The organism is Mobiluncus mulieris ATCC 35243 (assembly GCF_000160615.1).
In the GTDB taxonomy this organism is placed as follows: domain Bacteria; phylum Actinomycetota; class Actinomycetes; order Actinomycetales; family Actinomycetaceae; genus Mobiluncus; species Mobiluncus mulieris.
On sequence record NZ_GG668518.1, the window covers coordinates 57672 to 140540 of the forward strand.

73 protein-coding genes, 4 tRNA genes and 1 pseudogene (1 of these 78 cut by a window edge) are annotated in these 82869 nt (G+C 56.9%); 54 read left to right on the forward strand and 24 right to left on the reverse strand.

Going from position 1 to position 82869, the window contains the following annotated elements; all coding sequences use genetic code 11:
* The 11 genes in view from HMPREF0577_RS00205 to nuoN are tightly spaced (at most 56 nt apart) and all read left to right on the forward strand, a layout consistent with a single transcriptional unit that may run on beyond the window.
* Positions 1-465: the end of an NADH-quinone oxidoreductase subunit D gene (locus HMPREF0577_RS00205; protein ID WP_004011605.1), read on the forward strand. 900 nt of this gene lie to the left of the window's left edge; only the last 465 of its 1365 coding nucleotides appear in the window; the start codon falls outside the window, past its left edge; its stop codon occupies positions 463-465.
* Positions 462-1166, forward strand: a complete 705-nt coding sequence (gene nuoE / locus HMPREF0577_RS00210; RefSeq protein WP_004011606.1) for an NADH-quinone oxidoreductase subunit NuoE — start codon at positions 462-464, stop codon at positions 1164-1166. The genes HMPREF0577_RS00205 and nuoE overlap by 4 nt, the downstream gene beginning before the upstream one ends.
* The gene (gene nuoF / locus HMPREF0577_RS00215) at positions 1163-2608 is read left to right on the forward strand and encodes an NADH-quinone oxidoreductase subunit NuoF (RefSeq protein ID WP_004011607.1); all 1446 of its coding nucleotides are present in this window, start codon (positions 1163-1165) and stop codon (positions 2606-2608) included. Before nuoE ends, nuoF begins: the two co-directional genes overlap by 4 nt.
* Positions 2609-5212, forward strand: coding sequence for an NADH-quinone oxidoreductase subunit G (locus tag HMPREF0577_RS00220; RefSeq protein ID WP_004011608.1), 2604 nt, complete (start codon positions 2609-2611; stop codon positions 5210-5212).
* A gap of 3 nt (positions 5213-5215) precedes the next feature.
* On the forward strand, positions 5216-6529 hold the full coding sequence (nuoH, locus tag HMPREF0577_RS00225) for an NADH-quinone oxidoreductase subunit NuoH (RefSeq protein ID WP_004011609.1): 1314 nt from the start codon (positions 5216-5218) through the stop codon (positions 6527-6529).
* Between the two features lie 56 nt (positions 6530-6585).
* Positions 6586-7401 carry an NADH-quinone oxidoreductase subunit NuoI gene (nuoI, locus tag HMPREF0577_RS00230; RefSeq protein WP_370444839.1) on the forward strand — a complete coding sequence of 272 codons (816 nt, stop codon included), beginning with the start codon at positions 6586-6588 and terminating at the stop codon, positions 7399-7401.
* Positions 7398-8459, forward strand: coding sequence for an NADH-quinone oxidoreductase subunit J family protein (locus tag HMPREF0577_RS00235; RefSeq protein ID WP_004011611.1), 1062 nt, complete (start codon positions 7398-7400; stop codon positions 8457-8459). Before nuoI ends, HMPREF0577_RS00235 begins: the two co-directional genes overlap by 4 nt.
* The gene (gene nuoK, locus HMPREF0577_RS00240) at positions 8456-8755 is read left to right on the forward strand and encodes an NADH-quinone oxidoreductase subunit NuoK (RefSeq protein WP_004011612.1); all 300 of its coding nucleotides are present in this window, start codon (positions 8456-8458) and stop codon (positions 8753-8755) included. Before HMPREF0577_RS00235 ends, nuoK begins: the two co-directional genes overlap by 4 nt.
* Positions 8756-8764: 9 nt before the next feature.
* Positions 8765-10897 carry an NADH-quinone oxidoreductase subunit L gene (gene nuoL, locus HMPREF0577_RS00245; protein ID WP_004011613.1) on the forward strand — a complete coding sequence of 711 codons (2133 nt, stop codon included), beginning with the start codon at positions 8765-8767 and terminating at the stop codon, positions 10895-10897.
* Positions 10898-10912: 15 nt separating this feature from the next.
* Positions 10913-12547, forward strand: a complete 1635-nt coding sequence (locus HMPREF0577_RS00250; protein ID WP_004011614.1) for a complex I subunit 4 family protein — start codon at positions 10913-10915, stop codon at positions 12545-12547.
* Complete coding sequence (nuoN, locus tag HMPREF0577_RS00255) at positions 12547-14109, forward strand: NADH-quinone oxidoreductase subunit NuoN (RefSeq protein WP_004011615.1); 1563 nt, start codon at positions 12547-12549, stop codon at positions 14107-14109. The genes HMPREF0577_RS00250 and nuoN overlap by 1 nt, the downstream gene beginning before the upstream one ends.
* A 684-nt stretch (positions 14110-14793) precedes the next feature.
* On the opposite strand, the gene HMPREF0577_RS11715 is transcribed toward nuoN, so the two are convergent.
* The 3 genes from HMPREF0577_RS11715 to HMPREF0577_RS00265 form a co-directional block, all read right to left on the reverse strand.
* Complete coding sequence (locus HMPREF0577_RS11715) at positions 14794-15090, reverse strand: hypothetical protein (protein WP_248613615.1); 297 nt, start codon at positions 15088-15090, stop codon at positions 14794-14796.
* 83 nt (positions 15091-15173) lie between these two features.
* Complete coding sequence (locus HMPREF0577_RS11615) at positions 15174-15497, reverse strand: hypothetical protein (RefSeq protein WP_146742416.1); 324 nt, start codon at positions 15495-15497, stop codon at positions 15174-15176.
* Positions 15498-15578: 81 nt separating this feature from the next.
* Positions 15579-16598, reverse strand: coding sequence for a polyprenyl synthetase family protein (locus tag HMPREF0577_RS00265; protein WP_004011617.1), 1020 nt, complete (start codon positions 16596-16598; stop codon positions 15579-15581).
* A 452-nt stretch (positions 16599-17050) separates the two neighbouring features.
* Here HMPREF0577_RS00265 and HMPREF0577_RS00270 point away from each other — a divergent pair, with 452 nt between their 5' ends.
* The gene (locus HMPREF0577_RS00270) at positions 17051-17332 is read left to right on the forward strand and encodes a type II toxin-antitoxin system RelB/DinJ family antitoxin (RefSeq protein ID WP_231282828.1); all 282 of its coding nucleotides are present in this window, start codon (positions 17051-17053) and stop codon (positions 17330-17332) included.
* Positions 17319-17603 carry a type II toxin-antitoxin system RelE/ParE family toxin gene (locus tag HMPREF0577_RS00275; protein WP_004011620.1) on the forward strand — a complete coding sequence of 95 codons (285 nt, stop codon included), beginning with the start codon at positions 17319-17321 and terminating at the stop codon, positions 17601-17603. Before HMPREF0577_RS00270 ends, HMPREF0577_RS00275 begins: the two co-directional genes overlap by 14 nt.
* Positions 17604-17826: 223 nt before the next feature.
* Here the strand turns inward: HMPREF0577_RS00275 and HMPREF0577_RS00280 are convergent, their stop codons facing one another.
* From HMPREF0577_RS00280 to HMPREF0577_RS10600, 6 genes and pseudogenes are all read right to left on the reverse strand, one after another.
* Positions 17827-18111: a Txe/YoeB family addiction module toxin gene (locus tag HMPREF0577_RS00280; RefSeq protein WP_341463095.1), complete on the reverse strand. Its 285-nt coding sequence runs from the start codon at positions 18109-18111 to the stop codon at positions 17827-17829.
* Entirely contained in the window at positions 18083-18391 is a 309-nt protein-coding gene (locus tag HMPREF0577_RS00285; protein ID WP_004011623.1) for a type II toxin-antitoxin system RelB/DinJ family antitoxin, read from the reverse strand. Before HMPREF0577_RS00285 ends, HMPREF0577_RS00280 begins: the two co-directional genes overlap by 29 nt.
* Before the next feature lie 172 nt (positions 18392-18563).
* Positions 18564-18905 (reverse strand): type II toxin-antitoxin system RelE family toxin, encoded by a 342-nt coding sequence (locus tag HMPREF0577_RS00290; RefSeq protein WP_004011624.1) that lies wholly within the window; start codon positions 18903-18905, stop codon positions 18564-18566.
* A complete protein-coding gene (locus HMPREF0577_RS00295; protein ID WP_004011625.1) occupies positions 18902-19234 on the reverse strand; it encodes a type II toxin-antitoxin system Phd/YefM family antitoxin in 333 nt (110 codons plus the stop codon). The genes HMPREF0577_RS00290 and HMPREF0577_RS00295 overlap by 4 nt, the downstream gene beginning before the upstream one ends.
* Positions 19235-19485: 251 nt before the next feature.
* A complete protein-coding gene (locus HMPREF0577_RS00300) occupies positions 19486-19704 on the reverse strand; it encodes a hypothetical protein (protein ID WP_004015262.1) in 219 nt (72 codons plus the stop codon).
* 13 nt (positions 19705-19717) lie between these two features.
* Positions 19718-19904 (reverse strand): annotated as a pseudogene (locus HMPREF0577_RS10600) (type IIL restriction-modification enzyme MmeI); the annotation flags it as partial.
* 285 nt (positions 19905-20189) lie between these two features.
* Here HMPREF0577_RS10600 and HMPREF0577_RS00305 point away from each other — a divergent pair.
* The 6 genes from HMPREF0577_RS00305 to HMPREF0577_RS00330 all read left to right on the forward strand — a co-directional run bounded on the left by HMPREF0577_RS00305 (position 20190) and on the right by HMPREF0577_RS00330 (position 27756).
* Complete coding sequence (locus HMPREF0577_RS00305; protein ID WP_004011630.1) at positions 20190-20495, forward strand: hypothetical protein; 306 nt, start codon at positions 20190-20192, stop codon at positions 20493-20495.
* A gap of 33 nt (positions 20496-20528) precedes the next feature.
* Complete coding sequence (gene lepB, locus HMPREF0577_RS00310) at positions 20529-21428, forward strand: signal peptidase I (RefSeq protein WP_004011631.1); 900 nt, start codon at positions 20529-20531, stop codon at positions 21426-21428.
* 238 nt (positions 21429-21666) lie between these two features.
* A complete protein-coding gene (gene htpX / locus HMPREF0577_RS00315; protein ID WP_004011632.1) occupies positions 21667-22518 on the forward strand; it encodes a zinc metalloprotease HtpX in 852 nt (283 codons plus the stop codon).
* Between the two features lie 591 nt (positions 22519-23109).
* The gene (locus HMPREF0577_RS00320; protein WP_004011633.1) at positions 23110-24150 is read left to right on the forward strand and encodes an adenosine deaminase; all 1041 of its coding nucleotides are present in this window, start codon (positions 23110-23112) and stop codon (positions 24148-24150) included.
* 140 nt (positions 24151-24290) lie between these two features.
* Positions 24291-26618: a hypothetical protein gene (locus HMPREF0577_RS00325; protein ID WP_004018161.1), complete on the forward strand. Its 2328-nt coding sequence runs from the start codon at positions 24291-24293 to the stop codon at positions 26616-26618.
* Between the two features lie 16 nt (positions 26619-26634).
* Complete coding sequence (locus HMPREF0577_RS00330; RefSeq protein WP_004011635.1) at positions 26635-27756, forward strand: UDP-N-acetylmuramate dehydrogenase; 1122 nt, start codon at positions 26635-26637, stop codon at positions 27754-27756.
* A gap of 204 nt (positions 27757-27960) precedes the next feature.
* On the opposite strand, the gene HMPREF0577_RS00335 is transcribed toward HMPREF0577_RS00330, so the two are convergent.
* Positions 27961-28045 (reverse strand) — tRNA-Tyr (locus HMPREF0577_RS00335).
* Between the two features lie 361 nt (positions 28046-28406).
* On the opposite strand from HMPREF0577_RS00335, the gene HMPREF0577_RS00340 reads away from it, so the two are divergent.
* From HMPREF0577_RS00340 to rplA, 4 genes are all read left to right on the forward strand, one after another.
* Positions 28407-30053, forward strand: coding sequence for an MFS transporter (locus HMPREF0577_RS00340; protein ID WP_248613619.1), 1647 nt, complete (start codon positions 28407-28409; stop codon positions 30051-30053).
* A 114-nt stretch (positions 30054-30167) separates the two neighbouring features.
* The gene (locus HMPREF0577_RS00345; protein WP_004011637.1) at positions 30168-31640 is read left to right on the forward strand and encodes an MFS transporter; all 1473 of its coding nucleotides are present in this window, start codon (positions 30168-30170) and stop codon (positions 31638-31640) included.
* A gap of 321 nt (positions 31641-31961) precedes the next feature.
* The gene (gene rplK / locus HMPREF0577_RS00350; protein WP_004011639.1) at positions 31962-32390 is read left to right on the forward strand and encodes a 50S ribosomal protein L11; all 429 of its coding nucleotides are present in this window, start codon (positions 31962-31964) and stop codon (positions 32388-32390) included.
* 17 nt (positions 32391-32407) lie between these two features.
* Complete coding sequence (gene rplA, locus HMPREF0577_RS00355; protein ID WP_004011640.1) at positions 32408-33103, forward strand: 50S ribosomal protein L1; 696 nt, start codon at positions 32408-32410, stop codon at positions 33101-33103.
* A 222-nt stretch (positions 33104-33325) separates the two neighbouring features.
* Here the strand turns inward: rplA and HMPREF0577_RS00360 are convergent, their stop codons facing one another.
* Together HMPREF0577_RS00360 and HMPREF0577_RS00365 are read right to left on the reverse strand one after the other, a co-directional pair.
* Positions 33326-34015, reverse strand: coding sequence for a response regulator transcription factor (locus tag HMPREF0577_RS00360; RefSeq protein WP_004011641.1), 690 nt, complete (start codon positions 34013-34015; stop codon positions 33326-33328).
* Positions 34005-34820 carry a sensor histidine kinase gene (locus HMPREF0577_RS00365; RefSeq protein WP_004011642.1) on the reverse strand — a complete coding sequence of 272 codons (816 nt, stop codon included), beginning with the start codon at positions 34818-34820 and terminating at the stop codon, positions 34005-34007. The genes HMPREF0577_RS00360 and HMPREF0577_RS00365 overlap by 11 nt, the downstream gene beginning before the upstream one ends.
* 589 nt (positions 34821-35409) lie before the next feature.
* On the opposite strand from HMPREF0577_RS00365, the gene HMPREF0577_RS00370 reads away from it, so the two are divergent.
* The 7 genes from HMPREF0577_RS00370 (at position 35410) to HMPREF0577_RS00395 (ending at position 43665) form a co-directional block, all read left to right on the forward strand.
* Positions 35410-36792: a hypothetical protein gene (locus HMPREF0577_RS00370; protein ID WP_004011644.1), complete on the forward strand. Its 1383-nt coding sequence runs from the start codon at positions 35410-35412 to the stop codon at positions 36790-36792.
* Positions 36793-36910: 118 nt separating this feature from the next.
* Entirely contained in the window at positions 36911-38791 is a 1881-nt protein-coding gene (locus HMPREF0577_RS00375; protein ID WP_231282826.1) for an ABC transporter permease, read from the forward strand.
* Positions 38791-40431: an ABC transporter ATP-binding protein gene (locus HMPREF0577_RS00380; protein WP_004011646.1), complete on the forward strand. Its 1641-nt coding sequence runs from the start codon at positions 38791-38793 to the stop codon at positions 40429-40431. The genes HMPREF0577_RS00375 and HMPREF0577_RS00380 overlap by 1 nt, the downstream gene beginning before the upstream one ends.
* Before the next feature lie 255 nt (positions 40432-40686).
* The gene (locus HMPREF0577_RS11950) at positions 40687-40815 is read left to right on the forward strand and encodes a hypothetical protein (protein WP_004015246.1); all 129 of its coding nucleotides are present in this window, start codon (positions 40687-40689) and stop codon (positions 40813-40815) included.
* Positions 40802-41329 carry a 50S ribosomal protein L10 gene (rplJ, locus tag HMPREF0577_RS00385; protein ID WP_004015245.1) on the forward strand — a complete coding sequence of 176 codons (528 nt, stop codon included), beginning with the start codon at positions 40802-40804 and terminating at the stop codon, positions 41327-41329. The genes HMPREF0577_RS11950 and rplJ overlap by 14 nt, the downstream gene beginning before the upstream one ends.
* 93 nt (positions 41330-41422) lie before the next feature.
* On the forward strand, positions 41423-41812 hold the full coding sequence (rplL, locus tag HMPREF0577_RS00390; protein ID WP_004011648.1) for a 50S ribosomal protein L7/L12: 390 nt from the start codon (positions 41423-41425) through the stop codon (positions 41810-41812).
* Positions 41813-42027: 215 nt separating this feature from the next.
* Positions 42028-43665, forward strand: a complete 1638-nt coding sequence (locus HMPREF0577_RS00395; RefSeq protein ID WP_004011649.1) for a methyl-accepting chemotaxis protein — start codon at positions 42028-42030, stop codon at positions 43663-43665.
* A 68-nt stretch (positions 43666-43733) separates the two neighbouring features.
* Here HMPREF0577_RS00395 and brnQ read toward each other — a convergent pair whose 3' ends face one another.
* Positions 43734-45191 carry a branched-chain amino acid transport system II carrier protein gene (brnQ, locus tag HMPREF0577_RS00400; protein WP_004011650.1) on the reverse strand — a complete coding sequence of 486 codons (1458 nt, stop codon included), beginning with the start codon at positions 45189-45191 and terminating at the stop codon, positions 43734-43736.
* Between the two features lie 1659 nt (positions 45192-46850).
* Here brnQ and HMPREF0577_RS00405 point away from each other — a divergent pair.
* Complete coding sequence (locus HMPREF0577_RS00405) at positions 46851-47780, forward strand: hypothetical protein (protein WP_004011652.1); 930 nt, start codon at positions 46851-46853, stop codon at positions 47778-47780.
* A 600-nt stretch (positions 47781-48380) separates the two neighbouring features.
* On the opposite strand, the gene HMPREF0577_RS00410 is transcribed toward HMPREF0577_RS00405, so the two are convergent.
* The 3 genes from HMPREF0577_RS00410 to HMPREF0577_RS00420 form a co-directional block, all read right to left on the reverse strand.
* Positions 48381-49757, reverse strand: a complete 1377-nt coding sequence (locus HMPREF0577_RS00410; protein ID WP_004011653.1) for a site-specific DNA-methyltransferase — start codon at positions 49755-49757, stop codon at positions 48381-48383.
* A 242-nt stretch (positions 49758-49999) separates the two neighbouring features.
* Positions 50000-51322, reverse strand: coding sequence for a sensor histidine kinase (locus HMPREF0577_RS00415; RefSeq protein WP_004011654.1), 1323 nt, complete (start codon positions 51320-51322; stop codon positions 50000-50002).
* A gap of 99 nt (positions 51323-51421) precedes the next feature.
* Positions 51422-52099, reverse strand: coding sequence for a response regulator transcription factor (locus HMPREF0577_RS00420; protein WP_004015234.1), 678 nt, complete (start codon positions 52097-52099; stop codon positions 51422-51424).
* Between the two features lie 324 nt (positions 52100-52423).
* On the opposite strand from HMPREF0577_RS00420, the gene HMPREF0577_RS00425 reads away from it, so the two are divergent.
* The 4 genes from HMPREF0577_RS00425 to HMPREF0577_RS00440 all read left to right on the forward strand — a co-directional run bounded on the left by HMPREF0577_RS00425 (position 52424) and on the right by HMPREF0577_RS00440 (position 55309).
* On the forward strand, positions 52424-53218 hold the full coding sequence (locus tag HMPREF0577_RS00425) for a Maf family protein (protein WP_004011656.1): 795 nt from the start codon (positions 52424-52426) through the stop codon (positions 53216-53218).
* 178 nt (positions 53219-53396) lie between these two features.
* On the forward strand, positions 53397-53774 hold the full coding sequence (locus HMPREF0577_RS00430; RefSeq protein WP_004011657.1) for a GntR family transcriptional regulator: 378 nt from the start codon (positions 53397-53399) through the stop codon (positions 53772-53774).
* Positions 53758-54477 carry an ABC transporter ATP-binding protein gene (locus HMPREF0577_RS00435; protein WP_004011658.1) on the forward strand — a complete coding sequence of 240 codons (720 nt, stop codon included), beginning with the start codon at positions 53758-53760 and terminating at the stop codon, positions 54475-54477. Before HMPREF0577_RS00430 ends, HMPREF0577_RS00435 begins: the two co-directional genes overlap by 17 nt.
* A complete protein-coding gene (locus HMPREF0577_RS00440) occupies positions 54467-55309 on the forward strand; it encodes a hypothetical protein (RefSeq protein WP_004011659.1) in 843 nt (280 codons plus the stop codon). Before HMPREF0577_RS00435 ends, HMPREF0577_RS00440 begins: the two co-directional genes overlap by 11 nt.
* A gap of 187 nt (positions 55310-55496) precedes the next feature.
* On the opposite strand, the gene HMPREF0577_RS00445 is transcribed toward HMPREF0577_RS00440, so the two are convergent.
* Positions 55497-56654: a 5-(carboxyamino)imidazole ribonucleotide synthase gene (locus HMPREF0577_RS00445; RefSeq protein WP_004011660.1), complete on the reverse strand. Its 1158-nt coding sequence runs from the start codon at positions 56652-56654 to the stop codon at positions 55497-55499.
* A gap of 111 nt (positions 56655-56765) precedes the next feature.
* Complete coding sequence (gene purE, locus HMPREF0577_RS00450) at positions 56766-57296, reverse strand: 5-(carboxyamino)imidazole ribonucleotide mutase (RefSeq protein WP_004011661.1); 531 nt, start codon at positions 57294-57296, stop codon at positions 56766-56768.
* A gap of 309 nt (positions 57297-57605) precedes the next feature.
* Here purE and HMPREF0577_RS00455 point away from each other — a divergent pair, with 309 nt between their 5' ends.
* On the forward strand, positions 57606-58280 hold the full coding sequence (locus HMPREF0577_RS00455; protein ID WP_004011663.1) for an L-threonylcarbamoyladenylate synthase: 675 nt from the start codon (positions 57606-57608) through the stop codon (positions 58278-58280).
* A gap of 54 nt (positions 58281-58334) precedes the next feature.
* Here the strand turns inward: HMPREF0577_RS00455 and HMPREF0577_RS00460 are convergent, their stop codons facing one another.
* Entirely contained in the window at positions 58335-59972 is a 1638-nt protein-coding gene (locus tag HMPREF0577_RS00460) for a methyl-accepting chemotaxis protein (protein ID WP_004011664.1), read from the reverse strand.
* Between the two features lie 346 nt (positions 59973-60318).
* Here HMPREF0577_RS00460 and HMPREF0577_RS00465 point away from each other — a divergent pair, with 346 nt between their 5' ends.
* Positions 60319-61566 carry an MraY family glycosyltransferase gene (locus HMPREF0577_RS00465; RefSeq protein ID WP_004011666.1) on the forward strand — a complete coding sequence of 416 codons (1248 nt, stop codon included), beginning with the start codon at positions 60319-60321 and terminating at the stop codon, positions 61564-61566.
* On the opposite strand, the gene HMPREF0577_RS00470 is transcribed toward HMPREF0577_RS00465, so the two are convergent.
* From HMPREF0577_RS00470 to HMPREF0577_RS00480, 3 genes are all read right to left on the reverse strand, one after another.
* Positions 61563-63059, reverse strand: a complete 1497-nt coding sequence (locus tag HMPREF0577_RS00470) for an SLC13 family permease (RefSeq protein WP_004011667.1) — start codon at positions 63057-63059, stop codon at positions 61563-61565. The two genes, HMPREF0577_RS00465 and HMPREF0577_RS00470, sit on opposite strands and share 4 nt — an antisense overlap.
* Positions 63060-63147: 88 nt before the next feature.
* Positions 63148-63636, reverse strand: coding sequence for a response regulator (locus tag HMPREF0577_RS00475; RefSeq protein WP_004011668.1), 489 nt, complete (start codon positions 63634-63636; stop codon positions 63148-63150).
* A gap of 86 nt (positions 63637-63722) precedes the next feature.
* Positions 63723-65363, reverse strand: coding sequence for a sensor histidine kinase (locus tag HMPREF0577_RS00480; protein WP_004011669.1), 1641 nt, complete (start codon positions 65361-65363; stop codon positions 63723-63725).
* Positions 65364-65394: 31 nt separating this feature from the next.
* Here HMPREF0577_RS00480 and HMPREF0577_RS00485 point away from each other — a divergent pair, with 31 nt between their 5' ends.
* The 14 genes from HMPREF0577_RS00485 to HMPREF0577_RS00550 all read left to right on the forward strand — a co-directional run bounded on the left by HMPREF0577_RS00485 (position 65395) and on the right by HMPREF0577_RS00550 (position 80552).
* The gene (locus HMPREF0577_RS00485) at positions 65395-65847 is read left to right on the forward strand and encodes a hypothetical protein (protein WP_244854260.1); all 453 of its coding nucleotides are present in this window, start codon (positions 65395-65397) and stop codon (positions 65845-65847) included.
* Positions 65848-65947: 100 nt separating this feature from the next.
* Positions 65948-66778, forward strand: a complete 831-nt coding sequence (atpB, locus tag HMPREF0577_RS00490; protein ID WP_004011671.1) for a F0F1 ATP synthase subunit A — start codon at positions 65948-65950, stop codon at positions 66776-66778.
* Positions 66779-66838: 60 nt separating this feature from the next.
* Positions 66839-67054, forward strand: a complete 216-nt coding sequence (gene atpE / locus HMPREF0577_RS00495) for an ATP synthase F0 subunit C (protein ID WP_004011672.1) — start codon at positions 66839-66841, stop codon at positions 67052-67054.
* 22 nt (positions 67055-67076) lie between these two features.
* Positions 67077-67631, forward strand: a complete 555-nt coding sequence (locus tag HMPREF0577_RS00500) for a F0F1 ATP synthase subunit B (RefSeq protein WP_004011673.1) — start codon at positions 67077-67079, stop codon at positions 67629-67631.
* 27 nt (positions 67632-67658) lie between these two features.
* The gene (atpH, locus tag HMPREF0577_RS00505; protein ID WP_081443306.1) at positions 67659-68480 is read left to right on the forward strand and encodes an ATP synthase F1 subunit delta; all 822 of its coding nucleotides are present in this window, start codon (positions 67659-67661) and stop codon (positions 68478-68480) included.
* A 55-nt stretch (positions 68481-68535) separates the two neighbouring features.
* A complete protein-coding gene (atpA, locus tag HMPREF0577_RS00510; RefSeq protein ID WP_004015214.1) occupies positions 68536-70167 on the forward strand; it encodes a F0F1 ATP synthase subunit alpha in 1632 nt (543 codons plus the stop codon).
* A 25-nt stretch (positions 70168-70192) separates the two neighbouring features.
* Positions 70193-71125: a F0F1 ATP synthase subunit gamma gene (locus HMPREF0577_RS00515; RefSeq protein ID WP_004011676.1), complete on the forward strand. Its 933-nt coding sequence runs from the start codon at positions 70193-70195 to the stop codon at positions 71123-71125.
* Between the two features lie 36 nt (positions 71126-71161).
* Positions 71162-72598: a F0F1 ATP synthase subunit beta gene (atpD, locus tag HMPREF0577_RS00520; RefSeq protein ID WP_004011677.1), complete on the forward strand. Its 1437-nt coding sequence runs from the start codon at positions 71162-71164 to the stop codon at positions 72596-72598.
* Positions 72598-72915: a F0F1 ATP synthase subunit epsilon gene (locus HMPREF0577_RS00525; RefSeq protein ID WP_004011678.1), complete on the forward strand. Its 318-nt coding sequence runs from the start codon at positions 72598-72600 to the stop codon at positions 72913-72915. The genes atpD and HMPREF0577_RS00525 overlap by 1 nt, the downstream gene beginning before the upstream one ends.
* An 8-nt stretch (positions 72916-72923) precedes the next feature.
* The gene (locus HMPREF0577_RS00530) at positions 72924-73370 is read left to right on the forward strand and encodes a DUF2550 domain-containing protein (RefSeq protein WP_004011679.1); all 447 of its coding nucleotides are present in this window, start codon (positions 72924-72926) and stop codon (positions 73368-73370) included.
* Positions 73371-73541: 171 nt separating this feature from the next.
* On the forward strand, positions 73542-74342 hold the full coding sequence (nucS, locus tag HMPREF0577_RS00535; protein ID WP_004011680.1) for an endonuclease NucS: 801 nt from the start codon (positions 73542-73544) through the stop codon (positions 74340-74342).
* A gap of 284 nt (positions 74343-74626) precedes the next feature.
* Positions 74627-75418, forward strand: coding sequence for a CAMP factor family pore-forming toxin (locus tag HMPREF0577_RS00540; RefSeq protein ID WP_004011681.1), 792 nt, complete (start codon positions 74627-74629; stop codon positions 75416-75418).
* A gap of 201 nt (positions 75419-75619) precedes the next feature.
* On the forward strand, positions 75620-80416 hold the full coding sequence (locus tag HMPREF0577_RS00545) for a 2-oxoacid:acceptor oxidoreductase family protein (protein ID WP_004011682.1): 4797 nt from the start codon (positions 75620-75622) through the stop codon (positions 80414-80416).
* Between the two features lie 55 nt (positions 80417-80471).
* Positions 80472-80552: transfer RNA gene (locus HMPREF0577_RS00550), tRNA-Leu, on the forward strand.
* 353 nt (positions 80553-80905) lie between these two features.
* Here the strand turns inward: HMPREF0577_RS00550 and HMPREF0577_RS00555 are convergent.
* Complete coding sequence (locus HMPREF0577_RS00555) at positions 80906-81490, reverse strand: hypothetical protein (RefSeq protein ID WP_004011683.1); 585 nt, start codon at positions 81488-81490, stop codon at positions 80906-80908.
* 48 nt (positions 81491-81538) lie between these two features.
* On the reverse strand, positions 81539-82144 hold the full coding sequence (locus HMPREF0577_RS00560; protein WP_004011684.1) for a vitamin K epoxide reductase family protein: 606 nt from the start codon (positions 82142-82144) through the stop codon (positions 81539-81541).
* A 98-nt stretch (positions 82145-82242) separates the two neighbouring features.
* Here HMPREF0577_RS00560 and HMPREF0577_RS00565 point away from each other — a divergent pair.
* The 3 genes from HMPREF0577_RS00565 to rpmG all read left to right on the forward strand — a co-directional run bounded on the left by HMPREF0577_RS00565 (position 82243) and on the right by rpmG (position 82643).
* A tRNA-Thr gene (locus HMPREF0577_RS00565) sits at positions 82243-82315 on the forward strand.
* Between the two features lie 38 nt (positions 82316-82353).
* A tRNA-Met gene (locus HMPREF0577_RS00570) sits at positions 82354-82427 on the forward strand.
* Positions 82428-82472: 45 nt separating this feature from the next.
* Entirely contained in the window at positions 82473-82643 is a 171-nt protein-coding gene (rpmG, locus tag HMPREF0577_RS00575) for a 50S ribosomal protein L33 (RefSeq protein ID WP_004011685.1), read from the forward strand.
* The last annotated feature ends 226 nt before the right edge of the window (positions 82644-82869 follow it).

The following is an 82869-nucleotide window of genomic DNA, read 5'->3' on the forward strand; positions in this document are numbered from 1 at the left end:
CGCACCGAGGTGCGTTTCGAAGAAATGTTCCAATCCCTGCGTATCGTCTACCAGGCGCTTGACCGCCTAGAGGCCAGCGTCGGCCAGCCCGTGATGGTCGCCGACAAGAAACTGGCTATCCCGGGCGGCCTGACCTTAGGACCGGACGGGCAAGGGCAAAACCCCGCGCATGTGGCGCAAATCCTGGGTTCCTCGATGGAAGAACTGATTCACCACTTTAAACTGGTCACCGAGGGTTATCGCATCCCGCCCGGCCAGGTATTCCAAAAAGTGGAACACGCCAAGGGGATTTTCGGGGTACACCTGGTGACAGACGGCGGTACACACCCCTATCGGGCACATTTCCGCGAACCGTCCTATTCCAACTTACAGTCCGCCTCCATGATGTGTGAAGGCGGCCTGATTGCCGACCTCGTGGTGAGTATCGGTTCGCTCGACCCCGTGTTTGGAGGTGTGGATCGATGAAACCTTACGCCAAGGATGTCCGCGAGCGCCTCGTGAAAGAAGCGCAAGAAATCATCAATCGCTACCCGGAGGGACACGCGCGTTCCGCGCTGCTGCCCATGCTGCACCTGGTGCAATCCGAGGACGGCTATGTGTCCCCCAATGGCATCGAACTGTGCGCCGAGCTGCTGGGACTAAACCCCGCCGAGGTTTCCGCCGTGGCGACTTTCTATACCCAGTACAAACGCCGTCCCAATGGGGAGTACACCGTGGGGGTGTGCGTGAACTCGCTGTGCGCCGTGATGGGCGGCGACGAGATTTGGGACACCGTGTGTGAGCACCTGGGAGTAGGACATGAAGAAACCACCGCCGACGGCAAGATTACGCTAGAAGCTCTGGAGTGTAACGCCGCTTGCGACTATGCCCCGGTCATCATGGTGAACTGGGAATTTTTCGACAACCAAACCCCGGAGTCGGCCGTGAAACTGGTGGACGATTTGCGGGCCGGCAACCCGGTGGGCACCACTCGTGGACCGAAGCAAATCCCGACTTTCCGGGAAAATGAACATCTCCTAGCTGGTTTCGAGGACGGGCACGTTGACGAGGGGGCTTCCGCCGGGGATGCCACTTTGTTAGGCAAGCGTGTGGCAGAGTCACATGGCTGGGGGATACCCGCCGACCCGGGCTGGTCGACCCCCGAAAAGGAAGGGGAAACGCAATGAGTGAACTGAACTTGACTGATTTCCCCGCCGGTGAAGTCCCCTTGACCCCGATTCTGTCCGATATGTGGGGGGTGGAACGTTCCTGGACATTGGATGCCTACCGGGCACGCGGGGGATACCAAGGCCTGGAAAAGGCCAACTCGATGGAACCTGCGGACGTGTTGAATGCTGTAAAGAACTCGGGTCTGCGCGGGCGCGGTGGTGCCGGATTCCCCACCGGGCTCAAGTGGTCGTTCCTGCCACCCGACGATGGTGGCCCGCGCTACCTGGTGGTGAATGCCGATGAATCCGAACCCGGCACCTGCAAGGATATCCCGCACTTGATGGCCAACCCGCATGTTTTGCTCGAAGGCATGGCGATTTGTTCCCGCGCGATACGCTGTGAGCACGCCTTCATCTACCTGCGCGGCGAAGTCGCCCAGGTATACCGCCGCCTGTTAGCGGCCATCCGGGAGGCCACCGCAGCCGGGGTTTTGGGCGGGTTGAAAATAACCGCTCATGCCGGGGCTGGGGCTTATATCTGTGGCGAGGAAACCGCGCTGTTGGATTCCCTAGAGGGACGCCGCGGACACCCGCGCCTAAAACCCCCGTTCCCCGCCGCCCAAGGCCTGTTCGCCCGCCCGACCGTAATCAACAATGTCGAGACGATTTCCCAGGTCGCGGGGATTTTCAAGTATTCGGATAACTGGTATACCTCGATGGGTACCGAAAAATCCAAAGGACACGGGATTTTCTCGATCTCGGGTCATGTCAAGCATCCCGGCCAGTTCGAGGCGCCCTTCGGGATTACCATGCGCCAACTGTTGGGGTATTGCGGGGGAATCCGCGCCGGTCACGAGTTGAAATTCTGGGCGGTAGGCGGTTCTTCCGCGCCGATTTTCACCCCGGCCGAACTTGATGTGCCCCTGACCTACGAGGAAGTCGTAACCGCCGGATCTATGCTGGCCACTCGTGCCATCCAGGTCTTTGACGAAACCACCTCGGTGGTGCGCGTCATCACCCGCTGGGTGGATTTCTATCAGCATGAGTCGTGCGGGAAATGCACCCCGTGCCGCGAAGGCACCTATTGGATGAAACAGATAATGCACCGCCTGGAAGCCGGTCAAGGCCAAGAGGGCGACATCGAAAAGCTGCTTTCAATCACTTCGGAGATAGGCGGGCGCTGCTTCTGCGCCTTGGGGGATGCGGCCGTAACCCCGGTCAAATCGGGAATCGCCCACTTCCGCGAGGAATTTGAACAGGGCTATCACACGCCCGCCTGGGAACTGTTCCCCTATCGACGCTCTGCGATATTCGCCCGTAAAGAGGCTCAACCCCTCGCCAGTCCGGGGGCAGCAGCCGATGAAATGGCACCTCATGAAGCCGATGCCCAACCCGGCGCATCCACCCCAGCCGCAGCGCAAACCAACCCCGCTACCAGCGAAAAGGCCGGTGAACAGTAAATGGAGGACGTACAGATGGTCAACATCAAAGTTGACGGGCAGCCCCTGGAAGTACCCAAAGGGACGCTCGCGATACGCGCCTGTGAACAGGCCGGGGTGTATGTACCGCGATTTTGCGACCACCCACTGTTGAAACCGGTGGCAGCCTGTCGCGCCTGCCTGGTGGAAATCGCCGCGCCGAACCGCCAGGGCGTGGTGGCGAAAATGCCGAAACCCCAGCCGGCCTGCTCTACCACCGTCACCGACCAGATGGAGATTTACACCCAGCTCTCTAGCGAAGTCGCCGCTAAAGCCCAAAACGGGATTCTGGAATTTATTTTGATTAACCACCCGCTGGACTGCCCGGTGTGCGACAAGGCGGGCGAGTGCCCCCTGCAAAACCAGGCCTTCCTGGAAGGCAACCCAAGTTCGCGCTTCACCGACGCGAAACGGGTACAGCCCAAGCCAGTGCGGCTGACCTCCGAGATTCTGTTGGATCGGGAACGCTGTGTGCTGTGTCAACGCTGTGTACGTTTCGGCAAGGAAATCGCCGGGGATGCCTTCCTTGACCTGCAGGGGCGCGGTGGCGGATCCTCGCCGCGCGACCACCACGATTTCATGGGGGAAAACATCGGATCTTTCGACACCCAGGTGTTGGGTTTCTTCGACCCGGATTCCAACCCCGACGGTCATACCCTGACCCCCTCCCAGATAACCGGGCCGGGCGGGCAACCCGGCTGCTTGGGTGGGCTGCATCCCGGGCACGTCCCGGTAGCGGAACAAGACATGTCCGGGCGGCGCTTCGCCTCGTATTTCTCGGGTAATGTCACCCAAATCTGCCCGGTGGGAGCCCTGACCAACACCAGTTATCGCTTCCGGGCGCGCCCCCACGACTTGATTTCCACCCCCAGCATCACCGACCAAGACGCCTCGGGTGCCGAGATTCGCGTCGATGCGCGCCGGGGCGTAGTGTTGCGCCGCCTAGCCGGGGAAAACCCCCAGGTCAACGAGGAATGGATTTCCGACAAGGATCGCTACGCCTTCCCGTGGCAAACCCTCAGGGATCGCCTGACCCGCCCGATGATTCGCAACGAGGCCGGGGAACTGGTGGAAACCGACTGGGGCACTGCGCTGCGTACGGCGGCAAACTATATCAAAGAATCCGCTAAGGACTCCGAAGTCGGCTTCTTCCCGGGCGGACACCTGACCTTGGAAGATTACTATGCGTGGGGCAAATTCGCCCGCGTGGTGACGGGTTCGAATATCCTCGATGCGCGGGTGCGGGATTTCCGCATGGATGAAGTGAACTTCATCAAAACCCGGGTGGCGGGGCGACCCATGGAAGTGACTTACGCCGATATTGACCGAGCTTCCACCGTGTTCCTGATTGACTTCGAACCGGAAGACGAATGCGCCACGCTGTTCTTGCGGCTGCGTAAAGCCACCCAACACGGCACGAAAGTCACAACTTTGGCACCGTACTTGAGCCAGGGGGCGCGTAAACTCCAGGCAACCTTACTGGCAAACCGACCCGGACAGCAGCCCCAGATTCTCAAGGACATTGCCGCCGGTCAAGGCGATTCTGTCCCCCTCAAAGCGGCCTTGAGCCAGCCGGATGCCTTGATTCTGATTGGCGAACGTGCCGGTCTGGTGGAAGGCGAACTAGAGGCCGCCGCCGCCCTGATTGATGCGACCGGCGCGAAATGGGCGTGGATACCCCGGCGCGTCGGGGAACGCGCCGCGATAGAAGCCGGCTGTTTCCCCGGGCTTTTGCCGCGCGGTCGCCTGGTCACCGACCCGGAAGCCCGCGCGGATATGGATGCCGCTTGGGACGTGAAACACCCGTTGACCGAGGAATTGCCGCTGTGCATCCGCTGCATGGTCATCCCCGAGGCCTGGGAAATGTTCTTGCCAGGTTCCACCCTGGTGATGGGGGGCGTGGACTTGCGCGATATGGAAGATTTCGCGGGTATCCACAAGGCTTTGGCCGGGGTGAAACACGTAATCCAGTTGGAAGTGCGCAAGTCTGAGATTACGAGCTATGCCGACGTGGTGTTGCCGGTGGCGCCGCCCCACGAAAAGGCCGGAACGTTTATCAACTGGGAGGGTCGCCTGCGACCCTTCGGCCAGGCTCTGGCCACGCGCGCTTTACCGGACTGGAAGGTAATGAATCTGTTGGGTAAGGCGGCCGGGGTCGACTTGGGTTTGGATTCACTAGAGGCCATTCTTCGCGAGTACGAAAGTTTGGGCACCTGGGACGGGCAAAGACTCTCGGCTCCATACCGCCAAGACCCGCCCATCTGCGAGCCACAGGCCGGTCAAGCCCTGGTGGCGACATGGAAGCCCCTGCTGGATGCGGGACGTTGCCTGGACGGGGAACCCGATTTAGCCGGCTCCGCCAAGGTTCCGGTGGCGCGGCTGAGCGCCGAGACCGCCGCCGAAAACCAGATTGGCACCCAGGTGCGTCTCACCGGTCCGGCCGGCAGTATCACCCTGCCGGTGGTAATCGAGGACATGCCGTCGCGGGTGGTGTGGCTGCCGGAATGCTCGCCCGGATCCCAGATTCATGAAACGCTGGGGGTAGCCTATGGGCACCTAGTCAACTTGCAGGCAGCGGAGGTGTAGGAAATGGAAATGCTGATAAACCCGGCCGTGAACACCACCGATTTCAGCCATGAAACCTGGTGGATTTCGGTGATTAAAGCGGTGGCTATCCTGTTAATCCTGATTCTGGGGGTGTTACTGCAACTGTGGGTAGAACGCCGCGGCCTGGGACGGATTCAAACCCGCCCCGGTCCCAATGTGCGCGGTCCTTTCGGTTTGCTCCAGGCCATCGCGGATGCCGGCAAAATGGTGTTCAAAGAAAGCTTCTGGCCGCGTGGCGCGGATTTATTCATCTATATCCTGGCGCCGCTGCTGGTGGCTTTCACGGCCTTCGCGATTTTCTCTATTATTCCGCTCGGACCAAATGTCCAGATTGGGCCGATTTCCACGCCGCTGCAAATGTTTGATTCGCCGGTGGCGACCCTGATAGTGCTCGCGATTTCCTCGGTGGGGGTTTACGGAATCGTACTGGGCGGCTGGTCGTCGAATTCGCCGTATCCGCTGCTTGGTTCAGTGCGTTCCACCGCTCAGGTGATTTCCTACGAACTGGCGATGGGCACTGCGATGGTCAGCGTGTTTATCATGGCTGGTTCCATGTCGACTTCGAAAATCGTGGAAGCACAACAAGACCCGACTTGGCTGTTGGGTCTGTTGCCGGCCTTTATCATCTATGTCATCGCATCTTTCGGCGAGGTCAACCGCCTGCCTTTTGACCTCACGGAATGTGAAGGCGAACTGGTGGCCGGGCACCAAACCGAGTATTCCGGCATGAACTTCGCGTGGTTCTATCTGGCGGAATACATCAACATCATGAATGTTTCGGCGATGAGCGTCACCATGTTCCTAGGTGGGTGGAAAGCCCCGTGGGCGTGGGACTTTATGAATCCGGTAACGGGTTCGCCGTGGTGGGGGCCGTTGTGGTTCGGCGTGAAAGTTTGGGGCATGTTCTGGTTCTTTGTATGGGTTCGCGGCACCCTGGTGCGGTTCCGTTACGACCAGTTCATGAACCTGGGCTGGAAAGTCCTGATTCCGGTGGGCTTCGTGTGGATGATGGCTGTGGCTTGGATAAAGGCTTTGCCGGTGTTCTTTAACTTCAACTCGCAACAGGTGATGCTGGCCGTCGCGGTGGTTTGCGGGGTGCTGTTGGTGGTGGTGTTGGTGATCCCGGCGCGCCGGTCCGTTCCGATTCATGAGGCGCCATTCGATGCTTTCGCCGATGGTTATCCAGTGCCGCCCCTCCCGGGACAGGTTCTGGAGCCATCCCCACGAGCGGGCAGAATTAAGATGGCACCTCATGAACCCGCCACTGCGATAGAGGAAGGAGGGGCGCAACAATGAGCGAAAACCAGCCCCAGCCGGTGAATCCGGCCACCGCGAACGCAACGCAACCGCCCGTGTCGCCTTTGCCCCCCGCAACCCCTGCGTCGGAACCCGCGAAAACCGATGCGGATCCGAAACTGTGGGAGCCCACCAAAAAAGGCTTTATCGGGGAACAACTGAAGGCCGTGGCCGGATTTGGCGTGACCTTCCGTAACTTCTTCCGCCCCTATGTCACGGAACAGTGGCCCTTTGAAAAGGTGCCCACCCAGCCGCGCTACCACGGTCGCCACCAGTTGAATCGCTATCCTGATGGGCTCGAGAAATGCATCGGCTGTGAACTGTGCGCCTGGGCGTGCCCGGCCGACGCGATTTACGTCGAGGCCGCGTCGAACACCCCCGAAGCCCAGCATTCCCCGGGGGAGCGCTACGGGCGGGTGTACCAAATCAACTATCTGCGCTGTATTTTCTGCGGGATGTGCACCGAGGCGTGCCCTACCCGAGCTTTGACTATGTCCAATGACTACGAGATTTGGGACGACAACCGCGAGGATTTGATTTACGAGAAAGACGAGCTGTTGGTGCCGGTGGCGGATGGAATGCTGGCCGCGCCCCACCCTATGGTAGAGGGCACCACCGACGTGGACTACTATCGGGGGGTGGTGACCGGGCCCACCGCCGCGCAGGTCGAGTGGGTGCGGGGCAAACGCCCCGATGATTCGAGTGTGGCGACCGCCGTGACGGTGCCGGCGCCAGAGGTTTCGGGCGTTGCGGGGGCTGCGGGTCACGAGGTGCCATCCGGGATGGCGCTCGGGGTTCCCAGTGGCGAGTCCCCCGCAGTTTCGGGAACTCCGGCGCGCCCGGCCGAGACCACACAGGAGGTGCAAGCGTGAATACCCTCAATGCTTTAGTACCGGCGGTTTTACCGCTGGCGAAAATCCCCCTGGGACAGGCGATATTCCTGGCGGTGGCCTCGGGGGCGGCGCTGGTTTGTGGCCTGTCCGTGGCGTTTTCCCGCCGGGCGGTACATGCGGCCGTCTACATGCTGGGCATGATGATTTCCCTGGCGGGGATTTACTTTTCGCTGGGAGCCGAGTTCCTGGGTGCCGTCCAGATTGTGGTGTACACCGGGGCGATTATGATGATGATTCTGTTTGTCATCATGCTGGTCGGGGTGCAATCTATAGATGCCCCGCGTGAATCCGAGCGGGTCACGGTGGTGGCGGCTGTCCTGATGGCTGTGGCGCTGGCCATCCTGGCGATAGTGGCCGCGAGCCACACCACGATGAACGCGTTGATTAAGGCTCCGGATAATCCGGCGGATAACCCGGTGCAAATCGCCGGCGCGATAATCAACCAGTACTATTTCCCGATGGAGATGGTGGCATGCCTGTTGATTATCGCGGCGGTCGGGGCGATGACCTTGACGCATTCCGATGCGTTGTTGCCCCGTTTGACCCAGCGTTTCGTGGTGGAACAGCGCATGAAAGCCTATCGTGACAAGGGTACTTTGGTTGGCCAGCAGGTTCCCCCCGGGGTGTATGCGCAAACCAACGCCCTGGATGTGCCGGCTATCAACGGCGAAACCCAACGCCCCGAGGAAAGTTCGGTGCCGCGCGTCATACGGGTGCGCGGGGAAGCCCGCACTTTGGGCGAAGCCTCGCCCTGGGCAGCGCGGGCTTTGGCGACCGAGGCCAGCGGCGGGGTCGGGCTGCACGGGGTGAAAGCCACTCACGCGGTTGCCCGATCTCAGGCTTGGGGGATGCCCGGAGAGGATGCCCCGGAAATCGGCCAGCCCCTCATGAATCCGGAACTGGCGGCGGGACAAACCGAGGCGAACCCCGAACTTGGCAGCGGCGCGAACAGCCCCAACGGTGTTGACGGTGCGAACGGCGCGGCGGGAGACCCGGTCAAGAAACCTGGCGACACCAAGAAAGGAGCCCAATCATGACCCTGATGTTCCTGGTTTACGTGGCGCTGGGCTTATTCGCGATTGGCGCGCTGACGGTGTTGCTGCATCGCAGCGCCGTGATTGCCCTGATGGGGGTAGAGATTATGTTGAATTCCTGCAACCTGGCCTTGGTGGTTTTGAGCCAGATTAACCACAATCTTGACGGTCAGGTCATGGCGTTTTTCGTGATGGTCGTGGCGGCGGCGGAAGTCGTGGTCGGCCTGGCCTTGATAGTGTCCCTGTTCCGCTCGCGGCGGACCACTTCGGTGGATGATTTCAAGCTTCTGAACGGATAGGGGGAAAGAATGAACACATTAGCACATATTTTTGGTGCGATGGCGGTGTTGGATTTGCCCGTCAGGGCGGTCGCCGGGGCTTTTTCCGGTGCATCGGTCGGTTCGCTCGCCGGGGCGCCGGTTCATGAGGTGCCGGCCGCGCTGCCGACTTTATCCACAGTGGCGGCTCAACTGCAATACGGAGCCGCGACCGGGATAACGAATTACGCCGGACTGATGATAGCGATTCCGCTGGTCAGCGCCCTGTTCCTGCTGGTGGCCGGGCGACGCGTGGACGCGTGGGGTCACTGGCTGTCGGTGCTGGCTTCCTGGGTGGCCTTTGGGATTGGCGGGGGCGTGCTCGTGGAAATGCTGGGGCGTGCCCCCGAGGCGCGGGCGCAAGCTGTGACCCTGTGGCAGTGGCTGCCCGGCACGGAACTGCAGGTCAATTTCGGGTTGCTGCTTGATCCCTTGTCGATTTCTTTCGTGATGCTGGTGACTTTCGTGGGTTCGCTGATTCACGTGTATTCCGTGGGCTACATGGAGCATGACCCGGATCGGCGCCGCTTTTTTGCCTATCTGAACCTGTTTGTGGCGGCGATGTTGACCCTGGTTTTAGGCAATTCTTATCTGGTGCTGTTCATGGGTTGGGAAGGCGTGGGGCTCGCGTCGTATTTGCTGATTGGCTTTTGGAACCAGGTGCACAACAATGCCTTGGCCGCCAAGAAAGCCTTTGTGATGAACCGGGTGGGTGACCTGGGACTCTTGATAGCGATGATGGCGATGTTTGCGCGTTTCGGCGCGGTGGATTTCGCCACCGTGCTGGGGGAACCCGCCGGAAACAGTGGTGGTATTCCCTGGGCAACGTTCATTGGCATGTTCTTGTTGCTGGCGGCCTGTGGTAAATCCGCCCAGTTCCCCTTGCAGGCCTGGCTGGGAGACGCGATGGCTGGTCCGACCCCGGTTTCCGCGCTGATTCACGCGGCTACGATGGTTACCGCCGGGGTGTACCTGATGGTGCGATCCGGCGCGATTTATGTGCAAACCCCGGTGGCCGCGCTGGCGGTGGCGATTATCGGGGCGATTACCCTGGTGTTCGGTGCCGTGGTGGGTTGCGCCAAGGACGACATGAAAAAGGTGCTCGCGGCTTCTACCATGAGCCAGATTGGCTACATGATGCTGGGCGCGGGCTTAGGCCCGGTGGGGTGGGCTTTCGCCATCTTCCACCTGGTGATGCACGGGTTCTTCAAGGCACAGTTGTTCTTGGCGGCCGGTTGTGTGATGCACGCCATGAGTGACCAGGTCAACATGCGCCGTTTCGGGGGCTTACGCCGGGTCATGAAAATCACCTGGTTCGCCTTCCTGGTGGGCTGGTTGGCCATCTTGGGGATTCCGCCGTTTTCCGGGTTCTTCTCGAAGGATAAAATCATCGAGGCGGCTTTCTTGCCAAATCCGCATTACGGTGAATGGTATCCCTGGGTCTTTGGCTTGACCGCGCTGGTTGGCGCGGGTATCACCGCGTTCTATATGTCGCGGCTGTTCTTCTTGATTTTCCACGGCTCCCCGCGTTGGACTACCGAGCTAGAGGGTGCCCCGGTGCATCCGCACGAGGCTAACGCCTGGATGACGGTGCCGCTGCTGGTTTTGTCGGTGTTTTCGATTGCCGCTGGTGGGGTACTGTCGGTGGGGAACGTTTTCGTGCAGTGGCTCGATCCGGTGCTTTCGGTAAGTGCGGCTTCATTAGGTGCCAGTGGGGAACACGCCGCCCACCCCGAACCCGTCTTGCCAGAAATGGTACTGTTGGTTCTCACTTTGACGGTCGTAGTTATTGGCGCGCTGCTGGCCTATGTCCTGTTCTTGCGCCGCGAAGTTAGTCGGGCTATCCCTGCGGCTGGCGCGATTGTCAGTGCCGCGCGAAATGACCTGTATCAAGACGTGGTCAACGAAAAAGTCGTGATTGTTCCGGTGATGACCTTGGCGCGCGGCGTGGAAGTTACCGATAGCCGGGTGGTGGATGGTCTGGTAGAGGCCACCGGTTGGCTGACCCAGTGGCTGGGGCGTATCGGCTCGGCGGTTCATACCGGTGCCCCGCGTCGCTATGCTGCCTGGACTCTGGCGGGAACCGTGGCAGCGCTGTGCTTGGTGTTGGTGACCAGGCTGTGAGGAAGAGGTAACACAATGAACATGGTTTTTTCCCAAACAACTCTGCCCACCGCCAGTTCGATTCCCTGGCTGACACTCCTGGTTGCCTGGCCGCTGGTCTTTGCCCTGGTGCTGTGGTTGGTCAAGCCGCTGCGTCCCCTGGGACGCGAGATAGCGCTGGCGGTATCCCTGGTGGAACTGGCTGGGGTGCTGGTAGCGGCCGCCACCAGTTATAACCCGGCGGCGGCTCCCGCCTTCCAGCTGGGCGAATCCTATCCCTGGATTCCGGCCATCGGCCTGTCCTGGGCGCTGGGAGTAAACGGCTTGGGACTGGTGATGATTATCCTCGCCACCGCGCTGACCCCCCTGGTGATACTCTCGTCTTGGCGTGAAGACCAGGATGCCGACGCGCGCGCCGGATACGCGGGACTGATACTCGGCCTCGAGGCCTGCATGGTGCTGATTTTCACCGCGCGGGATTTACTGCTGTTCTATCTAACTTTCGAAGCCATGCTGGTTCCGCTGTACTTCCTGGTGGGGCGCTTTGGCCACGGCGAGGCGGCGCGTCGCCGCCACGCCGCCATCAAGTTTGTGCTCTATTCCCTGGCTGGCGGGCTGGTGATGCTCTTCGGGGTGATTGCGGTCTATGTTGGCGCCGCGCCCGTAACGAAGTCCCCGGCCGGGCTGTTCCACATGGATAACCTCACTGCCTTGGATTTAGGATCCAACCCGCTGGCCTACTTCACCATGTGGACGTTTTTGCTGGCTTTCGCGATTAAAGCCCCGATGGTGCCGGTGCACACCTGGTTGCCCACCACCGCCGCGGTGGCGCGAGGTGGCACCTCGGTGCTGCTGGTCGGGGTGTTGGACAAGGTCGGCACTTGGGGCATGATTATGTTCTGTTGGCAGCTTTTCCCCGCTGCTTCGGCTGCGGTGGCGCCGTTGGTGATAGTGCTGGCGGTGATTTCAATCCTCTGGGGGGCATTAGCCGCCATCGCCTCAAAGGATTTAATGCGCTTGGTGTCCTTTACCTCCATTTCACACTTCGGCTTCATGGTGATGGCCTTGTATATCGGCTCCCAGACGGCTATAGAAGGCGCGATGCTCTACATGGTGGCACACGGGGTGTCCATCGCCGGGATGTTCCTGCTGTCTGGCTGGCTCACCGAACGCGGTGGGACGCAAGAAATTGCGGCCTATTCCGGGTTCCAGCGTGTCACCCCGACCCTGGCCGGTTTGTTCCTGACCTCCGGGCTCGCGGCTATCGGATTGCCCGGTCTGTCTGGATTCCTGCCGGAATACCTGATTTTGGTGGGCACTTTCAAGGTTTCCCTCGCCGCCGCACTGTTTGCGGTACTCGGGGTAGTATTGGCCGCCGTGTACCTGCTGTTGCCTTATCAAAATCTGTTCACTGGCCCGACAGATGCCCGGGTGCGCACTGCCCCGGATTTGGGGTCGCGAGAAAAACTCATCATGGTGCCAGTAATACTCGCTATGTTGGGACTCGGGTTCCTGCCCGGTCCCACCCTCGACTTGATGAAACCCGATGCGGCCGAAATGTATGCGGTACAAAGCCCGCATCTGGGGTCTATGGGCACCAGACAAATGGCACCTCATGAAAAGGATGCCGCAAACCCAACCGAAAACCACGCTGAAGGGAGCACTAAGTAATGCTAAACGCGATACTTCCCGTGATAGCCGCCACGCCCGTCGTGGAGTGGGACGGCTTGGCTCCGATTATTGTGGTGATGGGCGCGGCAGTGCTGGCTACCCTGGTCGAGGCCTTGCCCAGCGCGGCCGTGCGCAGCGTTGTCAACGGCGTGATTATGCTGCTGTCGCTGGTGGCGGCCTTGGCATTGGTAGGCTGGCGGTTGACCGCCGTGTCGGGCGGCGCGCGTCGGGCTTTGGCGGTCGGTGTCTTGATAGAAGACCGTCTTAGCCTGGGTTTTCAAGCGGTGCTGCTGGTCATCTCGATTCTGGCCGCCTTGGTAGTGCTGGGACGCGCCGAACCAGTTGACGGGTCATTCGCCCCCCAAGCCGCTGATATTCCCGGTTCCCCCCAAGAAAACTATGCCATGAAGACCCGGTATCAGCGCACTGAAATGTATGCGCTACTGCTGTTTTCCACCGGCGGAATGATGGCGTTCATCGCGGCCGGGAACCTGTTGATGCTCTTTGTAGCCCTAGAGATTATGAGCCTGCCACTGTATGTCCTGGGGGCGATGGGACGCCGGCGCCGGCTTTTGTCCCAGGAGGCCGGGTTTAAGTACTTCTTGCTGGGTGCCTACGCTTCCGCGTTCTTCCTGATGGGTATCGCCCTGATTTATGGGTTCACTGGAACCTTGAATCTGGCGCAGATAACCCAGTTGGCAGCTGTCGCCCCTGGCCTGGACTGGATGCTGCTGGTGGGCGTGGCAATGCTGCTGGTCGGCCTGTTCTTTAAGGTGTCGGCGGTGCCTTTCCACGCCTGGGCTCCTGACGTATATCAGGGGGCGCCCGCCCCGATATCCGGTTTCATGGCCTCCGGGGTGAAAGTCGCGGCATTTGCGGTACTGGTGCGTTTGTCCATGATGGTGACTGGTCTTTTGTCTTGGGATTTGTCGATTTTCCTATGGGCAGTGATTATTGCCACGGTGCTGGTGGGCACCTTCCTGGGGGTGGTACAGACCGACATCAAGCGGATGCTGGCGTATTCCTCGGTGGCGCATGTCGGTTTCATCCTGGTTGCCCTGGTGGGGTCGGCACCCGCCACGTCTGTGGCCGTGCTGTTCTATGTCCTAGCCTACGGGGTGGCCACTATCGGGGCATTCGCCCTGATTTCGGTGGTGCGCGAGGAATCGGCCGATGCCACGGTTTTGGGCGAGGCCACTCAGTTGTCCGCCTGGGACGGCCTGGGGCGGCGGCATCCCGTGTTGGGTGCGGCCATGGCCGTGTTCCTGATGTCCTTCGCGGGGATACCATTTACCGGTGGGTTCATCGGGAAATTCCTGGTGTTCCGCGAGGGCTTGCAGCTCGGAGCCGGGGAGCTGGTGTTGCTGGGACTGCTGGCTTCGGTAGCCACCGCGTTCTTCTATTTCCGGGTCATCATGCGGATGTTCATGGTAGAGCCCGGCGCGGAAACCGCCTCCGTCGGTTCCGGCGACCTATTGACCAAGGCTGTCGTGGTGCTTTGCGCCGTGGGGACCGTGGCGCTCGGCATCTTCGTCCAGCCCGTCCTCGCCCTCCTCGCGTAGCTATGGCGGCTCGCCGCTCGACGGTTCGCATGTGCTGTGTCCGCTTGACGGTTCGCATGCGCGCGCACGCGGGACGGAGAGGGGGTGTTTTAGTGCTTCGGCGGCGACGGCAAATCGTTGCCGCCGCTTAATCGCCTTCGCCAGTTACTGCGCCGATATGCGGCTGACACCGCGCGGCGCAGCCCCTCAAGTTTTTGCTGGCGCAAAAACTTTCACCCCCCAGTCCCGCGTTTGCGTCGCACATTGCTGCACCGTTGCTGCACCGTCTTCGCTAACTCGTGTGGTGCTCTCGCTGCGCCGCCGATTTCCCGCAGCTCACCTTTTGTCGTGCGGCCTTTGCGAATGGGAATTACGGCTGGAGAGACGCGGTGATTGGTTGAGCTATCCGTACCCGTTTATGTAAAACCGTTTAGGGTTATATACGGTATCGAGACCGCGCGTAAGGTTTTTTCGTTCAGGAGTGCTTTAGCCAGGTCGTTACTTTCTGTTCCTACGATAGTTCCGGCTGCGTCTGGGTGTGCGGAGACGAACCAGGAGTGATCTTCGGCCCACAGGTAACTACGTTCCGTAAGGACACGCCGCCATCTTTCTTCTGTGGCTCCGAAGCTGCCTTCAGCTAAACTAGTAGCGAAAAGCACGTAATTCAGTTCACCAAACATCCAGGTGCCCTCGGGTTCATAGAAATTATTTTTTGCCCCCCCAGGCTGTGTGGATAAAGCCGGCGTACATGGCTAAACAGCAGGGTGTTTCTGCGGCGAGGTGATTTAGAAAAGTCCTATCCAATGTTTTCGCTTGTTGCGGTGAAATGAGGTATTCGGTCGATGTCGATGTGGAGCCTTGTACGGGGAATTCTCTATTGAAGTCTATAGTGTTTTCTCCGTGCGGAATAATAATTGTGTATTTTGAATAGATTGGCGGCGTTGATTGTGAATTCATCCAGCTCGCAAACCACTCAGCCTCTTCTTGCGAAATTTTGCGCATAGACTCACCCTACCATTAACCTGAGTATCATTTTAGATTTCCTTCATGGCTGTTTGCTGTAAAAGTTTCTATCAAGCCCTACACTACAGGTTATCAACTGCCTTTCCAACCGGTATACATTTCCCGCTATCGTTCTTCTTAAATTTCCTAAATTTGCTTCTGTATCTAAATGAATCATAGGGTCTCGCATAGGGGGCGGGATACCAGATTTCGACGTCTGCAACTGCATAATATGTTTCTATATTCCATGTGCATGCCAAATCGCCATAACCTTTAACCCTTTTATATCCCTCCCTCGTGGATGTTTTCCCAACTCGCCCACTTGTAGTGTGCATACTGGAGCTTACTTTTATTTTGACGCTATCATCAAGCGTGCCTACGCAATTCACAACGGTATGAGCATTCACTGTCGTCCCTTCCGTAGTTGACGCGGGATGCGGATGGTCATAGTCTCCAGTACACTCCGCAGCCGAGCGGCAAGCGGAAAGCTAGTGGAGGCGGTTGATTTGTTGGCGGGAAAACTCGGTGAGCGCGGTTTTAACCGCGCCCTCGGGCAGCACCGCCAGGTGCCCAAGCGCCCGCTCCACCCAGGTCTCGGCTAGCGCGGCAGTCTCCCGGGTCACCCGATGCTCCGCGAGCCGGTCGACGACTTCGGACAGAGCCGCATCGGCGGATAGCGCCTCATGATCCCCAATCATTTTCATGAGGTGCCTGTCGGCATCCGAAGCGCCCCCCGCCGCCACGGACTTTTCCAACAGTAATACCGGCAAGGTCTTGGTACCATCGCGCAAATCCGCACCGGGCGTTTTCCCGGAAACGGCGGCGGTGGAACGCAAATCCAGCACGTCATCGGCGATTTGAAACGCGACCCCGAGGTCTTCGCCAAAGGCGGTGACGGCCGTACAGATTTCGGGCGAGCACCCGGATAAAGCCGCGCCGTAGAGCGCCGCCGTGCCGATAAGGGATCCGGTTTTCTCGCGCAATACGTGCAGATAAAAATCAATCGGGTCGTCGGTCGCGCCCGGCCCCAAAATGTCGTGCATCTGACCCAGGCACAGCCGCTGGAAGGTCCGCGCATGGTACTTCATCAACTCGCGGCCGAAATCGGAGACAATCAGCGAAGCGCGGGCGAAAATCAAATCCCCGGCCATCACCGCCAAGGTGTTGTTCCACTTCACATGCGCGGCGGTGACCCCCCGGCGTACGGTGGCATCGTCCATCAAATCATCGTGATAGAGCGAAGCCAAATGCGTCAGCTCAACTGCCACCCCAGCTGCAATCAAATCCTCGCTAATGGGCGCGTCGCCCCCGGCGTTGCCCAGCTGGGAAATCAGCAACACCAGTAGCGGTCGCATCCGTTTCCCGCCGGCGGCGCGCAGGTGGGACACAATCTCGGTGGTGTTTTCGGCGGCAGTGCGGGTTTCCTCGACCAGGCGCGCCTCTACCCGCGAGAGCGCCTCGGTCAATTTTTCTTCCAGGGCATCAACAGCCCCTGCGGTTTCACTCACGTTTCCAAGGCTATGCCATTGACACGCCTATTCTCAAATGTTTGGGCGAGTGTCACCCTCCGTTCGCTGCTTTGTGGCAAAAACTGGTGAGAATTTTGTGATTTCGGGCGATTTTTTACCTCAAATTCAATAGTTTCACTCAATTCTGCCAGGTGAATACCCGATTTTGAACCTGGCTAGAGTCTAGTGAATCCGTGCGGTTGCCTGATAGTGACATTGGGGTGGCGGGTGCGTTCCTCGAGGTAAAACTCTTTACCTGCGGCTCTGGCGGCTTGCTTGAGTTTCTTGAACACCGCTCCCCGCTTCGCGAAAATAGCCTATCACGATAGGCAGTTCTTGCCTAGTAAACCCGGACTCGAGGTGGAAGTGCGACAGCAGCCTGGATTTCCGGCTGGCACCTCATGAAACTGTGAGCAACGCGCACCGAAAAGCGCTAGAATATATACAACGTATTGACAACTGCGCGAGGAGGATTTGCGATGGTTACCGTGTCGTTTAGGACTGACGACCAGACGAAAACCCGGGCTGCGAAGCTGTTTCAAGACTTGGGTCTGGACATGAGCAGTGCGATTAACCTGTTTTTGCGCCAGTCAATAGCCAGCAACGGCATCCCCTTCACTCCACACCGAGGCAGCGCCACTAACGCGTTGGCAAGAACAGAAGCCGAAACCCGCACCGGCGCTTACTTCGATAGCGTGGCCGACCTCATGGCGGATCTCAATGCAGCTGACTAGGGTCTTTCGCACCAACCAGTTCAAACGCGACGCTAAAGCACTTTTCAAGAAACACTACGATGCCTCGAAATTAGCCCAGGCTATCGAGGCTCTCTTAGAACAAAACCGCACCGAGCTGCGCACCCGCTACCGTGACCACGCCTTGAAAGGAAACTGGCAAGGCTACCGCGAAATACATGTTGAAGCGGACTGGCTGGTGATTTATCGTATCGAGCGCGATGAGCTGCTGCTGGTTTTGTCCAGAACCGGCTCTTATGATGATTTATTCTAGGCGTTGACTAGCTGGGAGAAACGCTGGTTAGAGATTCCCATCAATTTAGCGGCATCACGTTGGGTGATTCCAGCCTGCACTAGGACGCGAGCCGTTTGGCGGGATTTCTCTTTCAGCTATTGACAACTGCGCGAGAAGGATTCGCAATGGTTACTGTGTCGTTTAGGACTGATGATTCACACGATACTACAGTCCGGAACTCGGCTTGTAGTCCATGTGATGCTCAACTGTTCTCGTAATGGCCGCCGCACTCGATTATTTCCAGGATGCCATCTTTAATGCGGAAAACGATGCGGTTCTTCTTGTCGATTCTTACGCTCCAGTAACCTTGCAGATTACCTTTGAGAGACTCTGGACTGCCGGTGCAGTTGTAGCCATTTCTGTCTATATCCGTCAAAAGTCGGTTTATTCTCCTGAGGGTCTTCCTATCCTGGTTTTGCCAGGATAGATACTCTTGCCAAGCCATATCATGCCAAGCTTTAATCACCGTGAACCTCAATGAGTTCATGAGTGCGCATATGCAACCCTGCTTCCATGTCGGCGGCACGCCTCTCTAGCTCAGCGATATGTGCCGGGTCATAAAACGAGTCTCGCGGCGCGGAGAATTCAAAGGGGATACGCTGTTCATCACCGATATAGCGCAAAAAGCCAGTAATCGCAGAGGACATGGGCAGCCCCATAGCCTTGCACGCCACCTCGGCACGCTTCTTCACCTCCCGAGGCACCCGCACCACAACCTGATCCTTCACTGGCGCTTTCACAGCAACATCAGCACTAGCCATCTCCATCAGCCTTTCTCCCTATCCCAAACATATCTCTAGTATAGCAGTGATACATCAACCAGCTCAGCCTTCCCGGATTCAAGGTGGGTGTGCGACCATAGCCAGATATACCGCTAAAAGTCGGGTTCATGAGGTGCCATCCGGGAGGAAGAGGTGAGTAAAGATAATGTCATTGTCGTCAAAATGGGAAATCCTCATTTTCTATTCGTCTGGCTGCCTCACGGTAAACCTTAAAATCGTCACGAATCCCAATCACCACAATGAACATTTCTTGTTCTTCTCGTCTGCACAGATAGACGATTCTTATCCCGGAACTCTTTAATTTGATTTTCAACAATCCCGTCAAATTTTGCCCGGCACTGTGCCCCAGGGGCTTTCCGTATCCACCTTCGGAAACCGGCAACGGGTTTACGCTGGCCTTACTCAGCGCCTTCAAAACCAATGCCCGTTGACTGTTATCCAGGTTGTCAAGGTCTTGTTTCGCTTTGTGGAGGTACCGAACCTGCCAAGACTGAATCATTCAAACTCCACGTCGCCAAGTTTTTCCAGCTCAGCTGCGGTGATGCCATACTCTGCCATCACTTCTTCTTGGGTAAAAGTATCATCCTCAGCAAAGTTTGCCAGGCGACGCAAAGCTAACTGTTCTAAGCGGAGATCCTCCAGCTGCTCGACCAAGTCTACATACGTTTGCGGCGACATAACAACGGCTTCGGCGACGTTGTTCTTTAGCACGACTTTCACGCCGTCTCGACGCGCCGCCTCAAAAATCTTGCCCGCCTGTCCCTTGTTAAACAGACTAATCGGCACCGTGTCTCGTATTGCGCTTAACGCCGCAGTTTTCGTCGCCATGCTAAAGCCCTCCTCGCCAAAAACAAACCAGATATCTATAAATATATCGTTTTTTATGTCCTTTTATGCTCATGATTAAGTCTGTAGTACCACCCGGCGGTACGGGCTCGGATTCAAGGTGGAAGTGCGACCGCAGCCAAATATGCCGGTAAAAGTCGGGTTCATGAGGTGCCATCCGGGATTTCCTGCGCAATGCGGTTAACGACTCCCCACCTGGGGCACGGCTGGCGGGATGAAACTGTATTTAACTATCAATCTCTGTTGCAGGCGGCCACGAGTTGCCCCGCACGCTGGTAGGAAATACCCATAACTTGCCCAATATCACGCAAGGTGAAACCATCGTCTTTCATTTCCTTGGCTACCAACCGGGAACTTGATGCCGCAGAAGCCACCAGCTTTTCAGCCTCGGCACATTCCAACGCCCACCACCTACCGGCACGCTGCGCCGTAACTGTAAAGGTTTTCATCATCGCCACCATCCTTATCACGAACCCACACGTCAATAAACCCACCGCCAGGCAAATGATGCTCAAACAACTGATTCCGTCTGTTTGTATCCCAAAACGTGTTCCAACAAATCCAGCCAAAACTTCTGGGCTTCGCCCTTCTCATAGCCGTGTCCCGCCCAGCGTGCCGTAAAAGCGCGAGCAGCATTCCTCTCAATCGTCACCGTTCACCCTGCCTTTCTGGGAAACTGCCCTGTCCCAAAATGCTCAACGCCTCCAGTATCCCACACCCCTCTAGGCAAAAATTGGTGTAACTCGACCTGCGAGAAATCCCCGGCAAAACGCCGCAAACCCCGAATGGCCCCTCATGAACCCGAATAATGTTCACCGGCGGAATCCTAATATTGCCAACCACGCGGTCGAATTCATCTTATGAAGCCAAAGAACCGATAGGCTCTGGCGAAAAAACTTTGAAATCCCCTCGCGGGACTGGAAACAACAGAGAAAGGATGGCTGTGAACCAGCTGGTGAATGCCGGTATTACGGGTAATACCGGTCTTGAATCGCGCTTGCAGATTGCCGATGTCCCGGCCGGCGTGGTGTGCGAAGGGGGCGTCTGTCGCCTGCCCGCCGCGACCCCGAAACCGCTAGTAGATGAACTGATTATCGGCGGCAAGCCCCAATCAGTAACCACTAAAGTTGCGGAGCTGAACACTACCAGTGTTATCAGCGGGGAAAACACCAGCCAAACCATCGCCTTCCTGACTGCCGCTGTCCAGGAGGCCGCGCGCAACCGCGTGGATATCACCATCTAGCATCCGGCTCGACTACGGCCTAGCTGCGGCGCAGTGGTGGGTAATACCGATAGAATCGAAGACGTGAGTGAAACCACCGAAATGCCGAACCAGGGGGCGAACCAAGCTGCCCACAGCCGCCGTGTCGCCCGCCGCGCCCGCCGGGTTGCTAAGAGGGAAGAAAAAAAGAAACACCGCAAACAAAGTCCTTGGTGGAAAGACATTCTGGTTGGGGTTGTCGCTACGCTGTTGATTACCACTGGTATCAAGGCATTTATGTTTCAACAGTTCAAGATTCCTTCGGAATCCATGGAAAATACGCTGCTGCGCGGGGATCAAATCGTTGTCTCTGAGATGAAAAACTTCCAGCCGGTGCGACGTGGCGACATTGTGGTGTTCGAGGATCGCTATAACTGGCTGCCCCCGGAATACAAGAGTGATAATCCCACGGGTTTCGACGCGACCGCCCTGGGGCAAGCCGTTGACAAGGGGCTGCGTTTACTCCGGATTCGTCCCGAATATCCCGGGGGATATTTGGTGAAACGGGTTATCGGTGTGGGCGGGGACTCGGTGAAGTGTTGTGATGCCAAGAATCGGATATTGCTTAATGGCAAGCCTTTGGACGAGCCGTATCTTAAAGATGGGCTCAAATCCATGCCGTTTCCTTTTGACGTGGTGGTGCCGAAAGGCAAGTACTGGGTGATGGGGGACAACCGGGATAATTCCGGGGATTCTCGGTATCATCAGGATGACGAAAACGGTGGTTTTGTCAACGAGCAACAGCTTGTGGGTCGTGCTTTGTTCCGGTATTTTCCGATTACGCGCTGGAAGAATTTCGAAAATCCCGGTTTGGACAAGTTGCCGCCGGGGAAGAATAAGCCGCGTCCGTCGCGTCCGGCGCGTCCGTCGCGTTTGGCGGGTACGGTGGATTCGCCGGGGGCGCCGGGTTCATGAGGTGCCATTTGGGGTACGACGTAGGTCTCTAATCTGGGCTGCTTAAAGACGGCGGACACATAAGCGTTTTGCTAAAATATTAGGCTAAGTAAACCCCCAGGTCACAGGCTCGGACAGCTACGAGTCGTCAAGTAATCTTGACGCTATGTGTCCATGGGGGTTTATCGAGACTCGCAAATCATCCCCCGGGACGATTCTTTCCTGGGCACTTTTTGCGCCGCGCTGTTAGCATAAAGACGTGACCAAACATTACAACGGGTTGAAAACTGCGGCGCTGATTGGCGTGCTGTGGATGGTGTTACTAGCGGTGGGGGCTTTGATTGCCCGCGGTACTGGCAGTGCCGTGTGGATTTTGGTTTTCGCGGCGATAGCGCTGGTTCAAACCGCTGTGGGGTATTGGAATTCGGACAAGATTGCTTTGCGTGCCATGTCGGCGCGCCCGTTGTCCCCGGCCGAAGCCCCCGAACTGTACCAAATAGTACAAAATCTCGCTACCCAGGCCGGGCAGCCCATGCCGGAACTCTACATTGCCCCCACCAAAACTCCCAATGCTTTCGCGACGGGACGTGACCCCGAACATGCGGCGGTGTGTGTAACCGAGGGGATTATGGATTTGTTGGAACTGCGCGAATTGCGAGCGGTTCTTGGCCACGAACTGTCCCATGTTTATAACCGCGATATTCTGACTTCCTCGGTGGCGGCGGGAATTGCCGGGGTGATTACTTCGATTGCCCAGTTTGCCCTGTTTTTCGGGGGCGGTCGCGACCGGGAAGGCAATGGTGGGATGGGGATTCTGTTGGCTTTAGTGGCTCCTTTCGCGGCATCCTTGATTCAGCTTTCGATTTCGCGAACCCGCGAGTTCGATGCGGACGAGGACGGCGCCCGCCTGGCGAACGACCCGTTGGCTTTGGCTTCGGCTCTAAAGAAACTGGAAACCGGGATTGCCAGCACCCCTTTGCCTTCCACTCCACAGCGCGAGACGGTTTCCTCGATGATGATTGCGAACCCCTTCAACGTCAAAAACCTGTTCTCGACCCATCCTCCGATGGACGAGCGCATCCGTCGCCTCGAAAAAATGGCCGGGTACTAATCCGGCGGCTTCATGAGGTGCCATCCGAAATTTACGCCCAAATCTCCCTTCCCGGCCTTCCCTTAGCTTTGCGGCCAGCCGTCCTGTCGCGCTTCGCTCCCATCCCTTCTTTTCTAGATATTCCGCGCTACGACTTGCGGGGAGTACGCTAGCGAGACGGCGGGGGAAGTTTCCCCCCGACTTTTGCTATAAATTATAGCAAAAGTCTCCCCCCTCAGTCTCGCTGCGCGCACTCCCAACGCTTCGTCGTTACGCGCGGGGTGAAGGCACGGAAGAAATACGTAGCTGAGGAAAAGCGAAGGCGCGCGGGGAAGGCGGACGGTGAAGAGCCTATGGGTGCTCGTAGTTTTTCTTGGCAACTTGTTGCCTAGAAAAACAGAGTGGGGCCCCATTAGCTCGAACCGCCGCCGAACCGTGCACCGAGCGAAAAAGCACTCGCGAGTCGCCGAGCGTCCGGGGAAGCGTCGCGAAGAGAAGTGAGCGTTGCCGGGGTAGGGGGAAAGAAAACTGCAAGGAAATCTGGGCGTAGAAGGGAAAGGGAGCATGGGAAGCGAGCGGTGAGTGGGGGAATTTACCGGGTAAGCTGGAGGGATGGAAGCGAAGCGAGACCTGCGGCGACTGCCCAAAGCGCACCTTCACCTGCATTTTACCGGCGCGATGCGCCCCGAAACCTTGCGGGAGCTAGCCGAAACCCAGGGGACACGGCTGCCGAAGTTTATGGGTTCGGGCGACCCTCTTAGGGTTCCGGCCGATGAACGCGGCTGGTTCCGTTTCCAACGATCCTATGATTTGGCCCGGCACCTCGTGAATTCGGAAACTATTATGCGCCGCATTATCCGCGAGGCGGCCGAAGACGACGCGGCGGAAGGGTCACGGCACCTGGAAATCCAGGTTGACCCCACGTCCTATGCCCCGCATGTGGGCGGGTTGACCCCGGCGTTGGAAATAATCCTGGACGAAGCCAAAGCTACCACCGCCGCGACCGGGGTGGAAGTCGGGGTGATTGTGGCGGCTTCGCGGATGCGAAACCCGCTGGATGCGCGGATTCTGGCGCGTCTGGCGGTGCGTTACGCGGGGGATCAGCCGGGTCAGGTAGTTGGTTTTGGGTTGTCTAACGATGAACGCGCCGGGAACACGGCTCAGTTCGAACCGGCCTTCCAAATTGCCCGGCGTGCAGGTTTGGCTCTGGTGCCGCACGGCGGGGAACTATTGGGACCAGATCATATCCGGGAAGTGGTGCAGTATTTGCATCCTAGTCGGATTGGACACGGGGTGCGGGTGGCCGAAGACCCGGCACTCCTAGAATCCATTGTCAACCAGGGGATTGCCTTGGAAGTCTGCCCGGCTTCGAATGTGTCCCTGGGGGTGTATGATACTTTGAAAGATGTGCCGCTGGCGAAACTCATCCAAGCCGGGGCTACTATTGCGCTGGGAGCGGACGACCCGCTGCTGTTCCTCTCGCGGCTGCTAGACCAATACGCCACTGCTCGTGACCAGCACCAACTAGCCGATGCGCAGCTGGCTGCGCTGGCGAAGGCTTCGGTAAAAGCCTCGCTAGCCAGTGACTCCACTAAGAAACGACTGGAAGCCGAAATTGATGACTGGTTAAAATGTCCGCCCGGCACCAATTAGGCGATAAAATCAGTTAAGCGGCACGGAATACGCCGGGATTGCCGGATGGCGACTCATGAAGCCGAAACCGCCAACTCGATGACCTGCCCGGATGGGCACCTCCTCACAGCCGAGCCGCGTATTTAAACAAGGAGCGAACAGTGTTTTCAGAGTGGTTGAGTGCCCCATCCAATGTGGTGTCGTGGCTGATTCAACTGTTTGTGACTTGGGGGCCGATTCCGTTTATCCTGGTGATTTTCGTGATTGTTGTGGTGGCGCGTCCGCATGTGCCGCGTGCCATGCCGATACACCACCGGCGAGCCATCACCCAGCAACAGTGGGTATTTCACATCGCGCTGGCGTTTGCCCTGATTTCACTGATGCTGGCACCCGCCGTGTTGGCCTGGCTGAATACCGTGGGGCTGATTTCGGATGTCGCCGCCAACGCCATGTCGACCATGGTGGTGATGGTGGTGGGGATTTCGTATCTGTTGCCGCACCTGTTTTCGGTACACATATGGTTTCCGCGTCCCACCCACTGGTTCCCCCGCCGTTCGTGGATTGTCTCACCGCGGATTCGGTTGCGGGTGTGGGTCGTGGTGATGATGATTTGGGTTTGCACCGAGTTCGCGCTAGTAGTGGGGGGATTGTTTTTCAAACCGGCCACGTCTTCGGTCAGTGCCAGCGAAATTGTGAAAACGGTGTTTTACTACACGGTGGAAGGCTTTTTTTTCCTGGGGATGTCGATTTATATCCAGACTAAAATCTCTAGGCGACCCCCGGTTCCGGGGGTGCCGCTGGCGATTGACATGCAGCTGCGTCGAGTCGACTTGGGGCATGTGCAACAGATTTCCACTGTATTCCTGGGGGCGGGGGTATCGCGCTGCCTACAGTTTTTGGCACAGTTGCAGTACGAAAGCGCACCTTTTGTCTTGGCGGCGCTGTCTTTCGTGTTGAGCTGGGCGGTGTCGCTGGTGACTTTGGTGTTGGCTTTGATTCCGACGTGGGTATTGGTTGGGAAACGCAATCCTTCGCAACGCTTGATGAAGAATATCGAGACGCGGGTGCTGGATGTAAAACGCGAACCGGATTTGTTTAGTCTCAAGAACTTCCAGGATTTGTTGGGGATGGATGACGACGAGATTATCGCGGGTTCCACGCCGCGACCCACCAAGAATTTTTTGGCCGCGATTTTCTCTCAGACCCCGCCGCGCGAGGAGCTGACCGCCCCGGGGACGGGATCCTCGCCGGATGAAGTCTTGGCGGCGTACATGTATATGGCACGAATTGCGGATCGTGCCGGGATGTCCCTGTCGGTTGAAGAAGTCGAGGGCTTGCGTGAAATCCGCGAGGCTATTCGAGACCTGGCCGAGCGTCGCGCCCGCTTGAATGAAGGCGTGGCCTCGAATTTAGCTCGGGTTGAAACCCAGCACGAGGCCGGGTCTTCCAACTGGTGGGGGCGTTTTGGCTTGGGGCGAGGCGGCGAGGAAAACGAGCCGGACGAAGCTGAGGGAGCCGAAGCGGAAGTTGACGAGAATCTGCGTAACTTGTTGGGGCAAACCGAGGCGACTTCGGTAGTGGGGCTTGACCAGCAAACCATCGCGGCCTGGGAGGAATACGACGAAAAGAAGGAACAGATAGAGCTTCAGGAAAAACAAATGTCCGAGATGGCCGCGATGCAGCAAAGCGCCATGGAAGCCTATGGGTATTACGGTTACCCCGGTTATCCCGATGAATACGGAGGCTACGGATACGAAACCTATAACTGTTATGACCCCTATGGCTATGCCGATTTGGGTTACGGCGACATGGGCGACGGCTATGGTAACCCGGGTTATGGGGGTGCTTACGGCGACCCCGCCTACGGCGATTCGATGTATGTCGATCCCGCTTACGGATACGGTGCCTACGGTTCAATGGGGTACGGGGAGGCGGGGTATCCCAATTCCTACGATTCTTATGGCGGGGAATACGGATATGACCCGCAATACTACATGTATGGGGGTTATGGTTACCCGGGTTACGGGATGTCTTCGGGGGAATACGCTGACTACGGTGCGGGCGCTGGTTCGCCCGGGTCGGGTGGTTTCGACGGACCGGCGGGTTATATCGAGGCTGCTTCTCGCCCCGCGCAGCTTCCGGGTGGTTCCGACTTCATGAGGGGTCAGCCCGAAACCCCGCCACCAGGTGATACCCCGGGTCAGCCGGGATTCGAGGGTGGCGACCCGTATAGTTTCGAGGGTGGCTCTGGATACAGTTCTGGGGGATACGGGTCGTACCCGGATTATGCTGCCCCGCGCTCGGGCTATTCCCCGGGATATCCCGGGGATAGCCCGGGTGGTGGTTCCCCCGAATCGGGATATTCTGGTGATTTTTCACGGCCCGAGTCGGGTGGTTTTAGCCAATATCCCGGGCAGGCCCCTCATGAACCCGGCTTCCCCAACCCAAACGCTCCTTCCGGTTCCCGAAACCCCGGCTGGAAGGGCTGACAGAAACGAGAGAAATATGGCTCAGATTGTTCCGCCACCCGATTTTGCGAAACTATGCACGCTGCGGCTCGGCGGGTCGATGAAACGGTTTTACAAGACCACGGATTGCGGTGATTTGACCACGGCTGTAGCGGCGGCTGACCGGTCGCATGTCGAGTTGCTGATGCTGGGCGGGGGGTCGAATTTGGTGCCGCCAGACGCAATGTTCGAGGGCTTGGTGGTGCAAGATGCCCGCACGAACGTGTCGGTGGTCAATGACCCGATGGACTGGCCCTCCGATATGGATTTACCCAAAGACTTCCCTAACCCCGCCGGTTTCCCGCCCGACACGGTTTTGCTGCGAGCCGATGCGGGGGTTATTTGGGATCGACTGGTGGAATACACGGTGGCGCAAGGGCTTAGCGGTATCGAGATGCTTTCGGGGATTCCTGGGACGGTCGGGGCGGCTCCCGTGCAAAACATCGGAGCCTATGGCGGAGAGGTCGCTAGTGCCCTGCTGGGTGTGGTAGCGTGGGATCGGCAGTTGAATCGGGTTTGCTATCTGTCGCGCGCGACGCTGGGGTTGGGGTATCGGGATTCCATTTTGAAGCGTTCGCGGGCTTCGTGGGGGGCGACTGGGCGTTGGGTTGTGTTGGAAGTCGACTTGATATTGCGCCGCTCTGATTTGTCAGTGCCGGTGGCTTACGGGCAGTTGGCGGGGCATTTGGGGGTGGAAACCGGGGCGCGGGTGCCCTTGAGCCAGCTGCGGGCAGCGGTTTTGGATTTGCGTCGGTCTAAGGGGATGATTTTGGATCCGGCGGATCATGACACCTGGTCGGTGGGGTCGTTTTTTGTGAATCCGGTGGTGGCGTTAGCCGCGCCGGTGTTGGCGCGGCTAACGCCAGAGGCGCCGCGTTGGCCGGTGGCCAACGCGGGCGCGGTGAAGCTTTCGGCGGCTTGGCTAATTGGTAATTCTGGGATAGAGAAAGGCTTTGCGTTGCCGGGTTCGCGGGCGGCGGTTTCCAGTAAACACGTGCTGGCCTTGACGAATCTGGGCGGCGCGACCGCCGCCCAGATTCGCGAACTTGGGGATTATGTAATCGCCCAGGTCAACGAGCATTTTGGACTGACCTTGGTTCCCGAACCGGTAATGCTTTAGCGCGGAATTAGTTATGGACACATAAGGGTTTTGCTAGGATAATAGGTTGGGTAAAACCACAGGTCAGGGGCTTGCCTTGTTCTCAAGCGTTCTCAATAAGGGGCTTAAAAGACGAAAACTGTTTCTCTTATGTCCCACGTATGTCCTGACGGTGTGTCCAGGTTTATTAGAACGCAAGTTTTGGCTTCATTGCAACGTTTTGAGTGGTGGCGGGTGAGGGATTCGAACCCCCGAAGCATTGCGCAGCTGATTTACAGTCAGTCCCCTTTGGCCACTCGGGAAACCCGCCGGGTTCAATCCGGCTCGGTTAGCGAGCCTTCTCGAACTGGCGTTCTTGAAACTCTTCAAGAACGCCACATAAGACTACCAAATCTATCCGGCAAATCGCAAAATTTGGGACAGCTGGCGATTATAGGTGGGTCTTTCCCCTCTAAGGAGGGTTCCTAATGGCGGGAAAACTGGCTTGCATTACTCGTCTGAGGCAAGGCACCCCCCATTTTTCACGGTTAGGGATGGGAACCCCGCCGGGGATTTGGGCTGGCGCCTCATGCGGCGGAACCCGGAACCCCGCGTCCGCCGGAGCCCCGCCGGCAACCCGGATGCGGAAAAAACGCCTCGTCCCCTACAATATGAAATGGAAGAGGCGATACATGACCAAAGATACACAGACCCCACAACCCGACGAAAACCCTGGTGACCCCCGGTTTGTAACCGTGCCGGGCAGCCAGAAAAAATACCGCACTTCCTTGATTCTGGCCGTGATTTTGGTCGCGTTATTCCTCACGCTACTCCAGGTTTCCTCTGTGAATGTGGCGCTAGGGATGCTGCCGGAATCGATTGATGCCACCCCGCAGCAAGTCCAATGGGTGATTTCGGGATACATGCTGGCAATCGGGCTGTCTATGGTGCCGATGGGGCGGATTGGCGACCTTTACGGGCGATCCTTGGTGTTCACGATTGGCACTTTTTTGTTTGCGGTGACTTCTTTCATGTGCGGGTTGGCTCAAGATGGGTCGATGCTGGATTGGATGCGGGTCGCCCAAGGCTTGGCGGCCGGGATCTTTAGCCCGCAAACCGCCGGAATCATCCAGCAGTACTTTGACGGGCAAGCCCGCGCCCGAGCATATGCCTTGATGGGATTGGTACTGTCGGCTTCGGTGGCGACGGGGCCGTCCCTGGCGGGATTACTGGCGGGAACCTTCGGACCCGAGATGGGCTGGCGGCTGACCTTCGCGCTAAACCTGCCATTGGGTTGGATTTGCGTCGCTTTGGCGCTGCTGTGGTTGCCGTTTAAACGCGAACGGATTTTTGCGCGCCGCGCCCGTCGGGAAGCCCTGGAACGTGACATTGCGGCGGCCGCGAAAGTGGGGCACAAGCCCCCCAAACGTCAAAAAGTCGACCTGGATCCGGTAGGGATGACCCTGCTGGGGGCGGCGGTGTTGGGGACAATGCTGCCGTTTGTGACCACTGGCACACCGTGGCGATATTTGTTCCTGCCAGCCGCGCTGGCGGTGCTGGTTGGCTGGGTTTTTTGGGAAAAACGATACAAAGCGCGGGGACGCTACCCGATGGTGGATTTGAACCTGTTTCGCATCCAGACTTTCAGTTTCGGCACCGCGATTGGTTCGATTCAATTCCTGGGGCTGACCTCGGTGTTTTCGGTGACCGCGATTTACCTCCAGGTGGGTTTCGGGACTTCCGCGCTGGTGGCGGGGATGATGGGGCTGCCCGGCGCGATTATCTCCGGTTTCACCTCGATTGTGGTGGCGCGATACACGATTGAGCACGGTCGGGCGATTCAGGCCTGGTCGCTGGCGATTATGGTTACCGGCGTGTTGATAACCGGGGCGATGGGGTGGTTGTATGCGCACGGCTATCCGGTGTGGTTCATCGCGATTGGCATGGCGGTGTTGGGCATTGGCCAAGGCGCGATGGGGTCTTCGAACCAGACCCAGTCCATGTTGGAAGTGCCGGCCTCACACGGGGGGATTGCCGGGGGGATTCAGCAAACCGCCCAGCGGATTCTTACCGCCGTAGGCTCGGCGATTTTGACCGGGGTGTTCTTTGGGATGACCACGGGGGTAAAGCCAGTTACGGATTCGGGGGCGGTGACGATTGCGGCGGAGCTGGCCGCTGGGACGATTAAACCGGCGGTGGCTGCGGATTGGGCGCTGGCCTATCTGGTGGTTTTCGTTGCCGGGGCTGGTTTCGCGGCGATTTCACTGGTTTTGGCGATTGTGTTTTGGGCGATTGACCCCAAGCGCCGTAAAACCGATCGTCCCGGCGGGGCACAGTAAGTTTTCCCCGACCGGCCTTGCCCGCTTTTGACAGGCCTCGGCAGTTCTTGACATTATTGGCAATTCTTGAAAATTCTTGATGATTCTCGACAAGTAAAGTGATTCGGTGAGTTTATGAAAAATTCCCTGGCCTATGAAATCTGGCATGACCAAAGGAAAATGTTGCCACCCTTGGCGGTTGGTGGAGCGATGGGTGGTTTCTATGCGACCGCCGCCGGGTCGCTGATTGCCACTTTGTCTCGGGACTTGGAGGTCGGCGTGGCGCAACTGGCGCCCTTGGGTTCGGCTTTCGGGGTGGCGATGGTGGTGGCGGGCCTGGTGTCCTCGTGGGGTTTGCGTTTCGGGCCAGTGTGGTTTTTGCGTCTTACGCCGCTGTTGGTGGTGCTGGGAACGGTTTTGGTGGCGTGGAGTCCGAATGTGGCGGCTGCTTTGGCTGGGGTAATTTTGGCGGCTTTGGGTGGCACGATGCTGTCGGCGGCCGCAGCGGGGACTTTTATTGGTGCCGAGGGGGGCAAGAATCTGGCTTTGACGGTGGGGGTTGCCTCTTTGGTTTCTATCACTACTACGGTGTTGTTTGCGCTGGTGGAGCGGCTGTTTCCGGGTCAGGGGCGTTTGACGGTTTGGTTTGTGATGTTGGTGGTGGCTCCGACGTTGGTGATGGCGTGGCGGCTTCCGGCGGTGCCGTTTGCGGTGTTCATGAGGGGTCATTTGGATTCCCCGGCGTTGGTCGAGAAAACCGTACCGGCCTTGGATTCGGGGAGAGCGTCGGCTTCGATGGCACCTCATGAATCCGTCGCGAAATCCGCAGCGGTACCCAGTCAAACTGAGCAACCCGGTCAACCCGGTCAACCCGGTCAAACTGAGCAACCCGGCCGGTTCGGCCAGACAGGTCAACCCGGTCAACCCGGTCAAACTGAGCAACCCAATCAACCCGGTCAACCCGGTCAACTCGGTCAAACTGAGCAACCCGGCCGGTTCGGCCAGACAGGTCAACCCGGTCAACCCGGTCAAACTGAGCAACCCGGTCAACCCGGCCGGTTCGGCCAGCCCACTCGGCGTGGCCATTCGATGCTGTTTTATTGCCAGATTCTGCGTCTGATTCTGCAAAGCGGGGTGGAGTTCGCGGTCTATGCCTGGGCGGTGACACGTTTTACGCAACTGGATGTGTCACTGGCGGCGGCCTCGGGTTTGGCTACCAGTTTTGCAGTGGGAATGGCGCTGGGTCGTCTAGGCGGAGCCGGTTTCACGCACCGGTGGATGGCCTGGTACGTCTTTTTGGGTCTTGGAGCGGGGGGAACCGCGTTGGCGGCCTACGTTCCAGTCGTGTGGATAGCGGTGCTGGGTTTCTTTATTTCCGGGGTGGGAGCCAGTTGTCTGTATCCGATTAGCGCCTCGGAATTTAGTGGAATGCCGGGGATTCGATCCCATCGAGCCGCAGCGATTATCGAGGTGCTTTCCGGTTTCGGTGCCTTGGGAACCCCGGTAGTGTTGGGAGTTTTGCTGGGGCTGATAGGGCTGCAGGCAGGGTTCGCGGTGCTGCTGGGGTTTTACGCGGTTTTGGCGGTGTTGCCCCGTCCGCGTCCGTAGCTATGGGTTCATAAGCCAGGGAATAAGACATCGCGCATCGTAAACCCGCAGGTCAGGATTGGGTTTGGATTTTCGCCCGCGGCGAAAATCCGCGTTATGTGTCCGTGATGCTTAGCGGGAATCCCGGATGGCACCTCATGAACCCGCAAAATTACCCCCACCGCAAGGAAAGCGCTAGAATGAAACCTTGTGCGCACTCGCGGCGCACTACCCCAGGGGAGCGAACCCCAGCGAGGAAACAAACCCGCTGGTGGGGCGCGTGTCACGGGGAACTCCGACGGGAAAACCCGCCGGTCACTGACCATTGTAAAGGACCCAAAAATGGCACCTAAGAAAAAAGTTATTGGCTTGATTAAACTGCAAATTCAAGCCGGTTCCGCCAACCCGGCTCCGCCGATTGGCCCCGCGCTGTCCCAACACGGCGTGAACATTATGGAATTCTGCAAGGCATACAACGCCCAGACGGAATCCATGCGTGGCTCGATTGTGCCGGTGGAAATCACCGTCTACGAAGACCACTCCTTCGATTTTGTGCTGAAAACCTCTCCGGCCTCTGAGATGATTCGCAAGGCTGCTGGTATCCAGAAGGGCTCCGGCACCCCCAACACCGTCAAGGTAGCGAACCTGACTTGGGATCAGGTCGCCAAGATTGCCGAAGAAAAGATGAAAGACCTTAACGCGAACGACATCGAGGCCGCGAAGAAAATTATCGCGGGTACAGCTCGTTCTATGGGTGTGACGGTCGGTTAAGAGGGGAAGGAATCAGAATGAAACACGCGAAGAAATACGTTGAAGCTGCGAAGAAGATTCTTCCTGATACTCTCTACCCGGTTGATGATGCGTTCAAACTGGTCAGGGAGACTTCGGTCACCAAGTTTGATGCGACTGTCGAAGTCGCGATGCGCCTGAATGTTGATCCGCGCAAGGCCGACCAGCTGGTTCGCGGCACGGTGAATCTGCCGCACGGCACCGGGAAAACCATGCGTGTCCTGGTGTTTGCAGTGGGTGAAAAGGCCGCTGATGCCCAGGCCGCCGGTGCCGACGAAGTCGGTGGCGACGAGCTGATTGAAAAGGTCTCGAAGGGCTACACCGACTTTGATGTGGCCGTGGCCACCCCCGATTTGATGGGCAAAGTCGGTCGCTTGGGCAAGGTGCTCGGCCCGCGTGGCTTGATGCCGAACCCCAAGACCGGCACGGTGACCATGGATGTGGCCAAGGCCGTCAAAGACATTAAAGGCGGCCGTATCGAGTTCCGCGTCGACAAACACGCCAACCTGCAGTTCGTGGTGGGCAAGGTGTCCTTCGATGCCGAGAAACTCGCGGAAAACTATCGCGCAGTATTCGAGGAAGTCATGCGTTTGCGTCCCTCCACTGTGAAAGGCCGTTACATCACCAAGGCTACGGTTTCTACCACCATGGGTCCTTCGGTTCCTCTGGCTTTGGCCGAAAAGAAAGAAGCTTAGGGACATCCTAGGATAAAGGCCTAATGTTTTGTGGCTCGGGGAACCGAGCCACAAAACATTTTTATGACAGAGTCCTGGTTAGTTTTGCTGGTTGGTTTTGCTGGTTGTAACCGGGGCGATTTCGGTCTTGTCCGCGCATAATACGAAGCTGTGACCTAAATCACACCACTTACGGCGGGAATCCCGGCTAGCGCCTCATGAATTCGCTAGCGCCTCATGAATTCAGAGTTTTTGCATGGAGTACCCCAAACCGCGCACATTGACAATCAAATCCGGGGGAGTAATCCCCGCCAGATTTTTGCGCAGCCGGTAAACCGTGGACTTAATCATGTCGCGCCCCCCGGCGATTTCCTGGGTTTGCCACACCTCGTTTAGCAGGTCAGAGATGGATACCACATTGCCAATCCGCGAGGCCAGCGCCACCAGGAACCTAAATTCGATATCGGTTAAATCCAGGCGTTCGCTATCCCAAACGGCGCTGCCAGACTGCAAATCGAGCGACAGTGGCCCGTTGGTTACTAAGCCTGCGTTGGGGGTTGCCCCGGTGCCGTGCTTTACGGCCAGTTCCGCTCGTAGCGCCAGTTCACGAGGGGAAAATGGTTTTACGATATAGTCATCGGCTCCGGCCTCGAGCCCGGCGATACGCTCGGATTCCTCTCCCAGTGCCGAAACCAAAATAATCGGGATAGAAAAAGCCGCCCGGATGCGCCGGGTCAAGTCCACCCCCGACATGTCTGGCAGCATTACATCAAGCACCGCCAGGTCAAAGTGTTTCTTGCGCAACATCGCCCAGGCCTCGCGTCCCGTACTGGCAGTTTCCCAACTGAATCCGCGGGTTTCCAGCGAAAAAGTAATCACCGAGGCGATATGCGGGTCATCGTCGAGTACCAGGGCTTTCCAATCAGAGCTCATCGTCCGTTTCCTCTTTCACTTCTAGAGCCGGCAGAATCACCCGCATTCGGGTGCCACGTTCGGCTATCGAATCCACCTGGATACGCCCCTGATGCAGGTTGATAATCTTCTTGGTAATCATCATGCCCAGGCCGGTTCCCGGCTGGCCGCTGCTGCCACGTACATAGGGCTGAAAAATCCGGATACGCTCCACCTCGGTCATGCCCGCACCGTTATCGGTAATATCTATGACGCAGCCTTCTTTGCCGTGATAGGGGTTCACCTCGATGCTGGCATCGTCTCCGGCGTGGCTAATGGCGTTGTTAATCAAGTTGGTCAAAGCCTGGCGAATCAGGCGTTTATCCGCTTGTACCCAGATAGAGCGCACACGCCGGGTCACCTTTATGCGGGCTTTCTTCACAGAGAGCAAATCCCCGGTAATCTGGCGAATCAGGCTGACAATGTCGAAGGTTTGCAGTTTTAGTTCAAAAAGTTCCGCGTCGATACGCGCGGCAGTCAAAAAGTCCTCGGCCATGTCTTGCAATAGGTGGGCATTGGTTTCAATGCGGGAAACCATCTCCTGTTGTCGTTCGCTTAGTTCGCCAAAAGTCTTGTCTTGCAACAGTTCTGAGTTTCCAATCAGGACGGTCAGGGGGGAGCGGATTTCGTGAGCCAAAATGGAAGGATTGCGTTTGTACTGTTCATGAGTTTGCCGCAGCCATTCGAGCTCAATTTGTCCTTTGTGATTTTCTCGACGCAAAAACAGCACGTATCCGAGCGCAACCAGCGTAGTGACAAAAAAACATCCGGCGATAATCCAAGGCATCAAATTTTCCCTCCAATCCGCTGCTTTTCGGTGTTTGTTACTTTCTATGATAATCGCCAGGAAATACTGGGAAAAATAACTTTCGCTAGTTTGCGCGGTTATCCCCTCGTGATTTCGGTAACAGGACTGTCACCATCTGCCACTCACAGACCCTGGCTTTACGGCCGGTATTTGCCCATAATGGAATAAGGCGACTCGACGAGAGAGGCGCCGCCCAACGAAGGGCAGCGAAAAAGGAGCGAATTATGCTTTTTGTGAGACCAAGTGGCCGTGCTGTGACTACAAAGGCAGTCGGGTACTGCGGGTTTGGTCTTCTGTCATGACGGCATTAATACCAGGCATGGCGCATTAGAGAATAAATCTTGGCCTTCAGGTGAGAACTATACCTCACCTGAAGGTCGTCCAAAGGCTTGAACGTCCGTAATCGGCCGCAGGAAATCTATGTAGGAAGGAGTCAAAGCAGCAGTGGGTTATGTAAACGAAACAGACTTGGCTGCTGCACCACGAACAGAATTTTTAGCTAGGCCGTCAGCTGCCGGTAGCGGTGACTGACTAATCAAAAACGAATCCAATTTCAAAGGAGAAACTCATGTATTTGAAACGAATTGCGGCGGTTGTGGCCAGTGCAGCGTTGGCGTTGACTTTGACCGGGTGTGGGGGCAGCGGAGCGCCCGCAGCAAAGGGCGGTGACGCCACTGGGAATAAAGGCGGCGAACAATCTGCCGTCGATAAGGTGATTACCGAAGCGCAGGGAATGACTCTCGAAGAACTGGCTAAGAAGGCCATCGAGGAATCCAAGGGGAAGATGTTCTACGGTCTGGGCAATTCCAGCCGTGGTAAGACAGCCTTCCCGCTGTTCGTGGAATACCTCAAGTCGATTGATTCCAGCTATGATGTCAAGTTCGAGTGGCAACAGCCCAAGAACAACAAGATTTTCGAACAGCTCCAGGCTGACTCCCTGAAATCCACAGGTACTTTCGCCATGACCTTGATTCAGGACGGCAACCAGATTCAGTCCAAGATGGCCGATACTGGCATTTTAAAGACTTTTGTTCCTAAAGAATGGGCGGAGGCCAACGACACCACCCCGGAGAAGTACAAAGGATTCCTGCCGTTGCAGACCTTGAACAAGGTGTTCATGTACAACTCTACCGGCTCCAAGACATTCAAGAACGTGTGGGATTTCGTGAAGAAAGACGCCCACCCCTTGTACATGGATGTCGATTCGGAGCTGGTGGGCAAGAACTTCCTCTACATGTTGACCAAGGATGAAAACGCCAAGATTTTAAAGGACGCCTTTGACAAATTGGATTCTGCGTCTAAGTCAGAGTTCGAACCGGTAATCAAATCCCTAGAGGGCGACGCGAAGGAACTGGGCTTGGGTAAGAACGGCGCCTATGCGCTGGCTTGGATTAAGCTTTGGATTGGTGGTTACAACGAACAGACCGATGACGGCCCAATTTGTAACACCTTGGTTAGCGCTTCGGCTACGGATAAATCCGGTCTGCTGGTGTACTCGAAGTTGCGTTCTGTCGAGGAATCCCCCGAGGTTTCTAAGAATAATATCAAGGTAGCTGCTTATCAGGATGGGTTTGAAGGCTTTGGCGGTTTTGGCTACCAGCACTACCTGTTCTTGACGAACAACTCTCCGTTGCCGTGGACGGCGGCCGCATTCATTGCATATATGACCACCACGGCTGATGGTTTCAGCGCTTGGGGCAAAGACATCGGTGGTTACTCGATGAACCCGAAGGTGGCAGCGGATACCGAAGCCAAATTCAAACACTCTAAGGGTGGCTATGACGAGGCTGGGAACAATGTCTACGATGCGCTAAATGATCGTGGCTACGACTGGTGGGTAAAGCAAGGCAAGCTGGTTGTCGAAGACCCGGCCTACTGTTCGTCAGTTTCTTTCACAGTGGGTTCTTGGATTGACTTGCTGGATAAAGCTAAGTCCGCAGAGCAGAAATAAATAGAGGTAAGTCTTGTGGGGGTGGCACTGTGACTCCGGTGTCGCCCCCACGAAACCCGAAAGCTCCTATTCACCAGGTGCTATCAGCGTTGATATCGCCGTGAACAAAGAAGACATTATGCGAGATACACTATCGAAAACTTCCAGCCCGGTTTCGCCTCCGGATACCTCTTGGACAGCGCGCTCTCAGGTGAATAAGAGAGCGGTGCGGCTGAATAAAATCAAGACTTATTTTTCAAAACCACAAAATGTGATTCTGCTGCTGTTCGGCGTGGTTTTGACCATATCTACGTTTATGCCGGTCGTATCCATCGTGCAAGACACGATTACGATTCACCCTGGTACCATTGATGCTCACTTGACAGGGCGAACCGAAGGTTACACCGTAGTTAACTATATTGACCTGTTTACTTCGCCTTTAGCGCGAGCCAATCTGTGGGTGCCGCTGTTCAACACCCTGCTCCTGGCAGTATTCACCTGTATAATTTCTATTGTCTACGGTGGGTTCTTCGCGTTCTTGGTTACGCGCACGAACCTGCGGTTTAAGCGCTACTTGAGTTCTATTTTCATTTTCCCCTACATCATGCCGCAGTGGACCTTGTCGGTGGTGTGGCGCAACGTGTTCTATTCCAACAAGGTTACCGGCACGTCTAACGGTTTGCTGGCTTCCCTGTTCGGGATTCACGCCCCCCAGTGGTGGTGCCAGGGCTTGGTGCCCAGTTCGATTGTGCTGGGCTTGCACTATGCGCCTTTCGCCTACATTCTGATTGGTGGGATTTTCAAGAATATGGATTCCAACTTGGAAGAGGCCGCCACGATTTTGGATACGCCCCGGTGGAAGACCATGTCGCGCATCACTTTGCCGATGATCAAACCGGCTATTCTCTCGACGATTCTGCTGGTTTTTGGCTCGGCTATGGGCTCCTATCCGGTGCCGCACTACTTGAACTTGACCACGCTGGCGACGAAGTATATTTCACTGAACTCCAAGTACACGGGTCAGGCCTCTATCTTGGCGATTGTGATGATGCTGTTCGGGGTGGCGATTCTGCTCGTGAACAACCATGCGATGAAGAGCCGCAAGAACTACACCACGGTAACCGGCAAATCCGGGCAACTTTCCAAGGCTAGCCTGGGCAAGATTGGATCTTGGTTGATTGGAGTTGTCCTGCTGGTGGTTACCTTCTTCACCTCGATTTTCCCGATTCTCTCTTTCGCTTTAGAAACCCTGCTGCCCAACCCGGGCGACTATTCGTTCCTTTACACCATGAATCCCGCGCATTTGACGACCAAGTGGTGGCTGACTAATGAAAACATCACCGAAAACGGGATGTATGGCCAACACGGTATCTTGTACAATGACACGATTTGGTCGGCGTTCTGGGGAACCTTACTGGTAGCGCTGTCCTGTATGTTGATTGCCGGCACTATCGGTACGCTGGTGGGTTACGCGGTTTCTAAGAATCGCAAGAGCCGCTGGGCGAACTACGTCAATGGCGTGGCATTCTTGCCTTACCTGATGCCTTCTATCGCGGTGGGGGCGGCTTTGTTCGTGTTGTTCTCTACCGAGCGCCTGAACCTGTTCAACACCTACTGGTTGTTGATTATCGCGGGTGTTATCAAGTACATTCCGTTCGCGTCGCGGGCTTCGCTGAACTCGATGCTGCAGTTGAGTAACGAAATCGAAGAAGCCGCGATTATCCAGAACATTGCGTGGCACAAACGGATGTTCAAGATTATTGTCCCCATCCAGAAGTCCTCGATTATCAGCGGTTATATGTTGCCATTCATGACTTGTTTGCGTGAGTTGCCCTTGTTCTTGCTGCTATGTACCCAAGGTTTCATCTTGGCAACCACCCTGGATTATTTCGACGAGATGGGCTTGTACGCGTTCTCTAGCGCTATCAACCTAATCTTGATTGTTACCATCCTGTTCTTTAATACTCTGGTGAACAAGCTCACCGGGGTCAGTCTCGACAACGGCATTGGAGGAAAATAATGCCTGAAATTACGCTTACAGACATCACAAAACGGTGGGGAACCTTTTTTGCGGTCGACCACCTGAACCTAAAGATTGAAGACAATGCCTTCATCACGCTGCTCGGCCCTTCCGGCTGCGGCAAGACCACCATTTTGCGCATGATTGCAGGTTTGGAAACCCCGACCAGTGGCCAAATCAAGATTGGCGACCGGGTGGTTTTCGACTCCAAGGCCGGTATTAACGTGCCCGCCAACAAGCGTCGGGTCGGGTTCCTGTTCCAAAACTATGCGTTGTGGCCCAATATGACGGTGCAGCAAAACATTACTTTCGGGCTTTCCAACGTCAAGGAGGAAATGCCCACTCGTGACGAAGAAGCCAAACTGGTCAGCGACGAAATCCGTATCTTGACCACGCCGAAGAAACTGCTGGAACTGTTGGAAGAATGCCGCAACAAGAAAGGCGAACTGGATGCGCAGCGGGCTATCTTGGCGATTATCGACGCGTTTACAGTCTCGCATTTTACCGCGAAACGAGTGTTTGATAAACACTACGAAAAGCAGGGTGAGGCGGCGGTTTCGGCCCGTTGCAAGTCGCTGTGCGAACATTTGGACGGGATTGTGGCTCGGCATGAGGCGGCTGGCGAAAAACTGGGCAAAGAGTTCGAAATCATCAAGAACGGTACTCCGGTTACCAGCGTGCGCAAATACACCAAGGAAGAAACCGACATGATTTTGCGTCGGGTTTCCCGGGTGGTGAAAATCGGGATGTTCATGGATCGCTACCCGGCGGAACTTTCCGGCGGTCAGCAGCAGCGGGTGGCTATCGCCCGTACCTTGGCACCCGAACCGCATGTGCTGTTCATGGACGAGCCGCTGTCTAACCTGGACGCGAAACTACGCCTGGAGATGCGCTACGAGCTGCAGCGTCTGCATGTGGAAACCGGGTCTACCTTTGTGTATGTGACCCACGACCAGATGGAAGCCATGACTTTGGCTACCAAGATTTGTCTGTTGAACAACGGTGTACTCCAACAGTATGACGCGCCTTTGAATGTTTATAACAACCCGAAGAACCTGTTCTCAGCGGACTTCGTGGGCAGCCCCTCCATTAACTTTATTGATGCCAAGGGCACCCAAGACGGGCAGGGCAAGCTAAATTTGGAGTTGCTCGATGGTCTGAAAGCCGTGTTTACCCCGCGCGAACCTTTGGATTTGGGGGCGTGGCAAAACGAACGCGATGCTCAAATCAAGGAGAAACAGCAGTCTCATGCCCTCGAGATGCAAGACCGGAAAGCCGTAGAAAAGTCCAACAAGGACGAGTTCTTTAACTACCACATCGCCAAAGTGGACGAAACTGTGTTTGACCCGGAAGAACACCTGCCTACTGACGAAGATTTCGTGGTGGGGGTGCGTCCCGAATACCTGGACATCAGTGATGACGGCGCCCTGGAAGCCGAGATTTACGGTGCGATGCCCACCGGTATGGAAACCACGTTGAAACTGCGTATCGGGGAATATCTGCTGACTGGGGTGATGTTCGGTTCGAACACCTATCAACTGGGCGAAACCGAGAAGCTGAGTTTCAAAGGGAACAATATCCTGCTCTTTGATCGTAAGAGTGGGCGGCTGATTACTGTTGGTTCCTTGAGTTTTTCCTAACCGAGTCTATATTCTGTTAGTGTCAAATAAGAGTGGCTCGGAAGTGCTTCTTCCGAGCCACTCGTCCTTTTTCGGAGCCTGGAAAATTTTGTGAACCGGTTTTCTCTGTGGTAGCCTGGACAGGCCTAAGACCGCCGGTCCGAATGGATAATCAGTGAATGCTGAGCCTGCGCAGGTTGTGTTTGTGAATCGAGCGACTCGCCCTTGCCGGGTGTTGTGATGGTTACGTGATTTTGTGGTTGCGTTTTCTGTTTCATGAGTCGCCATCTCCAAGCCCCGCCTGCGGCGGGGCTTTTTCTCGCCCCACAAATGGCACCTCATGACACTGAAGAAACCAAGGCGACCGGCACTAACACGGAAGGGAGGGCTCATGGCACGGCCTGATAAAGTTGCAGGGGTGAAGTCACTCGCGGATTCCGCGAAGGACGCTGCCGCTGTCATTTTGACCGAATACCGTGGTCTGAGTGTAAAGCAGATGAAGGAGTTGCGTTTGGCGCTGGGTGGCGAGGTTCGCTATGCGGTGGCCAAAAACAAGCTCTCGAAGCTCGCATTCAAGGAAGCCGGGGTGGAAGGTCTCGACGAATACCTCGTTGGCCCCACCGCGATTGCTTTTGTTGGACACGACGGGGATCCCGTTGCGGCCGCCAAGGTGATTTCAAAGTTTGCGAAAGAAAACCCGGCGCTTGTCGTCAAGGGCGGTCTCATGGACGGAAACGTCATGGACGCCGAGGATGTCAAGAAGCTGGCGTCCCTCGAATCTCGCGAGGTATTGCTGGCGAAGTCCGCTGGGGTACTCAAGGCGCTCATGTACCGCGCTGCAGCCGTTATGGTGGCTCCGGCCTCCAAGACGGTTCGTACCGTCGACGCGCTGCGTGAAAAGCAAGCCAAGGCTGCGTAACAATAACAGACCACTTATTCAAACCCGCCGCTGGCGCATAAACCAATAAACCCATAGAACCGCGTCGCGGCAACTAACCGAAAGGAAGCCAAAATGGCTAAGATGACTGCTGATGAACTGATTGATGTGTTCAAGGAAATGACCTTGATTGAGATTTCGGATTTTGTAAAGAAGTTCGAAGAGGTATTCGACGTGACCGCGGCGGCTCCGGCTGCGGTGGCGGTGGCTGCCCCGGCAGCTGGCGGCGACGAGGGCGGCGCTGCCGACGAAAAGACCGAGTTTGACGTAATCCTGGAGAACCCGGGTGCGGGCAAGGTTCCGGTAATCAAGGTAGTGAAGTCCTTGACCGGCCTGGGGCTGAAGGAAGCCAAGGATTTGGTTGATAACGCCCCGAAGCCCATTCTCGAGGGTGTCAAGAAGGAAGAAGCTGACAAGGCTAAGGCTGAACTCGAAGAGGCCGGTGCCGAGGTTACGGTTAAGTAACGTTCATGAGTCGCTAGGGGGAGGTGCGGTGTGTGCACCTCCCCCTTTTCTATGCCCTATTTGTTGTATTTCTTTAGTATCCGTGCTGTAGAATTGTAGTTGTTGCATTGAGGCCTTGGCTGCAGGAAGTCGCCGGTGACTGTCCGGGGTGGGGCTGGTGTTGCAAGTGTAAAAGCATACGAATTCCGAATCGTAAAATTCAGAAAGGACTCGTCATGAGTACTGGTGAAGCCATCGAACCGAATGGATTAAATCCCAAAAAACAACATAACTTTTTTGCTAATTTAAAGCTTTCTGTGAAATTCACTGTAGTGATCGCGGTTTTGCTGGCTCTGCTGGTGGGGCTGGCGGGATATTCTATTGTCAAGGTAAATGCCTTGGGGGATGACGCGGATCGACTGTTGGAGGTCAGCCGATTTTCGCGTTCTATGGCGGCTATGGATGCCACCTTAATTTCCACCCGTTCCGACGTGTTGCTCACCTTGGGGATGCCTAGTCAAGAGGAAAAAAACAAGTTCCGTGACGGGTTTAAAGCCAAGCAGGCCAATGTGGACAAGATGCGCCAAGAGATTATGGCGAACCCGATAGCGAAAACCGTTGCGGAACTGGACCAGTATTTCGCGGCTATCGACCACTGGCAGAAAGTTTTGGAGGATGAACTGGTGTCGGCCGCTATTGTGGATGACCGGGAATTGTACTCGAAACGCTTGGCCGGGGAGTCCTACCAGAAAGCACGTGGGGATTATTACAAGGCCTATGACACTATCACGAAGCGTTTCACGCAACTGGAACTGGAACGCAAGCAAGATGTGGATTTCACTCGTTTCAGCTCGATGATTATTATCGGCGTGCTGCTGGTGGTGGCCTTGGGGATTGGGCTGACCCTGGGCATAGTTTTGTATCGCGGAATCAAGCGCCCGCTGCATTTGGTGAATGTGGTGGTGAAAGCCATGGGAACCGGGGATTTCACCCATCGTACCGAATACGTGGCTCGAGACGAATTGGGTCTAATTTGTCAGGGTCTAGACGCTTCAATAGAGTCCGTGGCGAAACTGATTAACCAGTCATCTTCCCTGGTGGGTGGCGTTTATGCGGCCGCTACCGGGTTGAAGCAAGACGCTGACGGGGCGGCGGCCGGCGCCAGCCAGGTTCGCAGTGAGTCTGAAATGGTTTCCAATGCTGCCGGCGAGGTTTCCCAATCTATTCAAACCGTGGCTGCTGGCGCGGAAGAAATGGGGGCTTCTATCCGCGAAATTTCCTCTAATGCCGCCGAAGCCGCCCGGGTTGCCGCCGAGGCCACCCAAGTCGCGAGTGAGACCAGCAAAGTGGTGGCTAAACTGGGCGAGTCCAGCAAAGAAGTCGGGGAAGTCATCAGGGAAATCACCGCTATCGCCGAGCAAACCAACCTGCTGGCGCTAAACGCCACTATTGAGGCCGCCCGTGCCGGGGACGCTGGTAAGGGCTTCGCGGTGGTTGCCGGCGAGGTTAAGGATTTGGCTTCGCAAACCGGGGATGCCACCGAGAATATCGGCTCGCGCATCACCCAGATTCAAGCCGACACTGCCGAGGCAGTGTCGGCCATCGAGCGGATTTCTGCGATTATTTCCAGTATCAACGACTTCCAAACCACGATTGCGGCCGCAGTAGAGGAACAATCCGCGACCACCAACGAAATGTCGCGTTCGGTGCAGAGTGCCGCCGAGGGCGCCCAGCAAATCGCCCAGAATATTGCTTCGGTGGCGGAGGGCGCAGATCACACTTCCGCAACCCTCGAGGATATGGTGACCAAGACCGATGAACTCTCGGCGCAGGCCACTGGCTTGCAAGGCGAGATGGAAAAGTTCAAGTTCTAAGCGAGTGCTCGTAAAAAGGGGGAATCCCCGCCAGGCCGGCGGGGATTCCCCCTTTTTACTGTCTAACTCTAGGATTCAGCTAAGACTAATTCGTCGGTAGTGGATTCGCGATCCGGGATTCCAGTGGGTGTCTGGGAGTGCGGCAGTTTCGAGGGGTCGACCGGAGCCACCACGTCCAAAACCAGGCCTACCACCATGACCACCATGGCGGGAGTGAGCCAACCCATTTGGATATCGCCTAATGGCAACATCTTCAACACTCCCTGCATCGCCTCTTGGAAATCGGTGACTTTACCGCCCCAAGCCGGCAGCGCGAAGGTAGAGACCGCCTCGAGGAAGCCCACAACCCCAGCTACCCAGGCGGAAAGGCGATACGCCCAGTACAGTTGCTTGCGGCTCATCGCGTAGTCCACTAAGGTCACGACTATCAGGCAGATAGCCGGGGGATAGGTCGCCAGACCGATGGTAACCACGAAAGCGAGGATGTTTTCCAAGCCCAGGTTTGCCACCATCAGGGAAACCACGACGTGAACCCCCACCATCGCTTTCGACGGCACCTTGGGCAGCAACGCCTTGAAGTACTGTAAAGACGCTCCCATCAGGCCAACCGCAGTGGTCAAACAAGCCAGGAACACGATGATAGAGAACAGTACCTTGCCCACCGGCCCGAACACCATTTCCGCTGCCATCGACAGGCCAGCTGCGGGGTTATCGACTTTCTGGTCAGCGATACGGGTGCCCAGGAAGGCCAGCCCGGTGTAAACCAAACCGAGCGACACTCCGGCGATACCAGCAGTGAAAGCGGTGGCGCGGAACACAGTGCGTTTTTCGTTATATCCCCGGTTGTGCAGCTGGGTGATGATAACCACCCCGAACATCAGGGAGGCCAGGGCATCCATCGTACCGTATCCGGTTTTCAGTCCGGTGGCGAATGGGGCTTTAGCATAGGCTGGGTCAAGATGCAGCGTGGGGACGCTGGGCAGCCGGAACATCGCTATGGCTATCATCGCCACCAGCAGCACCAGCAGTGCCGGGGTCAGGTATTGGCCGATACGGTCGAGCATCTTGTCGGGGCGGTTACAAAGGAACAGGGTCAAAGCAAAGAACACTACTGAATAGACAAACAAGCCTACTTGGCTCGCGGATCCAGAATCACTGCCTAGACCGGTCAGCGGTTTCACCGCCATTTCCCAAGAGACCACCGCGACGCGTGGCATGGCATAACATATCCCACAGAACAGGAATATTGCCACCGTGAGGACTAATCCGGGAACGTGACCGATTCGGTCGGCGATACGCCCGGCACCGTGGGAATCGGTGGATGCTGCCAACATTCCAGCGACCGGAAACAATACGCCTGTCAACAAAATCCCGGATACGGCGGGAATGACTTGGGCGCCGCTGGTGATTCCGACTTGGAACGGGAAAATCAAGTTGCCAGCTCCAAAGAACATAGCGAAGAGAGCGAAACCGGAAACAAGCAGGTAACTGTCAAAGCCTTTAACCGGTTTAACGGATTTACTCATGATGACTCACTCCTTTCAGTGGGTTACGGCCGGTGGCCGGAGTCGTTTACAGAGGTTACAGGCGCACATAACCGCTGATTGATGCGGAATGTGCAGCGCTGTAATGAAAACTTAGACTAGCACAGCGCTAGAAAACCCGAAAAACCGTCTCGTATTTTGACATAACCGTCCATATGTTGAAACGGTTCGCTGCGCCACCTGTCCGGCTGGTTACGTTTCGGTTTCATGAGGTGCCGTCCTCGGCACCGCCCCGCGCCTAAGTACTAACCAGTTCTTTTCCACAGGCTGTGGAAAACTGTTTTGTGCTCGCGGATTGGGACTGTATCCTGGTCTAGCCAGGGAAAGGCTCTGGCTGCGTCAAGGCAGCCTGCCTTGACGCATGGTAAAAGCCCCGGGCGCAACCGGGGCTTTAAGGAAAGGATATCCAGATGATCACCCTCATCCAGATACTGATTTCCTTACCTCCTTCGATTCTAGCAGTAATCCTGATAAAGGAGAAGCTGTGGAATAACAAGAAGGACGATTAAGGAAATCGCGGCCAGCCTACCTAGGCTGGCCGCTTCCTTATTTTACGGCTATTTCCGTGGCTTCGCCGCGCCGGTTTCATGAGGTGCTTGTGTCGCCGCCGTAGCGCCTTGAACGGCGAAGCCGTAACAGCCGCTACGTGCCGCACCTTGCCACACCTTGCTGCACCGCCTTCGCGCGCGGTTTCGCTTGGGGCTCTGGGGCGACACGGCCGGGCTAGCTATGTTTTGTCCGATAACGCTTAGCGGCAAAGCCGCTAAGAGAAATTACGGAAAACATGAATCGCCCTACGTTAAAGGTTTCGGTGGCGACGGCAAATCGTTGCTGTCGCTTAATCGCCTTCGCCAGTGACTGTGCCGATATGCGGGCTTCGCCCGCGCGGCACAGCCCCCTACGAGCCCCGCAGTACCGTAGAGCGCGGACTGCGTAGGGAGTGCGACGCGCAGCGAGACTGAGGGGTGAGACTTTCACGTCAGTGAAAGTCGAGGGGAAACCTCCCCTCCCCGTCTCGCTAGCGCACACCCCTAGCAGTCAAGCGACGCAAGCACCTCATGAAACCGCAACGCCGACCGCGACGAAGCGGCGCAGCTAGCGGTGGCGTGGCGGAAGGCGTAGCGAGTGTGCAACACAAGTGCGGGACTGAGGGGTGAGACTTTCGCGTCAGTGAAAGTCGAGGGGAAACCTCCCCTTTTGTCCCGCACGTGTGCACACCGCAAGCCGATGCCAGCCGCCGCGACAACAAGCGACACAAGCGGCTCATGAAACCGCGAGCCGAGGCGACACAAGCAACGAAAACAAAGACTGCGCGGGGGCGGCCGTACACCACCCCCGCACAGCGTAGGATTCGAGTCGTTTTCCTTACTCTAATCCTACGTCTGCGGCGCGGGCATAGACGATGCCACCGCAGTGTTATCTGGATTCCAAGGCTCATACCCCAGGACACTGGGCGCAAGCCCAAGGATTCAGACTTTCAGATGATGATGAAACGGGGGATGTCAAGCCATGCTTGGCATCCCCCACATAAAGCAGACAGAGAATGTTTGTGCTTCGAGTGGGAGGCTCTCAAAGGGTGTTGATACGAGGCAGGCTTGACGGAGTAAGGTGTTTTGCTTGCATAGTGAAAGGTAGTGGCGTATGACTGCGGGAAAGAATGAATCTAATCGTGATGTTAGTACTATTTTTGTCAGCTACCGGCATGATGACAATGAGCATCTTAGAGGGGCTATTATCCAGCTGGCTAAGGCTATTCAAGAGGAGTATTACTATATCTCGGGGCAGTCGATTGGACTGTTTCTTGATAGAGATGATATTCGGTGGGGTGATGACTTAGATGGGGCAATAGGAAGGGCTAAGTCTCTGGTTGAGCTCAATCCCAAAACGCGGGAATACGAAAAACTGACACGTGATATTACGAATCAGCTTTACAAGGTAATAATTTTTCACCGTCAACAGATAATCAACACTGACACTGATTCCGTGCGGGTATCAGAATCCGAAGTTACAGAGGCAAAGAGTGATTTAGAACATGTCGATGATTTTCAAAAACATCTTCGGTACTTACGGGAATTGGATTCTAAGCTTGCATTAAATCTAATGGGTCATAAAGACGCATTAGATAATTTTTTACACAGTAAAAATTATGTACCGAGCAATGATAAATCGGGTTTGTTGATGTCAAAAGATGTCACGCCTAACTTTAAAGATTTGGCATTAGAATTGTTCCTTAAGAGGATGGGATTAGTGAAATCGTGTGGTGAGGAGCTGCAATTTCTTGTTCATGTAGTCCCTTTGGTGCTTCGTTCTACGGTGCAGAATAAGTTGGAATTATGTCAATTGTTTATAGTATACGTACAGGGTTTAGTTTCGAATATTAAAAAAAGTATCAGCAATGATAAACTTTCTAGTATTGATTATTACAGGGTACCTGGTCCAGATTTTGTATGGGTAGAGTACTTAATTGAAGCTTCTCATTTTTATATGAATGAAAAATTGTCATCGTACCTTGAAATTCTGTCTCGGCATGTTGATGTCTGGAAAGAATACCGTGTTCTCGAAGATTCTTGACCGCTGCGCGGAAGAAGGTGTGTGATAGAGGCCGTCGCCAATCGTGGGCGTGACGATTTCAGGAAAAAACAGGCGTGGCGGGAGATAAATTGGCGTGGGTAGCCCGAATTATCCTGAATTTGTCACAAGTGACCCGCCGCGAGTCCGAATTATCCTGGTTTTGTCACAAGTGGCTCGCTGCGCGGAAGAAGGTGTGTGATAGAGGCCGTCGCCAATCGTGGGCGTGACGATTTCAGGAAAAAACAGGCGTGGCGGGCGATAAATTGGCGTGGGTAGCCCGAATTATCCTGAATTTGTCACAAGTGACCCGCCGCGAGTCCGAATTATCCTGGTTTTGTCACAAGTGACCCGCCGCGAGTCCGAATTATCCTGAATTTGTCACAAGTGACCCGCCGCGAGTCCGAATTATCCTGGTTTTGTCACAAGTGACCCGCCGCGAGTCCGAATTATCCTGGTTTTGTCACAAGTGACCCGCCGCGAGTCCGAATTATCCTGGTTTTGTCACAAGTGACCCGCCGCGAGTCCGAATTATCCTGGTTTTGTTACAAGTGTCCCGCCGCGAGCGCGAAACGGGATTCTCCACCTATTGTCAAAAACCCATCACCCCAGGCGGATTTCCCGGAAAGCCACGTGGCAGCGGCGCAGCCGCTCGGCAGTCAAATCCGCGATAGTATCAAAGCCTAAATCCCGGGCACGCGCCTCATGAAGCGGCGAAAACGGCTCTGGAAGCTGTACCAAAATAAACCGACGCAACCCGTCGGCCGCCGCCACCCCGAAGGAACCCGAGCCGGCAAAAAAATCCAACACCAAATCCCCCGGCGCACTCGCGGCCTCAAGCAGCACCGCCAACAAATCCACCGGTTTCGGGGTTTCGAAAATCCCGCCCAGACCCAGGCGTTCCAACTCGCGTTGCCCGGTGCGGGTACTCGGCCCCATAATCAAATCCTTTAGGGTTGTCGTTTCGAAATCACGAATTTTAGTGCGAATCACCAGGTGTTCTTTCACCACCTCGAACTCTAAATCGTCTGGGTTGGCCAGCACCCGTTCACGTGACCAGCGCCAGGCGTGCCAACGTAAACCCGGGCGCGCGTTGGGATGCGGCAGAGCAGTAATCCAGCCCTCGGCCGGGGTGCCGGGGGGCGCCTCATGCACCCCGCTGACGGAGACCTCGCCGGTGCGCTGGTTGTAGTGAATCGCATAAACCAGTGAAGGCGAGGTAACCTCGTTGAACTTCGAGTTCGTGTTGTACAGTTCGTTTTTGGTCACGTATTCCCCGCGGGCGTCGCGTTTCACCTGGCGTTTGGGCAGCCGGTAAACTGCGGGCATCAGCCGGCGCAACACCGATACGCGCCCGCGCAGTTTTCCAACCCGGCGAGCTTCGCGCGCATAACACAGGATGTATTCATGAGTTCCCGCCGGGCCGTTGCCTAGTTGCCGGCCTTTCAGGTTCGAGACCCACACGAAGTTCGCTACGAAGTTTTCCGCCCCGAAAACGCGGTCGCACAGGGTTTTTAGTTCCGCGAATTCGTTGATATCAATGGAAATAAAGATCAGTCCGTCGTCGCGCAGGGCTTCCCTGGCCAGCACCAGCCGGGGTTGCATCATCGCCGCCCAGGCGTCTTTGTCGCGCGCGTCGTGGTAGGCGAAAGTGTTACCGGTGTTATACGGCGGGTCGATGTAAATCATCTTGACCTGGCCTTTTACCAAGGGAATTGTCCCTGCTGCCCCTGCTGCCCCTGCTGTCCCTGCCGCCCCTGCTACTGTGCTGGTTGTCGCGCCCGCCCCGGTTGATTCGTCTGGCGCGTTGCTGGCTTGGGTGGGTTGGTCGCTGTGGTTGTTTTGGGTGGGTTGGTTTTTTGCGGATTCATGAGGTGCCAGCCCGGTATCCACGCGCTCTTTGCGGCCGGTGAGCCTCTCTAAAGCCGCTAGGGAATCCCCGCGAATCAACAGGTTCACGCTGGCCACATCTTTCTCCATCCAAATTATCCTACCTGCTTGTGTCCCGGTTCCCCGCCCGCCTCTCAACGTCCGCTCCGATTTCCCAGCCCGGATTCCCCTCCCTATTGCGGCTCGCAACGGTGCTCGGTGCGCAGGTGATGCCGGATGGCGAAGAGCCTATGGGTGCTCGTAGTTTTCCTTAGAAACGAAGTTTCTTAGGAAAACAGAGCGGGTCCCCATCAGCTCGAGCCACCGGCACACCGAGCACCGTGAGTACCCACTCAAAACCGCCGTTTCGGCCGCGACACCGACACCAGCGCCCCCTGCGGCATGACCCGCTTCGGATCGAGCGATGCCGGCGCGGCGGAAACATAGGCGCTGAAGGTCGGGGGGCGGCGCACGGTCAGCTCCAGTTTCCCGCCGTCGGCTTCAATCAGCTGTTTCGCCAGTGCCAGCCCTATTCCGGTCGACCCGTGTCCGGAAACGCCTTTCTTGAAAATATCGGGGGCGATTTCGTCGTCGACCCCAGTTCCTTCGTCGCTGACTTCAAAGAACATGCCTTTGTTGTTGGCACTCATTTTGGCGCGTACTGTGGTGGTGCCTGACCCGTATTTCAGCGAGTTCTCCAGCAGGGTCGCGATGACCTGCCCGAGTGATCCGGGGGTGGCCAGGGCGGGCCGGTCGGTTTCGTTGCGGAACACCAGGGGGCGGGCGGCGGCGCGGAAGGGGCCTTCCCATTCGCTTTGTTGGTGTATCAGGAAATCGTCGACGTCGATGGCTTGGGTGGTGCCGCCGCCGGTGCGTTGCGCGTTGCGTTTGAGGTCTTCGACGACTCCGGTCAGGCGCTCAATTTGGTTGAGGGCTTCGCCGACTTCGTGTTGAACTTCGTCTTCAGTGGATATCATTTGGATTTCTTCGAGCCGCATGGACAGGGCGGTCAGGGGGGTGCGCAGTTGGTGGGACACATCGGAGGCGAATTGGTGTTCGGCGGCGAGCCGCCCCGCCAGGGTTTCGCTTGATCGCACCAGTTCGGCTTGTACCAGGTCGATTTCTTCGATTCCCGAGGGGTCTAACCGGGGTCGCACCCCGCTGCTGCCGAGCTGTTGAGCTTGGGCGCAGAGGTAAATCAGGGGTGCCGAGATGCGCCGCGAGGATCGAAATGCGATGGATGCGCCAACAAAAACCGAGACAGCCACGCCCGTCAGGGTGACTATGATAAAGAATACGGAGCGGTAGTGTACGGCTTCGGATGACACAAAGAGCCGCAGTTTCGCGCCGGTGGCGGTGGTGACTTCGGAGATGATGCGGGCGGCTTCGGGGTTGGAACCGAAGGCGAGTTTCCGTCCGTCGGCGGTGACGATTTCGATACGCGCGTCTTGCCCGGTTCCTGGCCACAACCATCCTGCTAGGGTGACATCGGTCACATACCGCCCGCTCAGCGTGTTGCGATCATACACCAGTGCGTATTCTTGGGCGGATTGATCCACATTGGCGCGAGCCGTGGCCCACAGTTGGTTGACGGCAAACCCGCACAGCGGCACCCCCAGCAGCAGTACTGCGACAATCACGGCCGCTAGCGTGGACAAGAGTATCTGTTTACGCATGTCGCCTCGGTGCGGTTGGTGTCGTTTTCACGAGGCGCCAGCCGGGAATCTAGGCGAAATGCCAGGAACCCGGGATGGCACCTCGTGAAATGGAGTTTTTTAGACGTTCTCGAAACGGAAACCCATACCACGCACCGTAGTGATGTAACGCGGCGAGTTCGCATCGTCGCCCAGTTTACGCCGCAACCACGACACGTGCATATCCAGGGTTTTCGTGGAACCGGATGGGTCGGAACCCCACACTTCGCGCATGACTTGCTCGCGCGACACCACCGATCCGGCATCGCGAATCAAAACTCGTAGCAAGTCGAATTCTTTGGCGGTCAGTTGCAATTCCCGCTCGCCCTGGAAGGCGCGGTGCGCCGCGACTTCGACTCGCACATCTTGGCATTCGATGATTTCGTCCTCGGTGACTTCCCCACCGGCACGTCGCAGCAGCGCCCGTACCCGCGCCAACAGCTCGCCTAGGCGGAAGGGCTTGGTTACATAGTCGTCGGCTCCGGAGTCCAGCCCTACCACCATGTCGACTTCCCCGGTGCGGGCGGTTAGAATCAGGATAGGAATGGTGATGCCTTGGGCGCGTATCGTGCGCGCCACGTCCAGGCCGTCCATGTCTGGCAGCCCCAAATCTAGAATCACAATATCGCAGCCCCCGACTTGCTGCAGGGCGGCACCGCCGGTGGTTTGGGCGCTGACTTCGTAGCCTTCGCGCCCCAGTGCGCGTGCCAGTGGCTCCGCAATCGCGGGGTCATCCTCTACTAACAGGACTTTTGTCATAGTAGCTCCTCTTCTTCTGCTGCTGGGCTGGTCGTGGGATTGGTAAAATTTCCAGTTCGCTCTATGAAGAACTTTACTCGTTTTTGACTTGTTTTGCATTAATTTCTGCGATTCTCGGGTCGCCATTTCGGCGTGGACACATAAGGGCTTTGCTGTGATAGCATGCCGCTCAAGGAGGTTCACCTAAAACGGCAAATCGTTGCTGTTTTTTAACGGTTCCACACTGCGACTGCGGTGCTCTCAGGGCTTCGCCCTTGCACCGCAGGATCTCGGTATCGAGTATTCTCAATAAGGGGGCTTATGTGTCCATGAGATAATTGCAGGGTGAAAACGTATCGCTTGATTTTGGCCTCGGCTTCGCCCGCGCGCCTGAAAACCCTGGAAAACGCGGGTTTATCCCCGGAAGTCCACCCCGCTGACGTGGACGAGGCGGCGCTGTTGGCCGACTTGCGGGCGGCGGGCACGCCCCCGGCTGGCCAGGTTCTGGGGTTGGCGCGCGCTAAAGCCCAGAAAATCGCCTCTGATTTAGCGGCCGGTATTCTTGATTCGAGCCGACCCGCGACCGTGGATGCGGACGTGATGCCGGGGGTGCCCGGTGATGCGGCGGTGGGCAAAGCCCCAAAGTCCGGGGAATTCAGCGAGAAACCCGGGGTGGCACCTCATGAAGCCGCCGCCCGGCCGAGCCCTGCCGCCCGGCCGACCCTGGTAATCGGCTGCGACTCGATGCTGGAGTTTGACGGGGAAGTCTTGGGTAAGCCGCATTCGCCCGAGGTGGCACGTGAGCGGGTGCGGGCGCTGTCAGGGGCGTCGGGGGTGCTGCACACCGGGCACTGGGTGGTGCTGTTGGGTTCGTCTTCACGAGGTGCCAGCCCGGAATCTGTCGGTGCTACCGAATCCACCGTGGTGCACTTCGAGGAATTCACTCCAAGGGAAATCGAGGCTTATGTCGCCACCGGCGAACCCCTGGAAGTGGCGGGGTCTTTCACGATTGATGGCCGGGGTGGGGCGTTTATTCGGGGTATCGAGGGTGATCCGCACAATGTCGTTGGGATTTCCTTGCCGTGTCTGCGCCGCCTCTTGGGCGAGCTGGGCGTGTTCTGGCCTGACCTGTGGGTCTAGTGCCAGCATGGATTTATAAACCCCTTATTGAGAACGCTTGATAACAATAAAACCCTGTGACCTGGGGTTTTGCCTGACCTATAATTCTAGCAAAGTGCTTATGTGTCCACGTGTATGTTGACAAGGCCGTATCGGTGTATTAGTCTAGTAATACACCGATACAGGGAAAGGGGTGCGTATGAACTTTGACGTGGGGACGCCAATATGGCGCCAACTGTTCGACGAATTCAGCCGGCTCATTGCCGCCGGACAATGGCCACCCGGCTCCCAGATACCCTCCGTGCGCGAACTTGCCGCCGCGCACGGGGTAAACCCCAACACGGTACAAAAGGCGCTCGTGGAACTGGAACGCGTTGGGGTCGCGGAAACCCGGCGCGGTCTGGGACGATACGTCACTGATAACGCCGCTGCCATCCGCAGCCTGGGACGGCGCTTGGCCTGCGAGGCCGCCAGGATTTTTGTTGCGGATATGAAAACTTTAGCCATCGACCTGCCCGAGGCCGAGGCGCTGGTCAAAACACAATGGAAAGGGGATAAAGATGCCAACGCTAGTTGAAATCAAAAACCTAAGTAAATGCTATACCGGCTCGAATTCCGGGCGCCCGCCGGCCTTGGATGGGCTCGACTTGAACCTGGAGGCCGGGAAAATCATCGGCCTGCTGGGCGAAAACGGCTCGGGGAAAACCACGCTGTTGAAAATCCTCGCCGGGGTGCTCGAACCCACCGCCGGCACGGTCACCATCGCCGGGCAGCCCATTGGACCCAAAACCAAGGCCGTCACGTCCTATCTGCCCGACGCGGCCTGGCTGCCAGACGCCACCCGGGTAGATGTGGCCATTGCCCAGCACGCGGATTGTTTCGCGGACTTTCAAGCCGACAAAGCCCGGGAACTCGCCCAGTTTCTGGGCTTGGAACTGAAACAAAAAACCAACCACATGTCCAAAGGGATGCGCGAAAAACTGCAACTTACCCTGGTGATGTCACGCGAGGCGCGGCTCTATCTGTTGGACGAGCCGATTTCCGGGGTTGACCCGGCCGCCCGGCAAACCCTGCTGGACACGATTATGCGCGGGTGGAATCCCGATTCAACGCTGTTTATTTCCACCCACCTGGTTACCGATATCGAAACCGTCATGGATCAGGCAGTGTTCTTGCACACCGGCAAGCTACTCATGAACGGGGATGCCGACGAACTACGCGAAAAATACGGCCTGTCCCTGGATCAAATCTTTCGGAAGGAGTACTCCCATGTTCGCTAAAATCCTGAAATACGACTTCATGGAATTCGGTCTGGCCTCCCTGGTGGGCTTGATTTTCGGTGCCGCTGTTGCGATTGGTTCGACTTTCCTGGTGTTCACCGGGCAAGAGATGCTGGTCGGGCTGGGTACCACGGTGGGTTTCCTAGCGGCACTGATTGTGCCGGCGGTGATATTTATCCTCAACGCGATGCGCTACTACCAGTCGGTTTACGGGGGACGCGGCTATTTCACGAACACCCTGGCCGTAGGTGGGGGAGTAATCCTCGGGGCGAAAACCCTGTGGCTCTATCTGGTATCCATGGCGTGCACGCTGTTTGCGATAATTTCTTTTGTGTGGCTGGTGGCTTGCCAAAACATCATGCACGACGCCCAAGGCTGGGACTACGGCGAACGAATCGCCAAAGCCTGGGAATCTATTAGCAGTGCTCTGGGTTATATTCCGGGCTATATGTACGGGATGCTCCTGGTAGTATTCCTGTTCGCGCCCTTGCAGTGGGTCATCTGGACGGTGGCATCCAGCGCCCTGGGTAACCGCTTCGCCTTCGCGCGTATCGCGGAAAAGAAAGCCGTGTGGCTGGGGGCTATTATCTGTTTCGCTATCTACCAGGCGGTTTCGCTGGCTGCCATTTTTGCCATCCCCGCCAGCCTGCACCTGACGGGTCTGGGGGACAACGTCTCCATCAACTTCACCACCGGGATAATCACCTCGGCAATGACCACCAATGATTCGGGAACCCACATCCCGCTGGGCACCCTGGTGCAAATTCCGCTGTTGATGCTGGGCTACTGGTTCGCGCACAACTCGCTGACCCGCCACCTTTCCTTGCGGTAGCTCGCGTTCTTGCCGTTGCCGTTTCGGCGGGTTCATGAGGCGCTGACGGTGTCCTGGAGCGACACGGCCGGGCTAGCTATGGTTTGCCCTATTTTTCTAAGCACAAGTTGCTAAGAAAAATATCGGTAAACCATGAATCGCCCTACGCCGTGCCGCTCCGACGGACACCGTGAACTGGCAAGCGCTGCTACTTCCCCATCAAGAGGTCGGCCGCAGCGCGAGCCTCGGCCAGTAAAGCCTCGGGGCTCAAACCGCAGACATTCACATGCCCAAGTTTACGCCCCGGCCGGTTGCCCTTGCGGTACAGGTGAATCTTGACATTCGGATAGCGATCCATCACCGTTGCGGCCGCCTGGCCGGGATCCTCCAGCGCACTGCCCAGCACATTGGCCATCGCCGTGACAGGCGCAGTGGGGGTGGTTACGCCCAGGGGCAGGTCTAAAACCGCCCGCAAATGCTGTTCGAACTGCGAGGTCACACACCCGTCCTGGGTCCAGTGCCCGGAATTGTGCGGGCGCATCGCCAATTCGTTGATATACAACTGGGATTTGCCGCTGGGGCTTTGCACCTCGAACAGTTCCACTGCGAACACCCCGGTGACGTCCAGTTCCGCCGCGACTCGCCGTGCGATGGCTTCGGCCTGGGCAAATACTTTTGTTTCCGTTTCATGAGGTGCCTGCAAAACGGCGGCGCACTGCCCGGATTCCTGCCAGGTCTGTACCACCGGCCAGATGCGCATCTCGCCCGAGGGACGCCGCGCCCCCAAAACCGCCAGCTCCCGGGTAAAGGGAACCCGCTGTTCCACCAGGCACTGCGTTCCAGAATCCAGCCTTTCGCGCCACTCTTGATAGTCAAACAGATTGGTGACGAATTCGACCCCGCGCCCGTCGTAGCCGCCGTGTGTCACCTTGGCGACCAGCGGCCAGCCGCAGTGTTTACCCAGCTGTGCTACCCCGTCAATATCGTCGCCTTCGACCCAGGCTGGCATGGGCAGCCCCAGTTCCCCCAGGCGCCGGCGCATCGCCAGTTTGTCCTTGGCATACACCAGGGCTTCGCGCCGGGGATGCACCGCCACCCCGGCGGCCGCAGCCTGGTCAAACACCGTATCGGGAATTAGCTCGTGTTCAAAAGCCAACACGCTGGCTCCCGCTAACAGGCGACTCAAAGCCGCCGTATCTGCGGGTGAACCCACAATGACTTGGGTTTCGGGCAACACCAAAGCCGCCGGGTCGTCCGCCGAGTTCGCCATTACCCGCAGCGCCATCCCCAGTTCCCCGGCGGCAGTGGCCATCATGCGTGCTAACTGGCCGGCTCCGATGCAGGCCACGACTGGTGGTTGATACATTTTTCCTCCTAGGATGTGAAATCACAGGTTTCCGGATTCGATTATGCGCTGCTGGGGGTGCAACCGGATTCGGGGCAAGCCCCTCATGAAACGAAAAAGTGACGCCAAGAGCTACCCAGAAAGTCCCGACGTGACCGAGCGTAAGGCTGCCCCCTTGTCGATGGCAACCTGGCGTAACTCCGCCTGGTAGGCAAGCATTTTTTGGCGCAACTGTGCGCCGAAATCCCCCTGGTCGACACTGAGGATTCTTATTGCCAGCAGGGCGGCGTTCTTGGCATTGCCGACTCCGACCGTGGCTACCGGCACCCCGCCGGGCATCTGCACGATAGACAGCAGGGAATCGAGTCCTTCCAGGTGCGCCAGCGGCACCGGCACGCCGATAACCGGCAAAACCGTGGCGGAGGCCAGCATTCCCGGCAGATGCGCCGCGCCCCCCGCCCCGGCGACAATCACCCGCAGCCCGCGTTCGGCGGCACTCTGGGCGTATTCCAGCATGTCAATGGGCATTCTATGGGCGGAAACCACCCGGGCTTCAAAGGGAATCTCGAAATCTGTGAGGACTTGCGCGGCGGCGCTCATGGTTTTCCAGTCGGAATCCGAACCCATGACCAGGCCAACCAACGGTGTTTGCTTGTGTTCCATACCTGACCTCCTGGGGATAGCTTACCCGCGAGTCGGTGTGCTTAGTCGCAAATTATGGATATATTCCGTTTGTATAGTTCGTGGAATGTTGAATCTGCCGCCGGCTTTCGCCTCGGTTATGCCCGGCACGGGCGTATCAAATCTGAGGGAAAGTGGGTGCGTCCTCCCCGAAAACGTGACCCCACCCCCGAAATCTTTCGAATTTGATACGCCCAATCCGTGACAGGGGGTGCTTTGAGTGGTTGCGGGTTTTGCTAGCGGGGCGAGCCTCCGATTTGAGGGTTGACAGCCACGATTTAGGATAGAGATATGGAAATTTTTCGGGTTGACCCCGAGTCGGGTGCCTTGTCGGAATCGGAACTTGCCGCCTGCGAAGCGGCGGTGAAATCCAGTGAGCTGCTGGTGATACCCACGGATACGGTTTATGGTATCGCTTCGGTTCCTTTTGAGCCGGCGGCGGTGGAACGTCTGCAGGGCGCGAAAGGCCGCGGCGAGGATTTTCCGCCGCCAGTGCTGGTGTCCGGGGTGGCGGCCTTGGATTCTTTGTTGGAGCGCCCGGCGATTTTTGGGGCACCGGCTCCGCTTTACGAGGCGGCACGGCGGCTGGCGACGGCGTTTTGGCCCGGTCCTTTGACGATTATTGCTCGGGCAAATCCGCGTCTGGGGTGGAACCTAGGGAAAACCGGGGGCACGATTGCGCTGCGCCAGCCCAACCACCCGGTGGCACTGCAAATCCTGGAGGCGACCGGCCCGCTCGCGGTGACTTCCGCGAACCGCCACGGGGCGCCCCCCGCCACGGATATTTCCGCCGCCACCGCGTATTTCTGGGACAAGGTCGCGGTTTATGTGGATGCGGGCGAATCGCCCAGTGGCCAGCCCTCCACGATTGTGAACTTGACTAAGCTTGATGCCGCCGGCCAGCCGGTTATCGCGCGCGCCGGCGCGATAACCGCCGCCGAAATTCGTGCCGTTTTGGGTTCATGAGGTGCCATCCGAATACGCGGCTATGGCACACACATCATCCTAGGTTCGCAATTCCTATTTGGTGGTTTCGATGGTGAACTTGTGCATCTCGGTGTTGAGTTCGTTGACTTGTGTGTCCAAATCCTTCACGTCTTCGCTGAGTTTACGCAGCTCGGTGGAGGCACCGGCGGCCATGGAGGCGAAAGAAGCAACTTGCTGGGAAAGTGAACTGGCGCCTGATGAAGCCTCGGTGACGGAACGACCCATCTCGGCTGTGGTGGCGGTTTGCTGTTCCACCGCCGAAGCGATTGTCATGGAAACATTGTTGACATCCTCGATAATCTTGGTGATGCGGGTAATCGCGTCAATCGCAGCGGTGGAATCTTGCTGAATCTTTTCAATCTGATGCGAGATATTCTCGGTGGCGGTGCCGGTTTCCCCGGCCAAGTCCTTTACCTCTTCGGCAACCACGGCGAAGCCCTTGCCGGCTTCCCCGGCGCGAGCGGCTTCAATAGTGGCGTTTAGTGCCAGCAGGTTGGTCTGTTCCGCAATAGCTTGAATCGTAGAGATTACCTCCCCAATTTGCTGTGAGGATTCCCCGAGTTTAGAGATTGTGTTATTGGCTTCCCGGGCGGCTTCGGCTGCTTGACCGGCGATGTCAGCGGCGTGGTTCGCATTGGAAGAAATTTCCCTGATGGAAGCGCTCATTTCTTCGATTCCAGCGGCGGTAGTTTCAATAGCTGCTGAAACAGCCCCGGCGGCTTGTGCCCCGGTATCAGCCTCGGTGGAAGCCTGGGAAGAAGTCACTGCGGTTTGCGAAAGTTTCTCGGCCAGGGAAGAGGTGCTTTGCGCGACTACGCCGGAAGTGGAGCAAGCCACCGAAATGGCTCTGCCCAAAGAATTGCGGGCATTCTCCAAAGACAACGAAACCTTGCCTAGCTCATCAAGGCGCTTGGCTTCAATCGGAACCGATAAATCGCCGCGTTCAAAGTGCTCCGTGGCTTGTTGTAGCTGCGCGATGGCAGCTAAAACTTGACGGGAAACTACTTGAGATATCACCAGGATGCACACAATCATTACCACTAGCGCCACAATGAAGGCCGGCATCCAGCGCAACAGGGTTCCCTGTAGGTATACGGCGTATTCATCCGTGTCCTTAGTGATGCTTTTGTCGAGTTTGCTGGCGGTATCATTGACTTTGCCATAGGCATCTGCCAGGGGGCCGCGAACCAATTCGTTAGCGGCTGCGATGCTCTGTGGGTTTACAGTTTGCAGAGTCGTGAACAAGTTAGCATTTACTTGCCAGTATTCATTCCAGGCAGCCCTCAGGGTTTCTTTGTCGGCTTTTTGCTCAGCGGTTAGCACGGCATCATCTATTTGCTTTATGTGGGCTGCTACATTGTCTTTGACTCCCTGTGTGCCGGTGGCGACTTCGTTGCCTGGAGCCGCCGCGTCCGTGACCCCGTCCTTTACCCGGCGCATCAGGCCTTCTACCCAGCCATCAACATCCATGATATCATAACGAACGTTGGAAATGCCAAGCTTGGAACTGTTATATTGATTCTGTCGAGCCACGCCACTGTCATAAGCGCGACCAAAAGAAAAACATAAAATTCCAATAATTACCGCCAAAATTACTCCGATAACACCTTGGAGCAACAGCTTTCCGCGAATAGTTGAGACTTTACTAACAGTTTTTCCGGGTTTTTCCATGGCGACTTCATCTTCCCTTCCTTAAAAATTACTACCCAAAAAACATCGCTCACTCTACACCCCTTCGAGGGGTGAGGGAAGGGGTCAAATATTTACAAAATGACATTGGCGATATAATAAATAAAACCGAATTAGCGCTAACATTTCGCTAACCCGCTGCGGATTTCCCCGTAAATCTGACGCAAAAACGGATTGCCCCTGACTCCGAAACCCCGAAAGACCCCGAAAGACCCGAAAACCCGGAAACCCGAAAACCCCGGAATCCCCGCAAACTTCCCCGCAGCTCCGTCACGCGCCGGACACGCAAACCACCGCTAGCGCAAGTAAAAGCTAAAATGTCAAACAAATGAAGTTCTATGCCCTGATTTTCCTGGTGGCCACGGCCGCGACATACCTCACGGTGCCGTTGGTGCGCCAGTTCGCCATCGCCACCGGCACCCTTGCCCCGGTGCGCGCCCGCGATGTGCACCAATTCCCAACTCCACGACTGGGAGGGGTGGCGATGGGACTGGGCTTCCTGGTGGCCTTGTTTATTGCCGGGCACACGCCTTACTTGAATCAAGCGGTGAACTGGGATAATGCTAAGGGCTTGGTGGTCGGTACCGTGCTGATTTGCCTGCTAGGGGTGGTGGATGACATCTGGGATCTTGATTGGTATACCAAACTGGCCGGCCAGATTCTGATTGCCGGAATCATGGCTTATCTGGGGATCCAGTTGACTTCCTTTCCGGTTTTTGGTTTGACTATCGGTTCCTCGAGGCTTTCCCTATTCGCGACGGTACTGGTGGTGGTGGCGGCGATTAACGCGGTGAACTTCGTGGACGGGTTGGACGGACTGGCTTCGGGGATGATGGCTATCGGCGCGGCGGGTTTATTCATTTATTCCTATGCGCTGACCAAGACCTTGGGGGCGGCTTCTTATGCCTCGCTGGCGACGACGGTAGCGGCGGCTTTGGTGGGGATTTGCTTGGGTTTCTTAGCGCATAATTTTTCACCGGCTTCGATTTTCATGGGGGATACCGGAGCGATGCTGCTGGGGTTACTCACGGCGGCGGCAGCGATTATCATTACCGGCCAGATTGATCCGGCGGCGGTGTATTTCCGCCAGGCTTTTCCTTCGTTCTTGCCAGTGTTGTTGCCGATTGCGGTGTTGGCGATTCCGCTGTTTGACATGGTTGCTTCGGTGATTCGCCGTTTGTATCACCATCAATCGCCCTTCCAGGCCGACGCTGGTCATCTGCACCATCGTTTGTCGCGGGCGGGTCGCTCCAGGGTGCGGGCGGTGTTGGTGATGTATCTGTGGACGGCGGTGTTTTCATTAGGTGCTGCCTCGTTGACACTGCTTAGGATGCGCTATGTCCTGGCTTTAGTTTCGGTGGCTTCCGTGCTGGCCTTGGTGGTTTCTATCGAAATTTTGCCAGCGGCTCGGGAACGAGTCCGCCGGGTGTTTAATCCGCGCTATCGTCCGGTTCACGGTCCGGTTCACGCGTGGGATGGGTCGGATTGTGCGGTTTGGCTTCATGAGGGGAAAGCACCTCATGAAGCCGACCCCAACGGCGAGCCGCCCGAAGACTTCAAGCACGAACCTTGCTAGACCAAGCCCAGGAGCTGCCACAGTGGGGGCATCACCAGAACCAGCACAATGGTGGACACGCTACCAACCACTATGCCGAGGGTGGCCATTTCTTTGACCTTTACTTCCCCGGTGGAATAAGCGATGGCATTGGGCGGGGTAGAAATCGGCAGGGACATGCCCAGTGAACAAGCTATGGCTACGGTTACCGCCACGGTCATAGTGTCCACCGATTCCAGGGACACGGCCAAGGTTACCGCCAGCGGTATCAACAGGTTTGCCGAGGCAGAGTGTGAAATCACATTCGCGATGGCGAACCCAATCAGGGAAGTAACCGCCACTATCAGCATCGGACTGAAACTATCCCAGGGGATGGATCCGACCATCCAGGTGCCCAGACCGGTGGCTCCCACTCCTTCACCCAGGGCGATACCGCCTGCCACCAGCCACAACACCGGCCAGTCCAGTTTCTTTATATCCTCGCCGGTCATCACCCTGAGGCTCAGCAACACCACCACCGGCAGGAAACCGACCACGGTTGACGACACGCCGTGAATAAACTCGGTCATCCACAGCAAAATCGTGGTGCCCGCGACGATATAAAACAAAACCGCCGCGAAAGAGCGATTCCACGAGGTACTCATTTCTATGTTGATTTCGGCGTTTTTGGGGATAAACATCAGGGACAAAAAAACCCAGGAGGCGAACAAAATCACCAGCATAAAGGGAATCGCCAGAATCATCCACTGGATAAAGGAAATCGTGATGCCTTTTTCGGCCAGCGCGCCGATGGCGATGGCATTGGGCGGGGTACCGACGGGGGTGCCGATACCGCCCACATTCGCGGCCAGGGGAATAGACAAGGCCACCCCCGCCCGGGCCTTGCCTTTCGGTAGGGTCGCTAGAATCGGTATCACCACCGTGAACATGGTGGCGGTAGTGGCGGTGTTGGACATGAACATGGACAGCACCGCAGTAATCAGCATCAGCCCCAGGGTGGTGAGGCGGGCGTTTTTCGGGAAGGGCTTGAGCATCACGGCGGCCAGGTTTTTGTCCAGTCCGTATTTAGCCGCCCCGTCTGCTATCATGAATCCGCCCATGAACAGGATTATCACCGGGTTGGCGAGGGTAGCGAAATAACTTTTATAGCTGGCCACCTGGTCTGCCAAGGCCGCATCGCCCAGGGTGGGATCCACCAGAGCCCGGTCGGACACCATGATTACTTCCAGCCCGATTACCAACACGGCGGTGGCGCTTAGCGCGATAGGTTCGGTAATCCAAAACACGATGGCCAAAAGGAAAATCGCCAACATGCGTTCGCCGGGCTCGTCCAGGTGGGGGATGTCTATCGTCAGGGGCAGCACGAAAACGATGGCACCCAGCACAAGGCCAATCTTGGCTTTCAAGCTCAGGGGTCGACGCCGACGTACCACTTTTGGCGGTGCCGGGGTTGGGGTGTGGAGTTGGCGCACATGCGTCAGCAAGGGCTCTGAGGATTCTTTTTTGGCGTTCATGTCACAGTCCTATACCGAGGTTTCCGCTTCTTTGAGGTGATTTAGGCTTGCGTTGTTAGCCGACCGCAGGGAGGTTACTGGTTGGGCACTAGTCGGCTACGCTGTGGTGTCGAGCGATTTGCATGGCTCGCTGGGGGTCTAAAACCCCCAGGTAGGGCATGGGTTCAATTTCCGCCAGTTCTATATAGTCGGTCAAGAGGGAGCGCACTACTTCCTGGAGTTCGGGCGCTTTCCAGGGTTTCGCGACGTATTGATCGAGCCCGGCATCGGTAACGGCGCGTATGGTATCGGTCAGGCTGGCTTGTCCAGTCAGCAAAATTTTGCGGGTCAGGGCGGTACGTTCGTCTTCCATCATTTGCCCCATGAATTCGATACCGGTGGTGCCGGGCATCCGGTGGTCGCACACGGCCAGAGCCAGCACGTCCCCGTCGGCGTCGATTTCGTTGATTACCTCCCAGGCATCCGCTACGTCTTCGGCGGTTTCGATACGTAGCGCACTGGAAAAGCCCATTAGGTCTCGCTCTATGGCGTTGCGGACTTCCGTTTCGTCTTCCAAAATTAAGATTGCGAGTTTCATGTGTTCTATTTTGCCTTACTTTTTGTCTGTTGGGGTGTTTTCACGGGTTTTCCTTGCTGGTTCGGGGGCGCGGGTTCATGAGGTGCTTACGGGGTATTTTCGCGAAATTCCCCGACCAGCTCCGGCGTCTGGGGACTTTTCACTGGCAGCTCTACAGTTGCCAGAGTTCCCTGCGGGTTTTCCACGGTTTTCAGGTCAATGGAACCGCCGTGATTCAAGGCGATTTTTTTGCACAATCCCAGGCCTATTCCCATTCCGCCGAATCTGACTTGTCCGGCTTTCGTGGTGAAGTGTGGTTCGAAAATGTGATTGATGATTTCGGGGGGAATTCCCGGTCCGGTGTCACGGAAACACACTCTGATACGGTTTTCCCCTATCGTTTGGGTGGTGATTGTCAGGCTGCCAACTTGGTTGGGGTCACTGGCATGTTCGCTCATGGCTTCCACCGCGTTGGTGATTACATTTGTCCAGATTTCGCTCAACTGTCCGGGACGACACGTTATGCGCGGCAGTTCCTCGTAGTTTCGGATTACTTTTACGGCTCGTAAACGGTGGTTCAACAACCGTAGGGTGTCTTCCAGGTTTTCGGGCACATCGATGTCTTCTACGGGGTCGCCGTCGGGTCTGGCGTATGACCGCAGGGAGGCCACGAGTTCTACGATACGCTCCGAGGCGGTGCGCAAATCCCGCAGATTGGTGCCGATTGCGGCGGCTAGTTCCACCACGCCCAGGGTTTTGTCATCGCTTTCGGCGATGGTTCTGGCTAGGTCGAGGTCGTGTATCCCGGCCAAAATTAGTTTCTGGGTTAAAACCGGATCGCCGGTGATTTCTCGCATTTCGCGTTTGATTTGGCGTTGTTCCTTGGTGGATAACACCTTGGCGTGTTGGGCAAGCTGCAAGGATTTCAAGGCGTGTTCTTGCCATTGCAAATCCGGCGAGGTTTCCAACAGGGAAATGGTGTCTTCGTTGAGGTAATCCGCGTTACGGCGGATGGCGGCCATGGGATTGTTCAGTTCGTGAGCCACCCCGGCCGCGAGTTCTCCCAGCGAAGCGAAGCGGGCTTGGGCGGCCATTTCTTCGCGAGCTTCCTCGAGGTGTTTGAGGGCTCGCGCCAGGTTTTCCCTTTCCACGTTCAGTTGCGTGGCCAGTTCGGCTTGTTCAATGTGCAGGGCTTCGGCGCGGCGCAGCCGCCGATCGAGGGTGCGGAGGAACAGGGTGGTAACCAGGTTAGAGATTTTATTGTCGGCATCAATTACCTCGTTGAGTTGAGGCAGGCTCAGTACTACGCCGGTAACCGGAGTGGTGGCGATGGCAGTGAAAAAGGCGGCATCCATGTCGGTGGCTCCCAACAGGCCGATGATATTGCCGGTCGAGGCGTGGTGCATCAGGATGTCTCCCGCCTCAGAGTGGTGTTCCAAGGCAATCGCGCCCGACAGTGCCAGGATGACCTTGGTGATGGGCTGGCCTTCTACGGTTAGTTTTGCCCCTTTGGGGTATTCGACCCGGGGCTGTGGGCCGATTATAACCTCGGCACGGCGTACGATTTCCGAAATAATCAGGTGGTCGTTATAAGGCAGGTCGAAGATGAATCGGTTCGTTTCCACTTCCGGCTTTTCCAGATTTACCATAGCTTCAAGCCTACCTGTCGTCATGCGGTGATATTGCCCTTTTGCTAGGAAATACATGGCCGAACCGGTGAGCTTCTTTGCTCTGGTTTTCTTGGTCACAACGCCCCGACCGGCGTGGTACCCTACGAGTATGTCAAAACAAAGTTCCGCAAATACAGGGATTCAAATCGGGTCTCAAACTCGGCGTGCCGTCGTGAGTTCTTTGCGGCTTACAGCGATATCGATACTGGTAACCCTGGGTTTAGCGGCGGTTTTGGCGGGTGTCCTGGTGGGGGTTTCTGGCTTGCAAACCGTGGGTTTGTGTGCGGTAGCGGGGCTGTTGCTGCTAGGGATAACCGTGGGCTCGCATCGGTTTGTTTTGCGGGCACCGGATTTGATGATGGTGGGGATGGGGGCAGATTTTGTCCTCAAGTTGCTGCTGTTTTTGGGTTTGGTGGCGGTGGCACGCCAGTTTCCAATCGTGCACCCGCTGGTGCTGTTTTTGACAATGCTGGCTTTGATTTTGGTACAAGCAGTGGTGTTTTCGGTGTCTTTGTTACGGTTGCGGGTGCCTCTGGTAGAGGCTCCGGAAAGGGAAACCTAAATTTTAGAAATTTAATTTTCGCGGGGTGCTAAATCGATTGGGCTTTTATGGTAGCGTTGGTTTGGCGACGAAGAAATAGGATTACTTCAAAGGAGAGTCGATGGGAGTACACATGACCTCGGGTTTGGACTCGGTGTTCGCTCCAGTGCTGGTCTCTGCTAGCGGTGATGGGTTTCACGCTCCTGATATCTCTGACTTGTTCCCCCCGGTGTTTGCTTTCGAGGGCACGGTCTTGGGGATGGATCGAGTGATGATGATTCGTCTGGTGATGTGTCTGGTTTTGGTGCTATGCCTGGTGTTGTATGCGACCCGGGCGAAGCTAGTTCCGGGACGGGTGCAAACCTTGATGGAAATGGGTTTTGATTTCTGCCGCAAGAACATCAGCGAAGAGATTATCGGCCAGGAGCTGGGACGCAAGTATTCCCCGATTATCACCGCGATTTTCTTCACGGTGTTGTTTATGAACATCGCTGGAATTATTCCGGGTTTCAACTTGGCTGGAACCGCGAAACCGGGTTTCCCGCTGTTGCTGGCGGTTTTCTCTTGGTTCGTGTTTGTCTATGCGGGGATTCGGGAAACCGGTTTGGGACATTTTGTAAAGTCCAGTCTGTTCCCGCCGGGGGTTCCCTGGGTGCTCTATATCTTGCTGACCCCGATTGAACTGATTTCGACTTTCATTATTCGACCCTTCACCCTGTTTGTCCGGCTTTTGGCCAATATGATTGCGGGACACTTCCTTTTGGCGCTGACCTTGAGTGCTTCGAATTATTTTCTGTTTGCGCATCTTTCGACGCTGTCTCCCCTGGGGATTCTCACCTTTGCGGCGGCTTTCGCCTTTACGCTGTTCGAGATTCTGGTGGCCTTCCTCCAGGCCTATATCTTCGCGGTACTCACTGCCGTATACGTGAATCTTTCGGTTCACGCCCATTAGAAAACACAAGCTTCCCGGGTCGACCGGCTCGGGAAATAACAAGAAAAAGGAAAGAAAAACATGACTGGAAGTGTAGCAGTACTTGCAACCATTGGCTACGGTCTCGCTACGCTCGGACCGGGAATCGGTCTGGGCATCTTGATTGGCCACACCCAGGATTCTATTGCCCGCCAACCGGAGCTTGCCGGCAAGCTTACGGTGAACATGTTCATCGGTATCGCCTTCGTCGAAGCCCTGGCTTTGATTGGTTTGGTGGCTGGCTTCCTGTTCCGCTAAATCGGCAAGGAAGTAGTCAATCATGGAATACGTGAACTCATTAGTAGCAGCCGTTGCTGCAGCTGAGGATAAAAATCCGCTGCTGCCGGCGATGTACGACATTGTCTGGTCGGCGATTATTTTTGCCATCATTCTGTTCGTAATCGTGAAAGTCGCGCTGCCCAAGTACAACACTCTGGCTGATGAGCGCGCGATGAAGCTACAGGAAGGCTTGGACGCAACCACCAAGGCTCACGAGGAATCCCAGAAAGCTGAGTCGCGTATCGCCGCTGAGTTGACCGAGGCCAAAGCCGAGGCCGCTAAGATTCGTGACCAGGCTGTGGCTCAGGCCGAAGATATTGTGGCTCGCGCCCAGGCTCGAGCTGAACAGGAAGCCAAGCGCATCGTCGAAACTGCCCAGCGCCAGATTGAAGCGGAGCGGGTGGCTGCCGAACAGTCCCTGCGCGCTGAGGTCGGCGGTCTCGCCACCCAGTTGGCAGAAAAGATTGTGGGCGAGCAGCTAAAGGACGAGGCTCTTTCGGCGCGTGTGGTGGATCGTTTCTTGGACGAGTTGGACAAGCAGGTAGCCGCTGTTTAGGCGGTCGGATTAAAGGGGAAAAGTTTCATGAGAGCCTCATCGGTTAGAACCCTGGCCACTATGGTGGTGGCTGCGGACAAGACACTTGGTCAGGCCTCCGAGGCAGATGGCTCCAAGGTCGCCGAAGAGTTTTTTGCGCTATCAAATTTGTTTGATAGTGATATTCGGCTCGCGCGCAACCTCACAGATTCGGCACGGACTCCCGGCGACAAACAAGCCTTGGTAACCAAAATTTTCACCGGGAAGCTTTCGGCTCCGCTTCTGGAAGCCATGCGTGTCGGCGCGGCGGGACGTTGGTCTAACGAGGCGGATTTGGGTGAGACTTGTCGCCTGTTAGGCAAGCATGTTTTGCTGAAAACCGCCTCGGATAACGGGAAACTTGACCAGGTGGAGCGCGATGTTTTCGCGATGGGACAGATTATCGCTAAGAACCGTGATTTGCGAAACTTCTTGACCGACCGGCATCGAGCTCCCACTGCCCAACGAATTGCAGCTTTCAACAAGCTCGTCGGCTCCCAAGTGGATGTATTGTCCTTGCGCCTCGTGAATGCGGTGATAGAGCGTGCCCAGCCGGGGCGGATTAGCGCCGATATTCGCGCCGTGCTGGAATCAGCAGCACAAATGCGTTCCCGCACTATGGCCACGATTTACGCTGCGAAACCCTTGAGTGAAACCCAACACGCCCGTTTGGTGAATTTATTGTCTAAACAGGCAGGGCACGACGTGGTGGTCAATGTGGTTATTGACCCCCTTGTGGTGGGTGGTCTAAAGATTCAGCGCGGAGACATCGTCATGGACGGCGCTGTCTCTACCAAGGCGGAACAGTTCCGCCGGCAACTGGCTAGTTAAAATAATAAAACTCCAGGGAACCCCTTGGAGCAGAACCGAAAAAGAAGGAATGCTGATGGCTGAGCTATCAATAAGTCCCCAGGACATCAAGAGTGCCTTGGACGAATTCGTAGAGTCCTACGAACCGTCTGCCGCCACGGCGGAAGAAGTTGGCTATGTAACCGAGGCCGCTGATGGTATTGCCCACGTCGAGGGGCTGCCCGGCACTATGGCCAACGAGCTGCTGCGCTTCCAAGATGGGACGCTGGGGTTGGCGATGAACCTCGATGTGCGCGAAATCGGCGCTATTGTCCTGGGTGATTTCACTGGAATCGAGGAAGGCCAAGAGGTCTACCGTACCGGGGATGTGCTCTCCGTGCCGGTGGGGGACGGATATCTCGGCCGGGTGGTTGACCCCCTGGGTAACCCCATCGACGGGCTAGGCGAAATCAAGGATGTGGCGGGACGCCGTGCCCTGGAGCTGCAGGCTCCCGGCGTAATGATGCGCCGTTCGGTGTGTGAGCCGCTACAGACCGGGCTGAAGGCCATTGATTCGATGATTCCGATTGGCCGTGGTCAGCGCGAGCTCATCATCGGGGATCGCCAGACCGGTAAGACCGCCATCGCTATTGACACGATTTTGAACCAGCGTGACAACTGGAAGTCGGGCGACCCCAGCAAACAGGTGCGTTGCATCTATGTGGCGGTTGGTCAAAAGGGTTCCACTATTGCCTCGGTGAAGGGTGCCCTTGAAGATGGGGGAGCGATGGAATACACCACGATTGTGGCCTCGCCCGCTTCGGATGCGGCCGGCTTCAAGTACTTGGCTCCCTACACCGGTTCTGCTATTGGCCAGCACTGGATGTACGAAGGTAAGCACGTTTTGATTGTTTTCGACGATCTTTCCAAGCAAGCCGAGGCCTACCGTGCGGTGTCGCTGCTGTTGCGCCGCCCCCCGGGGCGTGAAGCCTATCCCGGTGACGTGTTCTATCTGCACTCCCGCCTGTTGGAGCGCTGCGCGAAACTTTCCGATGAACTGGGCGGTGGTTCCATGACCGGCCTGCCGATTATCGAAACCAAGGCAAATGATGTTTCGGCGTATATTCCGACCAACGTGATTTCTATCACTGACGGCCAGATTTTCTTGCAGTCAGACCTGTTCAACGCCAACCAGCGTCCCGCCGTGGATGTGGGCATCTCGGTGTCCCGTGTCGGCGGTGATGCCCAGGTCAAGGCCATGAAGAAGGTCGCCGGTACCCTCAAGATTACCTTGGCACAGTACCGTTCGATGGCGGCCTTCGCGATGCTGGCTTCCGACTTGGATGCCACCACCCGCCGCCAGTTGACCCGAGGCGAGAAACTGATGGAGCTGCTAAAGCAGCCGCAGGGAACCCCCTATCCGGTTGAAGAGCAGATTTGCTCGATTTGGGCGGGTACCAATGGCTATCTTGATGACATCGCCACCGACAAAGTTCTGCAGTTCGAACGCGACTGGCTGGACTACCTGCGTAAAGAGGAATCTATCTTAAAGGAGCTGCGGGAAACCGGGGCGTGGCCCGACGAGCTGGTGGCGCGCCTGGAAACGGCGGTAAAAGCCTTCCGTAAGACCTACGAACTGGTTCCAGAAAAGAAACTGGATGCTATCGGTGGCGAGGCAGAAGCCGAGCACTCCGAGGAACAGATTGTGGCGCGCAGCTCCCGCAGCTAGAGCCTAGAGGAAGAAAGCAAAAGACATGGCAGGTTCGCAAAGAGCTCTGAAACAGCGCATCCGCTCTACCGAGACGCTGCAAAAGATTTTCCGTGCTATGGAAATGATTGCAGCCTCGCGAGTCGGCAAGGCGCGCGGAGCTGCGGAATCAATTACCACCTATGACTCCGCAATTGCCGCTGCGGTGGCGGCGGTTTCCGCGCACTCGTCGCTGAATCACCCCCTGATTACCGAACGCACCGATACCAAAAAGGTCGCGGTGTTGGCTGTTACCTCTGACCGAGGCATGGCCGGGGCATATTCCGCTGCTATCTTGCGGGAAACGGAACGTCTGATTGAGCGGTTGCACAATGAAGGCAAAGAGCCGGTGATTTATGTTTCGGGGCGGCGTGCCTTGAGCTACTTCAACTTCCGGGGCATTGAAATCGCCGCCTCGTGGACAGGTAACTCGGATCGCCCTTCGGAAACCAGAACCCAAGAAATCGCCCGACGTCTGTTAGGGGATTTCTTGGCTCCGGCCGACCAGGGCGGGGTCAGCGAACTATACATGGTTTACACCAAGTTCCGTTCCATGGTTTCTCAAGTCCCTCAGGTGCGCAAAATGCTGCCCATCAAGGTTATTGATCCGGACGAAGAAATCCAGATTGACGGCATGGGTTTGGCCGATATGCGCAAAGATTCGGTGCTGCCACTTTACGAGTTTGAGCCGAATGCCCACGAAGTCTTGGAAACCGTGATGCCGCTGTACGTGGAATCCCGAATTCGCGCCGCATTGTTGCATGCGGCGGCCGCCGAACTGGCCAGCCGTCAAAACGCGATGCATTCCGCCACCGACAACGCCCAAGACCTGATTAGCGGCCTGACTCGCGAGATGAACCAGGCACGCCAGGCCGAAATCACCACAGAAATCTCTGAAATCGTTTCCGGTGCGGATGCACTGAAGGAAACGAAGAAATAACCGCACAAAAACACTAGGAAACGCTGAGGAAAAACAATGGCTGAAGAGAAGAAAAACGGAACCGGGCGGATTGCCCGCGTGATTGGCCCGGTGGTGGATATCGAGTTTCCCCCCGACCAGTTGCCGGATATGTACAACGCCTTGATTGTCAACTACAAGGGCATGGGTGGCGAAGACCAGTCCATGACCCTGGAAGTAGCTCAGCACCTGGGCGACAATATTGTGCGCGCTATCGCCTTGAAACCTACTGACGGTTTGGTGCGCGGTGGCAAGGTAATTGATACCGGTGCTCCCATTTCAGTTCCGGTGGGGGACATCACCAAGGGACATGTATTCAACGTGACCGGGGACTGCTTGAACCTCAAGGAAGGCGAAACCATCGAGGTTAAGGAACGCTGGTCTATTCACCGTAACCCCCCGACCTTCGACAAGCTGGAATCCAAAACCCAGATGTTTGAAACCGGGATTAAGGTTATCGACCTGCTGACTCCCTACGTCCAGGGCGGCAAGATTGGCCTGTTCGGTGGTGCCGGGGTGGGCAAGACCGTGTTGATTCAAGAGATGATTCAACGCGTGGCTCAAGACCACGGCGGGGTATCCGTCTTTGCCGGGGTGGGCGAGCGTACCCGCGAGGGTAATGACCTGATTCACGAAATGGCAGACGCTGGCGTGCTGGATAAAACCGCGATGGTTTTCGGCCAGATGGACGAGCCCCCGGGGACCCGTTTGCGGGTAGCTTTGTCCGGGCTAACCATGGCCGAATACTTCCGCGATGTGCAAAACCAGGACGTGTTGCTGTTCATCGACAATATCTTCCGCTTCACCCAGGCTGGCTCCGAGGTTTCCACCCTGTTGGGCCGGATGCCTTCCGCCGTGGGCTACCAGCCCAACCTGGCTGACGAGATGGGTCAGCTCCAGGAGCGGATTACCTCGGCGGGTGGTCACTCGATTACCTCGCTGCAAGCGATTTACGTCCCGGCCGACGACTACACCGACCCGGCGCCGGCCACCACTTTCGCCCACCTGGATGCGACCACGAACCTGTCGCGTGACATTGCCTCGCGTGGCTTGTACCCGGCGGTGGATCCCTTGGCTTCGACTTCCCGAATCCTTGACCCGCGCTATGTCGGCAAAGAACACTACGAAGTCGCCACCCAGGTTAAACAGATTCTGCAAAAGAACAAGGAACTGCAAGACATCATTGCTATCTTGGGTGTCGATGAACTTTCGGAAGAAGACAAAGTCACCGTGGCTCGGGCTCGTCGTATCGAACAGTTCTTGTCCCAGAACACCTACATGGCCACAAAGTTCACCGGTATTGACGGGTCGACGGTACCGCTGTCCGAAACCATCGAGGCGTTCAAACGGATTTGTGAAGGGAAGTACGACCACATTCCGGAACAGGCCTTTTTCAATATTGGTGGTATCGAGGATCTCGAAGCTGCCTGGGCTAAACTCCAGAAGGAAATGTGATGTCCCTGAAAGTTGCAGTTGTCGACCGCGCCCATACCCTGTTCCAAGGCGAGGCGCACCAAGTGGTGGTGCCCGCAGCGAACGGCGACCTGGGGATTTTGCCGGGGCACCAACCCCTGCTGGTGGTGCTGCGTCCCGGCAAAGTCCGGGTCACGTCTAACGGGAAAACCCAGGAGCTAGCGGTCACCTCTGGTTTCGCCTCGGTTGATAACAACGCAGTGACGGTGGTTTTGGGCTCGGATCTTTCAGAATCGGATAACGGTTCTGGCGCCCCCCGTGATGCGCTTTCCGCGCCGCCCAACGCGAGCGGAGAATAGGGGTTTTCGTGGTAGATGTTGCGAGTTCCGTGGTTACGGTATTAGTCTTCATTTTGCTTGCTTTGAGTATCCTGGCGGTCTACTTTATCGCCCGCCTGAAGATTAAGGCCTTGAATGCGGGCTCGTTCAATGTGGCTTACCGGGAAAAGCCCGAAGATACCTGGGTGGCCGGCGTATGCCACTATGCCGAGGATTTACTGAAATGGTACCGGCTTTTCTCGCTGAAGTGGGGTTCTTCGGTGCGCTGGACGCGCCAGGATTTCGAAATTCTCAACTCTGAAGTACGCGAAGCCGATGGCGAGACGCTGGCGATTCTGCACTGTCGTGCCGGTCAGGCTAAACATGGTCAGATTGAACCCCCCGCTGATTTCTATCTCGCGATGGGGGTTCATGATTATTCTGGCTTGGTTTCCTGGATGGAATCTGTCCCGCCCCAGGCAGCTGAGGTTTTCTGAAAACGCCGGTATGACGGCTGGCACCTCATGAATCTGGCGTAACCAACGAAACCAACGAAACCGGCTAAGCCAACGTAACCAACAGAATCTCTGAATCTGGCGTAACCAACGAACCCGAAGCCACCGGCCGCCCCGCCGCAATCTGCGCCGGGCCTTTGCTAAACTAGGGCAATGCGTTTGGTAATCGCGGATTGCGAAGTCAACTATTCCGGGCGCCTCGACGCGCATCTGGCTCCCGCCCGCCGCCTGATTATGGTTAAGGCCGACGGTTCGGTGCTGATTCACTGTGATGGGGGCTCGTATAAGCCGCTGAACTGGATGAGTGCTCCGTGTCGCCTGGAGGTGATTCGGGGCGAAACTCCCGTTCATGAGGTGCCATCCCGGGAAACGGACGTAACGGGAATTGCGCCTCATGAAAACGCCGCTGGCGCGGCTGATTCCCAGCGTGACGACCCCGCCGCTGGCTCTACCGAAACCGGTGACGGCGCACAAACCTGGCGGGTGACCACCAAAAAGAACGAGACCCTGGTCATCGAGATTTCGCGGGTGTATTCCGATGAAACCTTTGGTCTTGGCATTGACCCCGGCTTGGAAAAGGACGGGGTGGAAAAACATCTCCAGGCGCTGTTGGCCGAACAAGTCGAAGCCGTGCTGGGGAAGGACTGGCGGCTGGTGCGTCGGGAATGGCCGACCCCGATTGGGCCGGTTGACCTGCTGGTTCGCGACCCCGAAGGACACCCGGTGGCGATTGAAGTCAAACGACGCGGCGAGATTGACGGGGTGGAACAGTTGACCCGCTATCTGGAACTGTTGGGACGCCAGCCGGAGTTGGCTGGGCTTACCGGGATTTTCGCGGCGCAAGAAATCAAAGCCCAGGCGCGTACCCTGGCCGAAGACCGGGGTATCCGGTGTGTTTTGCTTGACTATGATGCCCTGCGAGGGATGGATGACTGCATCAACCGACTTTTTTAGGTTTTTCAGCTTTAGCCTGGGGAAAACCTGGGAACTTTAGATTCCTGTCAGATTGTCCATTACAGGAAATATCTCGCATTAAGGCATCTACCAGCACTTTTATGTAAACTGAACGCCTGGTAAGTGACATTGTTATCACAAGCGACTAACGGGCCTTCACTTTTTTATCAGAATGCTCTATGGTTGTATTCAGCAACCAATCGGAAACGATTCCGTTGCCAGGGTCAAGAGAAGGGTCTCGGACTCACAGTTTTCCACAGATTTAGCAAGAAGGATTATCAAACATGAACAAAAAGTTTATTGGTTTCGCTTTGGCCGCGTCTTTAGTACTCCCCGGTTTGGCTGCTCCTACGGTAGCTTTTGCCGCTGACGACAACACCAATACTACGGTGGCTGCTATCACCACCGCCCCCGAAACTTTGACTCGTACCACTGCGGCAGAATACCTGGATCAAATCAACAATGCTATTGCAAATGTCCAGGAAGCCCAGAAAAACGATCCGCAGGCTGATTGGGGCAAGGAAATCAGTAAGTTGTTGTCCACGGCAGCGGAACTATCGCAGGTGATGGAATCAGTGGCGCAGCACGGTATGAATCTGGCTGATGCTGACCTCGAGATTGCTCGCGCCCAGCTAGTAGTAGAGATTGGTTCCACCATCAAGAAATCCTCCGATAACCTTCGCTACAAGATTCAAAAGGCACATGTGGAACTGGGCTTTGCGGTGACTCGTGCAATCATCCGCGTGGCCAATATTGGTGCCAAGACCCCGCAGTTGTTGGATTCCATCAAAGACTTGCAAGAAACCTACGAGCGGGTTTCGACCTATCCAGAACTCACCGCCACCAGCCGCGCTAACTTCTATATCAAGAACGGCTTGAACAAGTTTATCTGGAAGGTTCGCGTCGCCCGTGACAAGAACATCCTCGGCAAGAAGCCTTACAAGGTTTACCGCCAGTTGAACCGCGAAATCACCAAGGCGGTGGGCGTGTGGTTCCGGGCTCGCGCTACCGTACAGGATGTGGCTAATGCGGTGGAGCGTCTAGATAATGCTTACAAAACTGCGTTGAATTCCTAAAACGCTACTAATATCTAAGGGCGCTGTCTCGGCAGAGACGGCGCCCTTAGATTTTGTTCCCGCGCTTTACAACTAAGCTGCTGGGGGAAGGGGGTGTGGCCTTGGTGGAAAAAGAAAATTGTGGCAAAAACTAATAGACTTCTACCGGGGAAAATATCAGGCCGAAAACCTGCCTCAGCCCAGGAAGGAGACAAGCACCTCATGAACCAGCCGAAGTATCCCGGCGAAACCCAGGTTATCAACGGAAATGTGGCGGTGGCGCGCGTGATGAACCTGGTTTGCGGCGGGGTTATCGGCTATCCCATTACGCCTTCCACCGAAATCGCCGAGACCTTCCAACTCAATGTGGCGTCCGGCCAGAAAAACGTCTGGGGACGTCACCCGTTCTTTTTTGAACCCGAGGGCGAGCATTCCGCTCAATCCGGGGCGATGGGCGCGGCCTTGACCGGCGGGAAGTTTATTTCCAATGCTTCGAGCTCCCAGGGGATTCTCTATGCGATGGAATCCCACTATGTGACGGTTGGCAAGCGGATTGGTGGTTTCGTGCTGCACGTGGCCTCGCGGGTGGTGGCCAGGCATTCCCTGAATGTCATGGGCGGGCACGACGACGTGTATTCCCTGTTGCCGGCCGGTTACACGGTGTTGTTCGGGGCGAACCCAGAGGAAGCCGCCGACCTGGCTTTGATTTCCTATCGCACATCGTCGCTGAGCCTGATTCCGGTGGCGAACTGCATGGACGGGTTTTCGACCAGCCATATGCTCAGCGAGGCGCGGCTGCCCAGCGCGGACTTGGTCAAGGAGTATCTGGGCGACCCGGCCGGATACATTCCCTGTCCCACCGTTGCCCAGGAGGTGCTGTACGGTGCGGCGGGGCGGGTGGCACAGTTTGAGGGGTATCTGGCGAAACATCGAGCTTGCTTGTCACGAGGTGCCAGGGAGGTTATCGACGCTTTGTTGGAGACCCGCGCGGCCGACTGTGAGGCGGATGTGTCCGGGGAATTATTCGATGCGGAAATCGCCCCGGAATTGCCGGCCGCGACATTGGCGGCCTGGCGGCGCCAATGGGTGAATGCCCCGGTGAAAGGCACCCGGAAACTGGTTCCCGCGCTGGTGGATTTGGATAATCCCGGGATGACGGGCGGGGTGCAAAACCAACCGGATTTCCAGGCCGGGGTGGCTGACCATCGTACCCACTTCGTGGCGGATGTGCCGCAGCTGGTGCGCCGAGCCATGGCGGAATACAATGCCTTGACTGGGCGGGACTATGCACCCTTGAAGTGTTTTGACACCAATGATGCGGATTATATTTTTGTGGGCTTGGGCTCCATTTGCGAAGATGTCCAAGCGGTTTTGCCGCATTTGCGCCGGCTGGGGCTGCGGGTTGGGCTGGTGCAGGTTGTTTTGCTCCAACCCTTTCCGGAGGCGGAGTTGGTGGCGGCGTTGCGCGGGGCGAAACATGTCACGGTTTTGGAACGTTCTGACCAGGCAGCTTTGGCCAAGTTCGTGGACAGTGCCTTGGTGAAAGCTGCCCAAAACGCGGTGGCGGCTGCTCGTGGGCAAGACCCGCGTTTCCCGGGGATTGCGGCCGTGGACACCGCCGCGCTGCCGCTACTTTCGACGGGGTTCTTTGGGATTGGTGGCCATGATGTGCAGCCGCGACACTTGATTGGTGCCGCGAAAGCGATGGCCACGGGCACGGCTGCCCCCGAGTTCTACCTTGGTTCGACCTTCTTTGATCCGGCTGCCACTGGGGAGTTGCGGGTCATCCAGGACAAACTGCGCCGGGCCTATCCCCAGACCGAGCGTATGGCTTTGCAGCTGGAGGATAATCCGCCTGACCTGTTGCCCCCTCAAACCTTGCGGATTCGTTTCCACTCGGTGGGGGGATATGGCACGATTGCCACGGGTAAGCTGCTGGCCGATATTCTGGCCGAAGTGCTGGGGTTGTATTCCAAGGCGGCGCCGAAGTATGGTTCGGAGAAGTCTGGAGCTCCCACGAATTATTATATCACACTTGGTCCGGAGCCGATTAAAATTACCAACGCCGACTTGGAAGACGTCGAGATTGTGGTTTCCCCCGATCACATGGTGTTTGCTCACGATAATCCCTTGCGAGGCTTGCGCCCGGGGGGCACGTTCATCATACAGTCCCGGGAAACCCCGGAGGATTTCTGGGCGGGTTTGCCGCCGATTGCCCGCGAAACGATTCGGGCGCGGGGGCTGAATGTGTTTGTGCTCGATGCTTTCGGGGTGGCTAAACGCCACGCCCCCACGACTGCCCTGCAAACCCGCATGATGGGGGTGGCTTTCATCGGGGCAATCGGGGCGAAAGTCGACCGGATTGCTGCGGGAGCCTCTGAAGCGGATATGTTGGCAAAGATTCGCGAGCAAATTGAATATAAATTCGGCAATAAAGGTGCCCAGGTGGTGGCGGCAAACCTAGAGGTTATTGCCGAGGGCGCGGCCGCCGCCCAGCGGGTCGACTGGGAGCGTTTCGATGCGGCGGGGACTGCGGTGGCGCAAGACGCGACCCGCACCCGAAAACCACTGTCGATTTCAACCCAGATGTGCCAGCGCGGCTGTCCGGCGCTGACCAATGGACTGTTCAACCAAGATTACTTTAACAAAACTGTGGCCGAGCCGTTCACGCGCGGCAAAATCAGCGAGGCACCAGTTTATCCCGGCGCGGGCTTCTTTATGCCCCCCGCGTCCTCGGCAGACAAGAACAAAGGCCTGTTTCGACTGCAAATGCCGGTGTTTCACGCGGATACCTGTACCGGTTGTATGGAATGCGCGCTGGTCTGCCCGGATGGGGCGATTCCGAACACGGTTTTCACCATGGACAGTCTGCTAGAGATGACCCTGCGCGAAGCGGGGGACCCGGCCGCGCCGCTGTTGCCCCAAATCAGCGCCATTGAGGCGGCAATGCGGGAAAACCTGTTGGGTCGCAAGGATCGCCCTGGCCTCGCCCAGGTTTTCCGCGAGGCCACCGCCGTGGTGTTGGGGGTTCATGAGGAGCCATCCGCAGACTCGGGCGATGCGCTTGAATCCGCGCCGAATATTCAAGACCCACAGATTCTGGCGGCCGTGGATGCGGTGGCGGGCGTGTTGGAAAGCTATCCGGTGGCACAAACCCGGCCTTTCTTTGATGTGCCCGAAAAAAAGCACCCCGGTTCCGGCGTGCTCTTTGCTGCCACCGTTGACCCGTGGAAATGCACCGGATGCCTGGAATGTGTGGCGGTGTGTGCGCCGGGCTGTCTGCAGCCTGTCGACCAGGATGCCGCCGTGTTGACGCAAGCCAAAGAACGTTTTAGCTACCTGGCGAAACTGCCGAATTCCCCCGACGAGGTCAGCGACCCGACCAGCGGGCCGACCCTGGATTTGAAGCGGATTTTGCTCAATCACGACAACTATTACGCCACGATTGGCGGGCACGGGGCGTGCAAGGGCTGCGGCGAGGTCACGGCGATACGCCAAACCATGTCGCTGGCCAACGAGATTAATCGCCACCGGGTACAAAACCACCGCGCAGAGCTCGAAGATTTGGTTTCTGGCCTGCGCGCCTGGCTGGCCGGAACAGTGCAAGAACCCGTGCTAACAGGCATAGGTGCCGCTGACCCGGTGGCGAGCGAGGACGCCCCCCCGGACACTGCGACTCTCGATAGTGCGGCTAGCGTGGCCAGCCCGGCCGAACTGGACCCGGCGGGCGACCCTGCCCTGCGGGAGCTAGCCGCCGCAGCTTTGGCACGCCTGGAACACCGCCTGTACCGATTTGAGGGCCCGGGCGGGGGCAGGGGACCGGCCGGTACAGTGGTCGCGAACTCGACGGGATGCTCCAGCGTGTATGCTTCCACCACGCCGTACAATGCCTACCAGGAGCCTTGGGTAAACGGCCTGTTCCAAGATGCCCAACCTCTAGCCAAGGGGATTTTTGAAGGTCTGGCAGCCGATTTGACGGCGGATGTGTTGGCAATGCGCCAAGCACGCGCGATTCTAGGCGGAGCGACGGATTCGGGGCAAATCCCTCATGACCCCCCGCAATGGCAGAAATTCACCCCGGAAGAACTGCAACTTATGCCCGCCGTAATGAGTATCTCTGGCGACGGGGCGGCGTATGACATTGGCTTCGGAGCCTTGAGTCGCATACTGTCCAGCGGCACTCCGCTGAAAATGCTGGTGTTGGACACGGGGGCGTATTCCAATACGGGCGGCCAAGCCTCCACCGCGTCCCTGGAAGGACAGGATGCGGATTTGTCACGGCACTCTAAGTACCTCAAGGGTAAGGACGAACAGCGCAAGGAACTAGCGCTGTTGGCCGCGATGCACCCCGGAGTACTGGTGGTTTCCACCACCCCGGCTTTCCAAATGCATTTCCTAAAGAACGTGTCGCGAGCCATGAGCCAAGTGGATTATCCGGCGGTGATTGATGTGTACACGCCATGTCAACCAGAGCACGGTATCGGGGACGACCAGGCGGCGGATCATTCCAAGTTGGCCGTGAAATCGCGGGTTTCGCCCCTGTTTGTACACGAACCGGCGGGGGCAGATTTCCCGGATAGGTTCCTGATTGACGGCAACCCGGAACCCAAAAGTCTGTGGGCACGTCACAAGATCGCTTATGTGGACGATGCCGGTGCGGCAAAGAACCTGCAAACGGTCTATACCCCAGCGGACTTTGCTTTCACCGAAGGCCGGTTCCGCAAGCATTTCACGCTCTTGCCCCCCGACGCCCCAAATCCCACGCCTATCGCGGATTTCATCGAGCTGCCTGAAACAGAACGCGGGGAGGCCACGCCGTTCATCTACGCCACGAATCACGAGGGGCACCTCGTGAAATATCAAGCATCCCCACAGATGGTACGGCTGACCGAACAGCGCAAGGAGTATTGGCGCTTCCTGCAGTACCTGGCCGGGCAAGACCTGGCGGAGCTGCGCAAGACCAACGAAAAACTGGAGGCCGAACTCGCTAAACTCCAAGCCCCCGCCGAGGAAAACTAAGGTTTTATCCCCACTTTGAATTACCGAGCCAAATCAAAGTAAGATTGAAACCTACGCGCGAGTGGCGGAATTGGTAGACGCGCAGGATTTAGGTTCCTGTGTCTTTGACGTAGGGGTTCAAGTCCCCTCTCGCGCACTTTTGTTTGCTCAGGCGCGTGCTGTGTGTTACGTGGTTAGGCGCTACGGCTAAAACGGCCAATCGTGGCCGTTTTTTAACGCCTCCGCACTGTTACTGCGCCGTTGTGTGGCTTCGCCACGCGGCGCAGCCCGCTCTCGCGCACTTTTGTTTGCTTAGGCGCGTGCTGTGCGTGTTACGTGGTTAGGCGCTACGGCTAAAACGGCCAATCGTGGCCGTTTTTTAACGCCTCCGCACTGTTACTGCGCCGTTGTGTGGCTTTGCCACGCGGCCAAGCGTCGCACCACAAGCGCCTCATGAAACTGAGCCACCAAGTGGGCACCCGCCGTGCCGAGCGGCAACTTTTCGAGACCCTAAATCGAAACGGCGCAAACCTCGCTGAGACGCGGCAACGGCCGCGGTTTCGCCGGGGGAGTGGCACGTTTCGCGGCGGCTACCAGCACGGATACGGGGGGCTCGGGTTCCCAACTGAAGGCTTGCAACGGCGCCTTGCCCGCAAGCGTTCCGGTCAAGGCGCGGTTGGGGGCGGCGAACCAGGCGGCGGCTTCGATTCCGTTGACACCGCGTGAATCGAGGACATCCAAGACTGGCGGCAACCCGTGAATGCAGGCTTCGTAAATCTCGGGGGCTTCGAACTGCCACACAGGGTAAATCCACTTGTTATCCAGGGTTTGGAACCCCAAAATCCGTTGGTCTTGCACGGCTTTATGCACGGCTTGCCGCGAGATTCCCAGCCAGTCGCACACGGCTCCGGTGCGGCACACGGCTCCGACTTGCTCGCTGAGCGTGGTGGGGGTGTCCAGAATCGCCTGGGTCAGTTTCAGGGCGTGTGCGGCTTGTTCGGCGGTGAGGGACGCGGCGCGGGGACGTTTCAGCAGTTGCTGGCGCAGCTCTGCTAGGAAGTCGCTTTCGATGCTGGTCAGGGTCTCGCGGCGCATGTTTCCTCCTTTGGGGTGGGTTCATGAGGTGCCACCAGGCAATCCGCCTTAGAACAAATACATCAGCTTGTCTGGCAGCATCACGGCTATTATCAAGATTATCAGCAGGAACACGGCTATGGTCAGCAGCCACCGCTGTTGTGTCCAAAATTTGCGGAACCCGGGTGGCAGCCAGGGCAAATGTCCCAGTCGCATCAGCGCGGCTCCCAGGTGAATCCAAATCAGTATCGTGGCGCCCCACACCAGCAGGCAAAACGGGCACAGCGTTCGAAAGAAAGTCACGGATTGTTGCAAAAAGAAGAATATCAAGGCGAGGGAAGCCGTCAATCCGGTTTCTATCAGCAGCGGCAGCCAGCGCGGCAGTCGTCCGCCCCACCAGGCCAGGAACACCCCGGCTAGCCCGGCATACAGTCCCACTCCGACCAGCGCATTTGGTATGCCCAGCAGCAAGTGTGCCTGCCAGCTCATCAGCGAGGAGGAACATCCTATCAGCGGGTTTAAATCGCATCCCAGTCCGCTACCCGGGTTGCTCAGATGCGTTATTTCAGATAAAACCAGTTCCGCGCTGGCGGCGAGCGCCACCAGAGTGGCTCCCACCAGCAGTCCCACCGTCTTCGTTGTCGGTCTTTCTGGATACCCTGTGTTCTGATTCATGTTTGCATCTTAGCTTATCCGCAGTTTAACCCCGAGATTTCAGTGTAAACACTTCAGTTTGTGTCGCGCGATTTAATCAGGTAGACTTTAGTGTCGTTGCCCCGGTAGCTCAGTCGGCAGAGCGTCTCCATGGTAAGGAGAAGGTCCAGAGTTCGATTCTCTGCCGGGGCTCGCTTGCCGCTAGTGCCCGGCTACGCGGCGCAGAACGCGGCGGGGTAGCTCAGTTGGTGAGAGCGCACGACTCATAATCGTGAGGTCGAGGGTTCGAATCCCTCCCCCGCTACGAACCGGCCGGTTCGGGACACGCTAGGAATAAAGGATTACTACAGTGGCTGCTAAGTCTAAAGATATTCGCCCGAAGATTACGATGGCTTGCACGGTGTGCAAGGAACGCAACTACATCACGAAGAAGAACCGTCGCAACACGCCGGATCGCTTGGAGCTCAATAAATATTGCCCGCGTTGCAAAAAGTCTACTTCGCATAAGGAAACCCGCTAGGTTCCGCTGGTTCCTGGGTTCAAGCCGCCGTGAGGCGGCTTTTCCTGTTTAATCTCCTCGGTTACGTTGGTCGCACGGCTTCATGAGGTGCCATCGCGGACACATAAGCGCTTTGCTAAGGTAATACCTTTCCTAAATCCCCGGGTCAGGGGCTTATCCCGTTATAAAGCATTCTCAATGAGGGGCTTATGCGTCCATCATCAGATAAGCCCCTCATGAACCCCAT

What these genes read in the sequence shown, in the direction of transcription:
- nuoE (WP_004011606.1), top strand. Translation starts at nt 462, where the DNA reads ATGAAACCTTACGCCAAGGATGTCCGCGAGCGCCTCGTGAAAGAAGCG.
- HMPREF0577_RS00485 (WP_244854260.1), top strand. Translation starts at nt 65,395, where the DNA reads ATGTCAAAACAAAGTTCCGCAAATACAGGGATTCAAATCGGGTCTCAA.
- brnQ (WP_004011650.1), bottom strand. Translation starts at nt 45,191, where the DNA reads ATGAGTAAATCCGTTAAACCGGTTAAAGGCTTTGACAGTTACCTGCTT.
- nuoL (WP_004011613.1), top strand. Translation starts at nt 8,765, where the DNA reads ATGAACACATTAGCACATATTTTTGGTGCGATGGCGGTGTTGGATTTG.
- nuoH (WP_004011609.1), top strand. Translation starts at nt 5,216, where the DNA reads ATGGAAATGCTGATAAACCCGGCCGTGAACACCACCGATTTCAGCCAT.
- HMPREF0577_RS00500 (WP_004011673.1), top strand. Translation starts at nt 67,077, where the DNA reads ATGGAATACGTGAACTCATTAGTAGCAGCCGTTGCTGCAGCTGAGGAT.
- HMPREF0577_RS00340 (WP_248613619.1), top strand. Translation starts at nt 28,407, where the DNA reads ATGACCAAAGATACACAGACCCCACAACCCGACGAAAACCCTGGTGAC.
- HMPREF0577_RS00420 (WP_004015234.1), bottom strand. Translation starts at nt 52,099, where the DNA reads ATGACAAAAGTCCTGTTAGTAGAGGATGACCCCGCGATTGCGGAGCCA.
- HMPREF0577_RS00435 (WP_004011658.1), top strand. Translation starts at nt 53,758, where the DNA reads ATGCCAACGCTAGTTGAAATCAAAAACCTAAGTAAATGCTATACCGGC.
- HMPREF0577_RS00290 (WP_004011624.1), bottom strand. Translation starts at nt 18,905, where the DNA reads ATGATTCAGTCTTGGCAGGTTCGGTACCTCCACAAAGCGAAACAAGAC.
- HMPREF0577_RS00220 (WP_004011608.1), top strand. Translation starts at nt 2,609, where the DNA reads ATGGAGGACGTACAGATGGTCAACATCAAAGTTGACGGGCAGCCCCTG.
- HMPREF0577_RS00365 (WP_004011642.1), bottom strand. Translation starts at nt 34,820, where the DNA reads ATGCCTTGGATTATCGCCGGATGTTTTTTTGTCACTACGCTGGTTGCG.
- HMPREF0577_RS00295 (WP_004011625.1), bottom strand. Translation starts at nt 19,234, where the DNA reads ATGGCGACGAAAACTGCGGCGTTAAGCGCAATACGAGACACGGTGCCG.
- atpE (WP_004011672.1), top strand. Translation starts at nt 66,839, where the DNA reads ATGACTGGAAGTGTAGCAGTACTTGCAACCATTGGCTACGGTCTCGCT.
- HMPREF0577_RS00460 (WP_004011664.1), bottom strand. Translation starts at nt 59,972, where the DNA reads ATGGAAAAACCCGGAAAAACTGTTAGTAAAGTCTCAACTATTCGCGGA.
- HMPREF0577_RS00410 (WP_004011653.1), bottom strand. Translation starts at nt 49,757, where the DNA reads ATGGAGAAAGATGTGGCCAGCGTGAACCTGTTGATTCGCGGGGATTCC.
- HMPREF0577_RS00555 (WP_004011683.1), bottom strand. Translation starts at nt 81,490, where the DNA reads ATGCGCCGCGAGACCCTGACCAGCATCGAAAGCGACTTCCTAGCAGAG.
- HMPREF0577_RS00375 (WP_231282826.1), top strand. Translation starts at nt 36,911, where the DNA reads ATGCGAGATACACTATCGAAAACTTCCAGCCCGGTTTCGCCTCCGGAT.
- rplK (WP_004011639.1), top strand. Translation starts at nt 31,962, where the DNA reads ATGGCACCTAAGAAAAAAGTTATTGGCTTGATTAAACTGCAAATTCAA.
- HMPREF0577_RS00330 (WP_004011635.1), top strand. Translation starts at nt 26,635, where the DNA reads ATGGCTCAGATTGTTCCGCCACCCGATTTTGCGAAACTATGCACGCTG.
- HMPREF0577_RS00320 (WP_004011633.1), top strand. Translation starts at nt 23,110, where the DNA reads ATGGAAGCGAAGCGAGACCTGCGGCGACTGCCCAAAGCGCACCTTCAC.
- HMPREF0577_RS00285 (WP_004011623.1), bottom strand. Translation starts at nt 18,391, where the DNA reads ATGGAGATGGCTAGTGCTGATGTTGCTGTGAAAGCGCCAGTGAAGGAT.
- HMPREF0577_RS00395 (WP_004011649.1), top strand. Translation starts at nt 42,028, where the DNA reads ATGAGTACTGGTGAAGCCATCGAACCGAATGGATTAAATCCCAAAAAA.
- HMPREF0577_RS00445 (WP_004011660.1), bottom strand. Translation starts at nt 56,654, where the DNA reads ATGTATCAACCACCAGTCGTGGCCTGCATCGGAGCCGGCCAGTTAGCA.
- HMPREF0577_RS11950 (WP_004015246.1), top strand. Translation starts at nt 40,687, where the DNA reads ATGAGTCGCCATCTCCAAGCCCCGCCTGCGGCGGGGCTTTTTCTCGCC.
- purE (WP_004011661.1), bottom strand. Translation starts at nt 57,296, where the DNA reads ATGGAACACAAGCAAACACCGTTGGTTGGCCTGGTCATGGGTTCGGAT.
- HMPREF0577_RS00280 (WP_341463095.1), bottom strand. Translation starts at nt 18,111, where the DNA reads ATGAACTCATTGAGGTTCACGGTGATTAAAGCTTGGCATGATATGGCT.
- atpA (WP_004015214.1), top strand. Translation starts at nt 68,536, where the DNA reads ATGGCTGAGCTATCAATAAGTCCCCAGGACATCAAGAGTGCCTTGGAC.
- HMPREF0577_RS00370 (WP_004011644.1), top strand. Translation starts at nt 35,410, where the DNA reads ATGTATTTGAAACGAATTGCGGCGGTTGTGGCCAGTGCAGCGTTGGCG.
- HMPREF0577_RS00405 (WP_004011652.1), top strand. Translation starts at nt 46,851, where the DNA reads ATGACTGCGGGAAAGAATGAATCTAATCGTGATGTTAGTACTATTTTT.
- HMPREF0577_RS00475 (WP_004011668.1), bottom strand. Translation starts at nt 63,636, where the DNA reads ATGAAACTCGCAATCTTAATTTTGGAAGACGAAACGGAAGTCCGCAAC.
- HMPREF0577_RS00430 (WP_004011657.1), top strand. Translation starts at nt 53,397, where the DNA reads ATGAACTTTGACGTGGGGACGCCAATATGGCGCCAACTGTTCGACGAA.
- rplA (WP_004011640.1), top strand. Translation starts at nt 32,408, where the DNA reads ATGAAACACGCGAAGAAATACGTTGAAGCTGCGAAGAAGATTCTTCCT.
- atpD (WP_004011677.1), top strand. Translation starts at nt 71,162, where the DNA reads ATGGCTGAAGAGAAGAAAAACGGAACCGGGCGGATTGCCCGCGTGATT.
- rplJ (WP_004015245.1), top strand. Translation starts at nt 40,802, where the DNA reads ATGGCACGGCCTGATAAAGTTGCAGGGGTGAAGTCACTCGCGGATTCC.
- HMPREF0577_RS00380 (WP_004011646.1), top strand. Translation starts at nt 38,791, where the DNA reads ATGCCTGAAATTACGCTTACAGACATCACAAAACGGTGGGGAACCTTT.
- nuoF (WP_004011607.1), top strand. Translation starts at nt 1,163, where the DNA reads ATGAGTGAACTGAACTTGACTGATTTCCCCGCCGGTGAAGTCCCCTTG.
- HMPREF0577_RS00540 (WP_004011681.1), top strand. Translation starts at nt 74,627, where the DNA reads ATGAACAAAAAGTTTATTGGTTTCGCTTTGGCCGCGTCTTTAGTACTC.
- atpB (WP_004011671.1), top strand. Translation starts at nt 65,948, where the DNA reads ATGGGAGTACACATGACCTCGGGTTTGGACTCGGTGTTCGCTCCAGTG.
- HMPREF0577_RS00305 (WP_004011630.1), top strand. Translation starts at nt 20,190, where the DNA reads ATGGCTGTGAACCAGCTGGTGAATGCCGGTATTACGGGTAATACCGGT.
- HMPREF0577_RS00525 (WP_004011678.1), top strand. Translation starts at nt 72,598, where the DNA reads ATGTCCCTGAAAGTTGCAGTTGTCGACCGCGCCCATACCCTGTTCCAA.
- nuoN (WP_004011615.1), top strand. Translation starts at nt 12,547, where the DNA reads ATGCTAAACGCGATACTTCCCGTGATAGCCGCCACGCCCGTCGTGGAG.
- HMPREF0577_RS11715 (WP_248613615.1), bottom strand. Translation starts at nt 15,090, where the DNA reads ATGCGCAAAATTTCGCAAGAAGAGGCTGAGTGGTTTGCGAGCTGGATG.
- HMPREF0577_RS00455 (WP_004011663.1), top strand. Translation starts at nt 57,606, where the DNA reads ATGGAAATTTTTCGGGTTGACCCCGAGTCGGGTGCCTTGTCGGAATCG.
- HMPREF0577_RS00360 (WP_004011641.1), bottom strand. Translation starts at nt 34,015, where the DNA reads ATGAGCTCTGATTGGAAAGCCCTGGTACTCGACGATGACCCGCATATC.
- nuoK (WP_004011612.1), top strand. Translation starts at nt 8,456, where the DNA reads ATGACCCTGATGTTCCTGGTTTACGTGGCGCTGGGCTTATTCGCGATT.
- HMPREF0577_RS00465 (WP_004011666.1), top strand. Translation starts at nt 60,319, where the DNA reads ATGAAGTTCTATGCCCTGATTTTCCTGGTGGCCACGGCCGCGACATAC.
- HMPREF0577_RS00250 (WP_004011614.1), top strand. Translation starts at nt 10,913, where the DNA reads ATGAACATGGTTTTTTCCCAAACAACTCTGCCCACCGCCAGTTCGATT.
- HMPREF0577_RS00275 (WP_004011620.1), top strand. Translation starts at nt 17,319, where the DNA reads ATGCAGCTGACTAGGGTCTTTCGCACCAACCAGTTCAAACGCGACGCT.
- HMPREF0577_RS00515 (WP_004011676.1), top strand. Translation starts at nt 70,193, where the DNA reads ATGGCAGGTTCGCAAAGAGCTCTGAAACAGCGCATCCGCTCTACCGAG.
- HMPREF0577_RS00545 (WP_004011682.1), top strand. Translation starts at nt 75,620, where the DNA reads ATGAACCAGCCGAAGTATCCCGGCGAAACCCAGGTTATCAACGGAAAT.
- HMPREF0577_RS00560 (WP_004011684.1), bottom strand. Translation starts at nt 82,144, where the DNA reads ATGAATCAGAACACAGGGTATCCAGAAAGACCGACAACGAAGACGGTG.
- HMPREF0577_RS00300 (WP_004015262.1), bottom strand. Translation starts at nt 19,704, where the DNA reads ATGATGAAAACCTTTACAGTTACGGCGCAGCGTGCCGGTAGGTGGTGG.
- nucS (WP_004011680.1), top strand. Translation starts at nt 73,542, where the DNA reads ATGCGTTTGGTAATCGCGGATTGCGAAGTCAACTATTCCGGGCGCCTC.
- HMPREF0577_RS00440 (WP_004011659.1), top strand. Translation starts at nt 54,467, where the DNA reads ATGTTCGCTAAAATCCTGAAATACGACTTCATGGAATTCGGTCTGGCC.
- rplL (WP_004011648.1), top strand. Translation starts at nt 41,423, where the DNA reads ATGGCTAAGATGACTGCTGATGAACTGATTGATGTGTTCAAGGAAATG.
- HMPREF0577_RS00345 (WP_004011637.1), top strand. Translation starts at nt 30,168, where the DNA reads ATGAAAAATTCCCTGGCCTATGAAATCTGGCATGACCAAAGGAAAATG.
- HMPREF0577_RS00415 (WP_004011654.1), bottom strand. Translation starts at nt 51,322, where the DNA reads ATGCGTAAACAGATACTCTTGTCCACGCTAGCGGCCGTGATTGTCGCA.
- HMPREF0577_RS00470 (WP_004011667.1), bottom strand. Translation starts at nt 63,059, where the DNA reads ATGAACGCCAAAAAAGAATCCTCAGAGCCCTTGCTGACGCATGTGCGC.
- atpH (WP_081443306.1), top strand. Translation starts at nt 67,659, where the DNA reads ATGAGAGCCTCATCGGTTAGAACCCTGGCCACTATGGTGGTGGCTGCG.